This window comes from Pediococcus damnosus (assembly GCF_001611155.1).
GTDB classification, from domain to species: Bacteria; Bacillota; Bacilli; order Lactobacillales; family Lactobacillaceae; genus Pediococcus; species Pediococcus damnosus.
In genome coordinates, this window is the sequence record NZ_CP012294.1 from 1,845,486 (window position 1) to 1,960,828 (window position 115,343).

Genomic DNA, 115,343 nt, shown 5'->3' on the forward strand with positions numbered 1-115,343 from the left:
CAGGATACAGAAAATACATATCATGTATGCCATATAATAATTAATAATTAGCATTAAGCTCAACCATAAAACAAACCAGCGGATTTTACCGTCTGTGAAAATGCGGTCAATTCCGAGGATGATTAGTGGGAGAAAAATAGGAGCATCTAACCAAATCAAATTTAATTGGTTGGCAATAGAAAATCCCATTAATGCATAAGCAGTGGCTAATCCTGGAACAAGCCAATTTGTATGTGGATAAAGCTTTTGCAATAAGATCGCAAATGTTAATCCAGCAAAAGCATACTTAAGGATTGTAATGATAAAAATGCCGGTTGTAATGGACTTCCCCGGGAAGAAAAGCAGGATAAGATTGAAAGGGCTCATTAAATAGTAAGCCCAGGTTCCAGTCATATCACCGCCAATTGCTTTTGAAAAGGAGTAGAAAAAAGCCGTTGGATCGTGTAAGATCGTGTGCCGAAAATAGGCAAAAAGATCTACATATTGTTGACCTAAATCAACTGTTAATAGACTACTTGGCCCAAAGGGAGCCATTTTTCGATAAATAAAGTAGCTGGACATCAATAATAAAGGAATCAAAAAGCTAACTATAAGCTGTTGTTTCCGTGAGCCAATAAGGTGTTTGGTGTTGTGTAAACTAGTTCTTTGCATCATGTTCCTCTTTTCCCAAATTGCTTTCTTTAGCATACCACATTGACTAAGATAATCTAAAAATGTGAACAAGTTATAGAAGCAATTTGATTTTTTTGTTAGAATAGTCTCAGCAGTGTGAAGGAGCTTGAAATTTTGAAATCAAAAAAAACTAGTACTAAGGTTCATAAAAATAAATCAGAATTGCCTTTTCGACTTCATCTAATTTTTGGAATTGTTGTTTTTTTGTTAGTTTTGCTTATTGCGAGGTTAGCGTATTTACAAATTTTTAACGGTTCTAAATATGTGGCTGATGTTGAACGAACAGATACAACGATCGAAACAAGTAATGTTCAGCGAGGGATGATTTACGATTCAACAGGAAAAGTGCTGGTAGGTAATGAATCTCACCAGGCTATTCAGTACACAAAGGGTGTTAATGTTTTATCCAGTACCCTTCGCCAAACAGCAGAGCGTTTAGGAAAATATCTTACGGTATCTACTTCGACACTCTCTGATCAGGATCAGGCTGATTATTATTTGGCTAACTCGAAGAATTTGGAAAAAACTGAAAATAGCTTTAAAAATCATAGTGATTATAGTACCAAGGCTTTATACAGCATGGCAGTAAAAAAAGTCGCTAAAACGGTTACTCTTGATAAAACTGAAAAAAATGCTGCACAGATTTTTAGTTTAATGAACGGTGCTTACGAATTATCGACGGTCTATCTAAAAGAATCTGGGGTTACAAATAAAGAAATCGCAGAAATCGGTGAACATTTATCTGAATTTCCAGGTGTAAAAGTGGGCACGAGCTGGTCACGAGATTATCCAGAAGGAAACTCAATTAAAAGTGTTGCCGGAACCGTTTCAAGTGCCAAAACTGGTTTGCCAAGTGATGAAGTTAACATGTTGTTAGCACAGGGTTATTCACGTAATGACAGTGTCGGACAAAGTTACCTTGAAAAGGAATATGATCCTATTTTAAAGGGAACAAAGTCACAAACGCGAGTTGACGTTAATGGTAACAATACAATTAAAAAAGAAGTTAAGCAGTATGCAGGGAAGAAAGGTGATAATCTTGTTCTCTCCATTAATGCTGCCTTCCAAAAACAGGTTCAATCTGATACGAAAACTGCCGTTTCATCAGCTGGTGGGGAATCTACTGGTGGTTATGTAGTGGTAATGAATCCGAATACTGGAGCAGTATTAGCTTTGGCTGGTGTCGATCGAAATCCAAACACAGGAAAAGTAACAGATAATGCACTTGGGACAATTAATGAACCAATTGTCATGGGTTCTGTTGTCAAAGGAGCAATGGTTACTGGGGCCTTGATGGATGGCGTAATTACCCCAACAAATAGTACATTAACAGATAAACCAATTAGACTAGCTGGTACAGGATCTAAATCATCATGGTTTAACAAGAGTGGGGGCCAAGATATTAGTGTAGATGCTTCGACTGCATTGGAAGTTTCTTCAAACTCTTACATGATGCAATTAGCCATGAAAGAAGGCGGATTTAAGTATTCGCCAGGGGCAGGGTTAACAATGGGGACTGGTGTGTTCTCTAAGATGCGTGGCTATTTTGAGCAGTTTGGGCTCGGGACGGATACGGGGATTGATATTCCTGGAGAATCTGCTGGATATACCGGACCAAGCAATCACGCAAACATTGGTAAGGCACTTGATTTGGCGTTTGGTCAGTATGATGCATATACAACGATTCAAGTGGCCCAATATATTTCTACCATTGCTAATGGCGGATATCGAATTGCACCGCACGTTGTGTCACAGATTAGAGGAACGAATGGCAATGGTGGATTAGGCAAGTTACAAGAAACCATCCAACCTAAAGTTTTGAATTACGTAGATGATACGGCTGCTCAAAAGAAAGTTGTGACAAAGGGGTTGTATGATGTTGTTCACGGAACAAATACGTATAAAACTGGTGGAGCTCTTGCAAGTATTAGTCCAGAGATTTCTGCAAAAACAGGTACAGCTGAAACGACTACCAATGGTAAATCAACCGTTACACTGAGTTTGGCATCTTATGCGCCTTCAAAGAATCCCAAAGTAGTTGTTGCAGTTGCAATGCCAGGGTTGGGTGAAAGTGCTGAGAGTAACAATATTGACTTGGCAAAGAAAGTTTATTCAGCATACTGGAAAACGGTTCAAGATAAATCTGCGATAAAGGATACAACTAAATAAAGGCAATGGTTCTAAGCATTATAGTATTTTGAAATGGTTCAAAATCAGTTTTATTTTCGTTTAAAAACCGCAAAAAAATTAATTTAGTTGTTTGAATGTATGAATGATACTTGCGTCAGAATACCAAATTGTGGTATCATATTTTAAGTTGAGGGCGCAACGCCCATCAGAACTTATAGTTGGGAGGTTGGAGCTATGCGCGTACACATTACATTAGAATGTACAGAATGTCATAATCGACAGTATCTATCAAGCAAGAACAAGCGTAACAATCCGGATCGTATGGAGTTAAATAAGTATTGCCCACGTGAAAGAAAGGTTACATTACATCGCGAAACCAAATAAGGTTGGAACAAAATGGTCGAATTTTGCTCCGATCTTTTTTATTTTAAAAAAATTTAATAACCCCACAATTTGAGGTGATCTTTATGCAACCAGAAAAGAAAAGACAACGCCAGATTCAATTGAGTCGTCTTCAGGCAATGTCTAAAGAACAAAAAAATCAAGAGGAACTAGCGCTATATAAACAACTATTTGTTAGTGAAGAATGGCAACATGCAAAATCTATTGGCGTGACTTTGAGTGGGGCGGCTGAGGTTAATACACAACCTATTATTGAACAGGCAAAACTTGAAAATAAAGAGATTCTAATTCCTAAAACCTTACCCAAGTGGCAAATGGTGTTTAAAGAATTAACTGATGAGACGAAATTAGTGAAAAGTAAATTTGGAATTTTAGAACCAGACAATCGTGATAATTTTTCAAAATCAAATATTGATTTAATTTTGGTTCCTGGATTAGGATTTGCAACGGATAGCCATTTTAGATTAGGATTCGGCGGTGGTTATTATGATCGATTTTTAAGTGATTATCGGGGTGAAACTGTAAGCTTGGTACTTAGTGTGCAACGCTTCGAGCGAGCTGTTTGGCCTGTAGAAGCACATGATATCAAAATCAAGAAGTTACTCAATAGCGAGGCATAAATATGCAACAAAAATTACGACGTTGGAATCAATATCCATATATGACTATCGGACTAATTATTATTAATTTTATCGTTTTTGGTTTGATGACGATAAGTGGTGGAACCGAAAACACTCAAAATCTTTTGAAATTTGGGGCCATATTTAAACCGCTTGTTCTTCAAAATGGTGAGTGGTGGCGATTAATCAGTGCTATGTTTATTCATATTGGGATTACCCATATTGTGTTGAACATGGTCACTTTATATTTTATAGGGCTGCAAATTGAAAAACTTTTTGGTCATTTTAGATTTTTAATAATTTATTTTGTTGCGGGTATTTTTGGAAATTTAGTGAGTTTACTTTTTGGTAATCCGTTAGCTTTGTCTGCCGGTGCAAGTGGGGCAATTTTTGGCTTATTTGGTGTTTGGTTAATGTTGGGAGAATCTTTTCGTCAGAATCCGTATATTCGATCAATGGCTCGCCAACTTGGTCTATTTGTAATTTTGGCGCTGGTTTCTAGTTTGATGGAGTCAGGCATTGATGTTTACGCACATGTAGGTGGCATATTAGCTGGATTTTTAGTTGGTTATCTTGTTGGGGTACCCAAAATTGGTAAAGTGGACACGGCTAAGCGAATTATTGCCAGTGTGACCCTAGTTGCCTTATTCGGCGTTGCAATTTGGATTTTGTTAACACAATAGCGTTTGCAAAATAACGTTTACAAATTTATTTTTTTCTGTATAATTAATTGGGATGATGTTATGAAAACACTTTATGATGTGCAACAGTTGTTAAAAAAATTTGGTATTTTTGTTTATGTCGGAAAACGACTATGGGATATTGAATTAATGAGCATTGAATTAAAACATTTACACGATGCAGGTGTGGTAGAAGACCAGACCTATATTAAAGCAGTCATGGTTTTGCGACATGAACATCATTTAGAAGAGGTTCACGAAAAAGAACCTAACAAATTATTATAATATTGGAGGAAATGAATAATGGATCGTAAATTGGTCGGAGTTGACCTTGGTGGAACAACAATTAAGTTTGCTATCTTAACAGACAGTGGCGATGTTCAACAAAAATGGAGTGTGGAAACTAACATTTTAGATGAAGGTAGCCACATCGTTCCAGATATTATCGAATCAATTAATCATCATTTATCACTTTATAATATGGACAAATCACAGTTTATTGGGATTGGTATGGGAACACCAGGAACGGTTGATCGGGATGCAGGAACTGTTGTTGGAGCCTATAATCTTAATTGGAAGACAACTCAACATGTTAGAGATGAAGTTGAAGCTGGTACTGGGATTAAGTTTACTATGGACAATGATGCCAACGTTGCCGGACTTGGCGAACGATGGAAAGGTGCTGGCGAAAATGGACAAGATGTTTCGTTTGTTACCTTAGGAACTGGAATTGGCGGCGGATTAATTGCCGGTGGCGAATTATTACATGGAACAGCTGGTGCTGCCGGTGAAATTGGTCATGTAACTGTTGAGCCTAACGGTTACTTGTGCACATGTGGCAAACGTGGTTGTTTGGAGCAATATGCATCCGCAACCGGGGTTGTTCATGTTGCGCGTGACATGGCAGAAGAATTCTCTGGTGATTCCGAATTGAAACGGCAAACAGATGATGGACAAGATATTACATCTAAGCTGGTTTTTGATCTTGCAAAAGGCGGGGATGCTTTAGCAATTCGAGTAGTTGATAAGGTTTCTTATTACTTAGGATTAGCTTTAGGAAATCTTGCTAATACGTTGAATCCAGAAAGCATTGTTATTGGTGGTGGTGTTTCTGCTGCTGGTGATTTTCTTTTAAACCAAGTTAATCATTATTTCCAAGAATTTACATTTACCACAGTTCGTAACTCAACAAGTTTAAAATTAGCACGTCTGGGTAACGATGCCGGAGTTATCGGTGCGGCTTCATTAGCATTAAGCTTTGAGTAAACATTTGGATTAGACCGGGCTTGGATTTCTCCAAGGTCGGTTTTTTTATTACTTTGTGGACTAGGCAAAAGCGTAAATTATGTGTAGAATAAATATGAATGACATAGGAGGAGAATAACGTGGTATTAGGTACAAGTTCAACCGCTAGTATTATTGTAAACACAATTCTAATTATTTTGATTGCTGCTTATTTGGTGTATCAAGGATACATTGTTTGGAAACGAAATAAAGTAGCAAAAATGCTTGATGAAGATGATTTTCGTGAGGGAATGCACAAAGGTCAAATCATCGATTTAAGAGAAAAAAAGGATTTTGATGCAGGACATATTTTGGGTGCTCGTAGTATCCCATATGCAACTTTAAAAACTCGTTTTCAAGAAGTCCGTCCTGATTTACCGGTTTATATTTATGACCAAGGGCGCAGTTTAAGTTCACGAGCAGCTTTGTTTCTTGCTAAAAAAGGATATAAAGAACTCTTTATTCTTCACTACGGTTTCCAACGTTGGAATGGAAAAACTAAAAAAAGAAGTTAATTAAATCGAGGTAAGGAAGTGTTGAGGTGAAATCCTTGGGCTGTCTTTATCTTTTTTTTAACAGTATTTTCTGTTAATCTAAAGCCATAATAAAAAGGACTGCAATAAGGCAGCCCCTGTACAGATAATTATGAAAATTAACCATTATGTGCTGAACGTTGCTTGCGCATTGCACGTTTACGATTTTCAGCAGCACGATTTTCTTGATCTTCAATGGGTTGAACGATTACTTTGTGGAAGGTATAGAGGATAGCAGCGCCAGCCCCTACAACTGAAAAACTACCAACGATAAATCCTTTAGCAAAATTTTTCATTTTTGAAACCCCTTTCTATCTTTAATTATCTTTATTATGACTTTTTTTGACCAAAATATCCAGTAAATTACATGAATGGGAATGATTTTATGTTAACAAAGATTATTGCTCATCGTGGCAGTAAGGGAGTTCGTCCAGAAAATACCCTTGTATCGTTCGAAAAAGCCATTGATGAGGGCGCTGATGGGATTGAGACGGATGTCCACATGTCTAAGGATGGTCACTTGATCATTATGCATGATGAGACGGTAGATCGAACAACAGATGGGACCGGTCGTATTTTTGATAAGACACTTGCAGAATTAAAACAATTAGATGCAGGTAGCTATTTTGGATATGAATATTTGGGAACTCGAATTCCCACTTTGAATGAAGTTGTTCAATTTTTAATCAAAAAGAACTTTACTGGTTTATTTAATTTGGAACTCAAGACTGATAAAATTCAATATCCAGGTATTGAAGAAAAAGTTTCGAACTATATGAGCCAACAAGAAGTTCCTTTTCAAATTGTTTATTCTAGTTTTCACCCACAATCATTAGTTAAGATGCACGCTTTGAATCCTAATATTGAATTTGCAAGTTTATTTAAGGTTCAAACCAAATTTGCTCGTAAATTTTATCGGAGTCGGTTAGTGAAAGATTGGCACCCTGACATTCGTTGGGTAAGGGCTCATCGTTTTTTCCTACCTCATGTACAATTACGGCCGTGGACTGTAAACAGTACGGACGATATGCGTTATTGTTTTAAGCGTCGTTTTGATGGCATTATAACCGATTATCCGGGGCGAGCTAGTATCATTCGGAGATCAATTCAAGGTGGATAAAATGGAAAAAGTATTAGCAATTATTGGACCTACTGCGGTTGGGAAAACAAGCTTATCGTTGGATGTGGCAAATCGATTCAATGGAGAAATTATCTCCGGTGATTCTATGCAGGTATATCGACATTTAGATATTGGCACGGCTAAAATTTTACCAGCTGAACAAAATGGCATAAAACATCATTTGATTGATATTCGTGACTGTGACCAGCGATTTTCTGTATCTGATTTTAAACAGAATGCGGCAGAACAAATTACTCAGATTGCGGCAAGAGGTCATTTACCGATCATTGTGGGTGGAACGGGGTTTTATTTACAAGCTCTGCTTCAAAATTTATCACTCGGTAGCGACACCTATGAACCAAACGAAAGTGTACGTAATAAGTGGCATGCGTTTGCACAAGCCCATTCACAGGCTGAACTATGGGAGCAACTGAAGCGAGTTGATCCTAAGGCTGCTGAAGGGATTCCTCCTAATAACGAGGTACGAGTAGTAAGGGCACTAGAAGTTTTTGAAAAAACTGGCCACCGTTTTTCGGATCAGCAAGATGTTAAAAAAAGTCCCTATAATGCACTTTTAATTGGATTAAATACAGAACGAAGACTATTGTATCAACGGATCAATCAACGAGTTGATCTGATGGTAAAGGCGGGTTTAGAGAACGAAGCCAATCAGCTTTATAAACTGGGTGGTGTAAATTTACCGGCTGGAAAAGGAATTGGTTATCGAGAATGGTATCCGTATTTTGAAAACCAAATTTCTAAAGATGAAGTTATTGAAAAAATAAAACAAAATTCACGACACTATGTAAAACGACAATTGACTTGGTTTCGAAACAAGATGCAAGTGAATTGGTTTGATCTGGTTCAACATCCAGAAGAAAAAACGCAATTAATTGCCAAAATAAAAAAATGGAATGGAGACCAGTAGGTATGAAGTGGACAGATGGTTTGGATAAGAAACTTGTAACTTGGGTTAATGAAGTCGATAAACAAATTGCTCCTAAATTACATGAGATTGATGAACAAGTTCTTTTTAATCAAAAAAAAGTTCTCGATGCGTTTCGTAAAGAAAAAGTTTCTGAAGAGGAATTAAATGGATCAACGGGATATGGCTATGATGATAGCGGTCGGGATGCATTAGATGCCGTTTATGCAGATGTTTTTAAAACAGAGGATGCCATGGTTCGTCCACAAATAATATCTGGTACACATGCCATCAGTACCGCGCTATGGGGAATGCTTAGACCGGGTGATAAATTACTATATGCAACCGGAATGCCATATGACACGGTTCAAGAGGTAATCGGAATAACTGGTGAGCCTAATGCTGGATCTTTGAAGGACTTTCAAATAAAATTTGATTATGCTGAGCTAAATGAAAAAGGTCAGTTTTCTGAAAAAAATGTACGTGAGAAACTCACCGATGATGTGAAAGTTGTTGCCATTCAACGGTCACGTGGATATGCCACTCGAGAAAGTTTCACCGTCTCTCAAATTGCCGAAATGATTCGCTTTATAAAAGGACTTAAGCCGAATGTAAAAATATTTATTGATAATTGCTACGGTGAATTTTCTGAAATTAGTGAACCAACAGAGTTTGGAGCTGATGTCATGGCTGGCTCACTTATTAAAAATGCTGGTGGTGGTTTGGCCAAAACGGGTGGCTATATTGTGGGCAAAAAAACATTGATCACGCAAATTGGTAACCGGCTTACAACTCCTGGTTCTGGTAAAGATGAGGGAGCTACGTTGAATACTTTAGCAGATATGTTTCAAGGATTTTTTCAGGCTCCCCATGTTACAGGTGAAGCAATTAAGGGTGCAATTTATGAAAGTGCCCTTTTGGAAAAATGTGGGTTGGATGTTAGTCCAAAGTGGGATGCACCACGGACTGATCTGATTCAAACCGTTAATTTTGGGAATCCTGATTCTATGATTAAATTTGCCGAGGCGGTTCAACACTATTCACCTATTAATTCCTATGTGGATCCAGTACCAAGTGAGATGGGTGGCTATGATGATAAGATTATTATGGCTGCAGGAACCTTTGTTCAAGGAGCTAGTGTTGAATTCTCAGCTGATGGCCCATTACGCAAGCCGTACACGCTTTATATACAGGGTGGACTCACATATGCTCATGTTAAAATTGCAACTACTGAGGCCGTTTCTCAGCTATTCTTTTAGAATGTGATCTCATGTCATAAAACGTGACATGAACCGTTGACTTTAAATTCTTTCATTGATAAACTGTACTTGTTTTTGAATGAGGAGGGTTGTCATGAAAGAAAAAGAACTTCAGCGATCGCGAGCAGTTTTACCAATTGGTACAATTATGAAACTGACTGAATTGACAGCGCGCCAAATTCGTTATTATGAGGCTCAGAGTTTAATTTTACCAGTTCGTAGTGAAAGTAATCGACGATTGTATTCGCTAAACGATATTGATCGTTTACTTGAAATTAAAGATTATTTGACCGAAGGATTTAATATGGCTGAAATTAAGCGTGTTTATGAAAAACAGGCCAGTCGGCGTCAACAGGAGCATCGAAAACTGACTAAACCAGTGTCTGATGCTGACTTGCTAGATGCGTTACACAATGAGTTTTTGACAGTTGGTGGACTCAAACATGATGGCGGAGCTTTTTCCAATTGATAATCAGTCCCGAAAATAAGAATAGGAGCGATACAGATGGCAAAGCGACAATATACCAAAGATGAGATTCACAAGATGGCAAAAGAAGAAAATGTCCGTTTCTTAAGACTAATGTTCACCGATTTATTTGGAACAATCAAGAATGTGGAAGTGCCTGTTAGTCAGTTAGACAAATTACTTGATAATAAGCTGATGTTTGATGGATCTTCAATTGACGGATTTGTGCGCATTGAAGAAAGTGATATGTATCTTTATCCTGATCTTTCAACATGGATGGTTTTCCCATGGGGTAATGAACATGGAAAAATTGCTCGAGTGATTTGTGAAGTTTATACACCTGATGGAAAGCCTTTTGAAGGCGATCCGCGAAATAATCTAATTAGGTTGCTTAAAGAAATGCGTGAAGCTGGATTTACTGACTTTAACATTGGACCAGAGCCCGAATTCTTCTTGTTCAAATTAGATCCCGCAACAGGCAAACCAACAACTAACTTAAATGATAAGGGTAGTTACTTTGATTTAGCACCAATGGATCTTGGCGAAAATTGTCGTCGTGATATTGTTCTTGAACTTGAAAATATGGGCTTTGATGTTGAGGCTTCTCATCATGAAGTGGCACCAGGACAACATGAAATTGATTTTAAGTATGCTGATGCATTGGCAGCGGCCGATAATATTCAGACCTTTAAATTGGTTGTTAAAACAGTGGCTCGTAAGTATAAATTGCATGCGACATTTATGCCGAAACCTTTGGACGGCATTAATGGTTCTGGAATGCATCTTAATATGTCATTATTCCATGATAAGGGAAATGCTTTTTACGATGAGAACAATGACTTACAGTTATCTCAAGAAGCATATTGGTTCCTTGGTGGTCTGTTGAAACATGCTCGAAACTTTACTGCTATTTGTGATCCACTTGTGAACTCATACAAACGATTAGTTCCTGGATTTGAAGCTCCAGTTTATGTAGCTTGGTCTGCAAGTAATCGTTCACCATTGATTCGAGTTCCAAGTAGTCGTGGACTTTCTACTCGTTTGGAGTTGCGAAGTGTAGATCCTTCCGCAAATCCATATTTGGCAATTGCGGCAGTCTTAGAGGCAGGTCTTGATGGAATTCGAAATAAAATTGATCCACCAAAGTCAATTGATCGCAATATTTACCGAATGAATGAAAAAGAACGTAAAAATAATAATATTATTGATTTACCTTCAACTTTGCATAATGCTTTGAAGGCTCTTGAAACTGATGAAGTTATGGAAAAAGCGCTTGGCTCACATATTTATCAAAGCTTCCTTGAAGCAAAGAAATTAGAATGGGCTTCTTATCGTCAACAAGTTACTCAATGGGAACGTGATCAATACCTTGAGCAATACTAAATCACAAAATTAAATTAAAATGATCAACTGATCAATACCGTTATGACACGATAGATTAGTTGGTTATTTTTTTCTAAAAAAAAGGACAAATTATTTAAAAGATTTCAAAGAATTTCCAAAGTGGGCATGTATTTTAAGCGATTTCTGTTAAACTTTAATTATGATAGGAAAAATTTTTTGTTGATTAGCTAATTATTTGGTACATTAGAGGTAATCAATAATGTAAGGTGAACTTACAAAATAGGAGCGATATACAATGAGTGATGAAAAAAATACTACGGAATCTCAAGAACAACCAAATGCACGGTTGAAGCAAAGCCTTTCAGGGAAGATTGCTTTTTTAAATGCGTTACAGACGGCCGTTGATCAGCAAGATGATCGATTAATCTATGAATTGTTGGATCCAGAGCGGTATCATACAGAGGTTTCTAGCGCAAACGATTCGATTAAATCGGGTTATTTTAATTTGGTCGAAGATGTCCGAAGTCAAATTGGTCATTATTTGAGTTATCAATTGATTGATTATTTGGCGAAAATCTATCCATTCTTTTATTATCGGGAAGTTTCTGAAGGAGAATTTAAGATTCTGTTTGGAAACTGGTGGGATCGTCGTGAATTTGGTTTCTTAGATGTTTTGAATCTTGAATTTCAGTTTGACAAAGATGAATATCAGAAACTTCAGGGAACCTTCGAATTAGATGCTAATAATAAGCATTTAAATACCGAAAACATTGCTAAAATTTCAGAAGAAAATAAACAATTACAAGATTTAGTGGCCAATCAAGATCAGCGTGATCAGCGCAAAGCTCAGCTACGTGATCAACTTCAAGATACTAGTTCAAATAGTTCTTTTTGGGAGAGCGGTAAGGTCAAAGAGGAGCGTCAGGCTGTTAAAGACGAACTTACTAAATTAACAGACGAGGATCAAAAAGCTACAGACGCACGAGACACGATGAAGCGTAATGAAGATCAAATTTTAGCGTTATCTAAAGAAGACACAATCTTAAGTTATGAAAAACAGGCTGTTAAACAGGCATTCGGAAGTTTTGAGGCTTTTACCAGCCATTCCAAGAAGCTGTATGCAGACTATTTGATGAATTTGATTGGAAAGGACAAGGTGAGTGCTGATGAGTAATGAATCTTTGAATCCTTCAAGTTTAACAACCAATGGACGTTTGGTAGCCTATAGCGATTCTTTAAAGACTGGTCTTCAGCATGGAATTGAGTTTACAAAATTATTTGATCAGTTAACCGATACTAAAGATGCGAATGAACTGTTAGAAGCATCCACTGCGCTTTTTGATTTTCAGATGGATACTGAGTATGTCGTTTATCCACACAAATATAATGCGAATGATTACTATTTGATTTTTATGAGTCGTCTTCTTGAATTACATAGCGACAAGGATGCCGTTTTGCACTCACGTGAGGATAATTTGAAGGCAGATACTTTATATCAAACATTTCCTAATATTGATGATAAAGAGGAATTTCATTTTGAACAACGGGCTAATCAAGATGGTGCCTTTTATGTTGAACAAAATAGTCATCAGGTGATCTTTTCATTAAATCTTGAAGAAAAAACGATGTATTTTAATTCAGATACAATCACAAAACTTTTTATTACAGAGTGGAGTGACAAATCTGATAAAGATGAAGTTACAAATGCCGTTGATTTGTTCATTCAGTTCGGAAAATATTTGGTTTCAGATTTTGATTTTAGCGTGGACTTTAATATGCTTGATGCATCAAATGATAAAAAGTATATTTTGGCTAATACAAATCTGTCGGAACAGATTATGGATAAACTGTTTGGTTTGTAGCAACTGCAGATAATAATTTGATGCTCCAAAATATGGATGCAGCTCAAGGTGCATTTTTAGAGCTTGGGAACAATATTGTCTTTAGCTTATACAAAGAAACGACTGAGGATGGCACTGGACGTTGGGTAATTACAGTTCATGATCCAGAAGAGCAGTATTCATTATTTGAAATCTTTAATCAGTTTAGCTTTTTAAAGAAATGGTTCCTTGATAATATTGATGAGCTTCAAATTGGTTCTAAAATGGTTTAGAGTGGGTGAAATAATTGATCGATATTCCAAAAATGATGCAATCGTCTATTCAGTTAGATCGGAGTATTGCGGATGAAAAGCATTTAACATTAAGTCAGGATGCACGAATTAAAAATACTTTATTATCATTAGATGTCGAGCTTTCTGAAGTGGCCAATACTTCTGAATGGTTTAAAGTTTGGAAAGATCATAAAGGCAAACACGATGATGGTAAAACAGTTCGTGAAACACTCTTGATTGAGTATGTAGATGCCATTGATTTTTTCTTGTTGTTTGCAAGCGAAAAACAATGGGTAGAAAATGTTGATTTGACTGAAGAGCAATTTGATAAATTAGCAGATAAATCGGATAAACTAGATTTAACTCAAACGTATTTGGCGATTAAATCGATGTTGTTTAGCAGTTATGTGAGCAATCGTCCAGATAATTATCGACACGCATGGCATTTATATTTAAAATTAGGAATGGCAGGTTTTGGTTTTACTGCAGAAGAAATTGAAAAAGCCTTCTATGAGAAAAACAAGATTAATTATAAAAGGCAAGAAAAAGGCTATTAAAGATTTTAGAATAAAAAAGGATCGAAATAAAGGTTAGTTGTCAATAATTAGCACGGGTTACTAGTTCCTTGTTGAACTAGTAACTATAAACAAATTATTGAACTGTCAGCTTTTATTTCGATCCTTTTTTATTTTAAGAAAATAAAAATCAGGTTACTTACGAATACTTTTTAAATCTTTATTTTTCGACTGCGTTTTTGATTGCGGAAACAAAGAATCCCAATCATTTATTACTTGAACGCCAATAGCAAAAATAAAAATAACAAGAATGATCATCAATGGTCCCATATGCATGCCTCCAATTGAATTTTACATTCTCATTATGTCTTTGTTACAGGAATATTTCAAATAATATGCTCATTTATCGTGTATAGTCAAAATTTTGACCGAAATAATCACTTTAAATTTTGTGCTTGTATAAATTATTTAGGCGTGTAGAATTAAGGATTGTTGTGGGGATGCACAACCGTCTTTCTTAATCCCCTCCTAAGAAGTTTAAGAAAGTAAGAGGCTTACCGATTAATTCCAGTGAGCCTCCTTTTTATTTATAATAAGAATATGTAAAATTAATTGCTTGGGATGTGCGCGGTGACGCAAATGGTGGTTAAGGCAGATAAAACTTACCCCTGTTTAGTAGAAAAATAGATTCAATTGAACTTATAGCTTGTATAAATTATTCCAGACGAGTATTATGAAATAGCAATGTAGGGATACATGACAATCTTTCTTGGACCCCTCCGAAGAGTTTGAGAAAGTAAAAGCCTCACTAATTAATTTTAGTGAGGCTTTTCTTATTGAAAAAGGGTTGTCCTAATTTTTGTAAATCTGTGCGAAATATGGTTATTTTCTAGTAGTAAAAAAAAGAGATACCAGTATAACGGTATTTCTATTTAAAAAAGTCGCGATGTACCTATATGAACCGGGTGGGATTCGAACCCACGACCGTCCGCTTAGAAGGCGGATGCTCTATCCAGCTGAGCTACCGGTCCGCGTTATTGATTATAAAGTAAAAAAAAATGTTCGTCAACACCATTTATTTTAAGTATGTGTCAAGTTTTCCTAGGTGCCTTATAATCAACCAAATATTTATACACAATAATTAGTTTGAAAATATTTTTGCCATTGCTCCGATAGGGCTACTTGTTGGGGCATCAACTGGTATTTTACCTGAAAGAACTCCAATATGCTTAGAATGGTGCTTGTTGCTCAGCTGAGCTGAACTCAACGTCTTCAATGATTCCGTAGCGATCTCAATCGTTAGCTCTTGTAACTTTCTTAAACCACCACGTAAGTATTTATCTAGCTTACCGTTTACCCGAGCTTCAATTAATTTCAACATAGCCTCAAGGCCCTTTTCGGACCATACTTTGCCTTGCTTTTTCATTCGATACGTGTACGCTCTGTGTGAGCTTTCAACGGATCCCAATTTGCCGACCCTCATGAAGCCACGATCGTGTGGAGACTTTATAAACTGCCAATTTCTTGCCAAATATTGTCTTAGGACCCTTAGGCTCTCAAGTTCCTTATCAGTTTTAATTTGCGACTCAAATGTATCTAAAATAACGTTTAACTGATTCTGATCATACAGGCTAACGCTCTTAACGGCCTTATCAACCAATGGATTAAATAAACCAAAGGTTTGTTTAATCTTTTTGACAAAGTGATACCGATCGATAGTAAATTCAACTCTTTGAGCACTCGGAACTATTTCTCGCATACTTTTCGGGTTATACCCTGGGCCACCATCACTTGCTGTAAACACGGTCATTTCACTGATTTTATAATACTTCTCAATGTAGTCAGTTACTCGTTTTTGAACCTTTTTTTGATTGATACCAACAAACTCAACTTTGTTTGATCTTGTTCCATCTAATCCTGATTCAAAAACAATGTAATGGTGGACGTCTTGTCTTCGTCGATTAATTTTGTGTATCTCAAAGGCATCGCCTTCAACCACTAAGTTTTCAACTTTTCGTTTCTTAACTAGTTTCTCTTCGGACGATTTTTCTTCTGTCTTCACGGTATCTGCCATGTCTCTGATAATTCGGTCTACTGACCAGGCACTAATATCCGTCTGACTTGCCAGATTGATCATTGCGGCCGTATTTCTCATCGTTGTCGTTTGCCCAATTTTGGCAACGACACTTTTAAAATAAGGTGAAATTCTTTTTCTTTCTTCCAACTGAAGTTGTTCATCCAACGGGAAGTAATAACTTCCATTGGGTCGAAGATAACATCTTCTTTCAAAATTCACGGCGCCAAACATAAACTCAATTGTTCTGGCCTGTCGATTAATGAATGTATTTTCTGCCGGAATTGATGGAACGAGTGTTTCATCTAATTGCCTCAGATATTCAGCTACAACCAGCTGGAATGACTTCCTAAGATGAAGAATTACCTGCTCCTCTAAATCAAATAAACTGTCTAAATTTCCCAATGATTCAATAAAATCTGCTAAAATATACATGAAAGACCTGTATCCCTTCCTTTAATCTTCGTCGATTAAAAGGCTACAGGTCTTTTTCTATATATTCAACTCAAAATGAATATTCCTAGAATTTTATTGACCATCTAGGAAAACCTTACACTAACTATTTTAAAGTATGTGTCAAGTTTTAGTAGGTTGTACTTCTAATTAGATTTTATTTAAGCTTTTACCTGCTTTTTGTTCCGTTCCGGCGCTGATGTGGGGCCGTGTGGGTCGCTTGCGAGCTAACTTCTGTCCCTCATCAGGCCAGAAGTGGATCTCTCCAGTCTTCCCATGTCTCTAAGCGATAAATCGCCAAGTGACATCGACACACTCTTTCATCAACGCCTCCACTACACCTATTATTCAGGTTTTACGAAATAATCTTCACCAAATTACCCATAGCACTACTGGTTGCTGCATCTAGGTGAAGACTACCATGCTTGATTCCTTGATGTTGCGTAAAGGGTTGCTTAAGAAAATGACTTGCAGATATGTTAACTGGTTTGACGTTTATTGGTGAGGCGGCGGGGACATTTAACATTGCCGCTTCCAGTTGACCATTAATTTCACTCGTAATCACATTGACCATTGCTTTTAAGCCAGGTATACTCCAAGAACGACCTTGATGCTTTAATCGGTACGTAAAACGACGATGGTTACTTTCACAACCACCCAAGCACACATTTTCAGCCGTTAAGCTGCGCTCAACAGCTGGTTTTAAGTAATTCCAATTACGCTTCAAATAACGCCGTAAAAGTTGAATTGACTCAAGACTATCTGTATCGCTAGCTATTGATTCACAAGTATCAAGAATAACCTGAATTTGGTCACTATCCCAATTATGAACAGCCTGAAATAACATATTTTGTAGTTTCTTAGGCATCATGCTTAATCGCTTACGAATTTTTCGATTCAAGTGATAACAATCTAAAAAATGTTCATGTTTTTTTGCCCCAATTGCTAATTCATCAAAGCAGGATGGTTCATAACCACTGCCATTATCGCTACCGGTGATCACCGTAGTGTGTTGTAAATCATAGTTTTGACTTAAATAATCTTGTGCTTGCTTAAAAACTACTCGGCGGTTTAATCCTGTAAACACATGCCGGTTTAGCGTCTGTCGGCGCTGGCCATTTTGGGTAATGCCTTCCGTTAATTGAAGTCGGTGCACGAAGATATTCTTATGGTGGTGTTTAGCCTTTATGGCGACACAAAAGGCATCACCTTCTAGATATAAATAAGGAACTTGACGTTTCTTTGCTACAGTTACTAACGTGGTTTCTTCACGCTGCTTTTCACATTGCGTACCTGCTGTTTGATAAAGTTGACCAACTTTCTGATGACTGATAGAAAGTGGGGTTAAAAGGTTAACAGCCAAAGCTGTTGTCCGTAAAACACTATGTGAAGCTAGCTTGGCAACCTTTTCGACCATTAAGGGTGAAAATCTACTTCGTGGAATTAACTGCAAATAACGATCTAAAGGAAATACATATTTTTTATCAGTTAGTTTCACTAACCGGCGTTTGAAAGTCACGGCCCCACACATAAAATTCAAAGTTCTTTCGCGCTTGCCCACAATTTCTTGGTATTCTGTTTCGCCAATTAGAAGATCATCAAGATCTTCTAACGCCTGGCCTAAGGCAGTGGCAATCAACGTCTGACACTGCATCATTAAATTCTGTTCCGCATCAAATAAATTATTACTATCCTTTAAAACTGTCATGATTTCTGTTAATATTTGAGACATGAAGACCGTTACCTCCTAATTTTTGGCTGCTATACCTAATTAGAAGATTAACGGTCTTCTCTTGTTTTGAAAAGACTTTTTTTCACTTTCCTACTAAAACTTTACACTAACTATTTTAAACGTTAACTGCTTTTGATGATCAAACTAAAGAGACTTTGCCAATTCTAAAGAAAGAGTTACGTAAATGCTTTCATTTACACCCATTTTTCGGTATTATAAGAGTAGCAAGTATGAAGGAAGTTGATGACATGAAAAAGAAAATTTACTGGTTATTTCCCTTTCTCATCATAGGGTTGTTGCTAACGGGTTGTAACCGAAATAAAGTGTATGGCACGGTTGTGATCAGTTCAGAAAAGTACAGTCAGGTTCAAACAGACAAAAAGTACTTAAATCAATTATTAGGTGCCTTGGAAAAATTTGATTCTGAAAAACCAAAAACAGCAGATAAAATCTATACGAGTGTTGATGAATTAAACAAACAGGCAAGTAAGGGTATGTCTAAACAAGATAAACAACAATTAAAGGGTGTTTTAATTAGTAACGACAAAAGTATCAAACGGCAAGTCAAAAAAGCTTATGAAAAATATTATGGGTTTGACGATGATTTATCGGGAACGATTGGAATTGAATTTCACAAAGCAGTAAATTTGATGGCCAAGCCGATTACAAAACAAAAGGCAAACCGTGAAAAAGTTTATAATCAATTGATTAAGGATACTAAGGCTCAACAAAAGCTAAATAATGTTGGGACAAACCAATAGAACCAAGTTTTAAGTTCGAGAATGAATTCTCGGACTTTTTTACTCTCCAGAATAAAATTAAATATTGGCCAATCAACTAACGGTTTGTTTGTGGTATAGTTGTTTTTCGGCCTTTTTATAAATATATAATTACACAAGTATCAGCATCAAGTACGTGTAATTAGTAGGTGAGGGAGCAAGAAAATATGCATTTTGTTAACGGTCATACTAGTAATATTCGATTGAATTTTATCCTTAAAGCTTTATGTGTAGGCTTAATTACGGGATTAGTTGTCAGTTCATTTCGATGGTTAGCCGAATTAGCTGGTAATTTCAGTCTAAAAATTTATAAACAGGCGATTCATAATTATTGGTGGATTTTAGTTTTGATTATATTAGCATTTATAGTGACTTACATAGTGGGATTGCTTATGCGCGGGGATCCAAATATTAAGGGTGCTGGGATTCCGCAGGTAGAAGCCCAATTGTCCGGATTTATGGAAATGGACTGGCACTCAGTAATTTGGCGAAAATATTTTGCCAGTGTGTTAACGATGAGCACGAGTATTTTTGTTGGCCGTGAAGGACCCTCTGTTCAGTTGGGAGCAGCGGTTGGTCAAGGATTAGCTGAAACTAGACATTATTCGGCTTCGCAAAGACGGATTTTAATTGCTAATGGAGCTGCGGCTGGATTAGCAGCTGCTTTTAATGCGCCGTTGGCTGGAACTTTTTTTGTAATGGAAGAAATTTATCATAATTTTTCACCATTAGTTTGGATTACATCCTTAACCAGTGCGTTAAGTGCCAATTTTATTTCGTTGTATGTTTTCGGGCTGGGACCGGTGTTACCAATTAGTTATAATCACATTTTTCCACTTGGTCATTATTGGCAACTATTGCTTTTGGGAATTATTCTGGGATTAGCAAGTCGCCTATACCAGATGGGGTTATTAAAAGTGCCAGGGATGTTTGACAAAATTAAAACAATTCCTTGGTATTATAAAAGCTTGATTCCTATGTTATTGGTTATTCCAATTGGACTATTTTTACCAGTCACATTGGGAAGCGGTAGTCGTGTGATTTTAAATATTTCTCATGTAATGCCAAGTTTAACCTTTTTATTGATTTTGTTAGTTGTTCGTTTTGTCTTCGCAATGATTTCTTACGGTGCTGGTGTTGCGGGTGGCTTTTTCATGCCGATTTTAGCAGTTGGGGCTTTGATTGGAGCAATTGTTGGAAACGTACTTTATAGTGCTCACCTGCTTGATTTTAGTTTTGTTAATAATTTGATTATTTTTAGCATGGCCGCGTATTTTGCTGGGATTAGTAAAGCACCATTTACCGCAATTATGCTAATTACTGAATTGGTGGGAAGTATGCGAAACTTCATGCCGTTAGCCTTCGTTGTGCTAGTTGCTTACTTGGTTGTTGATTTAACAAATGGGGCGCCAATCTATGAATCACTGGCCGAGCGTTTAGCGACGTTTAAACAATTACCAATTTTTAAGGGACGTAACGAACAAATTCAGATTCCCGTTTATGCTCAAAGTTTGGTTGAAGATCAGCAGGTTCGGCGTATTGAGTGGCCTAAGGATAGCATTCTGGCCACAATTCGACGTGGTAGTCATGAAATTGTGCCAAGTGGAGATACGTTAATTATTGCAGGAGATTTGCTAATTTTTACAGTTTTCAGTGATAATAGTGGCAAAATCAGGACCAAATTGATCGCATTGACACAACTATTGACGGAAAATGGATAAGTTTTAGAGGAAAAAATTATGGAAATAAAGCGAATATTAAAATATACGTCTGAGCATTACACATTATTACTATCTGCTGATCCGCAGATTTCAATGGTAGAAACTTATCTACAAAAAAGCCGAGGTTTTCAGATGACTGATGGTGAATCTTTAGTGGGAGTTGTAGTTTTAACACCAATTAATTCCAAAAGGATTGAACTGAAAAATATTGCAATTAATTCTAAGTATCAGCATAGAGGACTAGCACAAACCTTAATCAAGTATGTGCTTCACTTTGCAAGACAAAGTGGATTTACTGAAATGGTCGTGGGTACGGGTAGTACGAGCTTTGAGCAACTTTATCTTTATCAAAAAATGGGTTTTCGATGTTTTGAAATTCGTACCAATTTTTTTAGTGATAACTATGCGAAACCGATAATTGAGAATGGGTTGAGGCTTCGGGATATGATTTTATTACGGCGAGTAATCGACAATGACTAACATCGAAAATGAAGTTAATTTAAATAATATTTTGAATATTAGCAATAAATCTAATTCTTTGTTTTTCGATAAAAGGTGCCGTAAAATGAGTGGCTGTAAAGCGTTAGAGCTTGTGGAGGTTTTCCATGAAAAATAAATCAGACCCAAGAGTTATCAAAACAAAAAGGCAGTTAAAAACGGCCCTTATATCCTTACTGGCTAAACAAAGTGTGGAGAGTCTCAACATACAGTGCATCACGAAAGCGGCTAAGGTCACACGAGGAACCTTTTATCTTCATTACACTGATAAACATGATTTTGTGAAAAAAGTAGTTCATGATTTTGTCAAAGATTTTTTTCGAAGTTCTTTAGTTGATGCAAAACCATTTTTGGAACAGAAAGTTCAAATTTCCGAACATCAAGTTCAGGTTTTTTCGCTAGAAGCGGGATTTAAATATATTGCAACTGAGTATCAAACCTTTATGGTCTTGTTTGGATTGACAGGTGAAAATAGGTTTAACGATGAAATCAAGTCGGAATTTTTTTACTATTTACGGTTGTTTTCGACCAAACTAGATCTAAAATCTAGTACACAGGGAATTCCGAGTAGTTTGAAAAATGAATTTATTATCTCTGGATTGTTAGGCATGATTCAAGACTGGTTGGCTCAGGGGATGATTTATACCCCTCATTTTATAAGCACGAAAGCCTATGAATTGTTACATCAAAAAGATTCAGAAAAAGTTGATGTCAGTGATTTCTTTGTTATTTAAGGTATGAGTTGATTTTATTGGCTTTTTTTGATATTATTATAATGTTGTATTTGTGGCTTCCACAGCTACAACCGCTCGGCTTGAGTTTTAAGTTCTAAATTAGGCACTTAAAGCTGGCGAGTATTAGAAAATGAGGAGGTGCACACTGTGTACGCAATTATTGAAACTGGTGGTAAACAACTTAAGGTTGAAAAGGGTCAATCTATTTTTGTTGAGAAACTCAATGTTAACGAGGGCGACAAGGTTACATTTGACCAAGTCTTATTCGTTGGTGGCGAATCAACAACGATTGGCTCACCAATCGTTGATGGCGCAACTGTTAATGGAACTGTTGAAAAGCAAGGCAAAGAAAAGAAAGTAACAACTTTCAAGTACAAAGCTAAGAAAAATCAACATACCAAGAAGGGCCATCGTCAACCATATACAAAAGTTATGATTGATGCAATTAATGCTTAATTTTGGTGATTACCGATGATCAAAGTAACAATTAAGTTGAACAGCAAAACGGGCGTTGAACAATTTAAAATGATTGGGCACGCTGATTCTGGCCCATATGGACAGGACATCGTTTGTGCGGCTGCTTCAGTACTAGCAATTAATACAATTAATAGTGTTGAGCAGATTGTTGGTGTAAAACCTGAAACGAGTGAGGATTCTGAAAATGGTGGTTTATTAACTGCTAAGTTTTCGTCAGACCATAGTCGAGATCAGCTTTTACAGATGCAAGCAATTTTGAGAAGTTTTGTGATTGGTATGAATGATGTCGCAAATAATTATTCGCAATTTATAAAAGTGAATATTCAAGAATAAATATTCGGAGGTGTAAAGCTATGTTAATGAATTTACAATTCTTTAGTCATCATAAGGGTGGTGGTTCCACCTCTAATGGTCGTGATTCAGCAGGTCGTCGTTTAGGTACAAAACGTGCTGATGGTCAACCCGTTAAAGGCGGTATGATTATCTATCGTCAACGTGGAACACATATTTACCCTGGAGCAAACGTTGGTCGTGGAAATGATGATACATTATTTGCATTAACTGACGGTGTTGTACGTTTTGAACGTAAGGGACGTGACAAACGTCAGGTTTCTGTTTATCCTGCTGCAGATGCAGAATAGTTTTAATGCAAAGAATCAGAACGACTGAGTTCTGGTTCTTTTTTTGTCAAAAATATTTATATTTATGACAGACTAAGTTTAACTTAACTTGCTTTTGGGTTACTGATATTGCTATAGTTAGGTGTAAAATGAATTTTGGAGGTAAAAAATATGATTTCGACTTCAGATTTTAAAAATGGTCTAACGATTCAAGTAGACGGCGGAATTTGGCGAATTGTTGAATTTCAACATGTAAAACCTGGAAAGGGCAGTGCCTTTGTCCGAACCAAGTTAAAAAATTTACGAACTGACGCGGCTCAAGAAAAAACATTTAGAGCTGGCGAAAAGATGGAACAAGCTATTATTGATACAAAGAAAATGCAATATTTGTATAATGATGGTGATAACTATGTGTTTATGGATAACGTTACCTATGAACAATTGGAAATTCTTAGTGAAAAATTAACTGAAGAAAAAAATTATCTTGTTGAGAATATGGAAGTCAGTGTTATTATGTTTGGTGAAGAAACTCTTGGTGTTGACTTACCTAATACAGTTAATTTGAAAGTTACTGAAACAGAGCCTGGTATCCGAGGCGATACAGCAACTGGTGGTTCAAAATCAGCAACTTTGGAAACCGGATTAACTGTCCAAGTACCGTTTTTTGTCAACCAGGATGATGTATTAATTATTAATACAACTGATGGGACTTACGTTTCACGGGCATAATTGGTAGGAGGTTTGTAGAATGGCAGAAGATAAATATTTAGCACTGGCAGAGCATAAACCAACTCTGGGTGAGATAAAGATTGCGCCAGAAGTTGTGTCAATTATTGCTGGAATTGCCGTGGGTGAAGTTGACGGTGTGCATTTAAGTAGTAGTGGTTTGAGTGAAAGCGTAACTTCCTTTTTGACACGAAATACAAAGGCACAGGGTGTAAAACTCGGATCAAGTGAAGGTAAACTTCGGGTTGATGTTTATGTTTACTTAGACTACGGTACTTCAGTGCCAGATGTTGCTAAAAAAATTCAAAGTAAAGTTAATCAGCAGTTATTGTTCATGACGGAACTTGAGGTCACAGAAGTAAACATTCATGTAGAAGGGATTATTCCGGCCAAAACAACTTCAACCGTTGATCCTGATGATATTTTTGCGGAAAATGATGGTGACAAAAAGTGAGTTTAAATCGACATCAAATTCGAGAAGCTGCTTTTCAAGTTCTATTTGCGCTAGGTAGTAACTCTGACGCTTCGCATGAAGAACTTTATCGACAAGTTTTGGATGGCTATCATGATCAAGATGAGCCTCCAGCATATTTGGTTCAGTTAGTTGATGGCGTTTTGGAACATCAATCTGAGCTTGATGAAGAAATCAGTAAATATTTAAAGAAAACGTGGTCAATTGAACGGTTGGCACGTACGGATCATCTCATTTTACAAATTGCTTTTTTTGAAATCAATTATGTAGAAGAGATTCCTGGAAAGGTAGCCGTTAATGAAGCTTTGGAGTTAGCTAAAAAGTATGCTGACGATACTGATAAGAATTTTATTAATGGTGTTCTTTCAAACAAACTAGATTAATAAAACCAGAAAAAACAAATTGTTTTTTCTGGTTTTTTCGTATTTTCTATTATGCTAAACTAGGTAGGTAAGAATAAACGAAAACGAGGTCATATTATGGCAACAATATTAGATGGAAAAGCGCTTGCAGCTGAAATTGATAAAAATACAATGTTGGAAGTTCAAAAGCTTTCTGATCGTGGGATCACTCCTGGATTAGTTGTCATTTTAGTTGGTCACGATGAGGCTAGTCAACTTTATGTCCGTAATAAAGAACGGCGCGCTAAAAAAATGGGCTTCCATTCGGTTATTAGAAATTTACCAGAAACGATTACTGAAACGGAATTGATTCAAATTGTCCAAAAATACAATACGGATCCTACGATTAATGCCATTTTGGTGCAACTACCTTTGCCGGCCCATATAAATGATTTTCACGTTACAATGGCAATTTCACCACAAAAGGATGCAGATGGGTTTCATCCACTGAATTTAGGAAAATTAATTTTGAATCAAGCAAATCAAACTCCGGTTGCATGCACACCCTCAGGAATTATGGAATTTTTCAAGGCTTATAATATTCCTTTGGATGGTAAAAGAGCAGTGGTAATTGGAAGAAGTGCAATTGTTGGAAAGCCAATGGCAGCTCTTTTGGTTAACGCAAATGCAACAGTAACAGTTGCACATAGTCATACGACCAATCTTTCTGAATTAACTCGCAAAGCAGACATTTTGGTGGTTGCAGTCGGAATTGCCCATTTTATAAAAGCGGATGATGTTAAACCAGGTGCTGTAGTTATTGATGTCGGAATGGATCGAGATGTTCAGCATAAGTTAGTTGGAGATGTTGATTTTAAAGAAGTTGAGAAAAAAGCTGCCTACATAACACCGGTTCCTCGTGGTGTGGGACCAATGACGATTACCATGTTAATGGCGCAAACAGTTTCGTTAACTAAATGGAGTAGTGAGCAAGATGGATAAAGAAAATTATTTAACGGTAACGGCTCTTACAAAGTATATCAAACGTAAATTTGATGTGGATCCATATTTAGGTCGTATTTACCTGGTAGGAGAAATCTCCAACTTACGAATTCGACCGCATGCGCATCAATATTTTAGTTTAAAGGATGATCAAGCTAAGATCAGTGCCATTATGTTTAAGTCAGCCTTTGAAAAGGTGAAGTTTACACCTGAAACTGGAATGAAAGTGTTGGTTACGGGTCGGATTTCGGTTTATGAACCAACCGGTAGTTATCAAATTTATATTGATAGTATGGAGCCTGACGGTGTTGGGGCCTTATATCAAGCTTATGAACAGCTAAAAAAGAAGCTTAGTGCTGAAGGTTTGTTTACAGCACCAAAACAGCCATTAGTTAGGTTTCCCAAGCGAATTGCCGTGGTAACAAGTCCTTCTGGAGCTGTAATTCGGGATATTATCACAACAACACGGCGGCGGTTTCCGATTGCTCAACTTGTCTTATTTCCTGCACAAGTTCAGGGTACAGAAGCAGCTAAAGAAATTGCTGCGCGAATTCAGCAAGTGAATCAACTTGGCAACTTCGATACTCTTATCATTGGACGCGGTGGGGGTTCAATTGAAGATTTGTGGCCATTCAATGAGGAAATAGTTGCACGAGCAATTTTCGAAAGCCAGATTCCAATTATTTCATCCGTTGGCCATGAAACTGACACAACGATTGCAGATCTAGTAGCGGATGTTCGAGCAGCGACACCGACTGCAGCGGCGGAACTTGCTACGCCTGTTTTGAGTGAGGAAATTTTGAATTTAGCTCAGCGACGGACACGAATTTTCAACGCGTTTATGAATCAGTTAAAAAAAGAGCGCCAAAGCTTAAATCGTTTGAGTCAGTCATATGTTTTTCAAGACCCACGACGTTTGTATGAGGGGTATGTTCAAAATGTTGATTACTTAAATGACAGTTTGAAACAAAATATGGTAGCGGCTTTGAATCACTATGAGAATCAGTGGACAAAAATTAATCAACGATTGTATTTAAATACCCCACTAAATCGAATTAAACAAAATGAGCAAGTAGTTCTTAATTTACAAACAAGATTAAGCAGAGCTATTCAGGCCGTTTTCACCACTAAATCGACCCAGTTACAGCATTCAATTACTTCATTGGATTACTTAAGTCCTTTAAAAATTATGGGCCGTGGCTACAGTTATGTAACGAAACAGGATCGCGTGGTTAAACAAGTTTCAGAATTACAAATTGATACAGAAATTGAGTTACATTTGAGCGATGGAACCGCTCAGGCAAAAATAACTGATATAAAAGATGGAGGATTAAAAAATGACTGAAAAACAAACGGCTGAAAAACCAACTTTTGAAGAGAATTTGAAATCACTTGATGAAATTGTCACTAATTTGGAAAAAGGTGATGTTCCGTTGGAAAAAGCATTAAATGAATTTAAACACGGTGTGACGCTCAGCAAGGATTTGCAGGATACTTTACAAAATGCAGAAAAGACGTTGACCAAAATGATGAGTGAAGATGGGCAAGAAGTACCATTTGAAACACCAGCTCCCAAAACAGAGGCCGATAAAACTAATGAGTGATACAATAACCAAAACTTTTATTCAAGAAAATACTGTTTTATTGAATGATTATTTAAAACGTCATCTACCCGAAGATATTGCGAATGAACAATTAAGTTCGGCAATGCAATACTCTGTTTTAGCCGGAGGGAAAAGGCTGAGACCGTTACTGTTATTAGCGATGGTAAAAACCTTTGGTGGTTCTATTAATGAAAGCACATTGAAAGTTGCAGCGTCTTTAGAATTATTGCACACCTATTCGTTAATTCACGATGATTTACCCGCGATGGATGACGATGATTTGCGACGAGGGATACCAACAAATCACAAAAAATATGGTGAAGCTGTGGCGATTTTAGCTGGAGACGGGTTATTAACTTTGTCTTTTGAATGGTTAGCCACAGCCGGTTTAAATACGAATACGACGGTCAAACTAACAAGAGATTTGGCACAGGCTGCTGGAGCAGCTGGAATGGTTGCTGGTCAGGTCAGCGATATTTTGGGTGAAAATAAACAGTTGACGTTTAAGCAGTTAAAACAGTTACATCGCCAAAAAACGGGTGCCTTGATTAAATATACAGCATTGGCTACAAATGATATTGTGAATCCTGAAGTCGATAATCAAAAGCTTTTAATTCAGTTTGCTGAAAGCTTTGGACTGGCTTTCCAAATTTATGATGATTTAGAGGATGTCGTAGGGACACAGCAGGCACTTGGAAAAGCGGTTCGTAAAGATGCTAACGAACATAAAAATACTTATCCTGGCCTGAGGGGGGTACCACAAACAATTCTTGATTTAAAAAAATGTGTCCAGTATTGTCACCAAGCACTTTCAAAACTTGAAAAAAATCACGTTTCAACGGAATTATTGCAAGGTTTTTTGAATTATTTTCAGTTAGATGAGGAAGAAAAATGAAAAAAGAACGGGTAGATGTTTTATTAGTGTCACAAGGGTTGTTTGATACGCGCGAAAAAGCTAAGCGAGCTGTTATGGCTGGTGAAATTCTAGGTGAAAATGAGGAACGTTTAGATAAGCCTGGAAGTAAAATTTCAGTGGATACTGAGCTCCATTTTAAAGGGAAACCAATGCCTTACGTCAGTCGTGGTGGTCTGAAGCTTGAAAAAGCCTTAAAGGTTTTTAAAATTAGTGTCCAAGGGAAGACTGTCCTAGATATTGGTTCCTCCACAGGGGGTTTTACAGACGTTATGCTTCAAAATGGGGCTAAAATGAGCTATGCGCTGGACGTTGGAACAAATCAGTTAGTTTGGAAGTTACGTGAAGATCCACGAGTTGTGGTGATGGAAAATACTAATTTCCGCTACGCTAAGTTGGCTGATTTCACACACGGCCAACCTGAATTTGCTTCAATTGATGTTTCTTTTATCTCGTTAAAATTAATTTTACCTGCTCTTAAACAAATTATTAAACCAAATGGCAGCGTGGTTGCTTTGATAAAGCCCCAGTTTGAAGCCGGTAAAGATAAAGTTGGAAAGCATGGCATTATTCGTGATCCTAAAGTCCATGAAGAAGTTTTGAAAAATACGCTTAATATGGCAGTTGAAAATGGGTATAATGTGGTAGGCTTAGATTTTTCACCGATTAAAGGTGGCGAAGGAAACATTGAATTTTTGATGCACATCGTTTCCACTGATGAACCAGCTAAGATTGAAGAATCGGTTTCAATCACGAAAACTTTAGAAGCCGCTTATGCACAATTAAATCAGTCAAAAGAGAATTAGCAAGGGGTCGATCAGCATGAAGAAAAGTGAACGACAGCAACAGATTCGGGAGCTTTTAACCAAAAATGATGTGCAAACGCAAGAAGACTTGGTTACGTGTTTACATAAAAACGGTATCCAAGTAACGCAAGCAACCGTTTCTCGTGATATTCGAGATATGCAATTAATCAAACTACCTTCAAAAAATGGCGGCTATCATTATGCATTACCACCAAAAAAAGATGAGAACATCAAATTGCGATTAGCGCGGACACTTAAGGAATCAGTTAAGAAAATGACTAGCAATGCAACGTTTATTTTCTTGGAATTGCAACCAGGAAGTGGGCCAGTAATTGCCAGTTTATTAAATCAGCTAAATAGTGACGATATCTTGGGCGCAATCAGTGATGACGGTTCGGTATTAATTGTTACTAAAAGTGCTGAGGGTGTGACAAATATTAAGCAATTGATTACGGATATGCGCGCAGAATAGGTATTTGATATGAACAATTTAATGAGGTGAAAAAATGTTACAAGAATTGGTAATTCGAAATTTTGCTATTATTGAGAAACTAAACATTGAATTTAATTCAGGGATGACGGTTTTAACTGGTGAAACGGGTGCTGGAAAATCGATTATCATTGATGCTGTTGGTTTATTGGCCGGTGGAAGAGGGTCTACTGATTTTATTCGCAAAGGAGCTAAAAAAACTGTTTTACAAGGGATGTTTAGTTTAAGCAAAAATAGCGAAACACTAGAATTATTAGATCAATATGGAATTGATCATGCCGATCCAACCCTCATTTTGCAACGCGAGATTCAAGCGAGTGGCCGAAACGTTTGCCGAATTAATGGATCATTAGTAAATACCACAATTTTAAAACAAATTGGTGAAACTTTGATCGATATTCATGGGCAAAATGAGCATCAAGAATTAATGCAAGCAGATAAACATTTGGGAATGCTTGATGAATATGCGCGTGTTGAAGTTCAGCCTCTGTTAAAACGTTATCAAACTTATTTTGAACGTTATCAAACTCTAAAAAAGAAATTCGACCAAAAAAAAGCTCATGAAAAAGAGTGGGTTCAACGAGTGGATATGCTTAAGTTTCAGGTTAAGGAAATAGAAGACGCTAATCTTCAAGCTGGAGAAGAAGAACAGTTAAATTCCGAAAAAGAACATTTAGAAAATTTCCAAAAAATTAGCACCACTCTTCAAGCGGCTCAGACTGTTTTAGAGAGCAGTGATGAGACTTCTGGGGCAATTGATAGTACGGGCGAGGCAATGAATGGTCTACGCGAGATTGAGGAGTTAGATGACAATTATAAATCAATTTCAGAAACGATTTCTTCAGCTTATTATCAACTGCAAGATGCTGCCAGTGAAATTAGTAGTGAATTAGACGGTATGGAGTGGGATGAAGGCAGACTAGATCAAATTGAAAAACGTTTAGAGGAAATTTATCAATTAAAACGAAAATACGGTGATACCTTTGAACAAATTTTGAGTTATGATGATAAAGTTTCGACAGAATTACATAATATGATCGATTTAGAATCAGACGAAGGACAAATGGGAACCCAACTTGGTGATTTGAAAACTAAGTTGGATAAGCTTGCCAAGCAATTAACTTTGGCACGTCAAAAGGCAGCCAAACAGTTAAAAAAAGATGTTCATGCACAACTAAAACAGTTGTATATGGATAAAACAGAGTTTGAAGTTCACTTTGATACATCGCAGCCCGTAAAATTTAAATCAACAGGTGTCGATTCAGTGGAGTTTTATTTGCGAACCAATCCCGGTGAAAAAATGAGTTCACTTACGCGGATTGCGTCCGGTGGGGAACTTTCTCGGATTATGTTAGCATTAAAAACAATTTTTGCGGAGTCGCAGGGTGTAACTAGTATTATATTTGATGAGGTGGATACGGGAGTTAGTGGCCGTGTTGCTCAGGCAATTGCTGAAAAGATCAAATTAATTGCCAGTTATTCTCAGGTACTATGTATTACGCATTTACCGCAGGTTGCCGCCGAAGCAGATCATCAATTTTTTGTGGCTAAGGTAGTTAAAGATGGACGGACAGAAACTAAATTAACTTATTTAAATAAAGATGGTCGGGTACAGGAACTGGCCAGAATGCTTGCTGGAAGTACCGTTACCAAATTGAGTATTCAACATGCGAAAGAACTCCTTAAGATGGCACATCGTTCTTAGGAGTTTTTTTGTAGGCCAGATTATTTTCTTGTTGATATGGAATAATGGTTAATCGTAATATTTGCAGAAAGCAGGTAATATACGATAACATAGTACTAGTTACACTTAAAATAGAATGGAGTTGATGTGTGTGTTTTTAGAAATGAAACATCTTTCTAAAGTGTACGGTGGAAAAAAGGCCGTCGATGATTTTAATTTAGACGTTAAAAAAGGTGAATTTATTTGTTTTATTGGGACCTCTGGTTCAGGAAAAACAACAACAATGAGAATGATTAATCGGATGTTAAATCCTTCATCTGGATCAATAAAATTAGAAGGTAAAGATGTTTTGAAAGCTGATCCTGTAAAGTTACGGCGCAGGATTGGATATGTTATTCAAAATGTTGGGCTAATGCCTCATATGACAATTCGCGACAACATTACGCTTGTTCCTAAACTCCTTAAATGGTCGGATGAAAAAAAGAATGAACGGGCAAAAGAAATGATAAAGATGGTTGAATTGCCTGAAGAATATCTAGATCGCTATCCTTCAGAACTATCTGGTGGTCAACAGCAAAGAATTGGTGTCGTAAGAGCTTTAGCAGCTGATCAAGACCTAATTCTAATGGATGAACCATTTGGCGCCTTAGATCCGATTACACGTGAGTCCCTGCAAGATTTTGTACAGGATTTACAGCAGCGATTGGGCAAAACAGTAATTTTCGTGACCCATGATATGGATGAAGCCTTAAAACTCGCAACCAGAATTGTGGTTATGAGTCATGGTAAAGTGATTCAAGTTGCCACGCCAGACGAAATCTTGCGTCATCCCGCAAATGAATTTGTCGAGAACCTAATTGGAAAAGACCGTTTAATTCAGGCCCGTCCAAGTATTACAACTGTTGGGCAGGTTATGTATAATAATGCTGTTTCAATTACACCTGGACGATCTTTGAAAGAAGCTCTGAAATTAATGCATGAAAAGCGGGTTGATACCTTGCTGGTTACGGATGATTCAGGAATTTTAAAGGGTTATGTAGATATCGAACAAATTGACTATAATTATAATACAGCCACGAGTGTTGATGATGTGATGACCCGGAAGGTTTTCTATGTGCATGAAAATTCCATTATTCGTGATACTGTTGAAAGAATTTTAAAACGTGGTTACAAAAATGTGCCAGTTGTAGACGAAAATAAAAAGTTAGTCGGGATTGTAACTCGAGCTTCTCTAGTTGATATTGTGTATGATGCCCTTTGGGGTGAAGCAGATACTTCGACAAATGAAGATTCAACCAAGGATAACAAGGGTAAAGATAAGGTTACCTCAGCAAAGGCGGGTGACGGCCAAGCATGATTAATTTTATTCAGCAATATGGTGGTCAGCTATTATATAAACTCTGGCAACATATCTATATTTCTGGGATTTCACTCGGGTTGGGAATACTCGTTGCCGTTCCTTTAGGAATCTTATTGACACGTATGAAACACGGCTCTGGTGTCATTATTGAAATTGCTAGTGTGTTGCAGACAGTTCCAGCACTAGCCTTATTGGCAATGATGATTCCAATTTTTGGGATTGGTGCTCTTCCGGCGATTGTGGCCCTATTTATTTATTCCTTACTCCCAATTTTAAGAAACACCTATCTTGGAATTCAGGGGGTGGATCCTAGTTTAAAAGATGCTGCAAAAGGTATGGGAATGACTAACTTTCAGTCGATTATAAAAGTAGAACTACCAATGGCTGTACCGGTGATTATGAGTGGTATTCGTTTATCGGCAACTTATGTGATTGCATGGACAGCGTTAGCTTCTTACATTGGAGCGGGTGGACTTGGTGATTTCATTTTTAATGGTCTCAATTTGTATCGGACGGATCTTATTTTAGGTGGATCAATTCCGGTTATCCTTTTGGCTTTACTAGTTGACTGGTTGTTGGGAAAACTAGAGGTTTGGTTAACACCAACAACTACGAGTGCCAGAGCGTAAAGGGGGATCACAATGAAAAAAATATCACGATTTTTTAAAGCTGGCATTTTAGTGCTAGTTTCGAGTATTCTGCTGAGCGGCTGTGGATTTCCTGGTTTAAATTCTTCTTCAAAGGATACGGTTCGAATTGCGGCTCAAAATACAAGCGAGCAGCAAATCATGGCCTACATGATTTCTGATTTAATTGAACATGATACAAACTTAAAAACGACCTTAATTAATAATTTAGGCTCAGGTTCAGTAAGTTTCCAGGCAGTTAAAAATGGCGATGCTGATATATCAGCAATTCGATACAATGGAACTGATTTAACCACCATCTTTAAGCAGGCTCCAGTAAAAGATCCCAAATTAGCGACGGAGAAAGTTCGTAAAATTTATAAAGATAAGTATCATATGACCTATTTTCCATCTTATGGTTTTGCTGACACATACGCTTTTATGGTGACTGGCAAGTTGGCACGTAAAGAAAATTTGGAAAACGTTAGTGATCTAAAGCGACTGGCACCCAATATGACAGTTGGTGCTGACCAGATCTGGGTAAACCGAAAGGGCGATGGTTATGACGGATTTGCTAAGACATATGGATTTAGATTCCAAAAAGTTTATCCAATGCAAATTGGTTTAGTCTATAGTGCCGTTCAGTCCAGAAAAATGAATGCTGTGCTTGGTTATTCAACTGATGGACGAATTAAAAGCTATGATTTAAAAGTTTTAAAAGATAATAAACAATTTTTCCCACCTTATACTGCGAGTCCTATGGCAAGTGATAAGATTTTAAAGGAGCATCCAGAATTGAAACCAGTTTTATTGAAATTAAAGGGAAAAATTTCATTAAGCACAATGCAAAAACTTAATGCTGAAGCTGATAATGACCTAATTGAACCACAGGTGGTTGCAAAACGGTTTCTAGAGCAACATAACTATTTTGATGGGAAGGATGGTAAATAAAAATGGAACATTTAAATATTTTTCAACAGCTAATTTACTATTTCTCACATAATGGTATGTATGTCCTAGCACAGTTTAATCGACATTTTTTAATTTCAATTTACGGAGTATTGTTTGCGGCTATTGTAGGGATTCCATTAGGAATTTTAATTGCACGACACAGCAAACTAAGCTCAGTCGTAATTGGGATTGCTAATGTCATTCAAACTGTGCCATCATTAGCTATGCTATCAATTATCATGCTGGGCTTAGGTTTAGGGGTGAACACAGTCATCGCGACCGTATTCTTATATGCTTTGTTACCAATCATCAAAAACACTTATAGTGGTATGCAAAGTGTGGATCCTAGTATTTTGGATTCTGGCAAGGGGATGGGAATGACACGTTTCCAGCGTTTGTATATGGTTGAACTACCACTTTCAATGTCAGTGATTATGGCTGGAATTCGAAATGCTTTGGTACTGGCAATTGGAATTACTGCAATTGGGACCTTTGTGGGTGCAGGTGGTCTTGGGGATATTATTATTCGTGGGACGAATGCAACTAATGGGGGAGCAATTATTTTAGCTGGTGCTTTACCAACTGCTTTAATGGCTATTATTTCTGATTTGGTATTACAATGGGTACAAAATCGCCTTGATCCTGCTTATAAGCGATCTAAACAAACTAAATAAGTTAGCTAACGCGTTTCAAAAAACGGATGTTAGTTAACTGAAGTAAGTATGTGATATTTTGATGATTGCTCGATAAAATGAATCTATCTTCAGATATGGCTGTCAAGAAACCAGTAGTTTCATAAATGGCTTCAGTCCCATTAATTTGAATAGTTACTAAATAATGATCTTGAATAGCTCTTTTTAAGAAAGCATTCAATTGAAATAGGGGCATTTGGGGTTCAATGCCCTTAAGACTTGGTTCTGAAAACAGTTTTTGATATGAATTAGAAACGAAATTAGATATGTGATTATTATTATGTTGTAAATTTTCCATGATTTCCACCTCGAACATTTGTTTGCCTCTTCATTATACGAACGAACGTTCACAATTGCAATATTAAATATAAAACATTTTTTAAAATCCACAAAATCGCGTCAGAACCTTGATTGAAGCTTGAAAAGACTGTTTAAAAAAGCGATAATAAGAGTACATTATATTTAGGAGATTTTAATTATGGCAAAAAGAGGGATGCTTATCGTTTTATCCGGACCATCTGGAGTTGGTAAGGGAACGGTACGTAAGGCAATCTTTGATCAGGGTGGCAATGATTTTCAGTATTCGATTTCAATGACAACGCGAAAACCCCGTGAAGGCGAAGTGAATGGTGAAGATTATTACTTTGTTTCCAAAGAGGAATTTGAGCATAACATTGAGACTGGTCAAATGTTGGAGTATGCAAAGTACGTTGATAATTATTATGGAACACCCTTGAAGTATGTCAATGAAACGTTAGATCGTGGCAAAGATGTTTTCTTGGAAATTGAAGTGAACGGAGCTTTACAAGTAAGAAAACGATTGCCTGAAGGAGTTTTTGTATTTTTAACCCCTCCCGATTTGATGAAATTAAAACAACGCATTATAAATCGTGGGACGGAAGATATGGAAACCATTAACAAACGGATGACAAAAGCTGTCGAAGAGATTCGAATGATGCAAGACTATGATTTTGCCGTCGTTAATGATAAAGTTGAGAATGCGGTTGAAAGTATTAAAACAATTATAAAAAGTGAACGATTCCGAGTTGAAAGGGTCTTTCCAGAATATGAAGAAATGTTAGGAGATAAATAAAATGATTTTATATCCCTCAGTTGATGATTTATTGGAACGCGTAGATTCACGTTACTCTTTGATTATGCTAGCAAGCAAAAGGGCTCATGAATTGGATGCTGGTTCGCAACCTCTTTTGGATAAGTACGAATCAACAAAAAGTGTTGGAAAAGCACTTGAGGAAATTGTTGCAGGTGACATTGTGATTGATCCTGATAAAACAGAATTTTAATGATAATTTGATGTAAGGTCTGAGAGAAATTTCTTTCAGACCTTTTTTCAATTTTTTAGTAAGCGAGGAGAATGACTATGTGGAAAAATAAACACATTACATTTTTTATAACAGGCGGAATTGCAGTTTATAAAACTGTGGAACTGATTCGTACCTTCCAAAAAGCGGGAGCAGAAGTTCGGGTGGCCATGACGAAAACGGCAACTCAATTTGTAAGTAAAAACACTTTTCAAACCATTAGCAAGCACACTGTGCAAACTGATTTGTTCGAACAAGCCACACCTGCAGCCGTGGCTCATGTAGAATTGGCCGATTGGACGGAACTTGCAATTGTGGTACCAGCAACCGCAAATATTATGAGCAAAATGGCTGTTGGAATGGCTGATGACTTTGTAAGTACGACGCTTTTAGCACTTTCTGTCCCTGTCGTGATTGTTCCGGCAATGAATGTGCATATGTGGAATAATGCTGCTACCCAAAGGAACGTTCAAGCTTTGAAAAATGATGGTGTTCACGTTATGGAGCCAGATGACGGGCCACTTGCGGAAGGCTATTCCGGCAAAGGACGTTTTCCAGACACCATGGCAATTTTTGACTACGTCACTAATCTGTCAGAAAATTTAGTTAATTCGAAACTAGCTAAATTTAATGGCAAACGAGTCCTTATCACTGCTGGCGGCACTCGTGAATATATTGATCCAGTTCGCTATATTTCTAATAAATCGTCTGGTAAAATGGGGTATGCATTAGCTAAAGTTGCTCAAAAAAATGGTGCATCAGTTACCCTAATTTCGGCGAATGTAACTTTGCCAGTTCCTCAAGGAGTTAAACTTGTTCAAGTGGAGACAGTTGCAGAGCTATCAAAGGCTGTTCATTCCTATTTTGCAACTACAGATGTGTTCATTATGGCAGCTGCAGTTTCTGATTATCGGCCCATTCACTTTGTTGATCACAAAATAAAAAAGTTGGCTGAATCTTCTAATTTAACGATTAAACTTGAAGAAACTCCTGATATTTTAAAAAGTTTAAAACAAGTCCGAACAAACCAAATTGTGGTTGGATTTGCAGCTGAAACTAATGATCTTCTTGATAATGCGAAAAAAAAGCTGGATTCTAAAGGTGCGGATATAATCGTGGCTAATGACGTTTCTCAAGCAGACATTGGATTTGGTTCAGAAGATAACGCTATCACAATTTTACAGCATGATACCGAAAATATTAAAGTTTCTAAGGCTAATAAACAAATTATTGCGAGAAAAATTTTGGAAGTAATTGCAAAACGATTTACATAAAGCAGGTGAAAAGATGGTTCAAATTGCCAAAGTAATTGTTGACGTGCCCACTATGCAAACAAATAATCCCTATTCGTATTTGATTCCAACCCAGATTGAAAATGACATCCAAGTTGGAATGCGTGTGGTTGTGCCATTTGGTAACGGTAATCGAAAAATTCAGGGATTTGTTGTTGCACTTGAAACTAAAGCTGAAGAAAAGAATCCTCTCAAAAGTATTGAAAGTTTAATGGATTTGGAACCAGTTTTAAATCCAGAGCTTATTAAAATGTCTAGTTGGTTAGCGGATAGTACTTTTTCCTTTCAAATCACCTGTCTTCTAACGATGTTGCCAAATGTTATGCGGGCAAAATATACTAAGCAGTTGAAAATCATCGATTCTCAAGTTTCAATTGAAGATTTAGCGACTATCTTGCCTGAATCTGATTGGGATGATTTCCAACCGGATCAATTAACTTCAAAACAGCAAAGTGATTTATTGAAACTACGAAAAAAGAATCAAATTGAAATTATTTATAAAGTTAAAAACCAAGCACATTCTAAGCAAGTATTTCAAATTAAGTCACAAATAAATTCTGAAAACGAATCTAAAATTTTGAACTCCCTTCGAAAAAATGCAACCAAAATTCGTGACCTCGTTCACTATTTAGCGGCGCATCCGAATGAAATTAAACAAACTGAAGTTGAAAAAAAATTAAAGATTACGGCTGCCACGATTAAGAGTGCCGAAGAACGTGGGTGGCTTATCCGTAAAAAAGTCGAACAATACCGGGATCCTTATGCAACAAACGCGAAATTGACTTTACCACTGAAACTGAATTCAGAGCAACAAAGTGCATTGGATCAAGTAACTGACAGTATAAAAAAGCAGCAGGCACGAACCTTTTTATTAGAAGGGGTTACTGGAAGTGGAAAAACAGAGGTCTATTTGCAAGCAATTGCCTATGCATTAGCACAAAATAAAACGGCTATTATGCTGGTGCCAGAAATTGCCTTAACGCCCCAAATGGTTAGTCGGGTTAAAGGTCGGTTTGGGAAACAAGTGGCTGTTTTACACAGTGGCCTTTCGGATGGCGAGAAATACGATGAATGGCGAAGAATTAAACGACATGAAGCTCAAGTAGTGGTTGGCGCTCGATCAGCGATTTTTGCACCGATTGAAAATGTGGGTGTCATTATTATTGATGAGGAACATGAAACCAGTTATAAGCAAGATGATACGCCTCGTTATCATGCCAGAAATGTGGCGCAATGGCGGAGTGACTATCATAATTGTCCCTTGGTGCTGGGCAGCGCAACTCCTTCACTGGAGTCTAGAGCGCGTAGTGAACGGCATGTTTATCAATTGCTTCGATTACCGGACCGAATTAATGGTCATCCGTTGCCAGAAGTGAAAATTATCGATATGCGGGAAGAATTACAGAGTGGTTCGAATCAAAATTTCTCGGATCCGTTGTTGGCGGCCATTAAGGATCGTCTGAATTTAAAACAACAAAGTATTTTAATGCTAAATCGGCGGGGTTATTCTTCATTTATCATGTGTCGGGATTGTGGGTTTGTTTTAAAATGCCCAAATTGTGATATTTCATTAACTTTGCATATGGACAGTCGCCGAATGAAATGTCACTATTGTGGTCATGAGGAGCCAATTCCTAAGCAGTGTCCAAATTGTCACAGTGAGAAAATCCGTTATTATGGAACGGGGACTGAAAAGGTTGAAAAAGAACTTCAGGCTCAATTTCCAGAAGCCCGAATTTTAAGAATGGATGTTGATACGACGAGACGGAAAGGCTCCCATGAACGAATTTTACAAAAGTTTGGCCGTCAACAGGCTGATATCTTATTAGGAACCCAAATGATTGCTAAGGGCTTAGACTTTCCCAATGTGACCTTAGTTGGAGTTTTGAATGCAGATACAGCTTTGGAATTACCAGATTTCAGATCGAGTGAACGAACTTTTCAGCTTTTAACTCAGGTTAGTGGTCGCGCAGGGCGAGCTGACAAACTTGGTGAGGTATTTATCCAAACATTTAATCCAGATCATTATGCGATTCAACTTGCCAAGACCCAAAATTATGAAAACTTTTTCCGAAAAGAAATGTATATTCGCCATCAAGAAAAATATCCGCCATATTATTTTACACTTCAAATTACTGCAGCTCATAAGGAAGAAAAAGTTGCGGCTCAAAAGATGTATACTGTTTTAGATGAGCTTAAACCAGCACTAAGTTCGAATGCAATTGTCCTCGGACCAACTCCGAAACCAATTGCGCGGGTTAAAAATAAATATTATTATCAAATTGTGATTAAATATAAAAAAGAACCCCGTTTACACGAGGCGGTCACAAAAATTTTACAGGAGTCTCAGGCTGACTATCGGTTAGGAATTCAGCTTTCCATTGATCCAGAACCACAATCGTTTATGTAGGAGGAATTCAATAAAATGAAATCAATCATATTCATGGGGACACCCCAATTTGCAGCGCCCATTTTAAAAAGTTTAGTTCAAGATGCCAATTATGACGTTGTGGCGGTTGTGACGCAACCAGATCGACGAACAGGACGGAAGCACAAAATGACCATGTCACCTGTCAAACAAGTGGCAGTCGAAAATGATATTCCAGTTTTTCAACCGGAAAAAATTAGTGGATCCGAAGAAATGACAGTTTTAATCAACATGCACGCCGATTTGATTGTAACTGCAGCCTTTGGTCAATTTTTGCCAATGAAATTAATTAACTCGGTCAAAATTGCCGCGGTAAATGTGCATGGCTCCTTATTACCAAAGTATCGCGGCGGTGCACCAGTTCAATATGCTATTATGAATGGAGACCACGAAACTGGTGTGACACTAATCTATATGGTTAAGAAAATGGATGCTGGTGAAATGCTAGCACAAAGTAAAATCCCCATTGAATCTACAGATGATGTCGGTTCTGTGTTTGAAAAGCTAAGCATTTTGGGACGTAACTTATTAATGAAAACGTTGCCTAAGTTGATCGCAGGAGAAATTGAAAGTGTTCCTCAAAATGAAGATGAGGTTACATTTTCGCCAACGATTAAATCAGAGGAAGAAGAAGTTGATTTTTCTAAAAGTGCTAAACTTGTGGATGCCAAAATTCGAGCACTCCGTCCTTTTCCAGTAAGTTATGTGATTCTAAATGGCAGTCGGATAAAGCTATGGCAGGTAACACCATTAACAGAAACAACAGAGCTTTTACCAGGACAAGTAGTGAAAAAAACAAAGCATGAGCTTCTTATCGCTACTGGCGAACATGGCGTGGTGAGTTTGGATCGCGTTCAACCAGCGGGTAAACCACAAATGGACATTACAGATTACTTAAATGGTAGTCAGGAAGCATTCTATGAAGGCGAGCAGGTTATTAAACTATGACAGATAAAGAAAAAAATCCCCGAGCACTTGCAGTTGACGTTTTATTGAGAGTAAGTAAGGGCGCGTATTCAAACATTGAATTAAAAAATACGATTGCTGAAAGCAAATTGTCCCAACTGGATATTAATTTACTGACGGAGATCGTGTATGGCGTAATTCAGCATAAATTAACCTTGGAGTTTGATTTAGCACCTTTTATTGGACATAAAAGAGTAGAAGATTGGGTTAAACAACTTTTACTTTCAGCCGTTTTCCAAATGGTCTATTTAGATCGAGTTCCCACGCGGGCAATTTTTAATGAAAGCATTGAAATTGCCAAAGTGCGTGGGCACAGTGGAATCCGAGCGTTTGTAACGGGTGTTTTACATGAAATGCAAAGAGTAGGAATTCCCGAATTAAGTGCTGATCAGAAGGATTACCGAAGCATCAAATATAGCGTAGCCCCATGGCTCGTTGAACAATTAGACAAAGAGTTAGGCACCACTAAAACTGATCAAATTTTGGAGTCCATTAATCACCCTTCACGACAGGCTGCTCGTGTAAATACAAATGCAACCACACAATCGGAAGTGATTGATCAGTTAAATGAAGATGGTTATCAAGCTGAACCAAGTAAAGTAGCGAAAGATGGCGTCATTGTCACTGAAGGCAGTATTGGTAAGTCACCACTTTTTGGAAATGGTGCTTTAACAATTCAAGATGAAAGTGCCATGCTCGTCGGCGAAGCCATGCAATTGGATCCCGGCATGGAAGTGCTTGATGCTTGTGCTGCTCCTGGTGGTAAAACAACCCATATTGCTCAAAAAATTGGTGAAGAAGGACACGTTCTCGCACTGGACCTTCATCCTAAAAAAGTAGGATTGATCAAGCAAAATGCTAAACGAATGGGTCTTGACGAGCGGGTCACCACAAAAGCATTAGATGCTCGTAAAATTGATTCGATTGTTGAAGATGATTACTTTGACCGAATTTTAGTTGATGCACCATGTTCAGGAATTGGATTAATGCGCCGCAAGCCAGAAATTCGTTATGAAAAGACATTAGAAGATAGTCAGAACTTACATAAAATCCAATTAGGAATTTTAAATGCAATGGCTCCTAAAGTTAAAGATAACGGTATAATAACTTACAGTACATGTACGATATTAGAACAAGAAAATGAAAAGACAATTTCAGCGTTTTTAGAACTTCATCCTGAATTTAAATTGATTCCTACACAGACGGTTAAACATTTAAAAGAAGACCGTTCTGTTCCATATCTTAATATTTATCCGGATGATTTTGGCTCTGATGGTTTCTTTATTGCTTGTTTACAAAAGAGAGCGTGATAATTTGTGAAGTATGCATTTCAATCTGATATTGGTAGCCACCGTGACGAAAATCAAGATTATGTCGGCGTTTTTAAGAATAAAAAGAACGTTTTATTTAGCATCGTTGCTGATGGCATTGGTGGTCGCCAAGGTGGAGATGTGGCTTCAGAAATGGCGGTATCTCATTTAGGGTATTTGTTCCAAAGTACCGATTTTGATGACGTGACTAATGCAATTAAGTGGCTTCAAATAGAAGTTACTCAAGAAAATGATGAAATTTTGGAAACTGCTCAAAAATATTCAGATCTAAATGGGATGGGGACAACAATTGTAGTTACCATTATTTTGGAAAACCAATTTATTGTGGCTCATCTAGGTGATAGTCGTTGTTATTTATTTAAAGGAAACGAATTGAAACAACTTACCTCTGATCATTCATTAGTGAACGAATTAATTAAAAATGGTAAGTTATCACCAGAAGAAGCTAAAAATCATCCCCAAAAAAATATTATTACAAAAACGTTGGGAATCTCAAGTAACTCAGACATTGATGTGCACACTTATGCGTGGAAAGTGCATGATCAACTTCTTTTGTGTACAGACGGTTTAACTAATATGGTGTCAGATCAAACAATTGCAAATATTTTGGGTGGCCCTCTTGAGTTAGAACAAAAATGTTTAAAATTAATTGAATTGACCAATCAAGCTGGTGGCAGAGATAACGTAACTGTGCTCATCATTCAGGCGGAAGATGAGGTGGATAAGTAAATGACACCAAATCAAACGCTTAACGGACGTTATCGAGTTATTAGTTCGCTTGGTGAAGGCGGAATGGCCGATGTTTATTTATCGCGTGACCTTATTCTCAAGCGAGATGTTGCTGTAAAATTAATTCGTTTTGATCTTCAAAATGACGATAAGACGATCCAACGTTTTCAACGAGAAGCACTTGCAACCACAGAAATTGTGCATCCAAATATCGTGAGTGTGTATGATGTTGGTGAAGATAATGGGATTCACTATTTGGTTATGGAGTATATTGATGGTACTGATTTAAAACAGTACATCAAAGACCATTTTCCCATTCCTTATCAAAAAGTTATTGATATCATGGAACAAATTTTGAGTGGTGTGGCAGCGGCTCATGCACACGGGATTATTCATCGTGATTTAAAACCACAAAATGTGTTAATGGATAAGAATGGTAGTGCTAAGATTTCAGATTTTGGAGTTGCCGTGGCCCAGCAAGACCAAACAATCACGCAAACCAATGCAGTTGTGGGATCAGTTCACTATTTATCTCCGGAGCAAGCCCGTGGTCATCTGGCAACCAAACGATCAGATATTTATTCATTAGGAATTATTTTATATGAGATGTTGACCGGGCGGGTACCATTTGAAGGTGAAAATGCAGTTTCAATCGCCATCAAACATTCTCAAAATCAAATTCCTCTTGTTCGTGATTTTGATCCTAGAATTCCGCAGGCCTTGGAAAACGTTATTTTAAAGGCAACCGCTAAGAACCCATTTGACCGATATGCTTCCGCTACTGAAATGGCAAACGATCTTAAAACATCTCTTTCACCGAGCCGTGCGGATGAACCACGTTTTGTAACACAGTCTTCAAATGATCAAACAATTATTGCGAAAGCTTCTCATTTTGGACCTATGGCAATTAAGGATGTTGCCGAAGTTAAGGCCATTTCACAACCAAACAACGAAAAAAAATCAACAAGCACCGTTACTAAAAAAAGACGAAATCGTCATCCATTGAGGAAAAAGATTGCCATCTTCTTGGGGTTATTGACATTATTTATTGTTGGGATTGCCGTTGCCTTTTATCTGAGTTTTCCTAAAGTTGTTTCAATTCCTGATGTCTCTGGGATGACCCAGAATGAGGCGACAGCTGTCTTGAAAAAAAAGAATCTAAAAGTGGGTCAGATTACTCGAACGGGAAATCAAAAAGTTGACTACAAACGGGTTATAGAAACGTTACCCAAAAGTAAAAAGCAAGTTCAAGCAGGGGTCGCAGTTAATATTGTGATCAGTCAGGGACCTAATAGTTATGTTGTTGAAAATTATATTGGGAATTCTTATACCCAAGTAGCAAAAAAGTTACGGGCAAAAGGATTTAAAATCAAAAAAACGAAAGTTCAGACAATGCAGTTTGATCATGGAAAGATTATTTATCAAAGTGTTGTTCCTGACCAAGTCGTTGTTCCGAGAGCAACGACGATTCGTTTTTCCGTCACAGAATAGATTGAGAGGTTTTTAATGCACAGAGGACAAATTATTCAATCACTAAGCGGTTTTTACGACGTTAAAACTGATAATAAGATCTATCGTACAAGGGCTCGTGGAAATTTTAGAAAGCAAAAAATTTCACCACTGGTTGGCGATTGGGTTGAGTTTGAAAGTCAAGCCGAAAATGAAGGATACATCTTAAAAATTGATGAACGACGTAATCAGTTGGTACGTCCACCGTTGGCAAATATTGACCAGGCAGTTGTGGTGACTGCCTGTGTCCAACCCGATTTTTCGACTAACCTGTTAGATCGACAATTGGTAACATTAGAAGAAAAACAAATTAAGCCAATTATTTACTTTACAAAAGGAGATTTAGTTGATGAGAAGCAACAACCTGCTTTCGAGGAAAAGGTTGCAGGCTATCGTAAAATTGGTTATGAAGTTTATTTAGATTGGCAAGCCTTCGACGATGAAGCAATTAAAAAATTAGAAAGTGACTTTGCTAATCAATTAACTATTTTTATGGGTCAAACGGGAGCAGGGAAATCAACATTACTTAATCATATTGATCCGAATTTGGCTCTTCAAACGGGTGAGGTATCAACAGCGTTAAATCGTGGGAAACATACCACTCGAAAAGTAGCATTATTCCCTGTTGGAAATGGACTAGTTGCGGACACACCGGGTTTTTCAAGCTATACGGTATTCGAAATGCAATTAGAAGATTTGAAAGGCTTGTTTCCAGAAATTGCAAATATTGGTTTAAACTGTCGGTTCCGTGAATGTTTGCATATTAATGAACCTAATTGTGCAGTTAAAAAGGCTGTTCAGGATGGGGAAATCATGCAAAGTCGCTATGATAATTATGTTCAATTTTTTAATACGATTAAAGCACAAAAACCTGATTATCAACGGAAAGGTTATACTAAGAAAAGAGGAAAATAAGTATGATTAAAGTAGCCCCATCAATTTTAAGTGCTAATTTTGTTGATTTAAAACCAGACATTGAAGTTGCCCAGTCAGGAGGCGCTGATCTTTTACATATTGATGTGATGGATGGTCAATTTGTGCCGAATCTAAGTTTTGGTCCCGGAATGGTTGAAGCTATTCGACCAATTACCAGTATGCCATTAGATTGCCATTTGATGATTGAAAATCCTGAACGATTTGTGACACAGTTTTGTCAAGCGGGTGCAGATGTTGTGGGTGTTCACGTGGAAAGTACTCCGCATATTTATCGCGCATTAGAGATGATTAAACAACATGGTGTAAAAGCAGAGGTTGCATTGAATCCTGGGACACCAATCAGTATGATTCACGAGGTTTTACCGATTGTTGATCAAGTATTAGTGATGACGGTTAATCCAGGTTTTGGGGGTCAAAAATTTATTTCCCAAATGCTTCCAAAAATTCAGCAGTTAAACCAATTACGTCAAACTGGGGATAACAACTTTGCCATTGAAGTTGATGGCGGAATTTCTGACCAGAATGTTGCATCCGTGTATAAAGCTGGTGCGGATATTGCGGTTGCCGGTTCTTATGTATTTAATAATGAAGATCCAGTTGCACAAATTAAAAAATTGAAAACAAGGACTACGGAATAATGCAAGTTAATATTTTGGCAGGTGGTCCTAGACAACAATACCCAGAAAATCTATTTAATCAGAAGGCTGGTTGGATTGGCGTTGATCGTGGCGCATTGATTTTAATTAAAAATCATATTAGACCACAGTTGGCGGTCGGTGATTTTGATTCAATGACAGTGCAAGAACTTGTAGAAGTAAAGAAGAATTGTTCTGAAATTATTCAGGTAAATCCAGTTAAAGATGATACCGATACTGAATTAGCATTAGCAAGTGCTTTTGAACAATTGCACGCAGATGAAGTTCATTTGTATGGCGCAACAGGTGGCCGTTTAGATCATTTATTGAGTAATATTTTTATGCTTCTAAAGCCCAAATTTAATCAGTATGTTGAACAAGTGAAGATAATTGATCGACAAAATTGTATTTACTTTTTTAACGCCGGTCAGCATTGTATTAATGTCTTGCCAGATTATAAATACCTGTCATTTGTTTCATTAGGAAAGGTTGAAAACCTAACGTTGCCGGATGAAAAATATCAGTTACATAATCAATCTGATCAGTTACCGGTGGCTTACGTAAGCAATGAATTTTTGAAATCAACTGCAAGTTTTAGCTTTTCTAGCGGTACGGTAGCGGTGATTTATAGTCATGATGCGAATTAAACAAAAATTATAACTACAAAAAAAGATTGAAGCAATTGCTTCAATCTTTTTTTATGCACGTTTGATTTTGCCTGATTTTAATGCTCGAGCAGAAACCCAAACGCGTTTTGGTTTTCCATCCACAAGAATGCGGACCTTATGCAAATTTGGTTTCCAGCTTCGGCGACTATGATTCAAAGCGTGTGAACGCGTGTTGCCAAAGTGGGTACGACGACCGGTGACAAAGTCTTTTGCCATTTTTAAAATCCTCCTTTGTCGCTTCTATATATATCATAATATATCATAGAATTCTTTTTAACTCACCTAAATAACTTATCATAGATACCGAGGGAATGCAATGTTTTTCTTTCAAGTATATTTACTTGACAGTCTATTTTTAAATTATATTTTGAATTCTAATTTTAGAAGAATTACCATTTAATGAATTCTGGTTGATTCTAAACGGTTTTTGATGATTAGGCAAGCGTGACGAGATCTAATTAAATGTAACCATTTAGAAAAGTTATGATTTTTGTTAAAATGGCTTTAGGACAACTATTCAGAGAATCAGTAGGTGCAATTGCCCGAAAGAGTGTTGCGTTTATTGCTTTGTTGAAGTATGGTAAAATATCGTTGATATCAAAACGATGATTTGATTTAAGGAGGCTATTACTAATGGCTGTAAAAATTCAGACAAAAAACGGAACCGTTGATGTTTCTAACGACGTGATCGCAACAGTAGTAGGCGGTGGCGCAACAGATAATTATGGCGTTGTTGGCATGGCAAGCAAAAGCCAAATTCGTGATAATTTAAACGAAATTTTACGTAAAGAAAATTATTCTAAAGGTGTTGTTGTACGTCAACAAGACAATGGGGTTGCCATTGATGTGTATATTATTGTAAGTTATGGCACAAAAATTTCCGAAGTCTCAAAGAATGTTCAATCAAAAGTAAAATATAATTTAGAATCAATGTTAGGTGTTTCAGCAAACTCTGTGAATGTTTTTGTCCAGGGTGTAAAGGTCTTAGGGGCTTAATTACGAAGGACTGAAACAAGGAGGAATTTATAATTGAAAGTGGCAACGACTGAAATCACTAACCAAGAATTTAATCAAATGATCCAAACAAGTGCACAAAAGTTAAAAAAGCATGCAGATTTCATTAACTCATTAAATGTTTTCCCAGTTCCAGATGGGGATACAGGGACTAATATGAGTTTGTCAATGGAAAGCGGTGCTAAATATGAAAGAGATGAACCGAGTGAACATGTTGGTAAACTGGCAGGGGCATTAGCTAAAGGTTTATTAATGGGAGCTCGGGGTAATTCTGGTGTTATTCTTTCCCAAATTTTTCGTGGTTTTTCTAAAAGTGTTGAGAATAAAGCAACCCTCACTGCTCAAGATTTAGCTGATGCATTTGTAGAAGGGGCACAGACTGCTTATAAGGCTGTTATGAAGCCAACCGAGGGAACTATCCTCACAGTGATTCGTGAAGCGGCTAAGGCTGGTAAAGAAGCAGCTGCGGAACAGGACGATATCGTCCAGGTTATGGATGCTGTAACTAAGGCTGGTAAAGAAGCTTTGAAAAAAACAACTGATCTTTTACCAGTGTTGAAAGAAGTCGGCGTTGTTGATTCAGGTGGCCAAGGCTTAACGTTTGTTTTTGAAGCATTTGATGATGTTTTGAATGGCCGTGCACAAAGTGATGATGAACCTGATGAGGAGCAAATGGACGAAATGGTTGATGCAAAACACCATCAAAGTGTTCAGGGAAAAATTGATCCTGCTGACATTAAATTCGGTTATTGTACTCAAATTATGGTTCGAATTGGGAAGGGTCTTCAAGTTAAACAAGAGTTTGATTACGATACTTTCTATAATTATTTGGCAAAATTAGGTGATTCCCTATTAGTTGTTAATGATGACGACGTTGTTAAGGTTCATGTGCATACTGAACATCCCGGAAAAGTTTTGGCTTGGGGACAACAGTTTGGTGATCTCGCAACTGTAAAGGTTGACAATATGCGTCAACAACAAGAAGAGATTATTGAGAAAGATGAGTCGACGGAAGTTCCAGAACAGACATTAGACACAAAGGGGACAGCAATTATTGCAATTGCCTCCGGAGCGGGTGTTGACAAGCTATTCCGCAGCCTTGGTGTAACGCATATAATTAATGGTGGCCAGACGATGAATCCAAGTACAGCGGACATTGTTGCTGCGATTAATGATTCTCATGCAAAACGGGCAATCGTTTTACCGAACAATAAAAATATCTTTTTGGCCGCTGAACAGGCCATTCAAGTTACGGATATTCCCGCACAAATTGTGCATAGTCGCAATATTTCACAGGGAATGACAGCTTTGATGGGCTTTAACCCAGAAAATGATTTGAACAGTAATGTGAACGCAATGGAAGATAACTTGAGTTCCGTTAAAAGCGGTGAAGTTACGACCGCCATTCGCGATACTACTGTTCAAGGCAAAAAAATTAAAAAGGGCAATTTCATTGGGATTGTCGATGGTAAAATTGAGACTTCAAAATCTAATCTGCTTGATGCTGCTAGTGAAATGGTAAAATTGATGTTGGATGAAGATAGTGAAATTGTTACAATTATTTATGGTGAGGACACGAAGAAGTCTGAAGCTGAAAAGCTTGAAAGTGAGATTCAAAAATTAGATGATGAACTTGAGATTGAAATCCATGAGGGGGATCAACCTGTTTATCCGTTCATCGTATCAGTTGAATAATTGGAAAAATGAAGAGGCTGGAATTATATCCACCTCTTTTTGTAGTTAGGAAGTCGACATATGACTGAAGAACATACCCTTTTTTCTCCCATCACTAAACTTCCGGGAGTTGGGTTGCAACGTGCCAAAGCATTAAATGAACTGGGAATTTATACAATCGAAGATTTATTATTGTATTTTCCGTTTCGGTATGAAGATTTACGCCCACAAAACATGACGGAACTAGTTGATCAGCAAAAAGTTACTTTAGAGGGTACCATTGCATCAGAACCGGTCTTGGCCCGCTATGGTCGAAAAAAGAATCGCCTTAATTTTCGTTTGCTAACTAATCAAGAATCTGTGATGGTTACGTTTTTTAATCAACCATGGTTAAAAAAGCAATTAGTCATGAACGAAAAGTTTGCAGTATATGGTAAATGGGATGCACGAAGACGGAGTTTAACGGGGATGAAACTGTTGCCTTTTTCAACTTCGGATTCCGCAAATATTGAGGCTATTTATCCGGCTAATCAACATATTCGTCAGAATACAATAAAAAAATTAGTAACTCAGACATTTGATCTTTACAATGATCAAATAAAAACGTTGATACCACAGACGTTAGTTAAAAAGTATCGATTGATTGATCGGCGCACGATGATTCATGACTTACATTTTCCTAAGGATGTTAAGGCTGCAAAGATCGCCCGACGAACGGCTACTTTCGAAGAATTTTTTATTTTTCAAATGGAATTACAATTGCTTAAACGACGAGATCAGGTTGATAATGGAACCGCAATTGCGTATGATATTGGGAAAATTAAGGCTTTTGTTGCTAAACTTCCTTATGAGCTAACAGATGCGCAAAAACGGGTAGTTAATGAAATTTGTTATGATCTCAAACGCCCCATTAGAATGAATCGCCTCTTACAAGGAGATGTTGGGAGTGGGAAGACCATTGTGGCAGCCATTATTATGTACGCAGCTATTACAGCTGGTTATCAGACAGCTTTAATGGCTCCTACAGAGATTTTAGCGGAACAGCATGCAAATAACTTAACAAAGATTTTCGAAGGCACAGACGTTAATATTGGCTTGCTGACGGGTGCTTCTGGTTCGAAATCTAAGCAACGCAAAGCTTTGTTACATGGGATTGAACATGGTGACATTAATCTGTTAATTGGGACACATGCATTAATTCAAGATGATGTAGTTTTTAAAAATTTAGGATTAGTAGTGATTGATGAACAACATCGTTTTGGGGTAAAACAACGTGAAGCTCTCCGCAAAAAGGGAATGAATGCGGATGTCTTAGCTATGACGGCAACGCCAATTCCACGAACCCTAGCCATTACATCATATGGAGAGATGGATGTATCGATTATTGATCAAATGCCAAAAGGACGGAAACCAGTTTTGACAAGCTGGGTTAAAAGCAATAATGTAAATGGCATGTTAGATTTTGTTAAACGGCAGTTTGAAGCTGGACACCAAGCGTTTGTTGTAACGCCCTTAATCGAGGAATCTGAAACTTTAGATTTAAAAAATGCAGTGGCACTGTATGAGCAATTGCAAGAAGTATTTAGTCCGAAATATAAAGTTGGACTGCTTCATGGCCGCATGAAGTCAGATGAAAAAGATGAAATCATGCAGCAATTTAAAGATAATCAATTTCAGCTATTGGTTTCTACAACTGTAATTGAGGTTGGTGTGGATGTCCCCAACGTCACAGTGATGATTATTTATGACGCTGATCGATTTGGACTGGCGCAGCTTCATCAATTACGTGGACGAGTTGGTCGTGGTCAGGATCAGGCTTACTGTATATTGGTGGCAGATCCTAAAAATGAAACAGGGATTAAGCGGATGAAGATTATGACACAGTCCAATGATGGGTTTAAGATATCGGAAGCAGATCTTCAGTTACGTGGTTCTGGTGATGTTTTTGGAAATAAACAATCGGGAGTCCCTGAGTTTCGTATCGGTGATCCAATCGTTGATATTGGTGCCTTGCAAACCGCTCAATTGGAAGCTAGCAAAATTGTGCATACAGAAAAATGGCAGACTGTACCGGAGTTTGAGTATTTGAATGAATATTTAGAAATTGTAATGAAAAGAAATGCAAACTTTGATTAAAAATATAAAAGAGGGATAGTAGATGAAATTAGCAGTTGATGCAATGGGTGGCGATTACGCTCCTGAAAAAGTTGTTCAAGGAGTTGAATTGGCAAGAGATGAATTTGCAGATACCAAGTTTATTTTATTTGGTAAAGAAGATCAAATAAGGAAATACTTGAAAAATGGCGAACGAATTACTATTGTGCACACAGATTCTGAAATTGAGATGGGTGACGAACCTGTTCGCGCAGTTCGCCAGAAGAAAACATCTTCACTTGTTTTAGCAGCGCAGTCGGTTAAAGATGGAAAAACGGATGCCCTTTTTTCGGCCGGCAATACAGGAGCTCTTCTGGCTGCAAGTTTATTTATTATTGGCCGAATTAAGGGGATCGACCGCCCCGGAATGACAACAACTTTACCTTCTCTAGCAGGGCCACAAGATTCATTCACAATGTTGGATGTGGGTGCCAACGCCGAAAGTAAAGTTAAAAACTTACAGCAATTTGCAATCTTGGGTAACTTTTACAGTAGTAACGTTGCCGGGATTACTAATCCAAGAATCGCATTATTAAATAATGGTGCGGAAGAAGACAAAGGCGATACACTTCATAAAGAAACTTACCAGGCCCTTGCCAAGGATTCTAATTTGAATTTTGTTGGTAACATTGAGTCACGAGAATTATTGAACGGAACTGCGGATGTGGTAGTTACGGATGGTTTTACTGGTAATGCTGTTTTGAAAAATACGGAAGGAACGGCATTATCACTGTTAAAATTAATTAAGCACAGTATTTTAGACTCTGGTGTGCAGGGTAAATTAGGTGGCTTAATGTTAAAACCTGTATTTAAAGTTGTCCAAGATAAAATGGATTATTCAAAACATGGTGGGGCAGTATTGTTGGGAGTAAAGGCTCCCGTTGTTAAAGCGCACGGCTCAAGCAATGAAACGCAAATTTACCATGCCTTAAGTCAGCTTCGCCAGATGGTAGACACAAACTTGACTACAAACTTAGCAGATTATTTTGCAACACGAAGTGAGCAAAATAAGGAAATTTAACGTTTTTTGTAGACAAATTGTCAGAAAACCATTAAACTTATTTGAGTATTTAAATGACTAAGGAGTAGCACATGACTAAAGAAGAAGTATTTAATAAGATTTCTGACATCATTGTTGATCATTTTGATGTTGATAAGGCAAAAGTAACGAACGACTTGAATTTTAAAACAGATTTGAATGCAGATTCTATTGATATCGTGGAATTTGTGCTTGAATTAGAAGATGCATTTGGTGCTGAGATTTCCGATGAGGATGCTGAAAAGCTTTCTACAGTCGGTCAGGCCGTTGATTTCATTACTGCCAATCAAAAAAGTAAATAAGTTTTTATAAATTGAGGCTGGAACAATTTGTTCTGGTCTCAACTTGTATATTGATCCAGTAGTAGGCAGTTTCGTCGAAAAACGATATACTATTAGGGTAAGGATTTTAGAGAGGATGGGTGAAATGAAAAAATCAATCGATGCGGAACTAAAGAAAAATTTTCAAATTGAATTTAATGATGAGAGTCTTTTGGATGAAGCACTAACTCAAGCTTCGTATGTAAATGAGCATCCTAATCAAGGATTGAAATTTTATGAACGAATCGAGTTTTTAGGTGATGCAGTTTTGCAATTAATTGTGTCAGAATATATTTTTAAACGTTATCCAGAAATGCCACAAGGAAAATTAACTCGCCTCAGAGCGGCAATGGTTTGTGAAACAAGCTTCAGTCAGTTTGCTCGGGAATGCCATTTTGATCAATACATCCGTCTTGGTAAGGGTGAGGAAAAGGGTGGCGCACGCAACCGTTCTTCACTTCTTTGTGATATTTTTGAATCATTTGTTGGGGCTTTATATCTTGATCAAGGGCGACCAGCAGTTGAGAAATTTGTGCATACGGTTATATTCCCTAAGTTAGACACTGGAGCATTTGACCATGTGATTGATTACAAGACCAACTTGCAAGAGGTGCTGCAACGCGATGGGGATGCCTTAATTCATTATGATCTTTTAAATGAGGCTGGCCCTGATAATGAGCTTGATTTTGAAGTGGCCGTTTTTGATGATAAACGAAAACTTGGGGTTGGCACTGGAAAATCAAAGAAAATTGCGGAACAAGCTGCTGCAAAGGATGCTTTACAAGCATTACGCGTCAAAAATGTTTAGATTGGGAGCTTGGTGTTCATGAAACTTAAGGCCTTACAGATCAGCGGCTTTAAATCCTTTGCTGATAAAACAACAATTAATTTTGAAGATGGAATCACTGGCATTGTGGGTCCTAATGGCAGTGGAAAGAGTAATATTATTGAAGCTATCCGATGGGTCATGGGTGAACAGTCTGCCAAAAGCCTTCGTGGTGGTAAAATGCCAGACGTTATTTTTGCTGGTTCACAAAATCGTAAACCTTTAAATCGAGCTGCAGTGACCATTACATTCGATAATTCTGATCATTTTTTGAAAACAGATTTTACGGAAGTCAGTGTCACACGAAAGCTGTTTCGAAATGGTGACAGTCAGTATTTGATTAATCAAAATGAGTGTCGTTTAAAGGATGTCTTGAATCTTTTTATTGATACTGGCCTCGGAAGAGACTCATTTTCAGTGATTTCTCAAGGTAGAGTTGAATCAATTTTTAATAGTAAACCAGAAGACCGGCGCACAATCATTGAAGAAGTTGCCGGTGTTTTGGCGTATAAACAAGATAAGCAAAAAGCTGAACAAGAACTAACAAAAACGAATGATAATTTAGATCGGGTTAGTGATTTAATTGCAGAATTGCACTCTCAAATTGAACCTTTGGAAGAGCAAAGTAGTTTAGCACAAGATTATTTGGATCAAAAAAAGCAATTTGATCAGCTGGATAAAACGCGTTTAGTAAATTTGATTGACAAATTACAAACGCAAAGTAATACTACCCAAGCAGATATTGATGAAGCTAATCGATTGGTCACCCAGTATAGTAGTCAAAAGAAAGAATTGAATGCTGCGGTTACAAATCTTAAAGATCAACGGCAAGTTTCAGAAAAAGAAAAAGATCAATTGCAGGCTGACTTACTTGAAACAACCAAAAAGTATGAAAATTTAGCAGGACAACAAAATGTTGATTCAGAAAAAAATAAGTATCAACAGCAACAAGTTGCAGAACTAGGCCAGTCAGTTAAAAAAAATGAACAAGAACTAGAAAAAAATCAGGATCAGAAACAACAATTAGAGAAAAAAGTTAGCGACTATCAAAAGACAGTTGGTAATTTAAAGAAACAATTAGCCAAACTTTCAGAAAAAGAAATGCAGCAACGTCAGCAGGATGCTCAAGAAAAAATTGACCAGTTACAGGCGTCATATATTGAGAAAATGCAACAATTAGCACAGGTTCATAATGAGCAAGCTAATTTGAAGAAGAGTTATGAACAAGACAGTCAGCAACAATTGCATGTCAATGCTGACTTAGTTAAATTGCAGACGCAGTTACAGGATTTAAAACAAAGCTATGCTGATCAACAAAAAAAGGTTGCCCAGTTAGAGAAACAAACTACAGTTGCAGAAGACCAATTAAAATTAGCACTAACCGATTATCAAAAATTTACAAATCAGCAAAAACAGGGGCAAGATAGTTGGTTACAAGCGATCCAAGTTTATCAACAAGCCAAAACGCGATTAGAAACCCTTAGTAGTTCTGAAACAGAATTGCGAGGCTTTTATCAAGGTGTTCAGAGTGTGTTGAAAAATCGGAATCAGTTTAAGGGGCTAGTTGGTGTCGTTTCGGATTTGTTAAAAGTTCCAGAAAAGTATACCAAGGCCGTTGAAACAGTTTTAGGAAGTCAGTTGCAACAGCTAGTTACAAAAAAGGATCAGGATGCTCGTAATATCATCCAATATTTGACGCAGCATCGTGCTGGTCGTGTAACTTTACTACCGTTAACCACAATTCGGGCCAAACAAATTTCACCAAAAGTTCGCCAAGAGCTTGAAAATAGCGAAGGGTTTGAAGGAGTTGCTTCAGATTTAGTTGAAACAGATCAAAGCCTAATTGTTGTTAAGCAATACTTACTAGGGAATATTTTAATTGCCAGTGATTTAGATCATGCCTCAAAAATATCAAAACAACTTACAGCGCGGCTGAGATTTGTCACCTTGAATGGTGAAATTATTAATCCTTCTGGTTCAATGACCGGTGGTGTTAACCGGCATCAAACAGCTGGATTATTAACGCAAAAACAGCAACGTAATGATTTAAGTAAACAGGTTTCTCAAATGAAATCTGAACTCGAAAATCGCGAGGAATTGGTGCAGGACCTTAAACAAAAAATGACCGCTGCGGAAACTAAGGGTAGCGAACTTAGACAACAGTTTAATACTGCAAATGATCAGTATAAGGATGCCCAAAGGCAACTTGAGATGATTGCCAACCAAGTGAAGGAACTTAATCGGCGAATTGATGCAGTCAGCTATGAGTTTAACCAAAAAGGTGACTATAAGAATACGTTTGAAAGCCAGTCAACGAATTTAGCAGATCAGGAAAAATCGCTTAACGATGAGTTAACTGTAATTACGACAAAAACGGACACACAAAAGGCAGATCTTACGCAATTACGACAGACACAAAATGCGAATCAACAATCAATTACGCAACTTAGAGAGCAACTAGCGACTGTCCAAGCTCAATTAACGCAGGGCAAGACAATTTTAAGTGAGCGTGACCAGAAAATTAAGAGCCTCCAACAATTGGTTTTAGATGCCAAGAATCGACAATTAGATTTACAAAAGCAACAAAGGGTTCAAGGATCGAAAAGTCAGACAACCCAAGAAGAGCTTGCAAGTGATCAACAACATATTGAAAACTTGAAGAAAGAATTAAGCAAACAACAGGCTAGTTTTGAAACTCTTGAACAAACGTTGGCCCAAAAAGAAACGGGCCTTCAAAGAGTCCAAGAACTAAATTCGGTTGCAAGCGATGATTTGCAGGATATAAAGGTTAAGCAAACTCGTGTTAGTGAGCAGGTTGATCATGCATTGAACGATTTAAGTGAAAAATACCAACTAAGTTTTGAATTGGCTAAAAAAGATAGGCTAGATATTGATCAGCAGGATCTAGAACGTCAATTAAAACTTATCAAAAAGGGATTAGATGAAATTGGTGATGTGAATGTGGGTGCAATTGATGAGTATCAACGTGTTTCAACCCGCCACCAATTTTTAACAGAACAAAAAGATGATTTGATGACTTCACAAAAGCAATTATTGGAAACCATTAATGAAATTGACACGGAAGCAGCCACACGGTTTAAAACCACTTTTGATCAAGTTTCAGCTTCATTTTCAAAGGTGTTTGTCAGAATGTTTGGCGGTGGTAAAGCCAAGCTGGAGTTGACGGATCCAGAGCATCTGCTAACAACAGGATTGGAAATTAAGGCACAACCGCCTGGCAAAAAGTTCCAACGTTTGAGTTTGCTTTCAGGTGGAGAACGGGCTTTGACCGCAATTACCTTACTTTTTTCAATTTTAGAAGTTAAACCAGTGCCATTTTGTATTTTGGATGAAGTTGAGGCCGCATTTGATGATGCTAATGTTAGTCGATTTGCTGATTATCTTCGCAACTTCCAGCAACAAACGCAATTTGTTGTGATTACCCATCGAAAGGGTACAATGGTAGAATGCGACGTCTTGTATGGGGTAACCATGCAGGAATCAGGCGTTTCAAAGATGGCTTCTGTGTCTCTTGAAGATCTTTCATGAAAGGAAACTAAAACACAATGAGTATATTCGGTCGAAGAAAGAAAAAGAAATTAGAACAACAAGCACTAGAAGAACAGCAAGCATTGGCAAAACAAGCAAAAGAAAAACCAGTTGCTGAAAAACCAGCGGAAGAAAAAAGTGATGCACCAGTTGAAGAAAAAGCACCAGAAGTCCCAATCAATCCACAAGCTGCGACAACAGAACAAAATAAAGAGGTTGATCGCTATAATCGGGGGCTCGAAAAATCTCGGCGCACGTTTGGACAAAAATTAGCAGACCTTTTTGTTAACTTTAGCGGTGTTGATGATGATTTTTATGATGATCTTGAGGAAACTTTAATTGGTGCCGATGTTGGTTTTGAAACTGCGGTCCAAATTAGTGATGAAGTTCGGGAAGAAATTGAATCCAAACATGTCACAGACCAAAAAGTAATTTCAAACTTGATTGTTTCTAAGCTAGTTTCGCTTTATACACGAAATGGAACAACTGAAGATAATCATCTGGTTTTTGCCACAGAAGGTCCCAGTGTTTTCTTATTTGTGGGAGTCAACGGGGTTGGTAAAACGACTAGCATTGGTAAACTCGCAAATCGGTTTAAGAAGCGGGGTAAAAAAGTGCTATTGGCTGCTTGTGATACTTTCCGAGCTGGTGCCATTGAACAATTACAAGAATGGGGTAAACGTGATGGCGTTCCCGTAGTTGCTGGTCCCGAAAAGAGTGATCCAGCGGCCGTTGTGTTTGATGCGGTTCAAAAGGCTAAAAAAGAAAACTATGATTTGGTTTTGGTTGATACCGCTGGACGTTTACAAAACAAAGTTAATCTGATGAACGAGCTGGATAAGATGCGGCGTGTGATTACGCGTGAAATTCCGCATGCTCCTCAAGAAATTTTGTTAGTTTTGGATGCCACAACGGGTCAAAATGCCATGAATCAAGCCAAGGTTTTCAAAGAAACCACGGAAGTTACTGGAATTATTCTTACAAAATTGGATGGAACAGCCAAAGGTGGAATCGTACTGGCCATTCGGAATCAGTTACATCTTTCCGTTAAGTACGTTGGATTGGGCGAACAGGTGGATGATCTAAGTCCATTTTCACCAAAAGATTTTGTCGATGGTTTGTTTAGTGATTTTTTGGAGACAAGCAAATAGGAGTGGTGTGATTAAATGGAAATAGAAAAAAACAATCGCATAAACTTCCTTTTTGAATTTTATGGGTCCTTACTAACCAAAAAACAGAGTAATTACATGCAACTTTATTATGCAGATGATTATTCACTAGGTGAAATTGCAGAAAATTACGCCGTGAGTCGGCAAGCAGTGTATGATAATATTAAGAGGACGGTCCAGATTCTTGAGGATTACGAAGAAAAATTGCATATTTATGGTGATTTTTTAACGCGTAATCATCAAACGGACCGCTTAACTAACTATGTCAAAAAAAATTATCCACAAGATGAAACACTTCTAAAATTGATTGATAATTTAGAATCAATTGAAGCAGAATGAAAGGTAGGGATTAACCTATGGCTTTTGAAAGCTTAACAGAACGACTTCAAAATGCTTTCAGTAAATTAAGGAAAAAGGGTAAAATTTCTGAATCAGATTTAAAGAGCGCAATGCGTGAAATTCGGCTTGCCTTATTAGATGCTGATGTTAATTTTACAGTTGTTAAAAACTTCGTTAAAACAGTCCGTGATAAAGCAATCGGAGCTGATGTTTTAGATGGCTTGAATCCAACGCAGCAGATTGTCAAAATCGTTAATGATGAATTGGTTAAGGTCATGGGCGATAGTGCCGTTGGCTTAAACAAATCTCCAAAGATTCCAACAATTATTATGATGGTCGGGCTACAAGGAGCCGGGAAAACAACTACTGCCGGGAAATTAGCCTTAAAGTTAAAAAATGAACAAAAGGCACGGCCGCTGATGATTGCGGGGGATGTTTATCGTCCTGCTGCGATTGATCAATTAGTTCAGGTTGGCCAACAAATTGATGTTCCTGTTTTTCAATTAGGGACGGATGTTGATCCAGTCGAAATTGTGCGCCAAGGTTTGCAAAAGGCTCAAGAAGAAAACAACGACTATGTCATTATTGATACAGCCGGTCGTTTACAAATTGATGAAAAATTAATGGATGAGCTTTCGCGAATCAAAGATTTAGCGCATCCAAATGAAATTTTGTTAGTTGTCGATGCCATGACGGGACAAAATGCGGTAAATACGGCTGAAGGATTTAATAATCAATTAGACGTAACCGGGATTGTTTTGACCAAGTTAGATGGCGACACTCGTGGTGGTGCTGCACTCTCGATTCGGGCCGTAACCGGTAAACCAATTAAGTTTATTGGACAAGGCGAAAAGATGAAAGACTTAGATGTTTTCCATCCTGATCGTATGGCTTCTCGAATCTTAGGGATGGGCGATATGCTTACCCTGATTGAAAAGACGCAAAAAGAATACGATGACAAACAAGCTCAAGACATGACCGAAAAAATTCGGGAAAATAGTTTTGATTTTAATGATTTCGTCGATCAAATGGATCAAATGCAGAATATGGGCTCCATGGAAGATATCATGAAAATGATTCCAAGGATGGCCAATAATCCCGCTATGAAGAATGTCAATATTGATCCTAAAGATATGTCTCATATGAAGGCCATTGTAATGTCAATGACACCGGCTGAACGGGAAGATCCTGATTTATTAAACCCAAGTCGTCGTCGTCGAATTGCAGGTGGTTCTGGTAGACCAGTTGTTGAAGTTAATCGAATGATCAAACAGTTTGGTCAAATGAAGAAAATGATGAACCAAATGAGCAAAGGTAACTTCAATGGTATGGAAGGCATGCTGGGTAAAGGCGTAAGTGGCCGTCTCTCTAAGCTCGCCATGAATTCTATGGTTCGTAAAGGTAAGAAACGTAAGAAGAAACGGATGAAGAAGAATAAACGAAACAAGTGATTTATCGTGGCTTTTGTTCATTTGAACTCACTTCTTGACTAACATGCAAAATGAAAAAAGCGACTTCTAAAAGTTGCTTTCAGATAAATTTATTTAATTAAGGAACCATGGTAATTTTATATTAGAATCGCTATTCTAATAGGTATAAGCATATAAAAGTATTTGGATGGATCTATGGGGCTCGTACATTATTCAAATACTTTTTTGTATTCTGTCTATTTTTTGTAAAATAAGCCTAAAGAAATTGAGGAAATAGTTGTGAAACAAAAAAATTCTTCTTTCATAATTAAACCAGAAGCTTTTTATCCGAAATTAGAATCTAAATCTGAATTAAGTGTAGCAATGCATAAGACAATTCAAGATTCATTTAAGGCTGACCCTGTAAGTGATTTAGTTTCAGATCACAGCGTTTTAAAAGGTCATCGAGAAATCATGCGTTTAATAGAAACCGATTTTCCAAATTTAACCAAATCTCAATGGCAACAAGCTTATCAATTTTTACAACATAAACATTCTTATTTTGATGCAGAATTTATTTTACAAAGTGTTACTTTATATCTGATTGTTAAATGGGCAACTACTCAGAAACTAACGGAATTGGAACAGCAATTTATCGCTGCAGTGACTGTCGATGGACAAAGTGAACTCTATATCAAAACTAACAATGAAAAAGTTGCCGATGAGGTAAAACAAATAAATACGAATTTACAAAAAAATCAGGAACAAAATCAACAGGAACAAAACAGTGCAAACAAAGATAATTTTGGTAAATATCTTGATATCTGGTCAGCTAACAATGATAAGGCATTGAATGATTTAGAAACGCTTATTAAAAGACAAGAGTTAGATTGGTGGATTGTTAACTGGAATCCATCCGTTATTCATCAATATTGGTTAAAATTGGAAAAATCTAATCTAAGTAAATTGGATGTTTTGTCTGATCCTAGTTTTTTTAGTCTGAATAACCAACATCCTGAACTAGCAAATAAATGTTATCAAGATTCTTTCTTGGCAACGGGTCCAGTAGGAGAGAAGGTTGATTTTTCAGATATAACTGCGATTACTGATGATAATCCACTAGCATTTTATTTATTGTCCAAATTAGCCACGCAGTCGACAACGGTCAGTTTATTAATCATTAATCAGCTTCAAGGCTATACACATGGGAATCGTTATTGGCTGAATGTGGATCGTTATTCGCCTAAAGTTCGAAAAACGGCTCTTTCAATTGAAAAAGCACTGTTACCTTTAGAAAGTTCACCAAGATTAACTTCTTGGCAATTGTTTAGATTGTTTGCTGAGGATTTAGGGTGGTTTTGGGACTAGTTCAGAGTGATTCGTCTTTGTTATGTTTCAAAAATTTAAAAAGTCGATCTCCATAATTTGGGGATCGGCTTATTTTTACGGTGCTTTCTTATTGCGTTAGTACTTAATTAATCCTGATAACTATCAATCAATTCACCATTAGTTTGATCAAAAACTGCAATATTACCAATTCGAGAATCACCGACATGATTACCACCATCAATAAAGTAGCGAGCCTGCTCATTAGAATATTGAATTTTTTTGATGGGACACGGCATAGTTTGGTCAGCAAAATTGTTTGAGAAGACTGGCCTACTATTATCTTCATAATTTCCATAAATTAAAACGGTTGGTGTGTGACCCGTAATAATTGTTTTATCTGTAAAGTTATGGGCAAAAATATTGGTATTATACGGTGATTTATAAATATATTCCTCACGAATCCACAGCTTGTCTTCAATAGAGGTCATAAATGGATTTGGCCGAGTCCAATCGAGGCCAGCATGGACAAAGTATAAGTTATCAAGTGTATAGTCAATTGGCAAAGAGTCAATCCAATTTAGCATATCCATGTTTTTTTCCTTTACCAATAGACGATCTCTTTCGATAGAATATCCCCGACTGGTCAGCTCATATATCCATTTTTTAAGGGTAGCTTTGCCACCGTTTCCTAGCCAAAGCTGATCTTGCGGATTGGCCATGTAGTCCAATAGCATTTGTTCATGATTACCTTTTAGAACGATAGTTTGGTTAGGACGAGTTTGTTGATATGTTCTAATTTTTTGGAGAACCAGATAACCTTGCTTGTGACCATCTACATAATCGCCCATAAAAATAAGATTTGCTTCAGGGTATTTGGTAATCAGTTCATTAAGTTTGGTAAAAACAGCAAGATTACCATGAATGTCACTGACGGCAATGGTAACAGTATTTGGATGAACAATACTTGTCATGGTTATAATCTTCTTTCTATTAATTGGAGTTTTTAATTTGGATAGTGTTGTAAAACATGCCGAAATGGTATTGACGACAAAACTCGTAGGATCCGGAACTACTTAAGTAGCAGGAAATTCAGCAAGTTCGGACTTGTTTTGACAATTTAGAAAAATTTATCTTTTAAACCCTAAAAATAAAAAGGTTCTAAACGATATATGCAGTGGGAACTATGCTTATGATGTTTAGAGCTTTTTGAATTTATCAAATAGATACTTAATGTTTAAATTTTTTCAAAAACTTGGTGAAACAGCTAGACTATTAATTTTTTGATTTGTTGCTAGATTCATCATATGCTTGCTGTAGTACTGGAACGAATTAGTTTGTTAGGTAATGCAAGAGTTACGTTATGATAATTTTTCTTATCGTTGATTCTTAATTCTAAAGTAGAAATCAGTAAGTCAGCAATATCACTGATTGGTTGTGAAATTGTAGATAGTTCAGGAAAATAATTTTGAATAAATTTTGTTCCATCAAAGCCAATAACTCTTAATTGCTTAGGTATATCAATGTTCAATTCTTTTGCAATGTTAATAATTAATAGAGCAGTAGAATCATCTGATGCAAAAATACCGTCCACTTTATGATTATTTAGAAAATCACGAATTAACATTTTTTTAATTGCCACAGAATTGTCAGTTTTAACACTAAAATAGTGGCTTTCCAATTTGTGCTGTTTTAAAGTGTCTTCAAATCCCTGTACTCGAAGATCAGTTGGATTTTCATTAGGGCTTACATTGACGTTACCGACAAAGTAAATTTGGTTGGCTCCATTTGCGATTAGTTCCTTTGTTGCTAGCTGTGCTCCCTGATAGTTGTCACTGCTAATAATAGGGATGTTTTCTGATAAATGCCTATCAAAGGAAACTACAGGAAGATCCAAGGTTTTGTACTCTTCAATATTTGTGTTATGTGTGCCAGCAATAATGCCATCAACTTGATTGGCCTGAAGCATTCTTAAATAAGATCGTTCTTTTTCAGAGTTATTAGCAGAATTACATAATATTATTTTATAGTCTGCACCAAAAAGCTTATTTTCAAGATCCTCAATTAACTCTGCATAAAATGGATTGGTCACAGACGGAAAAATTACGCCAACTAATTGAGTTTTTTTACCTTGTAAAGATCTGGCTAAAGAGTTTGGTTGATAATTTAGTTCTTTCATCGCTGAAAAAACTTTTGCACGGGTTTTTTCACTCAGAGATCCATAATTATTAATAACTCTGGATACGGTAGTAGAGGAAACACCTGCTTTTTTTGCAACGTCAGATAATTTTGTCACGTTTCATCATTCCTTATTTACTTGCGTCAAATTCCAAAGACAGCTTTTAATACTAAGGGCCCTTTTTGTAGAAACATTAATTTGATTTTGAAATTTATTTGGGAAAACCCTAAGTGTAACTACTTTATAACCCTTATTCAAATATATTTCAATAATTGATTTATCCACGAATACATTTAGTGTCAGAGGTTTGTGAGCAGGTAGGATGCTTGTACGCTTAAAACCATACTTTTCTGCAAAGCAAATGCCTGATTTGGCTCGATCTACGATTACCGTGCCCTTGATAGTGTTAAAACTAATTTTTACAGAATATTTGTTTGATGAGTCCGCCATAATATTTAAATCACCATTTGTATTTTGGGGAACGTCAACTTCGAGTTCATATGAATTAGATGTATTTTTAAATAGGATTGTATTTGTGTTGAAAATAGTAATATTTTTAAAAGTAGGCATTTTACGTAAAGATTGTGTTTCTTTAACTGGATATTGATACAGATGGTCATGCTTTAATGTAAGTTCTTTAACAAGGCTCAGACAATTTGCCCACCCATCTTTGTCGGTTGGGTAGCTAATGTCTGGCAAACCAACCCAACTAATTGCAAGAGCTCGACCATCAGGCGCGTTAAAAGCTTGTGTTGCGTAAATGTCAAATCCATCATCCAAGTTTTTAAGTGAGGTTGGTTGATCAATTGTAGCTTCTTTTTTGTCAAAACGATTTCCAGTAATATAGGTGTTTGGATAGATATTTTTATAATTTAAAATGTTTTTCTCTAATTTTTGTGGGCAAAAAATTAGAACAGGCTTTTTACCAATGAAAATTAAATTGGGACATTCAATCATACAGCCCAAGATTTTATTTGAAAAATGTAATTCATCTTGAAATTTCCAAATTTTTAGATCTGCAGATGTGAATAATAAAATTTTTCCTTGTAAATTTATATTTTGGCCACCAATAATAGCCATGTATCCAGTTTTCGTTTTAGTAATTTGTGGATCTCGAAATTCATTTGTGTAATTAGACGGTACATTTGAAATTAGAGGATTAGGTAGTTTTGTAATTTTATTGTTAGGATCTAACCACGCGCCATTTTGATATGAGTGGCGACGCCAATTAGTATCCCTAGTATTTCCTGTATACATAATAAACAAACTATTTTTAACGGGTAAAGCAGATCCTGAGTAAACGCCCTGTGAATCAAATTTGGAGTCAGGCAATAGGGCAGGACCGATATTTTTCCAGTGAACAAGGTCTTTGGACTCAATATGAAACCATGATTTTAATCCGTGAACTGGTCCAAATGGATAAGATTGATAAAATAGCTGCCATTTTCCGTTAAAATAAGAAAATCCATTTGGGTCATTAAGAAGGCCAGTTGCTGGTTGAATATGATAATCTGTTCGCCAAAAAGAATAATGCACGCTTTTTGCTAAACTATGTACATAAGATTTTTTCCAATTACGATATGGTTTATATCTTAAATCTGTGGTCCATGTATTAATCATAGTATGACTCCTTTGCTTTTATGATAAGCGTAAAGCATACGATTACATGCTTATAACATGAGTATAACATGAGTATAACATGAGTATAACATAATTATAAATAAAGTTTTGATAAACGTTTGACAATTTTTAAAAACTTTGTATACTAGATTTGTAAAACGTTTTCAATTAAAAACAACGAAGGAGAATTCAATGGAGAAAAAATGGTGGCAAAAAGAAGTTGTTTATCAAATCTATCCAAGAAGTTTTAAAGATTCAAATTCAGATGGCAATGGTGACATTAATGGTATTACAGAAAAACTAAAATATCTTTCTAATTTAGGAGTTACTATGATCTGGATTTGCCCTATATTTAAGTCTCCAATGGTTGATAACGGGTACGATATTTCTAGTTTTGAAGAAATCAATCCAATGTTTGGTACGCTAAGCGATCTTGACAAATTAATTGCAACTGCTAAGCAATTGAACATCAAAGTAATGCTCGATTTAGTTATTAATCATACGTCGGATGAACATGAATGGTTTAAAAAAGCTTTGAAGTATCCAAATAGTAAATATCGAGACTATTATATTTTTAAATCTTCACAAAATGGCAATAGGCCTAATAATTGGCGATCGTTGTTCGGAGGCAGCGTCTGGGAGCCGGTCCCTGGTGAAAATACATTTTATTTTCATTCTTTTCATAAAAAACAACCGGATTTAAATTGGGAAACCCCAGAATTGAGAAACGAAATTTATAATATAGTCAATTGGTGGCTGAATAGAGGAATCTCCGGCTTTCGACTAGATTCAATAACGTTTTTGAAAAAGAATCAAAGCTTTAAATCGTTTCCAAGTGATGGAAATGATGGATTGGTTTCTTGTACAAAGGGAACCCGTAACCAACCTGGATTAGATATTTTTTTAAAAGAATTAAATAAAAAAACTTTTTCAAAACATAATTGTATTACTGTTGGTGAAGCACCTGGAGTGAAATATTCTCAGCTTGATGATTTTATTGGTGATAATGGCTATTTTTCAATGATATTTGATTTTCACTATGCAGATATTGATGTCGAAAGTGGGAGTGAATGGTGGAAACGAACGGATTGGACAGTTAAGGATTTTAAAAGGTTATTATTTAGAAGTCAAGATGCCTTACAGTTAGCAGGATGGGGAGCTAATTTTATTGAGAACCATGATCAACCGCGGGCACTTTCAAAATACATTCAAGATCCTAAATATCAAAATGCAATTGGTGCAAAAGCTTTGGCAGCTATGTACTTTTTTTTGAGAGGAACACCATTTATCTATCAAGGGCAAGAATTAGGTATGCATAATTTTACTAGAAGCAGTATTAAAGAATTTGATGATGTTTCAAGTGTTGATAATTATCGGCGGGCAGTTAAAGAAGGGTTTGATCATGTTCAGGCGCTTCAATTTGTAAACTTGCGAAGCAGAGATAATACTCGTACTCCGTTTCCATGGAACATTTTAAAAAATGCTGGTTTTTCAGAAGCAAATCCGTGGTTGTCACTTACTGAAGGTTATCAAGATCTTAATTGTGAAGAAGAATCTGCACAGAAAGATTCGGTTTTGAATTTTTATAAAAAAATGATTCAACTGAGAAACAGTTCAGAGAACAGTGAAGAACTAGTTTATGGTGATATTCATGAGCTTACTGAAATACCAAACGAAGTTATTGGGTATGTACGGGGGAGCAAGCAACATTTTTATAGTTACACGAACTTGTCATCTTCATCCATAAGTATAAAGATTTCTTTTAAAGCAAAAGTTTTATTGAATAATTATCCTAGTTTAAATTTAGAAAATCAAAAATTAAAGTTAAAACCGTATCAGACAGTTTTATTAAAGGAGGAAAGATGAATTATGAAGAATGAAACGAGCAAATATAAAAAAATTGCCGATCAATTAATAAACATTGTAGGAAAAGATAATATAGAATCAATTACACATTGTGTTACTCGGCTTAGAATTGTTGTGAAAAACAGGAACGCAATTGATGATGATGCAATTCAAGACGTAGATGAAGTAAAGGGTGTGTTTTACACTGGAGGACAGTATCAAATTATACTGGGTACCGGTATAGTTAATAAGGTTTTTGACCAGGTCTCTGGGGTAAACAAAGATGGTACTGAGGACAGTAAAAATGAGGAAACTACGAATACAGGTGGCTCATGGATAGATAAGCTAAAACGAGGAATTAGGATTCTGAGTGATGTATATTTACCAATTGTACCTATTTTGGGTGCCACTGGGTTATTCCTTGGATTAAAGGGTGTAATGTATAATCCAATCGTATTAAGTTGGATTGGAATGACACCCAAAATGATTCCTAATTCAGTGACAACTCTTTTGACTGTTTTGACTGGAACTGCGTTTAATTTTCTTCCAGCTTTTATCTGCTGGTCGGCGTTTAAAAAGTTTGGTGGAACGCCAGTTATTGGATTCCTTATTGGGTTAATGTTAGTATCCCCATCACTTCCCAATGCATATGATGTGGCAAGTGGAGCTATTAAGCCTATTATGCTTTTTAATATAATTCCAATTGAGGGTTATCAAGGTAGCGTGCTAACTGCTCTATTTACAGGTATTATTGGAGCAAAATTAGAAAAAAGATTAAGAAGAGTTATGCCAAATTCGATGGATTTAATTTTTACACCCTTTGTTGTAGTGCTTGTTATGTTGACACTAGCATTCTTGGGTTTTGGACCCATTGTTCATCTTATTGAACAGGGATTGGTACATGCAATTCGTGCTTTCCTATATCTACCATTTGGAATTGGTGGATTTTTGATAGGTGTTCTGTATCCATTGTGTGTGATGACAGGCCTTCATCAAATGTCAATTGTTGTTGAAACCTCTTTACTGGCAGCAACTCATTTTAATCCAATGATTACAGTAGAAGCAATGTATGGATTTGCAAATGCTGCTGTTTGTTTGGCTTTGGCGTTACATAGTTGTAAAGCATCTCAAAGGTCAGCTGGTATTAGTGCAACAGCAACTCAAATATTAGGAGTAAGCGAGCCTGCCTTATTCGGTGTTGTTTTACGGGCTGGGTTACCGGCACTTTTGGTGATGGTATTATGTTCTGGATTAGGAGGAGGTATTTTATCTCTACTTCATATTCAAGCAAATTCATATGGTCTTGCCGTGGCATTATCTCCTTTAATGTATATTTATTCGGCACATCAATTAATAGTGTATGTATTAGTTGGTATCGGTACTTTCATCGTAGCTTTCTTGGCGACAAATACATTTGCTATTCCAAAAGATGATCGACAAAGGTCTATTCATGAAGAGGATAAACCTTCAATGACTATAAATGATAACCAAATTGGAACAACTGCATTATTTGCGCCGGTTGTGGGAAAAGTTATAAGTTTAAATGAAACGAACGATCCGGTGTTTTCTCAAAAATTAATGGGTGATGGATTTGCGGTTGAACCAACAAATGATGAAATTATGAGTCCTGTAAGTGGAAAAATTACTATGATTGCTGAAACAAAACATGCTGTTGGTATTACTACTAAGAGTGGGTTAGAAATTCTTGTTCATATGGGAATTGACACAGTTTCTTTAAAAGGTAAGCCTTTTGATATAAAAGTGAAAGTTGGCGATAGTGTTCATATTGGTCAAAAGATTGCCAAAATGAACGTAAAAGAAGTTAAAGCAGATGGTAAAGATGCAACAGTTATGGTGGTGATGACTAATATGAATGATGTGGTTAGTGATTGGAAACTTGAAGCTATTAATCTTGACGAAAAGGATTATCCTGAAATAGGAATTGCTACAATGAATGGACAATAACAGCTGAATGTAAAATGAATCATACTTCTTTAAGTTGAATTTGCGGTTTATATACTAATTAAATTTGGAGATAAAAAGAGCTAGAAATTTTAAATTTCTAGCTCTTTTTTCAGTTGCATCTGACATGCACTAAAGTTCGTTACATTTTTTATAATATAAGCATGAAATGCTCAGTAGATAATTAGTTTCTGGGTATTGCCGTTGTGTCACCAATTATGAGATCAGCGTTTTCTAGTTTTTGTATGGACTCATTTTTTTTATTAATTAATGCATCAAGCATTTTGAAACTATCTTCAGCAATTTGTTTTTCATTTTGTTGAACATGTGTAAAATGTACGACTGACTCATTATAAAAATGTGGTGAGTCATAACAAATAATTGAAAAATCATTTGGAATTTTATAATTCAGTTCGATTAAAACTTGATAAAGAATTGTTGCAGGATAGTACTCTGTTACGAAAAATGCGGTGATTTGAGGGTCTTTTTTTAATAGAGCAATTACTTTTGTTTTAAGTATTTCCTTTTTAGTAAGAAGTTCTTGGCGTTGTTCATAATTAATTCCTTGAGTATATAAAATAGAGGTTACATTTTTCGGAAAATTATTTAAAAATGTTTTTGCGTGCGTTACTCGATCCTGAATTGAAGAATCAGATGCATTTTGTTTTGGAACAATACAAATATGTCGATGACCAAGCTTTACTAGATACTCTAAAGCTTCTTGAGTGGCCTTTTTGTTATTAGTTACAATATAGCTGGCGTTAACATCTTGAATATAACGATCAAGCAGAACTACTGGATATTCATCGATAATCAATTTAAGTATTTCTGTGCCAATTACCTTTCCTGGAATTGGCCAAATAATTAATCCATTTGCATATTGTCGCATTCGCTGAATAGCCCGTGATTCGTCTTCAAAAGAATTGTCTTTAGTTTCAGCATAAAGGAAGTTTACATTATTTTCATTAGTGATACTACTTAAAGTAGAAAGAATTTCGGTTCCGAAAGATGGTGCAAGTTTTGGAAATATTGCTCCAATAGTAATAATTTCACTTTTTTTACGATTGATTATTTTAGGCTTGTTTGTGCTAAGAACGAAAGAGCCTTTTCCTGGGAAACGTTCAATTAACTTTTTATTTACCAGTATATCCAAGGCTTTTCTTACCGTCATGCGGCTGACACCAAATTGTGCCATAAGCTCAGATTCTGTTGGTAATTTATCACCTCCCCTTAAATCTTTGTTAGTGATTTTTAATTCCAATTCTTGCTCGATTTTTCCATATAATGTTGTTTGTGTTTTATCTTCCATTGGCTACCTGATTTCTGAAACAAATTATTTAATGTACGATTATTATAACATATGTTAAAAGATATTCACTAAATTAAAACTGAACTTAATTATAACAGTGCTATTCGAATTTTATAAAAAAATTCGAAAAAAATTGGAAAAGTACGTGCCGTACAAGTATGTACATTTATTATATATAAATGCATGACAAAATAAATATTAAATACATATAGACAAATAATATAAAAGGTGGTACTTTATATATGTAAGCGATTTATAAATAGAGGAGGAAAGTTTTATGAAACGTGTATATATTGTTCCACACAGTCATTGGGATAGAGAATGGTACATGCCATTTGAGCAACACCACATGAGATTAATTGAACTTATTGATAATCTTATTAAATTGTTTAAGACAGATCCAGAGTATAAATATTTTCATCTTGATGGACAAACTATTATCTTAGATGATTATTTGCAGGTTAGACCAGAAAATCGTGAAATTATTCAAAATCTAATTAACCAAGGAAAGTTACAAATTGGGCCGTTTTATATTTTACAAGATGCATTTTTAACTAGCAGTGAATCTAATGCACGTGATATGTTGATCGGACATCGTGACTCGAAGTCATGGGGCAAACATATGGTACATGTTGGCTATTTTCCTGATACTTTTGGTAATATGGGCCAAGCACCGCAAATGCTTAAGCAAGTTGGATTAGATACAGCTATGTTTGGGAGAGGAGTTAAGCCGACTGGTTTCTCAAATTCTACATCACCAGAAGATAACTTTTCCACTGAATTTTCAGAGATGAAATGGGTTGGGCCTGATAATTCATCTGTGTTAGGAATCCTATTTGCTAATTGGTATGACAATGGTAAAGAAATTCCAACGGATCCTATTAAGGCGAAAGCTTTTTGGGATAAAAAGCTAACAGATGCTGAGAAATCCGCTTCTACAGATGATTTGTTATTCCTGAATGGGAGTGATCATGAGCCAGTGCAAATGGATCTATCTAAGGCTATAAGAACGGCCAATGAATTATATCCAGATATTGAGTTCATTCATGGAAATTATGATATGTATATAGAACAACTTAAAAAAGATCTTCCAAAAAAAATAGATGAGATTGATGGTGAATTAACATCACAGGAAACTAATGGGTGGACAACGTTAGCTAATACTGCATCCAATAGAATCTATCTTAAACAGTGGAACACAAAAGTTTCTAAACAGCTTGAAAACATTGCAGAACCTTTAGCAACAATTGCTTCACAAAAAACTGATTTTGAATATCCGCATGATCAATTAAGATATGCTTGGAAGTGGTTAATGCAAAATCATCCGCATGACAGTATATGTGCTTGTTCTGTGGATGATGTAGCTGATGAGATGATAACTCGGTTTAAAAAGTCAAATCAGGTAGGCAAATTTGTTGCTGATGCTGCTCTTAACAAAATAAAAGGTCAATTAAATACAAACAAAATTCCCCATAATTTAGGTGAAATTCCGTTTACAGTTTTTAACACTGGAACCTCAAACAAAACGGGTACCGTGATCGCTGAAATTCCAATTAAAAAAATTAAGTTTAATCCCAACAAGGATAGTTCTGAAAAAATATATCAGGCACTTAAGAACGAGAATACTCCCAAATATACTGTATATGATGATCAAAATAAAACTATTCCCGCAGAGGTGCTAGATAGCAAAGTCAAATTTAATTTTGATTTGCCAAAAGATAAGTTTCGACGGGCATATATAGAAAAGGTGATCCACGTAAAAATATTGATGGAAAACATGAAACCAGTTTCGTGGAAAACTTTTAAGTTAGTGCCACTTAATATTGATTCAAAAGTTTTGCAGAAGAACTCAATGATTCACGATGGCATTTTAGAAAATGAATTTTTAGCAATTAAATTTTCCAAAAATGGTACATTAAGCGTTACTGATAAACAGACAGGGCATTTATTTAAAGATCAATTATGTTATGAAGATACTGGTGACCTTGGAAATGAATATGTTTATCGAGCACCAAAAAACTCACGACCAATATTTTCTAGTGATTTTCCAAACAAAATCGTTATTAAAGAAAACAACAGTTTTGTAGGTAAGGTTGAAATTAAAGTAAAAATGAGAATACCAGTTTCAATGAACAAGAAATTAAAAGAGGAGCAAGAGGAGCATCTCGATTACCGTCTTCGTACTGCGCAAAGATCAGGGCGATTCACTGATTTTACGATTCAAACTGAAGTTACTCTGGAAAAAGGCAGTAGAAGAATTGGAATTCGTACAAGCTTTGATAATAATTCTATGGATCATCGAGTTAGAGCGTTATTTTCAACTGGCCTTCAAACAAAAGAACATTATGCAGATAGTATATTTGAAGTTGTTAAACGGCCGAATAGCGTTAGTGATAAGTGGAAGAATCCAGAGAATCCTCAACATACACATAGTTTTGTAAATGTTCATGACAAAAAAGTGGGAGTTACAATTTCAAACTTTGGACTAAATGAATATGAAGTAGACAATACTGGTAAACAAATTGCTATAACTCTTTTAAGAAGTATTGGAGAAATGGGCGATTGGGGATACTTTCCAACTCCTGGTGCTCAATGCCTAGGCCAAAGTGTTGTAGACTTAGGAATTGCATTTCATGGTTCGAACGAAGAGTCAAGATTACAAACATTTCATGATGCATTTGCTGCACAAGTACCATTTACAATTATTAAGGATGAGTGGAACGATGGTAAGATAGAAACAAGTGGTTGTTTTGTTAATGTGCCATCTAAAGAAATCAAAATAACAGCTATAAAATTACAAGAGGATGGCAACAATGTGATAACCAGACAGTATAATCTGACTAACCACGAAAGCCACAAAGGATTTGTTATAGGAGGTTATGTACCATATAAAAGCAATATATTAGAAAAGCAGTTTGACAGAGAAACAGCCAATCTTAAGTTACAACCATATGAGATACACACCAGTGTTTGGAGGAAAAAATAATGAGCAGGCTTGTTAATGAATTAATTAAACGCCAAAAGAAAAACTATATGCAGAACCCTTTTATTACTTCTCTATTTGGAGCAGATCCTGCGGCACATGTTTGGAAAGACGGTCGTCTTTATGTATATGCATCTAGAGATATTGATAAATCAGGAAGTAACCTGACAATGGATTACATGGACCATTATCATGTGTTCTCTACTACTGACATGGTTAACTGGGTAGATGAGGGCGAAATATTTAGTTCTGAACAGGTAGACTGGGGAATTGATGGATTTATGTGGGCGCCCGATGCTGCATATAAGAATGGTAAATATTATTTTTATTATCCTCATCCAAGTTCGGCTCCCTGGAATGATAATTGGAAAGTTGGAGTTGCGGTTAGTAAGCATCCAGCCTCTAATTTTGAAGATATAGGAACTATAGAAGGACTAGGTGGTCATGCATTAATTGATCCGTCTGTGTTTATTGATGAAGACGGTCAAGCTTACATTTATTATGGTGGGGGTGCACATGCATATCAAGGAAAAATGAACGAAGATATGGTTTCATTGGCGAAACCGATGCAAACAGTTGAGGGGCTTAGAGATTTTCATGAGGCTGCCTGGATTTTTAAGCGACAGGGCATTTACTATTTCACTTATTCAGATAATCATAGTGGTGCAAATCACATGTGTTATGCAACTAGTACAACGCCATTAGGTCCATGGAAATATCAAGGATATTATATGCTACCGGTTGGATGTGAAACAACTCATGGTTCTGTTGTTGAGTACAAAGGAGAATGGTATGCATTCTATCATAACAATGCAATTTCAAATTTAAACGAATTGCGCTCGATTTGTTGTGACCATCTACAATTTAATAAAGACGGTACAATCCAAATGGTAATTCAAACGAGGAACGGAACATTGCCTTTAGAAGAAAATGGATTTGAAAAGCCACTAAATTTTCAACAGTATTCAGTGAAAGATAATAATAACTTGATTGACTTGAAATTAACAAAAGAAAAGCGTTCGCCATTCCAAAATATTGTTACTGGATTTGATCATTTCGGATCTTCAATTTGTTTTAGAAAAGTAAATGGATTTGAAAACGGACGTGTTGCTTTGGGTATTTATTATGGAACTGCCACTAATCTCTCAAAATTGAGACTTACTGTGAATGGTAAAGATTGGTCACTAGTCAATTGTCCCTATACAGGTAGTGGACATACCTTTGATGGTTACTCAACAATCACTATACAAATAAAACCTGGAGAGAATAATACTGTGATTCTTACTGGGGGCGCTGGCGAGTTATCATTAGAGGGAATTTCTGTAGCTCAAGTTAAGGAAAGATAGAAAGGAAGGATGAATTATGCCTGTTGTATTAGCAAGAATTGATTCACGTTTAGTACACGGAGTTGTTGTGACAGATTGGTATGCAAGCCTGAATCCAAAACGTTTTATGATTATTGATGATGAAATTAGCAAGGACCAAACTAAAAAGAATACTATGAGAATGGCAAAACCAGCAGGAACTGGAATGTCCATCATTGATACTAAAACCGCTATTGATCATTTTAAAAAAGGTCAATATGATTCGCAACGAGTCTTCGTTTTGGTCAAGGATCCTGCAGTGATTATTAACTTAATCGATGCAGGAATACAAATTCCTAAAGTGGATGTTGGAATTATATTTATGGATACAGATAAAACAAAAGTTTCGAGCTATGTCGCTCTTGGAAAAAGAGATGAGCATCAGTTAAAAGAAATTCAAAAAAGAAATGTACCAGTTGTTTTGCAGTACGTACCCAGAGATACAGAAGAACCAATTGAAAAATATTATAAATTAATTAAATAGGGAGTGAAGATAATGCCAATAATTTTACAGAATATTTTAATCACTGTTTTTGCATTTATTTGGGGAATTGATACAGTTGGATTTCAAGTTGTTAATGTATTAACACCTCTGGTTGTTGGAGCAATTACTGGAAATTGGACCGAAGCAATTACAATCAGTGGAACGTTTACTTTAATGGGTTTGGGTGCTGTATCAATTGGTGGAGCATCAGTACCAAATTATGGTTTAGCGGGGTTGATTGGATCATATATTGCAATTCGTTCAGGATCAGGGCTGAATACAGCAATTGCAATTGGAATTCCAGTTGGATTATTAGCGATTCAATTAGATATTCTTGTTAAAACTTTAATGAACTTTGTGGCATCTCATGCGGAACATTTGGCTGATAAAAAGGAATTTACAAAGATGAATCGTTTCTTGTACATTGGCCCAGTTTTATATGGACTTGCAATTGCAATTCCGGTTGGAATTGTTGCCTTCTTGGGAACAGCTGTTGTTAAGTCCATTCTGTCAGTAATTCCAACGTGGTTTATGAACGGGTTATCTATAGCTGGGGCTATGTTACCAGTCGTCGGAATTGCCATTTTAATGCATTACATGCCACTGAATAGATATATGAATTATCTTATCATTGGCTTTGTGGCGGCAGCTTACTTAAAGTTACCAGTTTTGGCAGTTTCACTTTTGGGTGCGGCATTTGCTTTCAAAGTATTTTTAGACAGTAAAAAGGCAAGTACAGCAAATAACGTGGCAAGCCAAGCAAGTGCTAAAGATCAAGGAGATGATTATGATGAGTGATAATCAGACATTTAAACTTTCAAAAAAAGATAAAGAAAAAGTTTTTTGGAGGTATACAATTGTTGGGAATAGTCTTTTTAATTACGCATCAATAGAAGCGCCTTCCTTAGTTTATGCGTTAAGTCCGGCGTTGCGCAAAATTTATAAAAATGATGATGATTACAAGGCTTCTTTGAAGAACCAATACAAATATTTCAATACAACCCCTATTATGGCAGAGTCATTGATTGGTGCATCTCTGGCCATGGAAGAAAAAAATGGAATTAAGGCGCTTGAACCAGTTCAGTCCCTAAAAACTTCATTAATGGGGCCGTTTGCGGGGATTGGTGATTCTATATTTAATGTAATGTTGAATACTATTATTGGATCAATTACAGGATCTTTAGCTTTATCTGGTAATCTAGTTGCTCCAGTTTTAATCGGATTTGTATGGGCTATGATTATGCTTTTTGGAGTTAAGCGTCCGTTGTTTTGGGGTGGATATAATTCAGGTATCGCGATTGTTGATAAATTTGGTGATCAGTTAAGTCGGCTTACAGACGCTGCATCGGTTTTAGGTGTAACAGTTGTTGGTTCTTTAATACCAACAGTTATTAAAATACAAACTGGATTAACAATGAAAACTGGAAAAGTTTCAACAAATATTCAATCTGGTATGTTAGACCAAATTATGCCTGCCTTGTTACCTGTTGTTGCAACTTTTATCATCTACAAGTTGCTGAATAATAAAAAATGGACACCAACAAAATGTATTTTCTTAGTAATTGTATTTGCACTTGTTTGTTCATTTTTTGGAATTTTAACAGTGCCAAAATAAAAAAGGAGAATTATTTTAAATGCGACAAATTATAATTGCATCTCATGGCGAACTAGCGAATGGAATGAGCGACACTTTGCAATTTCTTGGAATATCCTCGAAAAACATTTATACTCTCTGTGCTTACAAAAGTAATAAACCTATTGATGATGAGGTCAAAGCATTGTTAAATAAGTTTGATGAAAAAAAAGATGAAATCATTGTTTTTACAGATATCATGTCAGGCAGTGTAAATCAGTCTATATTTCCTTATGTGAAAGATAAAGGAGTCAAGCTTATCACAGGAATGAGTTTACCGTTACTTATGGCGGTCAGTTTGTATCCACAAAATCGGGTGTTAACTGATGAAAACATTCGAAAGTTAATAAGCGAAGCTCAGGAACAAATTAAGTTTATGAATGACTATAAACCCGCGTTAGATGATGATGACGAATAAAGTTGGAGGGTTTCATAATGAACATTGCGGCAGTGTGCTTAGATTTGGATGGAACCTTGCTAACATCTAATGGAACAATTTCAGAAGAAAATATTCGTGCAGTTCAGGATTTGGATAAATTCAATGTACAAGTAATACTTGCGTCTGGACGACCTGAGGAATCGTTAAAGAATTTTACAATAAGAAATTTGCATATTCCAACTTATAAAATCTGTTTTAATGGGGTAATAGTTGTTTCTCCAACTGGAACAATAATAAAAAAAAGTTTATTGAACTCTCAGGATGTCTTTAAAGTTGTTACATTGGCTGAAAAGAATAAGATAGCAGTTAATTTTTCAACACAGGACAAATGGATTAATTTTGATCCTGGAAACAATTTTGAAAGAGTCGATAAATACAATGAAACTTTAAATGACATTCGTATTAATACGTTGTCACAAATGAAACAGTTATATGCAAAAAAAAAGGTGTCTGTGTTAAAAATTGGTATGCACATTTCAAATAAACAATTATTAAAAAAAATGAATAAAAATCTTCATCAATTACCAATAAATGTCGTTCACTCAGATAGTGAATTTTTGGAAGCAACTGCAAAGAATGTTTCAAAATTCTCGGCGGTACAAACAATTTCTAAGACAGCTGGATGGAATATCAATGATGTTATGGCCTTTGGAGATTACGAAAATGATCTTGAAATAGTATCTAATGTTGGGCATGGTGTAGCCATGCGTAACGGTATTGAGCCAATAAAAAGAGCTGCAGAGTTCGTTACTAAAAGTAATGACAAAAATGGAGTTGCTGTTGTTTTGAACTCTTTAATGAAAGATGGTGTATATCCAAATTTGAACTACAAAGGATGAAATTCTAATTATGTAATAAATAGAAATTACGAAGTGATATACTGAGACTTAAACATATGTTTGTTGAATTTTTTTGAGGGAGAAAATAAAAATTATGTATTACGGTGGAATAGAAGCTGGTGGAACAAAATTTGTTTGTGCAGTTTCGGATGAACATCAACAAATTATTGCTCGTACAAAATTTGCTACAACAACGCCTAATGAAACGATCATAAAGATTAATACTTTCTTTTCTGAATATTCAGTGGTCAGAATGGCAGTTGGAGCATTTGGACCGATAGGAATTAATCCGGATTCCCAAGATTATGGTTATGTAAAAGAAACACCTAAAAAAGGTTGGCAACATTTTAATTTTTTGGGAGAGTTAAAAAAGATTTTTCATATTCCAATTGTTTGGACGACAGATGTAAATGTGGCGACTTATGGCGAATATAAAATGGGGGCCGCCACCAACAAAAGTAGTGCTTTATACTTAACCGTCGGAACAGGAATTGGCGGAGGATTTATCTATAAAAATAATGTTTTCCAAAATTGGAATCATCCAGAAATGGGACACATTATGGTTTCTCCAATGCATAAAGACAAGTATACCGGGAATTGTCCTTACCATAAATCGTGTTTAGAAGGAATGGCATCTGGACCAGCTTTGGAGGCAAGGGCTAACCAAAAAGCACTTGCAATTCCAAAGGATGATCCGTTATGGAATTTAGAGGCTTTTTATTTAGCACAGGCTGCAATGACGTATACATTGTTGTATGCACCAGAAATTATCATATTTGGGGGTGGTGTTTCTAATCAGGAGCAACTGTATCCTTTAATTAGAAAGTCTTTTTCGAAACAACTTAATCATTATGTTGATACACCAAAATTAAACAAGTATTTGGTACATGCTAAATTAGGCGATGATGCAGGGATAACAGGAGCATTATTGTTAGCCCAAAATAAATAAAATTATAAATATTTAAACACTCTTTAGAAAAGTACAACGAACAAATTGTTCATTGTACTTTTTTGTTAATTAAAATTTTTTTGTGAAATACTGTGAATTACAGTGTTCGATGTAAAATAAGAACTCATTTTGGATAGCAAAGTGTGAATTCTTATTAATACACATGTTAAAAACATTGAAAGATTTGCGTTTAAATAGAGTGGTTATGATTTTCTGCTTTTTTTGTATGATGGCTCTGAATACGAATTGCATAAGCATCTAGAAATATTCTAGTAAGAATTTAAAGTGGTAAACGAGACCGAACTTCATATTTCGGAAAATATGATTCTGCGGATTTTACGCCTAAAAAAATCAAATCTGAATATTGGATGATATTGCCATCATTATTGCAAGTAAAAGTAATTGTGGTGACATCGTTTTCAGCTAATGAGTGTGCCGCACTCACTAATTCTGGTGTATTGCCATTTAATGTTAGGAAAATTGCAACAGTATCGATACCAGTAATTTGTTTACTCAAAGTTTTAATAATATTAGGATCGTCGTGTAGCTGAGCATCCTTACCTAACAATTCAAATTTAAGGAGAATATCTTCGCCAATTAATTTAGATAATCCTCTGGCAAAAATATAAATATGTTTTGCTTGGCTAACTTTTTGAATAGCATCTTCCATAACGCCAATGTTGAGATTGCTGATAGTATTGTCTACTTCATATTGATTTTTTAGTATGGCAGAACGAATCTCGTGATTCGTTTCCTTTAAAACTTTGAAATCTTGTTTTTTGTTAGTTAATTTACGAATTGCTTCTTGACGAAATGGAGTATATCCTGAATATCCCATTTTTTTCATGGTACGCACAATTGTGGCTGTCGATACATTGGCCTTTTCACTTAATTCTACTATTGATATGTTCACAATATCATCGGAGTGTTCCTGTACATATTGCCATAAATATTTTTCCGATGTGCTCAGTGCTTCAGTCAATTAGATTCCCTCCAAGATTGTAACAAACTTTTCATGTTTACCTTTATAATATCATTTTTTGAAAACATTTTCATAGTTACACATGTTATGCTAAAAATGAAGATAAAGAGGGGGCAACAACATGATTTATACATTAACTTTAAATCCTGCAATTGATTTAGTGATTGATACCAAAACAATGCAACCCAATGTTGTAAATAGAACTGAAAGCTATGATATTCAGGCAAATGGAAAGGGAGTTAACGTTTCTTTTATATTGAAACGTCTGGGTATAGAAAATGTCGCTTTAGGGATCGGCGGTGGATTTACTATTAAATATATTGAGGAGGTTTTAAACAAATCGGATATTACTAATGATTTTGTACATGTTGAAAAACCTACTCGAATTAATGTTTTCACACGTGTACAGGATGAAAATCAAGAATATAAGTTAGTTAACAAGGGGCCGAAAACTAATAAGAACCAGATCAATGAATTATTAAAAAAGATTAAGAAATTGAAAAAAGATGACATTCTATCATTGTCAGGAAGCTTTTCAGAGGGAATTGAACCCGGGATACTTTCTCAAATTGCTAGAATCTCTGAAAAAAATCAGTTTAAATTAGTGATCGACACAAGTTATACGGAAGTTTTGGATACATTAAAGTATCATCCATATCTTATTAAGCCAAACGAACACGAAATAGCGAGTTGGTTTGGTATGTCAAAAGTCCCTGATCAAGAAACATTGATAAAAATGGGAAAAGAATTAATTCACCGAGGCGCCTTAAATGTCTTGATTTCTTTAGGAGGTTTAGGCGCGGTTTTTATCAATTCTCACGAAGTATTGTTTGGTAATGCTGCTAAGGGTGAAGTTGTCAATACAGCAGGATCAGGAGATACAATGTTGGGTAGTTTCCTAGGCGGAATGGTAACAGGATTATCAAGTAAAGAAAATCTAAAACGTACATTAGCAGCAGGTAGTGATACTGCATTTCAATCTTGGATTACCAATTTTAGAGAAAAAAATACAAGTTAAAACGATTGACTAAAATACGAGGAGGGAAAAATTATGGCAAAATATAAACTTATTGCAGCAACTGGATGTGCAACCGGAATTGCACATACTTATATGGCTCAAGAGGCACTTGAGCAGTCTGCTAAAAAAATGGGTGTCACAATTAAAGTGGAAACACATGGACAAACCGGGGTTGATGACCCACTTACTCAAGAAGAAATTGATGGTGCAAGTGGCGTCATTATTGCTTCAGATGTGGATGTGGATGCTGATAGATTTGTTGGAAAAAAATTAATTCGTGTACCAGTTGCCAAAGGTATTAGTGAATCTGATAAATTAGTGGATCGTATTTTGCACGATCCGCAGGTTTCCAGTTATAAGAGTGGTTCTGTCAAAGAAAAAGCTCAATCTGCTTCCAAGGCTGGAAGCAAAAATGGAAATACATTTTGGAATTCAATTTATGTATCTCTAATGAACGGGGTTTCTCACATGCTGCCATTTGTTGTTGCAGGCGGTGTTTTGATGGCAATTTCGTTTTTTTGGGGAATTAATTCCGCTGACCCTAAAAGTAGCAAATATAATTATTTTGCCTTTTTGCTGAATACGATTGGTTCCAGCACTATGAATCTGATGGTTCCCGTTTTGTGTGCATTCATTGCTGAGGCTATTAGCAAACGTTCTGGTATGGTTGTTGGCTTTGCAACTGGAATGATTGCATTTACGAATGGAACAGGATTCTTAGGAGCAATTGTTGGTGGTTATTTGGCCGGTTATACAGTTGTATTGTTACAGCATATTTTGAAACCGCTGCCAGACAAGCTGTTTCGTGGACTAAAGGCTATTTTCTTGTATCCTGTTTTAGGGGTTTTTATTTCCGGTATGATAATGTGGTTTATTTCTTTACCAATGAAGGATCTAAATGTTGGTATGATGAATTTCTTGAAGGGAATGGAGAATAGCAGTCCAATTATTTTAGGATTGATTATAGGAATTATGTGTGCTTCCGATTTTGGTGGCCCAATTAACAAAGCGGCATATCTAACTGGTACTGCATTATTAGCTCAAGGTAACTTTTATTTTATGGCCGGAGTGTCGGCTGCATGTATTGCACCACCTCTGGCAACTGGCTTTGCCGTATTATTTAATCCTAAAGCATATTCAAGTACAGAGCGTAGTGCTGGATATGTAAACTTTCTATTGGGTTCGACACATATTACGGAAGGGGCTATCCCCTTTGCTGCTAAAAATCCACTTTTAAATATTCCTTCATTTATGATTGGATCATCGATTGCAGCAATTCTTACTTATGTGACAAAAATTCAGGTTCCTGCACCACATGGTGGTTTTATTATTTTACCATTAGTTAATCATCCATTTTTATGGGTACTTTGGATTCTGATTGGTTCTGTTATATCAGGGGCGTTATTGGCACTTATAGCAGGGCGACAAGCTAAAAAGCATGCTGTAGCTACGGATGCAGGTACTTTCGATATTTTAACTGGTGAAAATACAGAAGACGCGGAAGTTTCAGAAACAGAACAAACAGCAGTAACTAACACAGAAGAGGTTGAATCATTCGATCCAGGTGAAATCTTGACGCTTAAAAACATTCAACTGGGGGTGAGAGCTTCAACTAGAGATGAAGTTTTACAATACCTTGCCAACTTTGCAGTTGAAAACGGATTAGCTAAAGATTCCAAAAAAGTTCTTGGAAAATATCTAAAACGTGAGGCAGAAGGCTCAACAGGTATGCAGGATGGAATTGCAATTCCTCATGCACAGGATGCTACAATTAAGACGTCTGCCATGTTGGTGTTGAAACTTGATAAACCTGTTGAATGGAAAACGTTTGATGGTAAGCCAATTGATACTGTTATTTCGTTTTTAATTCCAGAAAATGATAGTGGATCTCATCTTAAATATCTTTCTAATACAGCCAAACTGTTAACTCATAGTGATTTTGTTAAAGCACTTAGAAATGCAAAATCGAAAGAGGAAATTTTAGATTTAATTCAACAACAATAAAATTAAATTCATTTTATGAATAAAGGATTTTGAAAAAGGAATATTTCCTTTTTTCAAAATCCCTTATTTTTATAGGCAAAAGTAGATTAGTTCCGATGTTTTACATAAAAATATCTCGTGATACTACAGTAATTTTAAAAATACGGAAGCAATAATAACCGAAGCAACTGAGACGGTTGCAAATCCTCCAACCAGCATTTTTGGCATGGTGTGTTTCAAAACATATGCCTCCTCAGCATCGTTTTGAGAAACGCTACGAGCAATTTCAGAAGTCAGAATATAATCCGCTGGAAACCCAAATAGTGATGTTAAAGAACAAGCATAAGCCATTTGCCATGACATTCCAAATGGTTTTGCTAGTAAACGGGATGCAATAAACATGCCTAATAACCCCAGGGCAATTAAAACGAGGATTTGAACGATAATGGTTCCCATGATTTTAGGGGTTGTCACATTTAATTGAGCAAAGACATATGCTAACAGACCATACATTAGCCAGTTGAATACACCAGCTTTATTCAGAGCATCTTTTTCTAGGAAACCGATTTGGTGTGCAATGACACCAAATATCAAAGCAATAACATTTGAGTTAACTGCATTATGTAGTAAAGATGAAACCCAGATACTTAAAAGTGCAACTAGTGCCAAACGTACAAGTACAAAAGAGGATGTTTGATATTCTTTAGGGAGGTTGAATACTTTTTTTTCTTTTTTATCATCAGCTGCTATTTGATCAGTCTGTGTAGTTGTAGAGGTAGCTTGGGAGCTTTTAGCGTGAAACTGTTTTAACAAGCGATGTCCTTCTTGTTTCAACATAACTGCAGTTAAAGGGTAACCAATGACTGAATGTACAACGTACATAGAAACTGGCAAGGCAACTAGAGAGGTAATTCCTTGCGCTTTTAATCCGCTTGTCATTAATAATGCAGATACTAATCCACCAGTTAATGGAGGAACAGCAGCAACAACTGTATGCCAATCAAATATAAGTGATCCAATTGATAAGGTTAAAATTAGTGTGCCACAAACCCCAAGCAGCGCAATACAAACAGATTTCCATTGAGCAACTAATTCTTTGATGCTCATAAGAGTTCCTAAATGTACTAACAATATTGGTACTGCAATACCAATGAATTGATTACCAAATGAAGCCTGGGAAACCACATTCTTTGGTACTATCGTCCAAAATCCAATCATAAATAGAATTGCAGTGATAAATACGGATGGAATAAATGCGTGTGTAAGTGAGGAGACCCACTCACCAATTAACATAAAAATCATGACACAAAGAAACGCAATAACAAAAGTCATACGAACACTCCCTTAAATAATTAGAATGGTTATTATCATATTACTAACTTGTTTCTAAGCCAATTTTAATTTTTTACTTAGAAATATATGCAAAATGTCTGGAGGGGTTGACTATCAAGCAAAATAGAATTAAGGTTTTCTTAACCAAAATCTAATTTTTGAAGGAGAGATTTATTTGAGTAAAACAACTTTTTTTAATTTTAATCTATTTGATGGCAAGACAAACGAGACAAAAAAGAATGCCTGGTTTGTGGTTAATGACGATAGTGGGCGCATTGAAAAAGTAGGCAATGGGGGAAAACGAAATTCTGCAAACAATGTCGATCTTCACGGTAAATATGTTATGCCCGGGTTAATCAATGCTCATACGCATATAACTATGGATCCCAATACTGGCGATGGTGGTACCGGCTCCGATGTTATTGAAACAACGGTACGTGCGGTTTCTAATTTACATGATTTATTGAAATCAGGAGTTACTTACATTAGAGAATGTGGTAGTTCTTTCGATATTGATATTACGTTAAATAACTTACATAAACAGGGAAAGCTTGAAAACGTGCCAGATATTTTGCCTTCAGGTCGTCCCTATACGATGACTGGTGGACATGGTGATTTTCCTAATTTTGGCCATTTAGTAGATTCTCCTGATGAAATGCGAAAGGCAGTTCGAACTGGTTTGAAAAAAGGAACGATGGCTGTAAAAATGATGGCAACTGGTGGAGTTATGACTCCCGGAGACTTCATGGATGATCCTCAACTTAGTGTTGAAGAGATGAAAGTCGCTGTTGAAGAAACGCATCATAAGGGTAAAATCATTGCGGCGCATGCAGAAGGAAATCCTGGAATTTTAAATGCCATTAGTGCTGGTGTTGATTCAATTGAACATGGTTTTTATGTGAACGATGAAGAAACAGAATTAATGTTAAAACAAGGTACGTATTTGACTCCTACGTTTGTTGCAGATTGGGCAATTCCTGAATACGCGGTTGGTAAACTTCCCGATTGGGAAATTAAAAAAGCTGCTGATGCACTCGATGATTTATATGCAAATATTATGAAAGCATGGAAAAAGGGTGTAAAAATTACTTTAGGAACAGATGCCGGAACACCATTTAACGATTTCACAATGACTGCCGTGGAATTTCAGCTCATGGTTGAGCAGGGTGCAACAAATTTTGATGCTTTAACAACAAGTTTAACTTCGGCCAAATTAATGCGGATCGATAGTGATTATGGCACATTGGATAATGATAAGTTTGCTGATTTCCTGGTTTTGGATGCAGATCCATTAGTAGATGTTAAGGCTGTTCAACAAATAGATAAAGTCGTATATAAGAGCGGTGTGAAAGTGGAACTTTAGGCAAAAGGGGAGAAAGCTGATATGACTGTATTTTACAATGCAAATATTTTTAATGGTAAAGATACTGAAGTAATGCAAAATCAATGGTTTGAAGTTGCAGATGGCAAATTTAAGCAAATTGGAGTGGGAAATGTACCGGCATCCATTGATGAAAAGAAAGTCAATTTACAAGGAAAATTTGTTATGCCGGGGTTAATCAATGCACATACGCATATGATGATGAATCCTGTAACGAATAAGCTTGAGTATTTAACTGAGGCTGAGGTAACTGTTACAGCACTTAAAAATCTTCGTGATTTAATCGGTTCTGGAGTTACCTATATTCGAGACTGTGGGTGTGCGTTCAATGTTGATATTAAACTGAAGAAACTAAGAGATCAGCTTGATTTGGTGATTCCTGAAATTGTTGCATCGGGTCGACCAATGTCAATGACAGGTGGGCATGGTGATTTTCGTGAGGACGAAGATGGAAACATTAATTGGTCGTATCTGGTTGATTCACCGGACGAAATGCGTAAATCGGTGCGCACTGCATTTAAAGAAGGTGCCGATAATATTAAAGTCATGGCAACTGGTGGTGTAATGTCTGCTGGTGATAATGTGAATGATACCGCCCTGACAATGGCAGAAATGAAAGTTGCTGTTGAAGAAGCACATGATAAGAGTAAACGGGTTGCAGCTCATGCCCAGGGAAACAAAGGAATAGGTAATGCATTAAAAGCTGGAGTAGATTCAATTGAACACGGAATTTACGTTGATGAAAAACAGGCTGAATTTATGAAAGAAAATAATGTTTATTTGGTACCAACTCTGAATGCCGCAGCAAGCATTAGTAAATACGGGCGAGATTCACTGCCTGCCCATATGACACGAAAAAATGATCTTGTTAAACATGATTTTTTTGAGCATGTTGCAATGGCAATTCAAAAGGGTGTAAAAGTAGTGGTCGGTACTGACGCAGGTACACCATTTAATAGCTTTAAAACAGGAACTTGGGAGGAAATGGAGTTACTTGTGAATAAAGCTGGTGCCACACCTACGCAAGCTTTGTTTGGGGCTACAAAATATGCGGCTGAATTATTAAATATAACTGAAGGGTATGGCAGTATTGAAAGTGGTAAGTTTGCTGACTTTTTAGTTTTAGATCAAGATCCAACGCAATACATTACTGCTGTTGCTCAAACTGATAAGCAAGTATTTAAAAAAGGTGTTCAAATAAAATAGTTACTTATTTTTCATGGCAAACGAAATTCCGTTTGCTTTTTTTGTCACAGTTGAAATTTGAAATTATATTATGGTTGAAAAGATTAAAATAAAATGATAAGTTTTTAATGTAAATATAAATGATCAATATTTGATCACAGGAGGTTTCATCTATGGAGTACATAAAGTTAATTGGAGTCTTAGTAATCATTCTAGGATTTGCTTTTAAGCTGGATACCGTTGCAGTTGTTATTATTTCCGCACTCGTAACGGCATTGGCATCTGGAATCGATTTCACAAAATTCCTAGAAATTTTAGGGCAGGGATTTATGGACAATCGAATGGTTTCGCTGTTTTTTCTAACGTTACCCATGATTGGAGTTATTGAGCGTCACGGATTGAAGGAATCGGCAGTTAGTCTGATTCAAAAATTACAGAATTTAACTCCCGGACGAATTTTTGATATTTATTTATTAATTCGTGAAGCGGCTTCCTTGTTTGGTATTTCTTTACAGGGGCAAGTTCAGTTCATTCGACCATTAATTAACCCAATGGCACAAGCGGCTGCTAGTGTTGAGACTAAGCTTACAAATAAACAAGTTGATCGAATTAAGGCCCGATCAGCGGCCACCGAAAACTTTGGTAACTTTTTTTCTCAAAATTTATTCGTGGCATCTGCTGGAGTTTTGTTGATGGCCAGCACAATGAAATCTTTAGGCTACAAAGTATCTCCAAACGGAATTGCCCTATATTCAATTCCAGTAGCCGTTCTCACAATTGTTTTAGTATTCTGGTATAACCATATGTTTGACCGTCAACTTTTGAAAGAAGGAAAGAATAATGACTAGTTTAATTAATAATATTCTGACATTCTTTTACATGTTGATCGGAGCAACCTTTTTAATTGCGTCTATTGAGTCGGCACGCGATAAAACTAATTCTACTCGTTGGGGAACCGCTACTTTTTGGCTGATATTTGCTGTTATTTTTGGAGTTGGACAATGGCTTCCTAATGCGGTAGTAGGAGCTTTATTACTTGTAATTGGGGCGTTGTCGTTACTCAAGCAAGTAAAAGTCGGCCATATTAAATCACTTAACAAAGAAGTGTCAGAGGCTTCCGCAAAACGTTTAGGTGGATGGATATTTTTGCCAAGTATTATTCTTGCTGTAACTGCAATTTTGGTTGCACAATTTACACCATTTGGTGGCCAGGTCGGGATTGGTGTGGCTGCAATTGTTTCACTAATCGTAGCTATGTGGTTAACCAAAGCTGGTGGTAAAACAGTGTATGAAGATAGTCAGCGCATGGTTCGTTCGGTTGGTTCTGCTGGAATTCTGCCTCAATTATTAGCAACCCTCGGAGTGGTTTTTACAGCTTCTGGAGTTGGAACTGTAACCGCAAAAGCAATTTCAAGCGTGTTTCCTGTAGGAAATCATCTTTTGGGCGTAGTCTTGTACTGTGTTGCAATGGCAGTCTTCACAGTAATTATGGGTAATGCTTTTGCAGCTTTTGCTGTTATTACCGCCGGAATTGGGATTCCCTTTGTTGTTGCTCAAGGAGGCGCTGCAGTTGTGGTTGCTGCCTTGGGGATGACATCAGGCTATTGCGGAACATTGTTAACGCCAATGGCTGCTAACTTTAACACTTTGCCAGTAGCCTTAATGGAAATGAAAGATCCGTTGGGCGTGATCAAACAACAGGCGCCCATTGCGATTACGATGTTGATTATTCAAATAATTTTGATGTATGTATTAGCTTTTTAGAAATGGAGATAGAAAGTATGAAAATTCTTGTAACAGGTTTTGACCCATTTGGCGATGATAAGATTAACCCGGCTATTGAAGCAGTGAAAAAGTTGCCAGATAAAATTGCGGGTGCAGACATTGTGAAAGTGGAAATTCCGACGATTTTTGGTAAATGTGCAGAAGTTACGCATGATGCAATTGTAAAAGAACAACCAGATTATGTCTTAAATATTGGACAAGCGGGTGGTCGCTATGGGCTCACTCCGGAACGAGTAGCAATTAACTTTGACGATGGTCGGATTAAGGATAATGCGGGTTATCAACCATTGAACACACCAATTCATAAGGATGGCCAAAACGCTTATTTCACTGAATTACCAGTAAAGGCAATGGCCAAAGCAATTCGTAAGGCTGGATTACCAAGCAGTGTGTCGACTACTGCTGGAACATATGTATGTAATCACATCATGTACCAGGTTCAGTATATGATTGATAAAGAATTTCATGATTTAAAAGCGGGATTTATGCACATCCCATTTTTACCGGAACAAGTCACAACCCGACCAAACACACCAGCATTGAGTTTAAGTGATGATGTCCGCGGAATTACGGCTGCCATTGAAGCAATCGTCGAGATGGATGGTAAAAAGGATATTGAGAGTGTTGAAGGTAGCATTGCTTAAATAAACAAAATAAAGGCTTCTGACAAAATCTTGTCAGAAGCCTTTTAGCTGTCTTCAAATCAGCTGTGAATTTTATTTTTAATTGAAAACCAACCAATGTGCAATAGATACGCGGAAGCAAAAGCTAGAATCCAAGTAAGTATATAACAACTTACAATCGACCAAACAGGATGAACATTACTTAAATTATGGCCAAATAAATGCCAAATGATTTGAAGCCAGAAGACATTTGATAAGTAGGCTCGGTAAGCATAAGTTGCTAGAAAATGCATTGGATTCAAAACATCTGAGTGATGACGAATATTCATGAATGCTAAAGCCGCAATTAATCCAATAACTGCTAATGCATAGATTGTCATTGATGGCTTATAATAAATTGCGTTTGCTAAATTTACTGGATGTCCAAAAGACTTCAATTCAGAGTTGGTCCAAACAAATGATAAGACAAAGACAATGGCAGCAAGCCACCAAAATTTGCGGAGCCAGTTTTCTAATTGGACATGTTTTTTCCACGCTAATGCACCTAAAATTCCATAAATAATAAAACTAATAAAAATTCGGTCTAATAAGTACCAGTGTTGCATTTGAGGTCCGTAAAAAACAAAATGGTCGTAAAATAGCAACCAGCAGAAATAACCAATCACTGTAACAGTTAGAACGCAAAATAATTTTTTGTTAGACTTTACGGCCCATCGTGATAACCACCAAAAGAACGGCATTAAAATGATAAATTGAAGCATCATTGTATTGTACCAAAGGTGAGGGGCCGCATTACCATTAACAAATTGCCATAAAAAGCTCGTAACATTATGAAAATGTGTAATTTGTTGCACGCTGGGAATAAATATCAAATAAACTAAAGTCCACCAAAAAGTGGGTACAAACAGGGAAGAGAATGTTTTAGACATGTAGTTTCCATAATTACTAAGATCAGAACTTTCATTCGTTCTAATTGTTGTGAACAAAATCCCAAAAATAAATGCAGGTGCAGTGTATTTTACTAGATTATAAATGACACCAATTCCTGTTTGTACGTTGGAATTGGGTCCAGTCTTTAAAACGAGAGAAAGCACTGTCTGCATCATGACCGCGGTACAGGCAAAAACTTTCATATAATCGCCGACATCAGCTGCCGGTACGTTTGTTTTTGTTCTCACTGTCATTGTTAAAGTTGCCACCTTTATTGAAGTTGTGAGATCAATTAAAAATGACAAAGTAGATTGCAACGTAAATATAGCAGGTTATTTAAAAATTGGCAAACTATATTTCGGATTATTCTTATAATAACTACCAATTTTGTAAGCCTTGACATTGGTGATAGAATGCTTTTGAGGTGATTAATGATGAAGAAAATCGTTTTAAAAATGGCGATGCTTGGTGGGGCTGTCGTGCTATATAATAAGCTTCCTAACGGTGTTAAGTCGGTAGTTGCTGGTAATCTACCAGTATATAGTCCATCAAAAGAAACTATGAATGTCCATTCAAGTCTATATGGTAAAAGGGTTGCTTTTCTTGGGTCATCCATAACTTATGGTGCTGGATCTATGGGAAAATCTTTTGTTGAATATTTACAAGCCCGAGATGGAGTAATTCCAACAAAATCTGCAATTAGTGGTACTACTCTTGCTGGTTTGGAACCTAAAGCTTACACTAGTCGTTTGCGTACTGATTTTGACCAACACGCAAGCTATGATGTGTTTGTTTGTCAATTATCTACAAATGATGATCGTGATCACAAAAAGTTGGGTGAAATTACACCATATACACAAAAAGGTCAGTTTGATCGAAATACGACAATTGGTGCGATAGAAGATACCTTGTCCTATGTGCGTACTAATTTTGGATGTCCAATTATTTTTTACACTTGTTTACGTAAAACTGATGAAGCGTACTCTGAACTTATCAAGCAGCTGTATGCTTTGCAGGCCAAATGGCATTTTTACATTTTGGATCTTTGGGATAATTCTGTTATGAAAGAATCAATCAAAAATAATCCGAGCATGATGGTTGATGATGCTCATCCAACCCAATTTGGATATAAGCAACTTTGGACGCCAGTATTTGAAAAAGAGTTGCAAGATGTTTTGAACTTGGATAAATAAACTTTTAATGACGGTTATACAAAAAGCTTCAGTAGTAAGAAGAGTGCGTGGTGTGCGCAGTCCTTATGCTGAAGCTTTTTGTATACTTTTAAAAAAAACATCAAATTATAAAGTTAATTGTTCTTTTTGAGCATCTGCAAAAGTTTCAATTAGTTCATTACTGATTTCTCTTTGGATATCATTTAATTCATGAGTGGAAGAGCAAAGATAGATAGTTCTGCTCATAATGTCAGGAGTTAATCGAGCTAGATGCAATGATTTACCGGCAGTTTTCCAAGTTACAGCAGGAATAAATCCAATTCCAACACCTGCATCGATAAGTCCCCTAACTGTAGCAGGATCATCAGTTTCATATTTAAAATTAATTGTTAATTTTTGTTCATGAAAATAATCATCAATGGTTTTCCGTAATTGGTTATGGTTACCCAATCCAATAAATTGCGTGTTTGTGAGAGTTGAAGCTTTGACTGTTCCGTTAGGATAATTAGATTTCCATCCAACAAAAACTTCTTCTTTTATAATTTGTGCCGTAAAATAATTCGGAATTTTACGTGTGGTCACAACAAAATCATATTGTTGCAAATCTGTGTCCATCTGCACATGTTGTGCAATATTTAAACGAACATTTGGTAGGTTTTGTTGAATACGATTGACAATCTTTGGAATTAAAGTTGAAGCAACCTCAAATAGAATTGAAATCTGCTGTTCAGAAGTTTGGATACCACCTGATACTGAAGAGATACCACGATCAAGTAAATTTAAACTATCGTTTACATAACTGTAAAATAATTTACCATTCCGGTTAAGTTTGATAGTTCGTCCAACCCGATCGAATAATTTCACGTTTAGTTCTGATTCTAGTTGTTTAATAGTTTTGCTAACTGCAGATTGGGAAACAAAAAGTAATTCAGAAGCTTTTGTAATGCTTTCTTGGTTGGCGACAACTGAAAAATAACGTAGATGAGTTAGATTCATTGTAATTCGTCTCCTTTATAGTTAACCATTTGGTTATATATCATTCTAATTATGTATTATACATAGTTAAGTATTGATATTAAAGTGAAACTTGTGAGGTCAATTAAAAAGAAAGCTGGCGTGTGAAATATGAAAACTTTATGGATGTTTCCAGGTCAAGGATCACAGAGGCAAGGAATGTTGTCAAATGTGACACCGTCACTTCGGAAGAAAGTTACTGATTTAACTGATATTGAATTGACTGATACAGATCAGGGGTATACGGATTCAGTGCAAATTCAGTTAAGTATTTTAATTTTGCAAATCGATCAGATAGATAAAATGAAAGCTGATGGTTGGGCGCCTAACCTTGTAGCAGGTCATTCTTTAGGAGTTTTTGCAGCGGCCTATGCAGCTAATGTCATTACGGCAGTAGATGCAATTAAAGTTGTGGCACTTCGAGCAAAAGAAATGCAGAATGCTTATCCAACAGGATATGGAATGGGCGTAATTGTAGGGCTATTGCGAAAAGAAGTAACCGGGATTGTCAATGAAAATTTTGATAAAAGAAATCCAGTTTATGTTTCTAATCAAAATTCACAATTACAGGTTACGGTTTCTGGAAGTATCATAGGTATAAAAAAAATTTTGGAGCAAGCAAAGAAGCGGGGAGCACAAAAAGCAAAATTGCTTAGGGTACCGGTACCGTCACATTCTCCATTAATGAGGGATGTTGCTAAAAAATTAACGACGATTTTAGGAAAGATTCAATTACAAGATCCAACGTGTATCTATCTGGCAGATTACAACGGTCATGCAACGAAAAGTGTTGAACGAGTTACTTATGATTTAGGTAATAATTTAGTTCATCCGGTATATTGGGATGTCATGATGGATGTTGCTAAAGAATATTTGATAGATTCATCAGTTGAATTTTCACCAGGGCATGTTATGACAGGTTTACTAAAAACTAAGATACCTGATATGAAAACAATTTCAATGGCAGATATGGTACTAGAAGATGCGGAGTTTTTATTGAATAAATGGAAAAATCAAGAAAAACGTTAATAACCAAAGGGAGCCAGTCCGACTAGTCATTTTAATGGCGTAGAGAGGATGGACATCCGTAATGAGAATAAGATTTTGCGAAAGCAAAATAAATATTAATAACGAAAAGGAGTACTAACATGAGTGAAATTAAGAGTTGGACAACTCATCGAGACGCAAAGCAGCAAAAGTTAGAAAATGCTGCCAGTTTGCTTGATGGGAAATTTGCTAAGACAAAAGACGCAAAAGAGTTATTGGAATTATTGATTAGTTCAAATGATAAGGTAGTTTTGGAAGGTGATAATCAAAAACAGGCAAGCTTTTTGTCTAAAGTTTTAGCAAGCGTTGATCCCGAAAAGGTTCATGGATTGCATATGATTATGTCTAGCATTTCTCGTCCAGAACACTTAGATATTTTTGATTTAGGAATTGCAAATAAGATGGATTTCTCATTTGCGGGGCCACAAAGTACGCGAGTTTCACAGATGGTTGCTGATGGGACGATGCAAGTTGGCGACATTCATACTTATCTGGAATTATATGCGCGTCTCTTTGTTGATCTGATTCCAAATGTTGTTTTAGTTGCCGCTGATAAGGTTGACCGAGAAGGAAATTTGTATACAGGTAATAACACTGAAGAAACACCAGTAATTGTTGAATCAGCTGCCTTCAAAGATGGCATAGTCATTGTGCAAGCTAATGAAATTGTTGATAAAGTTCCTCGAGTTGATATTCCTAGCGATTGGGTTGATGTTGTGATCCCTGCCGATGAGCCATATCAACTGGAACCATTATTTACACGTGATCCTCAAAACATTACAGAACTACAAATTCTCATGGGTATGATGGCAATTCGTGGTATCTATGAAAAACATAATGTGCAATCAGTTAATCACGGAGTTGGTTTTAATACCGCTGCTATTGAATTGCTTTTACCAACGTATGGAGAACAATTAGGATTAAAAGGTAAGATTGTGCCTAATTGGGAAGTCAATCCAACACCAACTTTGATTCCGGCAATTGAAAGTGGTTGGATCAAATCTATTCATAGTTTTGGTGGCGAAGTTGGAATGGAAAAATATATCGCTGCTCGACCTGATATTTTCTTTGTAGGTAAAGATGGTAGTATGCGATCTAACCGTGCTTATGGACAAATGGCTGGTCAATATGCTTTGGATATGTTCGTCGGTTCTACTTTACAAATCGATAAATACGGAAATTCTTCAACAGTTACAAATGGACGGTTGTCTGGTTTTGGGGGAGCGCCAAATATGGGTAGTAATCCGACCGGTCGCCGTCATTCAACTCCGGCTTGGCAAAGTTTACGACCTGATAACGATCCACTTGGTAAAGGACAGAAGTTAGTTGTCCAGATGGTTGAAACCTTTGGTTCTAATAAAAAACCGGTTTTTGTTGATCACCTAGATGCTGAAGAAGTTCGTAAAGAAGCCAAGTTAAAGAACGTTCCAATTATGATTTACAGCGAGGATACGACTCATATTGTGACTGAAGAAGGTATTGCTTATCTTTACAAGACAGACAGTATGGCCGAACGACAGGCCGCAATTGAAGCTATTGCAGGGGTAACACCAGTTGGTTTAAGAAGTGATGCCAAAACCTTAGCAGATCTACGTGCTCGTGGAATTGTGGCATTACCAGAAGATTTAGGTGTTTCTCGAGGACAAGCTAAACGATCACTATTAGCAGCACAAACAATGGATGATTTAGTAGAGTGGTCAAACGGATTATATAATCCACCTGCAAAATTTCGTAGTTGGTCATAAGTTTAAGTTGGAGTGAGTAACGTGATAAAAGTAAGTAATGCTGAAAAATTGGCTGAACAAGCAGTTGCTGCTTTAAAATGGGAAGCTAATTTTTCACCTAAACCAGGGTTAGTAACGAAAAGTTCAAATGGGTCGCATAAAGATATGAATATTGACTTGTTTATCAAATCAGCTGATAGTTTGTACGATACATTTTTAAGAATTGCTAATGTTTCAAAATCAATTCCAATTTCAGTGGTTTTACGAGAAAAAGTTGGTGCGATTGGGCGTGATGGTGAAAAGGCCATGTTAACAGCAACCCATGGTGTTAATACACATAAAGGTGCCATTTGGGCACTAGGAATTATAGTGGCTGTAATCAGTAATCAAAGTACAACGGACATGTCTATCATTTTTCAAAAGTGCGGCGAGTTAGCAAGTATTGCTGACCGTTATGTTCAATTACATTCTAAGACGACATACGGCATTCAGGTCAAAAAAGTGTATAAAATAAATGGAGCTCGTGAAGAAGCGGCTAATGGTTTTCCACATGTAAAAACTAGTTTACGTTTAATTAATGGTCAAATGGTGACTGATCAATTGGCTTGGCTTAGAGTCCTGTGTCTGCTATATGCCACGGTTGATGATACCAATGTGATTCATCGAAGTAGTCTATCAGTGTTGCGAGTATTTCAAAATGAAGCAAAACAAGCTTTTGAAGCTCCAGTAATTCAGGAAAGCTTAGCCTTCAAACAAGTAACGAAAATGGCCGAAGATTATCAAATATCACCTGGAGGTTGTGCAGACTTGTTTGCGGCAACTTACTTTTTAAATAATTTAGTTATTGAGGAGGATTAAAATGGAAAAACTAACATTTTCATTTAAAAATACAAAACCTGTTCAACATCCAGTGCATGTGGGTGTTGTGGCATCAGGAGATCTTGAAGTGATTTTTAAGCCCACCACTTCTAAAGAAACAACGTTACACATTGTGACGGGGAGCGATGGATTTAAAGAAGTTTGGCAAAATGTTTTAACACGTTTTTTTGAACGTTATCCATTACTGGCAGATATTGAAATTAATGATTTTGGAGCAACTCCTGGTGTTGTTAATTTGCGTTTAACTCAAGCAATGGAGGCGTTGAATAATGAAGAATAGTTTTGTTGAATTAAGCGGTCGGGATCGCGCCATCGCCTTGTTAGATGAAGGAACTGAAAGAGAACTTGTAGGTCCATTTGATGATATGATTTCGCCACATTTGGAACCTCAAGGAATTGTGCCAGAGAGCGATGATGGTGTGATCTTAATGAAAGGCCAACTTGAACATAAAAATGTATTGGTTATTTCAATCGAATCTGCCTTTCAAGGTGGTGGAATTGGTGAAGTGAGTGGTGCAAAAATAGTAGCAGCCTTAGAACAAGTTTTAAAGGACAATCAAAATGGTAAAACAATTTACCCTATTATTATTTTAGATACTGGTGGTGTCCGGCTACAAGAAGCAAATTATGGACTACTATCAATTTCAGAAATTCAAAATGCAGTTGTTGCTGTTAAGAAGTATGTACCAGTGATTGGACTTATTCCCGGACGAGTTGGTTCTTTTGGTGGGATGTCAATTACTTCAGCCATTTTATCGTATTTGATTGCGACTAAGAAAGCCCGGATTGGTTTGAACGGACCTGAAGTTATCGAACAAGAAGCAGGTGTTCGTGAATTTGATTCCAGTGATAAAGATCTTATCTGGGATACACTTGGTACAAAACAACGTTCGGCAACTAATATTGTCGATGAAGTTGTAGAAGATTCTGTTGAGGTAATGAGAGATGCAGTAAATCAAGCAATTTCAAAAAAGAAAGATGCAAAGCGGACTGAAGACGCTGACTTTTATCTTTCGCTATTAGATCAACTAGATATGAGTAAACCACTTAATACTGTTGATTACCGAGAGTTATATAAGAATGTCAAAACGGTTACCCACCCTATAACAGAGGCCGTTGCCACAACAGAAGAGAAACCTAAGAGTCGTGGTCGACTTTGGTTTGAAAAATTAACTGGCATTAAAAATGCTGAAACAAATGTGTCAACTGTGCTTCAAGCCACTGTTGACGGTAAAGCCTATGTTGCAATCGTTCCAGATCCTAAAAATCGTTTTCCACGTGTTCGGGAAGGTGAAGCTGGATTACAAGAAGGATTTGCAATCGCTAATGCGGTTAATAAAATTATTAAAGATGATGTGGATAAGGAGGTTAAACGACCAATTATTTTAGTTGTGGACGTTCCTAGTCAAGCATATGGGTATAAAGAGGAACTGATCGGTATTCATGTAGCGTTAGCTTCTAGCGCGGCCGCTTATGCTAAAGCGCGTCAAAGTGGGCATCCAGTTATTTCCTTTATTCCAGGTGATGCGGTATCTGGTGGATTCTTAGCTCATGGATTACAATCTAATCGATTAATTGCATTAGATGATGATTCAATCACAATTCAAGCAATGTCAAAAGCGAGTGCGGCTCGGATCACGCAGAGAACAATTGCGGAGCTTGAAGAAGCAACTAAGCATGTTCCCGCAATGGCTTATGATATTGATAATTACGAAAAGCTTGGTGCTTTATATCAATTAGTTAAGGGTGTTTCTTCTTGGGATGCTAACGATCAATCGGTAGCTAAAGTAAAGAAAATTATTGATGAGGCTATTGATAGTGCTAAAAATGATGCTAATGATCTTCGTTTTCGTTATAATACCAAGATTGCTAAAGAAAGTGGTCGTGTGGCAACGATTAAAATGCGTCAAGCAGTTGCTGATCAGTGGAGTGATTAATTATGGAACTATTGCCTCATGATTTAATAAAATTGGGCGCGATTAAAAATTTGAAAGAATTTGAAAGATTGGCACAATGGGCAAAGCTATCGCTAGTGAGAGCTCCTTGGGTGGTTGTTCGTCGAGGATACCAATCAGCAGGAATGGTTCCGGTTGGTATCCGAGGTAATCTTCGAAACGAAAGACAATCAGCCATGGTGAGTGAACAAGCGATTGTTGGAAAAGTTTCACCGTTTGACCTTGTTCTTAATAAGATGTGGCTATCAGTGAATTCTTCTCGTAAGACATTACCAGTATTTCAAGCTCTGGATGCTATTGCTCCAATAATGCGTGATTTTTCGTGGGGGATTGGTGGTAGTTGTGGATACGAACTAGTAAGTGGTGTACCTATGGCTAAGGTAAGCAGTGATTTAGATATCATTGTTCAAAATTTTCCAAAAGTTAGTGTAAATGAGGCACAGAAGTTACTTTCAGAATTAAATCAATATGGAGTTCACATTGATTTACAAGTTGTTGAAGGTCAAAATGGCTTTTCGCTTGAAGAGTATGCACATAATCGAAGTCAAACGATTCTAATGAAAACAGAAAAAGGACCGCAGTTAGTGCCTGATCCTTGGGAGAGATAGCAGAAGAATAGATTTTAAAAAGTGTCGTAACCTTAAGTGTTGCGACATTTTTTAATTTAGAATGGTGAGTTTATGAAATTTAAAACAACAGATGGCATTTTAATTGATTATCAGGATCAAGGTGTTGGATATCCGGTAGTGTTGGTAACTGGTTTTGGTGGATATAAAGAGATTTGGATGTTTCAAGTTCACTATTTACTTGAGATGGGCTATCGAGTAATTACGTATGATCATCGCAATCAGGGAAGTTCACAACGAGATAATTCTAACCAATCCTTTGAAAGACTTGTTCTTGATTTAAGAGAACTTATTCAAAGCCTAAATGTGAAATCACCAATTTTAGTGGGTCATTCAATGGGAGCCAGCGTGTGTTATGGCTATATTAGTCAGTTTAATGATGTTGCAGGAGTCATCGGCGTGGATCAGACACCCAAAATGTTAAATACGGATGATTGGAAATTTGGTTTTCTAAATGCAAATATAAAAAATTATCGAGAGATAGCTAAGTATTCAACTGATGTACATGAAACGCTAAATGGATTGGATTCTCGCATAGTAACTGAGTTGTTTAATCAGAAAAATAAATATCCCTTCGCACGTGCGGATAGTTATCAACTTTTGTTAAATCACTTTGAAAAAGATTGGTGGCAAGTACTTGAGTGTACGCATGTTCCAGTTATGTTAATAGCGGCTATTCAAAGCCCATATTATAATGCGGATTTTGTGGATGGGCTTTCGAAGACTAATGAACATATTAACAGTGCAAAACTCAATAATTGTGGCCATGTGATTATGGCCGAAATTCCAAATGAGTTTAATCAATTGTTGAGACATTTTCTATTAAAAAATCGTGATCGTCAATTATAGACAATTAAGAACAATTTATTTGAGGGCCTATTACAAAAAAATAGAACATGATGTTTCCAAAAAAATTGATGAGTAAGCATTAATTTATTTTGATAAATTTTAGGCGGCTTAAAGATCCTCCAAAGTTTTGTGATTTAAATTATTTAACGCACTCTATAAAAAACATATCAGTTTTCTGTGTGTTAATACAGACGTATTCCACAATTGAATCATCAATTTATATAAAAATCACACCATACTAAGACGATTTCCAGTGTAAACAAAATCAGTGTCAGTCATGCTAATGATGAATTAAATGGATCCTTAACTTAGTGGCAAGAATCTAACTTGAAAAATGACGAGTTGTCTATTATTTCTTATTTAAGTCGCAATGAAATTTGTAAAACATCAGAAATCCTAAAAATGGTTTTGGATTCTTAGAAGGTTTTTAAAACAAGTGACTACATGGTAGGCTTTTACATCAATGACAATTGGACTTACAATGAGGTATGTGTAGATCAGTTTAAGTGCTTAATATTAGTAAATAATTTGAGACCTAGTTTACCAACGCTGAGTGTAACAATGGGGGCAATTATACCAATACATCTAGGTCAATAGTGCTTGACGACATATGGATGAAATATAAATTTTTGAAAAGAGGATGTTTTAAAGATGCGATTGAAACAATTAGAACATAAAGGAGTTCAGGTATCACTTGATTATAAGTTGTATAGGTCTGGCAAGACTCTCGTCAATGGTGCTCTAGCCAGTATCGCCATTGCTGGTGGACTATTTTTATTAGGTGGCCAAACTTCGGCACATGCGTCTGTAATCAATGGCAAAAATAATGCTGATAGTGCTTTACAAGTTAAAACTACTAATAGTTCTGCCGCAAGTTCAACAGTACAGAATCCTAGTGCAGCAACTGACAGTAAAACACCGGCTAGTTCAAAGGCTGAATCGAGTGCAGCAACCAAGTCTACTGGTAATGATGTTGCATCTAGTTCAGTTTCCTCTAACACCAGTGCTGCAGGCTCTGCTGGTTCAACCGCTGTTAATTCAGAGGCTCGTCAATCAGCCGTCACCAACAAGCAAGCGACTAGTACTCAATCTGTTAACAATGATAATGCTGTGATTCATTCTGTTCCTCAACATATATTTGATGATGCTACTGTTTCAATACAAACAATTAACTATGTGGGTGCTGGCAAGGCAACCCCAGCAGCTAATGTTCAAATGATTAGTTGGACAGATGATATGGATTTAGCCACACACGTTACAACGTATACACCAGATGGTAACTATGAGGCGGTTAGATCACCAGTGGTTGCTGGCTACAGGGCCAATCGAATGATTGTCAATGGCAGTAAATTAGGCGCTGTGACTGAAATGCCGAATAATAGTGAGATTACGGTTACGTATACCGCAATTAATCATGGTTATACAATTACTCCGATTGATAAGAACGGTAAGCTAATTGGCAAACCAATTTCAAAAACTGGTGTGACTGGCCAACCAATTGCTACTTCTGATTTTCCGGGGTACACAATTGTACCTGGACAAACAAAAGTTGTTCCGAATGACAACGGCAATCTTAATGTGGTTTATCGTTCAAATACTGGTAAACAAACTAATTCAGAAGCTGAAACACAGCCTCGAGTTAAGCAAACGGCACCGACTGCTAAATCACAAGCCGTTAAACCGATTACTACTAATGTTTCTAAGCCAGTGGCTGGTCAGGCTAAACAAGTTTCAAAAACTACTAGTAGCAGTCAATCTCTTTCTAAGAAGTTACCACAAACCAATGAATTTTATGATGATTCTATTTTAGAAGTTATTGGTATTGCTTTGTTGAGTATGGTCGGGCTATTGTTTAATAGTTTATTTAGTAAAAAACGTTATCATGAATAGGTTTAAATGGATGATGTTAAATTAATTTAAAAAAGAAACTGATGTCTTCATTGCTAATGAAGTTTTATCAGTTTCTTTTTGGTTGGTTTACCTGCGTAATCCTTATATTTGTGGATCAATTGATACGAGTTTAGAATTTGCTGTTGTACGTGTAACAGAAAGATGTTTTTTTAACCGATTCAAAAATATTTAATTTGGGCATTACCTGGATATTTATAATATTTGGTTAGTCACTAGAACTAGTGCTACTGGCAGAACTTTTTGAGTGACTGGAACTACTACTAGATTCATCATTTGAACTAGGCTTACTTTGGATACTGGAACTTGCTTTAGTTGGCTCGCTAAATATTTTTTCTGCATTGGTTGAGTTTTGTTTAGCATCTTTTGCAACTGAATTTGCATCTTTAGTAGCTTTTGCTTGGGCAATTCTTAGGGAAGATGCCACCTTACTATTAGAAGCTTTTTCTCGTGCCAATGATTCGCTAGCCCTACTGATTGAACTTCGTGCACGAAAAATTGAAGAAGATTGCGCATTGGATCTGTCTTTGGCACTAAGACTAGATTCAAATTTGGCGATAGATGCAGACTCAGCTTTCTTTTCTTTTCGTGAGCTGGCGGCACTAAGCGTTAAATTGTTAGCCGGTGGTTCCATTTGCAGATGACGAACATAAACAAATGTCGTTGTGGCAACAAATATTAAAGCAATTAATACCCAAAATATAATGTTACGAATTGATTTTTTCCCATACTTATTAAAGCGGAAATTTCTGCGTTTCATGAGTAAGATTTCATCTCCCAAACCAGAATTGATAAACTCATTATAAACGATTTTGTAACTTGATGTTATTGTATTTAATCATACCAAAAACTAAAGGCAAAAATTGATTAAGTTGATAAAACTTGTTGATTTCTGCCTTTTTATTAATAAGTTTAAAAGCTAAAAATAAATATGACGGTTTTACATGACATATAGTGTCGTCAAGATGAGTATTATGAAATTAACGAGGTGTTTAAATATTCATGAATAGGCGGAATTAAAATGGCAAGTTATGAAGAAGTATATGCAAAACTGGTTAAGGATTCGCAAATTAAAGCCTATCTGGCTGAAACAAACATGACGGTGAAAGCAAAAAAAGAGTTTTTGATGTATGTAATTGTTCAGACACTTAAACGTGGTAGTGTTGTTAGAGCAGCAAGTACTGATTTTCCACAGGATTATGTGGTGATTGATATTGAATCAACTGGATTAGACAAGAATACAGATGAAGTGATTCAACTTAGTGGTATTAAATATCATAATGATAAACAGATCGAACAATTTGATACGCTAGTGCATCCCAAACAGCAGGTTAGTGGTTTTATTAGCAATCTTACTGGGATCTCTTCACAAATGTTAGAAAATACTCCTGAATTTCATGAGGTGGCATCTAATTATCGCACCTTTATTGGTAATTATCCAATTATTGGACATAACGTATGTGTCAAGTTTTCCTAGGTGCCTTATAATCAACCAAATATTTATACACAATAATTAGTTTGAAAATATTTTTGCCATTGCTCCGATAGGGCTACTTGTTGGGGCATCAACTGGTATTTTACCTGAAAGAACTCCAATATGCTTAGAATGGTGCTTGTTGCTCAGCTGAGCTGAACTCAACGTCTTCAATGATTCCGTAGCGATCTCAATCGTTAGCTCTTGTAACTTTCTTAAACCACCACGTAAGTATTTATCTAGCTTACCGTTTACCCGAGCTTCAATTAATTTCAACATAGCCTCAAGGCCCTTTTCGGACCATACTTTGCCTTGCTTTTTCATTCGATACGTGTACGCTCTGTGTGAGCTTTCAACGGATCCCAATTTGCCGACCCTCATGAAGCCACGATCGTGTGGAGACTTTATAAACTGCCAATTTCTTGCCAAATATTGTCTTAGGACCCTTAGGCTCTCAAGTTCCTTATCAGTTTTAATTTGCGACTCAAATGTATCTAAAATAACGTTTAACTGATTCTGATCATACAGGCTAACGCTCTTAACGGCCTTATCAACCAATGGATTAAATAAACCAAAGGTTTGTTTAATCTTTTTGACAAAGTGATACCGATCGATAGTAAATTCAACTCTTTGAGCACTCGGAACTATTTCTCGCATACTTTTCGGGTTATACCCTGGGCCACCATCACTTGCTGTAAACACGGTCATTTCACTGATTTTATAATACTTCTCAATGTAGTCAGTTACTCGTTTTTGAACCTTTTTTTGATTGATACCAACAAACTCAACTTTGTTTGATCTTGTTCCATCTAATCCTGATTCAAAAACAATGTAATGGTGGACGTCTTGTCTTCGTCGATTAATTTTGTGTATCTCAAAGGCATCGCCTTCAACCACTAAGTTTTCAACTTTTCGTTTCTTAACTAGTTTCTCTTCGGACGATTTTTCTTCTGTCTTCACGGTATCTGCCATGTCTCTGATAATTCGGTCTACTGACCAGGCACTAATATCCGTCTGACTTGCCAGATTGATCATTGCGGCCGTATTTCTCATCGTTGTCGTTTGCCCAATTTTGGCAACGACACTTTTAAAATAAGGTGAAATTCTTTTTCTTTCTTCCAACTGAAGTTGTTCATCCAACGGGAAGTAATAACTTCCATTGGGTCGAAGATAACATCTTCTTTCAAAATTCACGGCGCCAAACATAAACTCAATTGTTCTGGCCTGTCGATTAATGAATGTATTTTCTGCCGGAATTGATGGAACGAGTGTTTCATCTAATTGCCTCAGATATTCAGCTACAACCAGCTGGAATGACTTCCTAAGATGAAGAATTACCTGCTCCTCTAAATCAAATAAACTGTCTAAATTTCCCAATGATTCAATAAAATCTGCTAAAATATACATGAAAGACCTGTATCCCTTCCTTTAATCTTCGTCGATTAAAAGGCTACAGGTCTTTTTCTATATATTCAACTCAAAATGAATATTCCTAGAATTTTATTGACCATCTAGGAAAACCTTACACTAACGACATAACATTATTTCTTTTGATATACCATTCTTGGAAGAAAAGGGGATGACTTTTAGTGATAATCGACTCATAGATACTTTTCAACTTGCAAAAGTCAAAAAGCTACCAACCGAAAAATTTAGTTTACCGATTCTTAAAAAGTATTTCGACGTTCATAATCGTTCCCATAATTCTTTAAATGATTGTAAGACGACGGCGGTTGTTTACCAGCACTTGGCTACGGATGATTTAGCATCTGAATTAGTAAAAAAGCATCATAAAAGTATTTTTGAACATCAAAAGGTGACTGTTTATGGAACTTTTGAAGGAAAATCAAATTCTGACATGCAACAATTGGTGATCAAGTACGGTGGACAGGTGATGTGTAAATTAGATCAGGAAGTTGATGTTTTTATTGATGGGGAGAGCCTAAATAATAGTGCGGACGCTGAGCTTAGTGCAGAAGAGAAAAAAGCCTATAGGATCTCCAAAAAATATAATCATTTAAAAATTATTAATGGTGAAGAGATGATTAAAAAACTTGGAAAAATGGAATCTGAACCGTGGCAACAGGTTGGAAATGAAGCTACGGGTTAAAGCTATAACTGCAAATTATTAAAATAGGTATTAAACAATAGGTATTAAACATAATTTAGGATTTAAAATAAGGTGGAGGAATAATACCCTTTTAAAAAATTATTTTTTTGGCAAATATAAATGATATCTTGCGATTGTGACCAAGTTAGAGTAAAACTTTAACTAAGAATGTGCCGAGGTAAATGATGTTGCGAATAGAAAACATATTGTGGTTTCTTCTTTATTACGTTAAGTAATAGCGTATTCTAGAAAAATTTTGTAAGTGATTTTTGAATTATTTTATCAAAGTAGGTGATTATTCTTGTTATTTGCAAAATGACTCTTATAAGAATGATCATAAATACATAAATAGTTATTTTAAACACCAACTTTAAAAGTTTTGTTACTCTGTTTCTTGGGTAATTTAGGACGTGCTGTTTTACAAACGATCGGAATTTAAATATGGTTCAAGCAATCAGAAATACTGCGGTTACGGTTGAAGATGACCGGTAAATATTTAATTTAAAGGCCGGTTTGATGGACTTTAGTCTACCTGTAAAGAAAAAACCCTTTACATCTAATTGAATAACTGGTATATTATTTAACGTGAAATAAAACAGGAGGTGTTGACATGTCTGTAAAAATTCGTTTGAAACGAATGGGTTCAAAAAAGCGTCCTTTCTATCGGGTGGTTGTTGCTGATTCTCGCTCACCACGTGATGGTCGTTTTATCGCCCAAGTTGGTACTTACAATCCATTAGTTAATCCAGCTGTAGTAAAATTAAATGAGGAAGACATCTTAAGTTGGTTAAGCAATGGTGCTCAACCATCAGATACCGTTAAGAATATTCTTTCAAAAGCTGGAATTATGAAGAAGTATCACGAATCAAAGCTTGCTAAGTAATCGGGATAACTGATTATGAAAGATATAGAAGCTTTAATCTTAGCAATTGTTGAACCACTCGTTTCTCATCCAGAGCGGATTTCAATTGAGCAATCGGAATCAGAACGTTTTTATGAATTTCATTTAAGTATGGATCCAGCTGATGTTGGTCGAGTAATTGGACGACACGGACGCGTTGCACAAGCAATTCGGAATGTTGTTTATAGTTTTCGCTTTCAGGGTAATAAACGAGTTCGGTTGGTGATTGAAGACGGTAAATCAAAAAGCTCTTAAACGAAACTTTGTTTTTGTTTAAGAGTTTTTATTATATATGAGGTAAATTAATGCAATATTATAATGTGGGTAAAATTGTTAATACGCATGGTATTCAAGGCGAAGTTAAAGTAATGCCCATTACAGATTTCCCTAAGAAACGATTTCAAGTTGGCAAACAATTATATTTGTTTGCGCCTAAAAACGAAAATAAACCAGTAAAAGCTTTAAAAATTGCCAAAGCACGTCAACAAAAAAGTCTTTATTTCCTGAAATTTGATGGATTTAATTCTATAAATGATGTTGAAAAATTTAAACAGTTTGATCTAAAAATATCAGCAGAGGATCGTGGACAACTGTCTTCTGATGAATTTTATTATGACGATATTATTGGATTGGATGTTTATGATTTGGACGAGCAGCTTTTGGGACAGATTTCTGAGATTCTTTCCCTAGGAGCTAATGATGTTTGGGTAGTCAAACGGTCAGGTAAGAAAGACTTATTGTTGCCATATATTCAGCAAGTTATTAAAAAGGTAGATTTAAATGCACACAGAGTGACGGTTGAATTGTTGGAGGGACTTGATGAATGAAAATTGACATATTAAGTCTTTTTCCCGATATGTTTAGCGGGCCGATGCATGAGTCGATTGTTGGGAAGGCAATTGAAGATAAGTTATTGGATATGAAGGTAACCAATTTTCGAGATTACGCGAGCAACAAACATAATAATGTAGATGATTATCCTTATGGCGGTGGTGCAGGAATGTTGCTCCAGCCACAACCGATTTTTGATGCAATGGCGGCTGTTGAAGATGAAAATCGGCAATTACCAAAAGGACGCGTAATTATTTTGGATCCTGGTGGGAAGCCTTTTAATCAAAAAATGGCAGAAGATTTTGCCAATGAAACGCACTTAACGTTTATTTGTGGCCACTATGAAGGTTATGATGAGCGAATTAAGACGCTTGCGACTGATGAGGTATCATTAGGTGATTACGTGTTAACAGGCGGTGAGTTGGCAGCAATGGTTATGATTGATGCGACAGTCCGGCTTTTACCTGGTGTATTAGGAAATGAAGAATCAGCTCCAGGTGATTCTTTTTCAACAGGACTTTTAGAGTATCCCCAATATTCGCGTCCTGCCGATTTTAGGGGCATGCAGGTTCCTGAGGTATTACTCAGCGGAAATCATCAATTGATTGCTAAATGGCGTCGTAAACAGGCTTTAAAGAGAACATTGCAAAAGCGCCCAGATTTGTTGGACAAAATGGAGTTCGATCGCAAAGATCATGAGCTTCTAGAAGAAATTAAACTGGAGTCCAGTGACAAAAATAACGATTAGTTAATATTAGTTAGTGTAAGGTTTTCCTAGATGGTCAATAAAATTCTAGGAATATTCATTTTGAGTTGAATATATAGAAAAAGACCTGTAGCCTTTTAATCGACGAAGATTAAAGGAAAGGATACAGGTCTTTCATGTATATTTTAGCAGATTTTATTGAATCATTGGGAAATTTAGACAGTTTATTTGATTTAGAGGAGCAGGTAATTCTTCATCTTAGGAAGTCATTCCAGCTGGTTGTAGCTGAATATCTGAGGCAATTAGATGAAACACTCGTTCCATCAATTCCGGCAGAAAATACATTCATTAATCGACAGGCCAGAACAATTGAGTTTATGTTTGGCGCCGTGAATTTTGAAAGAAGATGTTATCTTCGACCCAATGGAAGTTATTACTTCCCGTTGGATGAACAACTTCAGTTGGAAGAAAGAAAAAGAATTTCACCTTATTTTAAAAGTGTCGTTGCCAAAATTGGGCAAACGACAACGATGAGAAATACGGCCGCAATGATCAATCTGGCAAGTCAGACGGATATTAGTGCCTGGTCAGTAGACCGAATTATCAGAGACATGGCAGATACCGTGAAGACAGAAGAAAAATCGTCCGAAGAGAAACTAGTTAAGAAACGAAAAGTTGAAAACTTAGTGGTTGAAGGCGATGCCTTTGAGATACACAAAATTAATCGACGAAGACAAGACGTCCACCATTACATTGTTTTTGAATCAGGATTAGATGGAACAAGATCAAACAAAGTTGAGTTTGTTGGTATCAATCAAAAAAAGGTTCAAAAACGAGTAACTGACTACATTGAGAAGTATTATAAAATCAGTGAAATGACCGTGTTTACAGCAAGTGATGGTGGCCCAGGGTATAACCCGAAAAGTATGCGAGAAATAGTTCCGAGTGCTCAAAGAGTTGAATTTACTATCGATCGGTATCACTTTGTCAAAAAGATTAAACAAACCTTTGGTTTATTTAATCCATTGGTTGATAAGGCCGTTAAGAGCGTTAGCCTGTATGATCAGAATCAGTTAAACGTTATTTTAGATACATTTGAGTCGCAAATTAAAACTGATAAGGAACTTGAGAGCCTAAGGGTCCTAAGACAATATTTGGCAAGAAATTGGCAGTTTATAAAGTCTCCACACGATCGTGGCTTCATGAGGGTCGGCAAATTGGGATCCGTTGAAAGCTCACACAGAGCGTACACGTATCGAATGAAAAAGCAAGGCAAAGTATGGTCCGAAAAGGGCCTTGAGGCTATGTTGAAATTAATTGAAGCTCGGGTAAACGGTAAGCTAGATAAATACTTACGTGGTGGTTTAAGAAAGTTACAAGAGCTAACGATTGAGATCGCTACGGAATCATTGAAGACGTTGAGTCCAGCTCAGCTGAGCAACAAGCACCATTCTAAGCATATTGGAGTTCTTTCAGGTAAAATACCAGTTGATGCCCCAACAAGTAGCCCTATCGGAGCAATGGCAAAAATATTTTCAAACTAATTATTGTGTATAAATATTTGGTTGATTATAAGGCACCTAGGAAAACTTGACACATACTAATATTAAACAAGCTTTACAGGTCACACGTTTTATGCTAAGCTTTTAACTGGTCTGTTAAGACTAAAACACACAATATTCCGCTGTTCGAGAAGGATAAGAATGTTGATGAAAGGAAGGATTTTCAATGAATCCATTAATTAGTAAAATTACCGCATCACAATTACGTGATGATATTCCTGAGTTCCGTGCTGGAGATACTGTACGAGTACACGCCAAAATTGTTGAAGGTACACATGAGCGTATCCAACTTTTTGAAGGTGTTGTTATCAAGCGTCATGGTGTTGGCATTAGCGAAACATATACTGTTCGTAAGATCAGTAATGGTGTTGGTGTGGAACGTACATTTCCATTACATTCACCACGTGTTGCTGAGATAGAAGTTATTCGTCATGGTCGTGTTCGTCGTTCTAAACTTTATTACTTACGTGCTTTAAATGGTAAGGCAGCTCGTATTAAAGAAGACCGTCGTTAATATAATTAAAACACAAATCAATTTTTGATTTGTGTTTTTTTATTGGTATTTTTAAACCTGAATTGTCAAATCAAGTGCAACACTTGCTAAGTAAAATAGAAATTGGTCTAGGGAACTATCTTAAAGTTTTACTGAATGCTTTGGCACTCAGGCAGTGCAGGATTTTACGGGGCTTGTCATTGATTGCATTTTGAACTTGGTGAATCTGTGCTTCAGTAAATTGTTTCAATGATCGTCCTTTAGGAATGTATTCCCGGATAAGGCCATTAGTGTTCTCATTACTGCCACGTTCCCAAGGCGAGAACGGATGGGCAAAGTAAATCTTAGTGCCTTTAATTTGTGTAAGCTTCGAAAACTCACTACCGTTATCAAAAGTAATAGATTTAAACCAACCTGGATATTGATCGATAACTTTTTGAAGAGCGTCTAAACAAGTCTGAGCATGGTAATCTGGAAGCTTGATAATTATTTCAAAGCGGCTCATACGTTCTGTCAACGTAAGTAATGCAGGCTCAGAGGCTACTCGTCGCCCTTTAACTAGATCACCTTCCCAATTACCAAACGCTGTGCGTTCGGTGACACTTTTGGGCCGTTCTTCAATTGAGGTACCTAATATCTTCTTATTATGTCGACTATGCTTGTGTTTGCCCTTAACTCGCCGTCTAAGCTTCTTAGGAAGATCACTATTTTTAACATCCAGAAGGTCGCGGTCAATATAACGATATACGGTGGGAGTTGAAGGACATTTGAACCTAGGATATTTAGCTTGAAATTGATGAACGAATCCGTCAACGCCAGCCGATCTAAAGTGTTTTTTAAGGGCTTTAGTCAAGAGGTTAAAAAAGAATTTACATGGTCTTAGCAACCCTTTTGAGTGGCAGTGAGAACGATTCTTTTCATAAATAGCTTGACCGGCATCAGCATAGTAGTTAGTGAAAAATAAGTAGTTAGTATCGCGTTGTTTAACCGTTCCGCGATGTAATTCACGGCTAATCGTACTAGGACTTCTGTGAAGCTCTCTAGCGATTTCACGAACGGGAACATTTTGGCGATTTAAAGTTTGGATCATACCTCTTTCTTCGGGTTTTAGTTGTTGATAAACAGACATAGTGCTATTCTTGGTTTGGGTCATGGAGACTCCTTTCTTGAGCTTAGTCACTTTAAGTCTAGGTCTCCATGGCCTATTTTGTCTATTTTTGGTCTAGCTGATCAGGTGTTGCACTTGAATTGTAAATTCGGCTGGTATTTTTAAATGAAACTTTAAAAAAAGACTACTGCATTCGCCATGTTATTGGTGGAAGCAGTAGTTTTTTTATCAGCTTAACTTTTTCAATTTGGTTTTTGTCTCACAAATATTTTTTTGAAGAATCAAGAGATAGCTTAAAAAACAAGGTTGATAACCATTTAAAGATTAAGTTATAAGTTCATATCTTGTTTAAAGTTTAGTGGTGATAAATCAGTCATTTTTGTGATTAGTTGGGCCGTCAATTGTTGCATGGCTTGCAGACCTAGATCTGCATTTTGGTTGCTTTGACTAGTTAAATAATTTTCCAGTTGTTTGCCCTCAAGTTTGCGGGCCATTTTATCACTGATCTGCAAATTTTGATTGAGTTGCTGACTAACTTTATTTTGGACATCTTCAAGTAAGGAGCCAAAGTCTAAATAGTTGGTATCTACCAGAACACCAGCCTGCTTGTAAATCCAGTAGGCAGAGTCAGGTTGGAAAGTTTTGTTGCCACGCTTGTAACTGGCAGGGGTGTCTTTAATGCCTGCGTAAAACGGAATATAAAGGCTCTGAGCAGCAACACCCATAGCCAGCCAATGAATTCCAGCAATTTCTGTTGGTAGGGTTGGCCGAATTTGCAAAATATGTGATTCTTGCGTTTTAGCTAAACTGATTGGTCGATATTGAGTTCGTTCTCGAGAGTTGCCAACGCCAATTGGATCAAAGGGAGTTCCTTGAAAATGGGAACTTAAAATCTGTTTGGCATCAGCTACTTGAATTAGTTTTTCGGCATGACAAATGAAAGGCAATTCATGGCTTTGAGGTTGCTGCTCTGTGTGAGGGTTCAATAGCTTTTGCCCGTACCAAACCCGCGGATTATTGTAAAATTCATCGGACAGATCATTAGTTCCAAAAATATTTCGGAAGTTAAAGCCACTAGTTTGTGTGTTTAAATGATTTTGGGCAACGAACTCAGTCAAACCTGGAACGGTCATGAAGTTATCGTCATCATCAAAATCAATTTCTTGAATTGAAAGCTGATTGGCCACGACTGCATAGGCATCATCAGGAATTCGTTGAGCCACCCATTGATGACCAGCAGCAGTTTCCATATACCAGACTTCAGTTTGATCGGAAAAGAGAATGCCATTTGTTTCAGACGTTCCGTACTTTTCGACAATGTTTCCTAAATAAGCGACGCCTTCACGAGCAGTTTTGATATAGGGCAATGTAACGGTGACCATTGCTTCTTCGCCAATCCCATTTTCTACAAGGGGATCGGCACCCAACGCTTGGTTATTTGTATAAGCACTTTCAGTGGCACTCATTGCAACGCCATATTCGTTGATGCCATCTTCTTCAAATAAGCCGAATTTATCGGTCCATTCGGGAGTTGCCGTGTATTTAGCGGAAATTTTAGGAAGGTTAAGTGTGAAGCCATTATCCGTAGATTTAAAGATTTGCGGTTCAGAATATTCATGATGGGGGTGGACTACAAAATGTTTGGGCCAGGCAGCTTGTGAGTCTTCATTTCGGCCAATTAAAGTAGAACCATCGGTGGTTGCCAAACGGCCAGCTAGAAAACTAGTGCAGGCTGAATAGGGATTGGATTGATTTGTCATTAAATTTCCTCCTCGAAAAATACGTTTATATATATGACTCTCATTTTAGCATAAAATATTATTTGAAATTTATGGAAAAGATTGCGACAATGGATAAAACAAATGAGGAGGTATCATAATATGCCATTAGTACATATTGATTTGATTGAAGGGCGTTCTACTGATCAGTTACGCAACTTAGTGAAAGATGTTACCAGTGCTGTATCGAAGAACACTGGGGCTCCTGCTGAACATATTCACATTGTGTTAAACGAAATGCGTCCAGACCGTTATAGTGACGGCGGTATTTTGAGAAGTGATGAAAAATAAATTGCCTATCTAAAAAGGAGTGACCGTCGCGGGTTACTCCTTTTTAAACAAAATTTAATTAGCTAAATACAAATAATTTTCTAGATATCTTGCCAGACCGTCATGATCATTATCAAACTCAGTAACGTCATTAGCAATCCCTTTGATGATGGGTGTTGCATTTTGCATGGCAACCCCACGACCGACATAATCTAGCATTTCAGCATCATTATGCTCATCCCCAAAGGCAATAATATTTTGACGATCAATATGATATTGGTGAGCAATATAAGCCACAGCTTTAGCCTTTTGAATACCTTTTGAGACAACCTCTAAGACACTGTTAAGACCACCCCAAACACCAATATCGACTTGGGCGCCATAGTTATGCATCACAATGTTTCGCACAACCTGTTCTTGATGAGGGGCCACAAAAAGGATCATGGAGGTAGGATTTCTTTTGAGTGAATTTCGGGAAAGATGCTGATTCTGATTCAAAGTAGTTGGAAAGAAATCTAGAGATGATGGGGGTAAATGATCAGCCAAATAAGTATGTTTACCTTCAGCAGCGATCATTTCTAATTGTAATTTTTTTCGATTAGCCATCATATCAAAAACAATCGCTTTATTGATGGTTCGTTTATACTCACCAGCCCAATGTTGATGGGGAATATGAGTTAGAGCACCGTTAAAATTAACCATGGGCGTCTTTAATTGCAACTGGTCATAAATATTCTCAGAAATTCGGTAAGGACGTCCAGTTACAATACTTACTATATGACCGGCAGCACTTGCCTTTTTAATTACTTGAATTGTTTTTGGGGAAACTTGATTTTGATTATTAAGGGTGGTTCCGTCAAGATCGATTGTGATTAATTTTTGTGGCATGTTATTCAACTCCAATAAGCTTTATAATAAAAGTAATGTATCTTAATTTAAACTAACATAGATTTAAGATGGATGCTATCAATTTTAGAAATGAGTGGAATTATGCAATTACCAGAAGCTTTTGTTCAAAAGTATACAAAACTATTAAAAGATGAAGCTCCAGCTTTTTTTCAGGCTTTAAATGGTGAGCCAACTAGAGGTTTTCGAGTAAATCCTTTAAAAAATAAGATTCAACCAACTGATCATGATACGACTGACCCGGTTCCTTATTGTCAGTTTGGTTATTATGGAGCTGTAAGTGGGAAAACAATTGATCATCAAAGCGGGCTGATTTATAGTCAAGAACCCAGTGCCATGTATGTAGGTGAGGTAGCCCATCCTAAACCTGGTGATCGCGTTTTAGATCTTTGCGCAGCTCCAGGTGGGAAAACAACTCATTTAGCAAGTTATATGGATCAGGCGGGTCTGTTGGTTTCAAATGAAATTAATCGAAAACGAGCTGGAATTTTAGCTGAAAATGTGGAGAGATTTGGTCTACAAAATACAATTGTGACAAACGAGTCTCCAAATAGTTTGGAAAAACATTTTCCGGAATTTTTTGATGTCGTAGTTGTTGACGCGCCCTGTTCTGGGGAGGGAATGTTTCGTAAGGATCACGAAGCGGTACAATATTGGACACTTGAATATCCACTATCTTGCGCTAGTCGGCAAAGAAAAATCTTAAAGAGTGCATTGTCAATGTTGAGGCCTGGTGGCCGTTTGATTTATTCAACATGTACATTTGCACCCGAGGAAGACGAACAGAATATGGCTTGGTTGTTACAAGAATATTCAGATTTAAAACTTTTACCAATCAAAAAGTATCCGGGAATGACAGATGGTCGTCCTGAGTGGGCGGATGGTAATTCTGAATTGACTAAGACCCTCAGAATATTTCCTCATCAAATGCGAGGGGAAGGCCATTTTATCGCTCAGTTACAAAAGCAAGTTACAGATTCTGAGATTAAAGAGCCTAAGCCGCAGAAGAGTAATGTGACGAGACCACAACGACAGGATTGGCATAAAGTTGCTGATCAATTGTTGTCAATTAAGATTGATGATTCTCGTTTGTTGGCATTTGGCGATCATTTGTATGCAATGCCAGCTGGCTTACCAGATCTTACCAAATTACAGGTAACACGGCCAGGAGTCAATCTTGGGGTGTTTAAGAAAAATCGGTTTGAACCCGCATTACCTTTAGCTTTGGCATTTCAACCAAAAGATTTTCAGAACCCAGTTTCAATTACTGAAACACAATGGGCAGACTATGTTCACGGTGATACATTTACCATCTCAGAAATAGCTAATGGCTGGCATGTTTTAACTTGCCATAAATTAACGATTGGTTTTGGAAAAGTGGTTAATGGCGTAGTTAAGAACTTTTATCCTAAAAAACTACGCTTTAGTGTCAATAAATAAATTTAAAATTAAGAAAAAAAGCGTCAGACAAATGTTGTCTGGCGCTCTTTCGAGTTAGAAGAGTTTAATTTGACGCTGCTCACAATAGTGACTTAGTGAGGTATCAAAAATAAGATTTTTAAAGTTTAATTGTTGAATGGTTTGGACACCCTGAATCGTTAATAAATCTTTGAGTTGCGACTGCCAGCTGGTAATGAGGGTAATGGTATCGTCCTCACCATTTCTTAAGAGCAAATGCAGAATAGCACCAGCAACACCAACCATATTAGCACCTAAAGCAAAACTTTTAACCATGTCCAAAGGTGTTCGAAT

General features: G+C 36.6%; 115 protein-coding genes, 1 tRNA gene, 2 pseudogenes and 1 other annotated feature (2 of these 119 cut by a window edge). Of the genes and pseudogenes, 96 read left to right on the top strand and 22 right to left on the bottom strand.

Features of this window, described 5'->3' with window-relative positions:
• A protein-coding gene (locus ADU73_RS08670) for a YfhO family protein (protein ID WP_046871645.1) crosses the window boundary here: on the bottom strand, window positions 1–651 show its 5' portion. The gene continues 2,004 nt to the left of window position 1, outside the view; only the first 651 of its 2,655 coding nucleotides appear in the window; its start codon is at window positions 649–651; its stop codon lies beyond the left edge, outside the window.
• A gap of 135 nt (window positions 652–786) precedes the next feature.
• On the opposite strand from ADU73_RS08670, the gene ADU73_RS08675 reads away from it, so the two are divergent.
• The 7 genes from ADU73_RS08675 (at window position 787) to ADU73_RS08700 (ending at window position 6,303) form a co-directional block, all read left to right on the top strand.
• Window positions 787–2,841 (top strand): penicillin-binding transpeptidase domain-containing protein, encoded by a 2,055-nt coding sequence (locus tag ADU73_RS08675; RefSeq protein WP_145930498.1) that lies wholly within the window; start codon window positions 787–789, stop codon window positions 2,839–2,841.
• Between the two features lie 195 nt (window positions 2,842–3,036).
• Window positions 3,037–3,186 carry a 50S ribosomal protein L33 gene (rpmG, locus tag ADU73_RS10355; RefSeq protein ID WP_080945532.1) on the top strand — a complete coding sequence of 50 codons (150 nt, stop codon included), beginning with the start codon at window positions 3,037–3,039 and terminating at the stop codon, window positions 3,184–3,186.
• 83 nt (window positions 3,187–3,269) lie between these two features.
• Entirely contained in the window at window positions 3,270–3,824 is a 555-nt protein-coding gene (locus ADU73_RS08680; protein ID WP_046871647.1) for a 5-formyltetrahydrofolate cyclo-ligase, read from the top strand.
• Between the two features lie 2 nt (window positions 3,825–3,826).
• Complete coding sequence (locus ADU73_RS08685) at window positions 3,827–4,507, top strand: rhomboid family intramembrane serine protease (RefSeq protein WP_046871648.1); 681 nt, start codon at window positions 3,827–3,829, stop codon at window positions 4,505–4,507.
• 60 nt (window positions 4,508–4,567) lie between these two features.
• A complete protein-coding gene (locus ADU73_RS08690; RefSeq protein ID WP_046871649.1) occupies window positions 4,568–4,789 on the top strand; it encodes a YqgQ family protein in 222 nt (73 codons plus the stop codon).
• A gap of 18 nt (window positions 4,790–4,807) precedes the next feature.
• The gene (locus ADU73_RS08695) at window positions 4,808–5,770 is read left to right on the top strand and encodes an ROK family glucokinase (protein ID WP_046871650.1); all 963 of its coding nucleotides are present in this window, start codon (window positions 4,808–4,810) and stop codon (window positions 5,768–5,770) included.
• A gap of 119 nt (window positions 5,771–5,889) precedes the next feature.
• Window positions 5,890–6,303 carry a rhodanese-like domain-containing protein gene (locus tag ADU73_RS08700; RefSeq protein ID WP_062904201.1) on the top strand — a complete coding sequence of 138 codons (414 nt, stop codon included), beginning with the start codon at window positions 5,890–5,892 and terminating at the stop codon, window positions 6,301–6,303.
• Window positions 6,304–6,440: 137 nt separating this feature from the next.
• Here ADU73_RS08700 and ADU73_RS10360 read toward each other — a convergent pair whose 3' ends face one another.
• On the bottom strand, window positions 6,441–6,617 hold the full coding sequence (locus ADU73_RS10360; RefSeq protein ID WP_080945533.1) for a DUF3042 family protein: 177 nt from the start codon (window positions 6,615–6,617) through the stop codon (window positions 6,441–6,443).
• An 89-nt stretch (window positions 6,618–6,706) separates the two neighbouring features.
• On the opposite strand from ADU73_RS10360, the gene ADU73_RS08705 reads away from it, so the two are divergent.
• From ADU73_RS08705 to ADU73_RS08745, 9 genes are all read left to right on the top strand, one after another.
• On the top strand, window positions 6,707–7,441 hold the full coding sequence (locus ADU73_RS08705; protein WP_046871652.1) for a glycerophosphodiester phosphodiesterase: 735 nt from the start codon (window positions 6,707–6,709) through the stop codon (window positions 7,439–7,441).
• A gap of 1 nt (window position 7,442) precedes the next feature.
• Window positions 7,443–8,369 carry a tRNA (adenosine(37)-N6)-dimethylallyltransferase MiaA gene (miaA, locus tag ADU73_RS08710; RefSeq protein WP_062913397.1) on the top strand — a complete coding sequence of 309 codons (927 nt, stop codon included), beginning with the start codon at window positions 7,443–7,445 and terminating at the stop codon, window positions 8,367–8,369.
• Window positions 8,370–8,371: 2 nt separating this feature from the next.
• A complete protein-coding gene (locus tag ADU73_RS08715; RefSeq protein ID WP_046871654.1) occupies window positions 8,372–9,625 on the top strand; it encodes a methionine gamma-lyase family protein in 1,254 nt (417 codons plus the stop codon).
• Window positions 9,626–9,719: 94 nt separating this feature from the next.
• A complete protein-coding gene (locus ADU73_RS08720) occupies window positions 9,720–10,094 on the top strand; it encodes a MerR family transcriptional regulator (RefSeq protein ID WP_046871655.1) in 375 nt (124 codons plus the stop codon).
• Between the two features lie 36 nt (window positions 10,095–10,130).
• Window positions 10,131–11,474 (top strand): type I glutamate--ammonia ligase, encoded by a 1,344-nt coding sequence (glnA, locus tag ADU73_RS08725; RefSeq protein WP_046871656.1) that lies wholly within the window; start codon window positions 10,131–10,133, stop codon window positions 11,472–11,474.
• Between the two features lie 256 nt (window positions 11,475–11,730).
• A complete protein-coding gene (locus ADU73_RS08730; RefSeq protein WP_046871657.1) occupies window positions 11,731–12,609 on the top strand; it encodes a hypothetical protein in 879 nt (292 codons plus the stop codon).
• Window positions 12,602–13,297 carry a hypothetical protein gene (locus ADU73_RS08735; protein ID WP_062913398.1) on the top strand — a complete coding sequence of 232 codons (696 nt, stop codon included), beginning with the start codon at window positions 12,602–12,604 and terminating at the stop codon, window positions 13,295–13,297. The genes ADU73_RS08730 and ADU73_RS08735 overlap by 8 nt, the downstream gene beginning before the upstream one ends.
• 32 nt (window positions 13,298–13,329) lie before the next feature.
• Window positions 13,330–13,548, top strand: a complete 219-nt coding sequence (locus ADU73_RS08740) for a hypothetical protein (RefSeq protein WP_145930499.1) — start codon at window positions 13,330–13,332, stop codon at window positions 13,546–13,548.
• A 14-nt stretch (window positions 13,549–13,562) separates the two neighbouring features.
• Window positions 13,563–14,105 carry a dUTP diphosphatase gene (locus ADU73_RS08745; RefSeq protein ID WP_331244673.1) on the top strand — a complete coding sequence of 181 codons (543 nt, stop codon included), beginning with the start codon at window positions 13,563–13,565 and terminating at the stop codon, window positions 14,103–14,105.
• A 153-nt stretch (window positions 14,106–14,258) separates the two neighbouring features.
• Here the strand turns inward: ADU73_RS08745 and ADU73_RS10680 are convergent, their stop codons facing one another.
• From ADU73_RS10680 to ADU73_RS08760, 4 genes are all read right to left on the bottom strand, one after another.
• A complete protein-coding gene (locus tag ADU73_RS10680; RefSeq protein ID WP_257722205.1) occupies window positions 14,259–14,393 on the bottom strand; it encodes a hypothetical protein in 135 nt (44 codons plus the stop codon).
• Between the two features lie 627 nt (window positions 14,394–15,020).
• Window positions 15,021–15,094: transfer RNA gene (locus ADU73_RS08750), tRNA-Arg, on the bottom strand.
• A 110-nt stretch (window positions 15,095–15,204) separates the two neighbouring features.
• Window positions 15,205–16,572 (bottom strand): ISLre2 family transposase, encoded by a 1,368-nt coding sequence (locus tag ADU73_RS08755; protein WP_046872291.1) that lies wholly within the window; start codon window positions 16,570–16,572, stop codon window positions 15,205–15,207.
• Between the two features lie 373 nt (window positions 16,573–16,945).
• A complete protein-coding gene (locus ADU73_RS08760; RefSeq protein ID WP_056986623.1) occupies window positions 16,946–18,322 on the bottom strand; it encodes an ISLre2 family transposase in 1,377 nt (458 codons plus the stop codon).
• A 248-nt stretch (window positions 18,323–18,570) separates the two neighbouring features.
• Between ADU73_RS08760 and ADU73_RS08765 the strand changes: the two genes are divergently transcribed.
• From ADU73_RS08765 to ADU73_RS08865, 21 genes are all read left to right on the top strand, one after another.
• Window positions 18,571–19,083: a hypothetical protein gene (locus tag ADU73_RS08765; protein ID WP_046872108.1), complete on the top strand. Its 513-nt coding sequence runs from the start codon at window positions 18,571–18,573 to the stop codon at window positions 19,081–19,083.
• Window positions 19,084–19,268: 185 nt separating this feature from the next.
• Window positions 19,269–20,822, top strand: coding sequence for a ClC family H(+)/Cl(-) exchange transporter (locus tag ADU73_RS08770; protein ID WP_046872099.1), 1,554 nt, complete (start codon window positions 19,269–19,271; stop codon window positions 20,820–20,822).
• Window positions 20,823–20,840: 18 nt separating this feature from the next.
• The gene (locus ADU73_RS08775; protein ID WP_046872100.1) at window positions 20,841–21,302 is read left to right on the top strand and encodes a GNAT family N-acetyltransferase; all 462 of its coding nucleotides are present in this window, start codon (window positions 20,841–20,843) and stop codon (window positions 21,300–21,302) included.
• Window positions 21,303–21,427: 125 nt separating this feature from the next.
• Window positions 21,428–22,054: a TetR/AcrR family transcriptional regulator gene (locus tag ADU73_RS08780; protein WP_062904205.1), complete on the top strand. Its 627-nt coding sequence runs from the start codon at window positions 21,428–21,430 to the stop codon at window positions 22,052–22,054.
• Window positions 22,055–22,113: 59 nt separating this feature from the next.
• Window positions 22,114–22,188, top strand: a sequence feature (ribosomal protein L21 leader region).
• 13 nt (window positions 22,189–22,201) lie between these two features.
• Window positions 22,202–22,510 (top strand): 50S ribosomal protein L21, encoded by a 309-nt coding sequence (gene rplU / locus ADU73_RS08785; protein ID WP_062913400.1) that lies wholly within the window; start codon window positions 22,202–22,204, stop codon window positions 22,508–22,510.
• Between the two features lie 15 nt (window positions 22,511–22,525).
• Complete coding sequence (locus ADU73_RS08790; RefSeq protein ID WP_046872103.1) at window positions 22,526–22,864, top strand: ribosomal-processing cysteine protease Prp; 339 nt, start codon at window positions 22,526–22,528, stop codon at window positions 22,862–22,864.
• A gap of 20 nt (window positions 22,865–22,884) precedes the next feature.
• A complete protein-coding gene (gene rpmA / locus ADU73_RS08795; protein WP_046872104.1) occupies window positions 22,885–23,172 on the top strand; it encodes a 50S ribosomal protein L27 in 288 nt (95 codons plus the stop codon).
• Between the two features lie 150 nt (window positions 23,173–23,322).
• Entirely contained in the window at window positions 23,323–23,880 is a 558-nt protein-coding gene (efp, locus tag ADU73_RS08800) for an elongation factor P (protein WP_062913401.1), read from the top strand.
• Window positions 23,881–23,899: 19 nt separating this feature from the next.
• Window positions 23,900–24,331 carry an Asp23/Gls24 family envelope stress response protein gene (locus ADU73_RS08805; RefSeq protein WP_046872106.1) on the top strand — a complete coding sequence of 144 codons (432 nt, stop codon included), beginning with the start codon at window positions 23,900–23,902 and terminating at the stop codon, window positions 24,329–24,331.
• Complete coding sequence (gene nusB, locus ADU73_RS08810; protein WP_046872107.1) at window positions 24,328–24,732, top strand: transcription antitermination factor NusB; 405 nt, start codon at window positions 24,328–24,330, stop codon at window positions 24,730–24,732. Before ADU73_RS08805 ends, nusB begins: the two co-directional genes overlap by 4 nt.
• A gap of 96 nt (window positions 24,733–24,828) precedes the next feature.
• On the top strand, window positions 24,829–25,692 hold the full coding sequence (gene folD, locus ADU73_RS08815; RefSeq protein ID WP_046872141.1) for a bifunctional methylenetetrahydrofolate dehydrogenase/methenyltetrahydrofolate cyclohydrolase FolD: 864 nt from the start codon (window positions 24,829–24,831) through the stop codon (window positions 25,690–25,692).
• On the top strand, window positions 25,685–27,037 hold the full coding sequence (gene xseA / locus ADU73_RS08820; RefSeq protein ID WP_046872142.1) for an exodeoxyribonuclease VII large subunit: 1,353 nt from the start codon (window positions 25,685–25,687) through the stop codon (window positions 27,035–27,037). Before folD ends, xseA begins: the two co-directional genes overlap by 8 nt.
• Window positions 27,030–27,296, top strand: a complete 267-nt coding sequence (locus ADU73_RS08825; RefSeq protein ID WP_046872143.1) for an exodeoxyribonuclease VII small subunit — start codon at window positions 27,030–27,032, stop codon at window positions 27,294–27,296. The genes xseA and ADU73_RS08825 overlap by 8 nt, the downstream gene beginning before the upstream one ends.
• On the top strand, window positions 27,289–28,191 hold the full coding sequence (locus ADU73_RS08830) for a polyprenyl synthetase family protein (protein ID WP_046872144.1): 903 nt from the start codon (window positions 27,289–27,291) through the stop codon (window positions 28,189–28,191). The genes ADU73_RS08825 and ADU73_RS08830 overlap by 8 nt, the downstream gene beginning before the upstream one ends.
• Window positions 28,188–29,015, top strand: coding sequence for a TlyA family RNA methyltransferase (locus ADU73_RS08835; protein WP_056986361.1), 828 nt, complete (start codon window positions 28,188–28,190; stop codon window positions 29,013–29,015). Before ADU73_RS08830 ends, ADU73_RS08835 begins: the two co-directional genes overlap by 4 nt.
• Window positions 29,016–29,031: 16 nt before the next feature.
• Window positions 29,032–29,487 carry an arginine repressor gene (locus ADU73_RS08840; RefSeq protein WP_046872146.1) on the top strand — a complete coding sequence of 152 codons (456 nt, stop codon included), beginning with the start codon at window positions 29,032–29,034 and terminating at the stop codon, window positions 29,485–29,487.
• A 34-nt stretch (window positions 29,488–29,521) separates the two neighbouring features.
• Window positions 29,522–31,210 carry a DNA repair protein RecN gene (recN, locus tag ADU73_RS08845; RefSeq protein WP_062913402.1) on the top strand — a complete coding sequence of 563 codons (1,689 nt, stop codon included), beginning with the start codon at window positions 29,522–29,524 and terminating at the stop codon, window positions 31,208–31,210.
• Window positions 31,211–31,352: 142 nt separating this feature from the next.
• Entirely contained in the window at window positions 31,353–32,546 is a 1,194-nt protein-coding gene (locus tag ADU73_RS08850; protein ID WP_081113886.1) for a betaine/proline/choline family ABC transporter ATP-binding protein, read from the top strand.
• Window positions 32,543–33,178: an ABC transporter permease gene (locus tag ADU73_RS08855; RefSeq protein WP_046872149.1), complete on the top strand. Its 636-nt coding sequence runs from the start codon at window positions 32,543–32,545 to the stop codon at window positions 33,176–33,178. The genes ADU73_RS08850 and ADU73_RS08855 overlap by 4 nt, the downstream gene beginning before the upstream one ends.
• Window positions 33,179–33,190: 12 nt before the next feature.
• On the top strand, window positions 33,191–34,126 hold the full coding sequence (locus ADU73_RS08860) for an osmoprotectant ABC transporter substrate-binding protein (protein WP_046872150.1): 936 nt from the start codon (window positions 33,191–33,193) through the stop codon (window positions 34,124–34,126).
• Between the two features lie 2 nt (window positions 34,127–34,128).
• Window positions 34,129–34,800: an ABC transporter permease gene (locus ADU73_RS08865; protein WP_046872151.1), complete on the top strand. Its 672-nt coding sequence runs from the start codon at window positions 34,129–34,131 to the stop codon at window positions 34,798–34,800.
• A 1-nt stretch (window position 34,801) separates the two neighbouring features.
• On the opposite strand, the gene ADU73_RS08870 is transcribed toward ADU73_RS08865, so the two are convergent.
• The gene (locus ADU73_RS08870) at window positions 34,802–35,116 is read right to left on the bottom strand and encodes a hypothetical protein (protein ID WP_145930500.1); all 315 of its coding nucleotides are present in this window, start codon (window positions 35,114–35,116) and stop codon (window positions 34,802–34,804) included.
• A 180-nt stretch (window positions 35,117–35,296) separates the two neighbouring features.
• On the opposite strand from ADU73_RS08870, the gene gmk reads away from it, so the two are divergent.
• The 11 genes from gmk to ADU73_RS08925 all read left to right on the top strand — a co-directional run bounded on the left by gmk (window position 35,297) and on the right by ADU73_RS08925 (window position 46,613).
• On the top strand, window positions 35,297–35,911 hold the full coding sequence (gmk, locus tag ADU73_RS08875; protein WP_046872153.1) for a guanylate kinase: 615 nt from the start codon (window positions 35,297–35,299) through the stop codon (window positions 35,909–35,911).
• Window position 35,912: 1 nt separating this feature from the next.
• Window positions 35,913–36,122, top strand: coding sequence for a DNA-directed RNA polymerase subunit omega (gene rpoZ / locus ADU73_RS08880; protein WP_046872154.1), 210 nt, complete (start codon window positions 35,913–35,915; stop codon window positions 36,120–36,122).
• A 77-nt stretch (window positions 36,123–36,199) separates the two neighbouring features.
• Window positions 36,200–37,414, top strand: a complete 1,215-nt coding sequence (gene coaBC / locus ADU73_RS08885) for a bifunctional phosphopantothenoylcysteine decarboxylase/phosphopantothenate--cysteine ligase CoaBC (RefSeq protein WP_226996032.1) — start codon at window positions 36,200–36,202, stop codon at window positions 37,412–37,414.
• Between the two features lie 13 nt (window positions 37,415–37,427).
• Window positions 37,428–39,842 (top strand): primosomal protein N', encoded by a 2,415-nt coding sequence (gene priA, locus ADU73_RS08890; protein ID WP_062904307.1) that lies wholly within the window; start codon window positions 37,428–37,430, stop codon window positions 39,840–39,842.
• Window positions 39,843–39,857: 15 nt separating this feature from the next.
• Complete coding sequence (gene fmt, locus ADU73_RS08895) at window positions 39,858–40,808, top strand: methionyl-tRNA formyltransferase (RefSeq protein ID WP_046872156.1); 951 nt, start codon at window positions 39,858–39,860, stop codon at window positions 40,806–40,808.
• Window positions 40,805–42,136 (top strand): 16S rRNA (cytosine(967)-C(5))-methyltransferase RsmB, encoded by a 1,332-nt coding sequence (gene rsmB / locus ADU73_RS08900; protein WP_046872157.1) that lies wholly within the window; start codon window positions 40,805–40,807, stop codon window positions 42,134–42,136. The genes fmt and rsmB overlap by 4 nt, the downstream gene beginning before the upstream one ends.
• Before the next feature lie 6 nt (window positions 42,137–42,142).
• Window positions 42,143–42,886 carry a Stp1/IreP family PP2C-type Ser/Thr phosphatase gene (locus ADU73_RS08905; protein ID WP_046872158.1) on the top strand — a complete coding sequence of 248 codons (744 nt, stop codon included), beginning with the start codon at window positions 42,143–42,145 and terminating at the stop codon, window positions 42,884–42,886.
• Complete coding sequence (gene pknB, locus ADU73_RS08910; protein WP_062913406.1) at window positions 42,887–44,377, top strand: Stk1 family PASTA domain-containing Ser/Thr kinase; 1,491 nt, start codon at window positions 42,887–42,889, stop codon at window positions 44,375–44,377.
• Window positions 44,378–44,392: 15 nt separating this feature from the next.
• Entirely contained in the window at window positions 44,393–45,310 is a 918-nt protein-coding gene (gene rsgA, locus ADU73_RS08915) for a ribosome small subunit-dependent GTPase A (RefSeq protein WP_046872160.1), read from the top strand.
• Between the two features lie 2 nt (window positions 45,311–45,312).
• A complete protein-coding gene (gene rpe, locus ADU73_RS08920) occupies window positions 45,313–45,969 on the top strand; it encodes a ribulose-phosphate 3-epimerase (RefSeq protein ID WP_046872161.1) in 657 nt (218 codons plus the stop codon).
• Window positions 45,969–46,613: a thiamine diphosphokinase gene (locus ADU73_RS08925; protein WP_046872162.1), complete on the top strand. Its 645-nt coding sequence runs from the start codon at window positions 45,969–45,971 to the stop codon at window positions 46,611–46,613. Before rpe ends, ADU73_RS08925 begins: the two co-directional genes overlap by 1 nt.
• A gap of 51 nt (window positions 46,614–46,664) precedes the next feature.
• Here ADU73_RS08925 and rpmB read toward each other — a convergent pair whose 3' ends face one another.
• Window positions 46,665–46,850: a 50S ribosomal protein L28 gene (gene rpmB / locus ADU73_RS08930; protein ID WP_046870836.1), complete on the bottom strand. Its 186-nt coding sequence runs from the start codon at window positions 46,848–46,850 to the stop codon at window positions 46,665–46,667.
• A 417-nt stretch (window positions 46,851–47,267) separates the two neighbouring features.
• Between rpmB and ADU73_RS08935 the strand changes: the two genes are divergently transcribed.
• From ADU73_RS08935 to ADU73_RS08985, 11 genes are all read left to right on the top strand, one after another.
• Window positions 47,268–47,630: an Asp23/Gls24 family envelope stress response protein gene (locus ADU73_RS08935; protein WP_046870837.1), complete on the top strand. Its 363-nt coding sequence runs from the start codon at window positions 47,268–47,270 to the stop codon at window positions 47,628–47,630.
• 39 nt (window positions 47,631–47,669) lie between these two features.
• A complete protein-coding gene (locus tag ADU73_RS08940; protein ID WP_100078187.1) occupies window positions 47,670–49,343 on the top strand; it encodes a DAK2 domain-containing protein in 1,674 nt (557 codons plus the stop codon).
• A 60-nt stretch (window positions 49,344–49,403) separates the two neighbouring features.
• Entirely contained in the window at window positions 49,404–51,458 is a 2,055-nt protein-coding gene (gene recG, locus ADU73_RS08945; RefSeq protein WP_046870838.1) for an ATP-dependent DNA helicase RecG, read from the top strand.
• A 22-nt stretch (window positions 51,459–51,480) separates the two neighbouring features.
• Window positions 51,481–52,497, top strand: a complete 1,017-nt coding sequence (gene plsX, locus ADU73_RS08950; RefSeq protein WP_046870839.1) for a phosphate acyltransferase PlsX — start codon at window positions 51,481–51,483, stop codon at window positions 52,495–52,497.
• 71 nt (window positions 52,498–52,568) lie between these two features.
• Window positions 52,569–52,817 carry an acyl carrier protein gene (gene acpP / locus ADU73_RS08955; protein ID WP_046870840.1) on the top strand — a complete coding sequence of 83 codons (249 nt, stop codon included), beginning with the start codon at window positions 52,569–52,571 and terminating at the stop codon, window positions 52,815–52,817.
• A 124-nt stretch (window positions 52,818–52,941) separates the two neighbouring features.
• Window positions 52,942–53,643, top strand: coding sequence for a ribonuclease III (rnc, locus tag ADU73_RS08960; protein WP_046870841.1), 702 nt, complete (start codon window positions 52,942–52,944; stop codon window positions 53,641–53,643).
• 18 nt (window positions 53,644–53,661) lie between these two features.
• Complete coding sequence (smc, locus tag ADU73_RS08965; protein WP_062913407.1) at window positions 53,662–57,210, top strand: chromosome segregation protein SMC; 3,549 nt, start codon at window positions 53,662–53,664, stop codon at window positions 57,208–57,210.
• Between the two features lie 17 nt (window positions 57,211–57,227).
• On the top strand, window positions 57,228–58,361 hold the full coding sequence (gene ftsY, locus ADU73_RS08970) for a signal recognition particle-docking protein FtsY (RefSeq protein ID WP_080945484.1): 1,134 nt from the start codon (window positions 57,228–57,230) through the stop codon (window positions 58,359–58,361).
• Window positions 58,362–58,376: 15 nt separating this feature from the next.
• A complete protein-coding gene (locus ADU73_RS08975) occupies window positions 58,377–58,718 on the top strand; it encodes a putative DNA-binding protein (RefSeq protein ID WP_046870843.1) in 342 nt (113 codons plus the stop codon).
• Window positions 58,719–58,735: 17 nt separating this feature from the next.
• Window positions 58,736–60,169, top strand: a complete 1,434-nt coding sequence (gene ffh / locus ADU73_RS08980) for a signal recognition particle protein (protein ID WP_062913408.1) — start codon at window positions 58,736–58,738, stop codon at window positions 60,167–60,169.
• Window positions 60,170–60,427: 258 nt separating this feature from the next.
• Complete coding sequence (locus ADU73_RS08985) at window positions 60,428–61,495, top strand: hypothetical protein (RefSeq protein ID WP_046870845.1); 1,068 nt, start codon at window positions 60,428–60,430, stop codon at window positions 61,493–61,495.
• Between the two features lie 107 nt (window positions 61,496–61,602).
• Here ADU73_RS08985 and ADU73_RS08990 read toward each other — a convergent pair whose 3' ends face one another.
• The 3 genes from ADU73_RS08990 to ADU73_RS09000 form a co-directional block, all read right to left on the bottom strand.
• Complete coding sequence (locus tag ADU73_RS08990) at window positions 61,603–62,427, bottom strand: metallophosphoesterase family protein (RefSeq protein WP_056986148.1); 825 nt, start codon at window positions 62,425–62,427, stop codon at window positions 61,603–61,605.
• Between the two features lie 329 nt (window positions 62,428–62,756).
• Window positions 62,757–63,749 (bottom strand): LacI family DNA-binding transcriptional regulator, encoded by a 993-nt coding sequence (locus ADU73_RS08995; protein ID WP_046870597.1) that lies wholly within the window; start codon window positions 63,747–63,749, stop codon window positions 62,757–62,759.
• 6 nt (window positions 63,750–63,755) lie between these two features.
• Window positions 63,756–65,252, bottom strand: a complete 1,497-nt coding sequence (locus ADU73_RS09000; protein ID WP_046870596.1) for a sucrose-6-phosphate hydrolase — start codon at window positions 65,250–65,252, stop codon at window positions 63,756–63,758.
• 192 nt (window positions 65,253–65,444) lie between these two features.
• Here ADU73_RS09000 and ADU73_RS09005 point away from each other — a divergent pair, with 192 nt between their 5' ends.
• Together ADU73_RS09005 and ADU73_RS09010 are read left to right on the top strand one after the other, a co-directional pair.
• Window positions 65,445–67,118: an alpha-glucosidase gene (locus tag ADU73_RS09005; RefSeq protein ID WP_046870595.1), complete on the top strand. Its 1,674-nt coding sequence runs from the start codon at window positions 65,445–65,447 to the stop codon at window positions 67,116–67,118.
• A gap of 3 nt (window positions 67,119–67,121) precedes the next feature.
• On the top strand, window positions 67,122–69,062 hold the full coding sequence (locus ADU73_RS09010; RefSeq protein WP_062913409.1) for a PTS sucrose transporter subunit IIABC: 1,941 nt from the start codon (window positions 67,122–67,124) through the stop codon (window positions 69,060–69,062).
• 181 nt (window positions 69,063–69,243) lie between these two features.
• Here the strand turns inward: ADU73_RS09010 and ADU73_RS09015 are convergent, their stop codons facing one another.
• A complete protein-coding gene (locus tag ADU73_RS09015; protein ID WP_056986147.1) occupies window positions 69,244–70,368 on the bottom strand; it encodes a GntR family transcriptional regulator in 1,125 nt (374 codons plus the stop codon).
• Window positions 70,369–70,645: 277 nt separating this feature from the next.
• On the opposite strand from ADU73_RS09015, the gene ADU73_RS09020 reads away from it, so the two are divergent.
• The 8 genes from ADU73_RS09020 (at window position 70,646) to ADU73_RS09055 (ending at window position 79,059) form a co-directional block, all read left to right on the top strand.
• Entirely contained in the window at window positions 70,646–73,354 is a 2,709-nt protein-coding gene (locus ADU73_RS09020) for an alpha-mannosidase (protein ID WP_062913410.1), read from the top strand.
• Window positions 73,354–74,697, top strand: coding sequence for a family 43 glycosylhydrolase (locus tag ADU73_RS09025; RefSeq protein WP_081113874.1), 1,344 nt, complete (start codon window positions 73,354–73,356; stop codon window positions 74,695–74,697). Before ADU73_RS09020 ends, ADU73_RS09025 begins: the two co-directional genes overlap by 1 nt.
• 16 nt (window positions 74,698–74,713) lie before the next feature.
• Entirely contained in the window at window positions 74,714–75,199 is a 486-nt protein-coding gene (locus ADU73_RS09030; RefSeq protein ID WP_056986145.1) for a PTS sugar transporter subunit IIB, read from the top strand.
• A 12-nt stretch (window positions 75,200–75,211) separates the two neighbouring features.
• Window positions 75,212–75,997, top strand: coding sequence for a PTS mannose/fructose/sorbose/N-acetylgalactosamine transporter subunit IIC (locus ADU73_RS09035; RefSeq protein WP_056986144.1), 786 nt, complete (start codon window positions 75,212–75,214; stop codon window positions 75,995–75,997).
• On the top strand, window positions 75,990–76,814 hold the full coding sequence (locus tag ADU73_RS09040) for a PTS system mannose/fructose/sorbose family transporter subunit IID (protein ID WP_056986143.1): 825 nt from the start codon (window positions 75,990–75,992) through the stop codon (window positions 76,812–76,814). Before ADU73_RS09035 ends, ADU73_RS09040 begins: the two co-directional genes overlap by 8 nt.
• A 19-nt stretch (window positions 76,815–76,833) precedes the next feature.
• Window positions 76,834–77,250, top strand: a complete 417-nt coding sequence (locus ADU73_RS09045; protein ID WP_056986142.1) for a PTS sugar transporter subunit IIA — start codon at window positions 76,834–76,836, stop codon at window positions 77,248–77,250.
• Between the two features lie 17 nt (window positions 77,251–77,267).
• A complete protein-coding gene (locus ADU73_RS09050) occupies window positions 77,268–78,110 on the top strand; it encodes a Cof-type HAD-IIB family hydrolase (protein WP_062913411.1) in 843 nt (280 codons plus the stop codon).
• 94 nt (window positions 78,111–78,204) lie between these two features.
• Complete coding sequence (locus ADU73_RS09055) at window positions 78,205–79,059, top strand: ROK family protein (protein WP_062913412.1); 855 nt, start codon at window positions 78,205–78,207, stop codon at window positions 79,057–79,059.
• A 280-nt stretch (window positions 79,060–79,339) separates the two neighbouring features.
• On the opposite strand, the gene ADU73_RS09060 is transcribed toward ADU73_RS09055, so the two are convergent.
• Window positions 79,340–80,041, bottom strand: coding sequence for a MurR/RpiR family transcriptional regulator (locus ADU73_RS09060; RefSeq protein ID WP_062913413.1), 702 nt, complete (start codon window positions 80,039–80,041; stop codon window positions 79,340–79,342).
• A 121-nt stretch (window positions 80,042–80,162) separates the two neighbouring features.
• Here ADU73_RS09060 and pfkB point away from each other — a divergent pair, with 121 nt between their 5' ends.
• From pfkB to ADU73_RS09070, 3 genes and pseudogenes are all read left to right on the top strand, one after another.
• On the top strand, window positions 80,163–81,059 hold the full coding sequence (gene pfkB / locus ADU73_RS09065) for a 1-phosphofructokinase (protein WP_062913414.1): 897 nt from the start codon (window positions 80,163–80,165) through the stop codon (window positions 81,057–81,059).
• A 33-nt stretch (window positions 81,060–81,092) separates the two neighbouring features.
• Window positions 81,093–81,378, top strand: a pseudogene (locus ADU73_RS10745) (PTS fructose transporter subunit IIB); the annotation flags it as partial.
• A 110-nt stretch (window positions 81,379–81,488) separates the two neighbouring features.
• Window positions 81,489–83,063: pseudogene (locus tag ADU73_RS09070) on the top strand (fructose-specific PTS transporter subunit EIIC); the annotation flags it as partial.
• A gap of 123 nt (window positions 83,064–83,186) precedes the next feature.
• Here the strand turns inward: ADU73_RS09070 and ADU73_RS09075 are convergent.
• A complete protein-coding gene (locus tag ADU73_RS09075) occupies window positions 83,187–84,374 on the bottom strand; it encodes a hypothetical protein (protein ID WP_056986585.1) in 1,188 nt (395 codons plus the stop codon).
• A gap of 175 nt (window positions 84,375–84,549) precedes the next feature.
• Here ADU73_RS09075 and ADU73_RS09080 point away from each other — a divergent pair, with 175 nt between their 5' ends.
• The 5 genes from ADU73_RS09080 to pcp all read left to right on the top strand — a co-directional run bounded on the left by ADU73_RS09080 (window position 84,550) and on the right by pcp (window position 89,369).
• A complete protein-coding gene (locus tag ADU73_RS09080; protein ID WP_056986547.1) occupies window positions 84,550–85,737 on the top strand; it encodes a metal-dependent hydrolase family protein in 1,188 nt (395 codons plus the stop codon).
• A 21-nt stretch (window positions 85,738–85,758) separates the two neighbouring features.
• Window positions 85,759–86,961, top strand: coding sequence for a metal-dependent hydrolase family protein (locus ADU73_RS09085; RefSeq protein ID WP_056986546.1), 1,203 nt, complete (start codon window positions 85,759–85,761; stop codon window positions 86,959–86,961).
• Between the two features lie 152 nt (window positions 86,962–87,113).
• Entirely contained in the window at window positions 87,114–87,788 is a 675-nt protein-coding gene (locus tag ADU73_RS09090; RefSeq protein WP_056986544.1) for a DUF969 domain-containing protein, read from the top strand.
• Window positions 87,781–88,704 carry a DUF979 domain-containing protein gene (locus ADU73_RS09095; protein ID WP_056986542.1) on the top strand — a complete coding sequence of 308 codons (924 nt, stop codon included), beginning with the start codon at window positions 87,781–87,783 and terminating at the stop codon, window positions 88,702–88,704. Before ADU73_RS09090 ends, ADU73_RS09095 begins: the two co-directional genes overlap by 8 nt.
• Window positions 88,705–88,721: 17 nt before the next feature.
• Entirely contained in the window at window positions 88,722–89,369 is a 648-nt protein-coding gene (gene pcp / locus ADU73_RS09100) for a pyroglutamyl-peptidase I (protein ID WP_046870592.1), read from the top strand.
• Window positions 89,370–89,428: 59 nt separating this feature from the next.
• On the opposite strand, the gene ADU73_RS09105 is transcribed toward pcp, so the two are convergent.
• Complete coding sequence (locus ADU73_RS09105) at window positions 89,429–90,532, bottom strand: acyltransferase (protein ID WP_046870591.1); 1,104 nt, start codon at window positions 90,530–90,532, stop codon at window positions 89,429–89,431.
• 177 nt (window positions 90,533–90,709) lie between these two features.
• Between ADU73_RS09105 and ADU73_RS09110 the strand changes: the two genes are divergently transcribed.
• Window positions 90,710–91,471, top strand: a complete 762-nt coding sequence (locus ADU73_RS09110; RefSeq protein WP_063510297.1) for an SGNH/GDSL hydrolase family protein — start codon at window positions 90,710–90,712, stop codon at window positions 91,469–91,471.
• Between the two features lie 105 nt (window positions 91,472–91,576).
• On the opposite strand, the gene ADU73_RS09115 is transcribed toward ADU73_RS09110, so the two are convergent.
• Entirely contained in the window at window positions 91,577–92,446 is an 870-nt protein-coding gene (locus ADU73_RS09115) for a LysR family transcriptional regulator (RefSeq protein ID WP_046870590.1), read from the bottom strand.
• 129 nt (window positions 92,447–92,575) lie between these two features.
• Between ADU73_RS09115 and ADU73_RS09120 the strand changes: the two genes are divergently transcribed.
• The 8 genes from ADU73_RS09120 to ADU73_RS09155 all read left to right on the top strand — a co-directional run bounded on the left by ADU73_RS09120 (window position 92,576) and on the right by ADU73_RS09155 (window position 101,434).
• Complete coding sequence (locus ADU73_RS09120) at window positions 92,576–93,493, top strand: ACP S-malonyltransferase (RefSeq protein ID WP_046870589.1); 918 nt, start codon at window positions 92,576–92,578, stop codon at window positions 93,491–93,493.
• 119 nt (window positions 93,494–93,612) lie between these two features.
• A complete protein-coding gene (gene mdcA, locus ADU73_RS09125; protein ID WP_046870588.1) occupies window positions 93,613–95,256 on the top strand; it encodes a malonate decarboxylase subunit alpha in 1,644 nt (547 codons plus the stop codon).
• A 21-nt stretch (window positions 95,257–95,277) separates the two neighbouring features.
• Window positions 95,278–96,093 carry a triphosphoribosyl-dephospho-CoA synthase gene (locus ADU73_RS09130; protein WP_052694439.1) on the top strand — a complete coding sequence of 272 codons (816 nt, stop codon included), beginning with the start codon at window positions 95,278–95,280 and terminating at the stop codon, window positions 96,091–96,093.
• A gap of 1 nt (window position 96,094) precedes the next feature.
• Entirely contained in the window at window positions 96,095–96,394 is a 300-nt protein-coding gene (locus tag ADU73_RS09135; protein WP_046870587.1) for a malonate decarboxylase subunit delta, read from the top strand.
• Window positions 96,384–98,051 carry a biotin-independent malonate decarboxylase subunit beta gene (gene mdcD / locus ADU73_RS09140; RefSeq protein WP_046870586.1) on the top strand — a complete coding sequence of 556 codons (1,668 nt, stop codon included), beginning with the start codon at window positions 96,384–96,386 and terminating at the stop codon, window positions 98,049–98,051. The genes ADU73_RS09135 and mdcD overlap by 11 nt, the downstream gene beginning before the upstream one ends.
• A 2-nt stretch (window positions 98,052–98,053) precedes the next feature.
• Window positions 98,054–98,677: a malonate decarboxylase holo-ACP synthase gene (locus tag ADU73_RS09145; protein WP_052694438.1), complete on the top strand. Its 624-nt coding sequence runs from the start codon at window positions 98,054–98,056 to the stop codon at window positions 98,675–98,677.
• A 72-nt stretch (window positions 98,678–98,749) separates the two neighbouring features.
• A complete protein-coding gene (locus ADU73_RS09150) occupies window positions 98,750–99,544 on the top strand; it encodes an alpha/beta fold hydrolase (protein WP_046870584.1) in 795 nt (264 codons plus the stop codon).
• 651 nt (window positions 99,545–100,195) lie between these two features.
• Window positions 100,196–101,434, top strand: coding sequence for a mucin-binding protein (locus tag ADU73_RS09155; protein ID WP_046870583.1), 1,239 nt, complete (start codon window positions 100,196–100,198; stop codon window positions 101,432–101,434).
• 226 nt (window positions 101,435–101,660) lie between these two features.
• On the opposite strand, the gene ADU73_RS09160 is transcribed toward ADU73_RS09155, so the two are convergent.
• Window positions 101,661–102,212 (bottom strand): hypothetical protein, encoded by a 552-nt coding sequence (locus ADU73_RS09160; RefSeq protein ID WP_046870582.1) that lies wholly within the window; start codon window positions 102,210–102,212, stop codon window positions 101,661–101,663.
• A gap of 261 nt (window positions 102,213–102,473) precedes the next feature.
• On the opposite strand from ADU73_RS09160, the gene ADU73_RS09165 reads away from it, so the two are divergent.
• On the top strand, window positions 102,474–102,929 hold the full coding sequence (locus ADU73_RS09165; protein ID WP_062913416.1) for a 3'-5' exonuclease: 456 nt from the start codon (window positions 102,474–102,476) through the stop codon (window positions 102,927–102,929).
• Between the two features lie 36 nt (window positions 102,930–102,965).
• On the opposite strand, the gene ADU73_RS09170 is transcribed toward ADU73_RS09165, so the two are convergent.
• Entirely contained in the window at window positions 102,966–104,333 is a 1,368-nt protein-coding gene (locus tag ADU73_RS09170) for an ISLre2 family transposase (RefSeq protein ID WP_046872291.1), read from the bottom strand.
• 172 nt (window positions 104,334–104,505) lie between these two features.
• Here ADU73_RS09170 and ADU73_RS09175 point away from each other — a divergent pair, with 172 nt between their 5' ends.
• The 7 genes from ADU73_RS09175 to rplS all read left to right on the top strand — a co-directional run bounded on the left by ADU73_RS09175 (window position 104,506) and on the right by rplS (window position 109,550).
• Entirely contained in the window at window positions 104,506–105,036 is a 531-nt protein-coding gene (locus tag ADU73_RS09175) for a hypothetical protein (RefSeq protein ID WP_062913417.1), read from the top strand.
• 610 nt (window positions 105,037–105,646) lie between these two features.
• A complete protein-coding gene (gene rpsP, locus ADU73_RS09180; RefSeq protein WP_046870580.1) occupies window positions 105,647–105,919 on the top strand; it encodes a 30S ribosomal protein S16 in 273 nt (90 codons plus the stop codon).
• A gap of 15 nt (window positions 105,920–105,934) precedes the next feature.
• Window positions 105,935–106,192 carry a KH domain-containing protein gene (locus ADU73_RS09185; RefSeq protein WP_046870579.1) on the top strand — a complete coding sequence of 86 codons (258 nt, stop codon included), beginning with the start codon at window positions 105,935–105,937 and terminating at the stop codon, window positions 106,190–106,192.
• Between the two features lie 50 nt (window positions 106,193–106,242).
• A complete protein-coding gene (gene rimM, locus ADU73_RS09190; RefSeq protein WP_046870578.1) occupies window positions 106,243–106,764 on the top strand; it encodes a ribosome maturation factor RimM in 522 nt (173 codons plus the stop codon).
• Window positions 106,761–107,516, top strand: a complete 756-nt coding sequence (trmD, locus tag ADU73_RS09195; RefSeq protein WP_046870577.1) for a tRNA (guanosine(37)-N1)-methyltransferase TrmD — start codon at window positions 106,761–106,763, stop codon at window positions 107,514–107,516. The genes rimM and trmD overlap by 4 nt, the downstream gene beginning before the upstream one ends.
• Before the next feature lie 134 nt (window positions 107,517–107,650).
• Entirely contained in the window at window positions 107,651–109,018 is a 1,368-nt protein-coding gene (locus tag ADU73_RS09200) for an ISLre2 family transposase (protein WP_062913107.1), read from the top strand.
• Between the two features lie 184 nt (window positions 109,019–109,202).
• The gene (gene rplS / locus ADU73_RS09205) at window positions 109,203–109,550 is read left to right on the top strand and encodes a 50S ribosomal protein L19 (RefSeq protein ID WP_046870576.1); all 348 of its coding nucleotides are present in this window, start codon (window positions 109,203–109,205) and stop codon (window positions 109,548–109,550) included.
• 115 nt (window positions 109,551–109,665) lie between these two features.
• Here rplS and ADU73_RS09210 read toward each other — a convergent pair whose 3' ends face one another.
• Both ADU73_RS09210 and ADU73_RS09215 read right to left on the bottom strand, forming a co-directional pair.
• Entirely contained in the window at window positions 109,666–110,682 is a 1,017-nt protein-coding gene (locus tag ADU73_RS09210) for an IS30 family transposase (protein ID WP_046870599.1), read from the bottom strand.
• Window positions 110,683–110,966: 284 nt separating this feature from the next.
• Entirely contained in the window at window positions 110,967–112,397 is a 1,431-nt protein-coding gene (locus ADU73_RS09215) for a C69 family dipeptidase (RefSeq protein ID WP_046870575.1), read from the bottom strand.
• 102 nt (window positions 112,398–112,499) lie between these two features.
• Here ADU73_RS09215 and ADU73_RS09220 point away from each other — a divergent pair, with 102 nt between their 5' ends.
• Entirely contained in the window at window positions 112,500–112,706 is a 207-nt protein-coding gene (locus tag ADU73_RS09220) for a 2-hydroxymuconate tautomerase (protein WP_080945593.1), read from the top strand.
• Between the two features lie 54 nt (window positions 112,707–112,760).
• On the opposite strand, the gene ADU73_RS09225 is transcribed toward ADU73_RS09220, so the two are convergent.
• The gene (locus ADU73_RS09225) at window positions 112,761–113,573 is read right to left on the bottom strand and encodes a Cof-type HAD-IIB family hydrolase (protein WP_062913418.1); all 813 of its coding nucleotides are present in this window, start codon (window positions 113,571–113,573) and stop codon (window positions 112,761–112,763) included.
• A gap of 102 nt (window positions 113,574–113,675) precedes the next feature.
• Here ADU73_RS09225 and ADU73_RS09230 point away from each other — a divergent pair, with 102 nt between their 5' ends.
• A complete protein-coding gene (locus tag ADU73_RS09230) occupies window positions 113,676–115,031 on the top strand; it encodes an RsmF rRNA methyltransferase first C-terminal domain-containing protein (protein WP_046872537.1) in 1,356 nt (451 codons plus the stop codon).
• 54 nt (window positions 115,032–115,085) lie between these two features.
• Here ADU73_RS09230 and fni read toward each other — a convergent pair whose 3' ends face one another.
• Window positions 115,086–115,343, bottom strand: the 3' portion of a protein-coding gene (gene fni, locus ADU73_RS09235; RefSeq protein ID WP_062913419.1) for a type 2 isopentenyl-diphosphate Delta-isomerase. It continues 783 nt past the right edge of the window; only the last 258 of its 1,041 coding nucleotides appear in the window; its start codon lies beyond the right edge, outside the window; the stop codon is at window positions 115,086–115,088.

What these genes read in the sequence shown, in the direction of transcription:
- rpmG (WP_080945532.1), top strand. Translation starts at nt 3,037, where the DNA reads ATGCGCGTACACATTACATTAGAATGTACAGAATGTCATAATCGACAG.
- ADU73_RS08680 (WP_046871647.1), top strand. Translation starts at nt 3,270, where the DNA reads ATGCAACCAGAAAAGAAAAGACAACGCCAGATTCAATTGAGTCGTCTT.
- ADU73_RS08685 (WP_046871648.1), top strand. Translation starts at nt 3,827, where the DNA reads ATGCAACAAAAATTACGACGTTGGAATCAATATCCATATATGACTATC.
- ADU73_RS08690 (WP_046871649.1), top strand. Translation starts at nt 4,568, where the DNA reads ATGAAAACACTTTATGATGTGCAACAGTTGTTAAAAAAATTTGGTATT.
- ADU73_RS08695 (WP_046871650.1), top strand. Translation starts at nt 4,808, where the DNA reads ATGGATCGTAAATTGGTCGGAGTTGACCTTGGTGGAACAACAATTAAG.
- ADU73_RS10360 (WP_080945533.1), bottom strand. Translation starts at nt 6,617, where the DNA reads ATGAAAAATTTTGCTAAAGGATTTATCGTTGGTAGTTTTTCAGTTGTA.
- ADU73_RS08705 (WP_046871652.1), top strand. Translation starts at nt 6,707, where the DNA reads ATGTTAACAAAGATTATTGCTCATCGTGGCAGTAAGGGAGTTCGTCCA.
- miaA (WP_062913397.1), top strand. Translation starts at nt 7,443, where the DNA reads ATGGAAAAAGTATTAGCAATTATTGGACCTACTGCGGTTGGGAAAACA.
- ADU73_RS08715 (WP_046871654.1), top strand. Translation starts at nt 8,372, where the DNA reads ATGAAGTGGACAGATGGTTTGGATAAGAAACTTGTAACTTGGGTTAAT.
- ADU73_RS08720 (WP_046871655.1), top strand. Translation starts at nt 9,720, where the DNA reads ATGAAAGAAAAAGAACTTCAGCGATCGCGAGCAGTTTTACCAATTGGT.
- glnA (WP_046871656.1), top strand. Translation starts at nt 10,131, where the DNA reads ATGGCAAAGCGACAATATACCAAAGATGAGATTCACAAGATGGCAAAA.
- ADU73_RS08730 (WP_046871657.1), top strand. Translation starts at nt 11,731, where the DNA reads ATGAGTGATGAAAAAAATACTACGGAATCTCAAGAACAACCAAATGCA.
- ADU73_RS08735 (WP_062913398.1), top strand. Translation starts at nt 12,602, where the DNA reads ATGAGTAATGAATCTTTGAATCCTTCAAGTTTAACAACCAATGGACGT.
- ADU73_RS08740 (WP_145930499.1), top strand. Translation starts at nt 13,330, where the DNA reads ATGGATGCAGCTCAAGGTGCATTTTTAGAGCTTGGGAACAATATTGTC.
- ADU73_RS10680 (WP_257722205.1), bottom strand. Translation starts at nt 14,393, where the DNA reads ATGGGACCATTGATGATCATTCTTGTTATTTTTATTTTTGCTATTGGC.
- ADU73_RS08755 (WP_046872291.1), bottom strand. Translation starts at nt 16,572, where the DNA reads ATGTATATTTTAGCAGATTTTATTGAATCATTGGGAAATTTAGACAGT.
- ADU73_RS08760 (WP_056986623.1), bottom strand. Translation starts at nt 18,322, where the DNA reads ATGTCTCAAATATTAACAGAAATCATGACAGTTTTAAAGGATAGTAAT.
- ADU73_RS08765 (WP_046872108.1), top strand. Translation starts at nt 18,571, where the DNA reads ATGAAAAAGAAAATTTACTGGTTATTTCCCTTTCTCATCATAGGGTTG.
- ADU73_RS08770 (WP_046872099.1), top strand. Translation starts at nt 19,269, where the DNA reads ATGCATTTTGTTAACGGTCATACTAGTAATATTCGATTGAATTTTATC.
- ADU73_RS08775 (WP_046872100.1), top strand. Translation starts at nt 20,841, where the DNA reads ATGGAAATAAAGCGAATATTAAAATATACGTCTGAGCATTACACATTA.
- ADU73_RS08780 (WP_062904205.1), top strand. Translation starts at nt 21,428, where the DNA reads ATGAAAAATAAATCAGACCCAAGAGTTATCAAAACAAAAAGGCAGTTA.
- ADU73_RS08790 (WP_046872103.1), top strand. Translation starts at nt 22,526, where the DNA reads ATGATCAAAGTAACAATTAAGTTGAACAGCAAAACGGGCGTTGAACAA.
- rpmA (WP_046872104.1), top strand. Translation starts at nt 22,885, where the DNA reads ATGTTAATGAATTTACAATTCTTTAGTCATCATAAGGGTGGTGGTTCC.
- efp (WP_062913401.1), top strand. Translation starts at nt 23,323, where the DNA reads ATGATTTCGACTTCAGATTTTAAAAATGGTCTAACGATTCAAGTAGAC.
- ADU73_RS08805 (WP_046872106.1), top strand. Translation starts at nt 23,900, where the DNA reads ATGGCAGAAGATAAATATTTAGCACTGGCAGAGCATAAACCAACTCTG.
- folD (WP_046872141.1), top strand. Translation starts at nt 24,829, where the DNA reads ATGGCAACAATATTAGATGGAAAAGCGCTTGCAGCTGAAATTGATAAA.
- xseA (WP_046872142.1), top strand. Translation starts at nt 25,685, where the DNA reads ATGGATAAAGAAAATTATTTAACGGTAACGGCTCTTACAAAGTATATC.
- ADU73_RS08825 (WP_046872143.1), top strand. Translation starts at nt 27,030, where the DNA reads ATGACTGAAAAACAAACGGCTGAAAAACCAACTTTTGAAGAGAATTTG.
- ADU73_RS08830 (WP_046872144.1), top strand. Translation starts at nt 27,289, where the DNA reads ATGAGTGATACAATAACCAAAACTTTTATTCAAGAAAATACTGTTTTA.
- ADU73_RS08835 (WP_056986361.1), top strand. Translation starts at nt 28,188, where the DNA reads ATGAAAAAAGAACGGGTAGATGTTTTATTAGTGTCACAAGGGTTGTTT.
- ADU73_RS08840 (WP_046872146.1), top strand. Translation starts at nt 29,032, where the DNA reads ATGAAGAAAAGTGAACGACAGCAACAGATTCGGGAGCTTTTAACCAAA.
- recN (WP_062913402.1), top strand. Translation starts at nt 29,522, where the DNA reads ATGTTACAAGAATTGGTAATTCGAAATTTTGCTATTATTGAGAAACTA.
- ADU73_RS08850 (WP_081113886.1), top strand. Translation starts at nt 31,353, where the DNA reads ATGAAACATCTTTCTAAAGTGTACGGTGGAAAAAAGGCCGTCGATGAT.
- ADU73_RS08855 (WP_046872149.1), top strand. Translation starts at nt 32,543, where the DNA reads ATGATTAATTTTATTCAGCAATATGGTGGTCAGCTATTATATAAACTC.
- ADU73_RS08860 (WP_046872150.1), top strand. Translation starts at nt 33,191, where the DNA reads ATGAAAAAAATATCACGATTTTTTAAAGCTGGCATTTTAGTGCTAGTT.
- ADU73_RS08865 (WP_046872151.1), top strand. Translation starts at nt 34,129, where the DNA reads ATGGAACATTTAAATATTTTTCAACAGCTAATTTACTATTTCTCACAT.
- ADU73_RS08870 (WP_145930500.1), bottom strand. Translation starts at nt 35,116, where the DNA reads ATGGAAAATTTACAACATAATAATAATCACATATCTAATTTCGTTTCT.
- gmk (WP_046872153.1), top strand. Translation starts at nt 35,297, where the DNA reads ATGGCAAAAAGAGGGATGCTTATCGTTTTATCCGGACCATCTGGAGTT.
- rpoZ (WP_046872154.1), top strand. Translation starts at nt 35,913, where the DNA reads ATGATTTTATATCCCTCAGTTGATGATTTATTGGAACGCGTAGATTCA.
- coaBC (WP_226996032.1), top strand. Translation starts at nt 36,200, where the DNA reads ATGTGGAAAAATAAACACATTACATTTTTTATAACAGGCGGAATTGCA.
- priA (WP_062904307.1), top strand. Translation starts at nt 37,428, where the DNA reads ATGGTTCAAATTGCCAAAGTAATTGTTGACGTGCCCACTATGCAAACA.
- fmt (WP_046872156.1), top strand. Translation starts at nt 39,858, where the DNA reads ATGAAATCAATCATATTCATGGGGACACCCCAATTTGCAGCGCCCATT.
- rsmB (WP_046872157.1), top strand. Translation starts at nt 40,805, where the DNA reads ATGACAGATAAAGAAAAAAATCCCCGAGCACTTGCAGTTGACGTTTTA.
- pknB (WP_062913406.1), top strand. Translation starts at nt 42,887, where the DNA reads ATGACACCAAATCAAACGCTTAACGGACGTTATCGAGTTATTAGTTCG.
- rsgA (WP_046872160.1), top strand. Translation starts at nt 44,393, where the DNA reads ATGCACAGAGGACAAATTATTCAATCACTAAGCGGTTTTTACGACGTT.
- rpe (WP_046872161.1), top strand. Translation starts at nt 45,313, where the DNA reads ATGATTAAAGTAGCCCCATCAATTTTAAGTGCTAATTTTGTTGATTTA.
- ADU73_RS08925 (WP_046872162.1), top strand. Translation starts at nt 45,969, where the DNA reads ATGCAAGTTAATATTTTGGCAGGTGGTCCTAGACAACAATACCCAGAA.
- rpmB (WP_046870836.1), bottom strand. Translation starts at nt 46,850, where the DNA reads ATGGCAAAAGACTTTGTCACCGGTCGTCGTACCCACTTTGGCAACACG.
- ADU73_RS08935 (WP_046870837.1), top strand. Translation starts at nt 47,268, where the DNA reads ATGGCTGTAAAAATTCAGACAAAAAACGGAACCGTTGATGTTTCTAAC.
- recG (WP_046870838.1), top strand. Translation starts at nt 49,404, where the DNA reads ATGACTGAAGAACATACCCTTTTTTCTCCCATCACTAAACTTCCGGGA.
- plsX (WP_046870839.1), top strand. Translation starts at nt 51,481, where the DNA reads ATGAAATTAGCAGTTGATGCAATGGGTGGCGATTACGCTCCTGAAAAA.
- acpP (WP_046870840.1), top strand. Translation starts at nt 52,569, where the DNA reads ATGACTAAAGAAGAAGTATTTAATAAGATTTCTGACATCATTGTTGAT.
- rnc (WP_046870841.1), top strand. Translation starts at nt 52,942, where the DNA reads ATGAAAAAATCAATCGATGCGGAACTAAAGAAAAATTTTCAAATTGAA.
- smc (WP_062913407.1), top strand. Translation starts at nt 53,662, where the DNA reads ATGAAACTTAAGGCCTTACAGATCAGCGGCTTTAAATCCTTTGCTGAT.
- ftsY (WP_080945484.1), top strand. Translation starts at nt 57,228, where the DNA reads ATGAGTATATTCGGTCGAAGAAAGAAAAAGAAATTAGAACAACAAGCA.
- ADU73_RS08975 (WP_046870843.1), top strand. Translation starts at nt 58,377, where the DNA reads ATGGAAATAGAAAAAAACAATCGCATAAACTTCCTTTTTGAATTTTAT.
- ffh (WP_062913408.1), top strand. Translation starts at nt 58,736, where the DNA reads ATGGCTTTTGAAAGCTTAACAGAACGACTTCAAAATGCTTTCAGTAAA.
- ADU73_RS08990 (WP_056986148.1), bottom strand. Translation starts at nt 62,427, where the DNA reads ATGACAAGTATTGTTCATCCAAATACTGTTACCATTGCCGTCAGTGAC.
- ADU73_RS09000 (WP_046870596.1), bottom strand. Translation starts at nt 65,252, where the DNA reads ATGATTAATACATGGACCACAGATTTAAGATATAAACCATATCGTAAT.
- ADU73_RS09005 (WP_046870595.1), top strand. Translation starts at nt 65,445, where the DNA reads ATGGAGAAAAAATGGTGGCAAAAAGAAGTTGTTTATCAAATCTATCCA.
- ADU73_RS09010 (WP_062913409.1), top strand. Translation starts at nt 67,122, where the DNA reads ATGAAGAATGAAACGAGCAAATATAAAAAAATTGCCGATCAATTAATA.
- ADU73_RS09015 (WP_056986147.1), bottom strand. Translation starts at nt 70,368, where the DNA reads ATGGAAGATAAAACACAAACAACATTATATGGAAAAATCGAGCAAGAA.
- ADU73_RS09020 (WP_062913410.1), top strand. Translation starts at nt 70,646, where the DNA reads ATGAAACGTGTATATATTGTTCCACACAGTCATTGGGATAGAGAATGG.
- ADU73_RS09025 (WP_081113874.1), top strand. Translation starts at nt 73,354, where the DNA reads ATGAGCAGGCTTGTTAATGAATTAATTAAACGCCAAAAGAAAAACTAT.
- ADU73_RS09030 (WP_056986145.1), top strand. Translation starts at nt 74,714, where the DNA reads ATGCCTGTTGTATTAGCAAGAATTGATTCACGTTTAGTACACGGAGTT.
- ADU73_RS09035 (WP_056986144.1), top strand. Translation starts at nt 75,212, where the DNA reads ATGCCAATAATTTTACAGAATATTTTAATCACTGTTTTTGCATTTATT.
- ADU73_RS09040 (WP_056986143.1), top strand. Translation starts at nt 75,990, where the DNA reads ATGAGTGATAATCAGACATTTAAACTTTCAAAAAAAGATAAAGAAAAA.
- ADU73_RS09045 (WP_056986142.1), top strand. Translation starts at nt 76,834, where the DNA reads ATGCGACAAATTATAATTGCATCTCATGGCGAACTAGCGAATGGAATG.
- ADU73_RS09050 (WP_062913411.1), top strand. Translation starts at nt 77,268, where the DNA reads ATGAACATTGCGGCAGTGTGCTTAGATTTGGATGGAACCTTGCTAACA.
- ADU73_RS09055 (WP_062913412.1), top strand. Translation starts at nt 78,205, where the DNA reads ATGTATTACGGTGGAATAGAAGCTGGTGGAACAAAATTTGTTTGTGCA.
- pfkB (WP_062913414.1), top strand. Translation starts at nt 80,163, where the DNA reads ATGATTTATACATTAACTTTAAATCCTGCAATTGATTTAGTGATTGAT.
- ADU73_RS09075 (WP_056986585.1), bottom strand. Translation starts at nt 84,374, where the DNA reads ATGACTTTTGTTATTGCGTTTCTTTGTGTCATGATTTTTATGTTAATT.
- ADU73_RS09085 (WP_056986546.1), top strand. Translation starts at nt 85,759, where the DNA reads ATGACTGTATTTTACAATGCAAATATTTTTAATGGTAAAGATACTGAA.
- ADU73_RS09090 (WP_056986544.1), top strand. Translation starts at nt 87,114, where the DNA reads ATGGAGTACATAAAGTTAATTGGAGTCTTAGTAATCATTCTAGGATTT.
- ADU73_RS09095 (WP_056986542.1), top strand. Translation starts at nt 87,781, where the DNA reads ATGACTAGTTTAATTAATAATATTCTGACATTCTTTTACATGTTGATC.
- pcp (WP_046870592.1), top strand. Translation starts at nt 88,722, where the DNA reads ATGAAAATTCTTGTAACAGGTTTTGACCCATTTGGCGATGATAAGATT.
- ADU73_RS09105 (WP_046870591.1), bottom strand. Translation starts at nt 90,532, where the DNA reads ATGACAGTGAGAACAAAAACAAACGTACCGGCAGCTGATGTCGGCGAT.
- ADU73_RS09110 (WP_063510297.1), top strand. Translation starts at nt 90,710, where the DNA reads ATGATGAAGAAAATCGTTTTAAAAATGGCGATGCTTGGTGGGGCTGTC.
- ADU73_RS09115 (WP_046870590.1), bottom strand. Translation starts at nt 92,446, where the DNA reads ATGAATCTAACTCATCTACGTTATTTTTCAGTTGTCGCCAACCAAGAA.
- ADU73_RS09120 (WP_046870589.1), top strand. Translation starts at nt 92,576, where the DNA reads ATGAAAACTTTATGGATGTTTCCAGGTCAAGGATCACAGAGGCAAGGA.
- mdcA (WP_046870588.1), top strand. Translation starts at nt 93,613, where the DNA reads ATGAGTGAAATTAAGAGTTGGACAACTCATCGAGACGCAAAGCAGCAA.
- ADU73_RS09135 (WP_046870587.1), top strand. Translation starts at nt 96,095, where the DNA reads ATGGAAAAACTAACATTTTCATTTAAAAATACAAAACCTGTTCAACAT.
- mdcD (WP_046870586.1), top strand. Translation starts at nt 96,384, where the DNA reads ATGAAGAATAGTTTTGTTGAATTAAGCGGTCGGGATCGCGCCATCGCC.
- ADU73_RS09145 (WP_052694438.1), top strand. Translation starts at nt 98,054, where the DNA reads ATGGAACTATTGCCTCATGATTTAATAAAATTGGGCGCGATTAAAAAT.
- ADU73_RS09150 (WP_046870584.1), top strand. Translation starts at nt 98,750, where the DNA reads ATGAAATTTAAAACAACAGATGGCATTTTAATTGATTATCAGGATCAA.
- ADU73_RS09155 (WP_046870583.1), top strand. Translation starts at nt 100,196, where the DNA reads ATGCGATTGAAACAATTAGAACATAAAGGAGTTCAGGTATCACTTGAT.
- ADU73_RS09160 (WP_046870582.1), bottom strand. Translation starts at nt 102,212, where the DNA reads ATGAAACGCAGAAATTTCCGCTTTAATAAGTATGGGAAAAAATCAATT.
- ADU73_RS09165 (WP_062913416.1), top strand. Translation starts at nt 102,474, where the DNA reads ATGGCAAGTTATGAAGAAGTATATGCAAAACTGGTTAAGGATTCGCAA.
- ADU73_RS09170 (WP_046872291.1), bottom strand. Translation starts at nt 104,333, where the DNA reads ATGTATATTTTAGCAGATTTTATTGAATCATTGGGAAATTTAGACAGT.
- ADU73_RS09175 (WP_062913417.1), top strand. Translation starts at nt 104,506, where the DNA reads ATGACTTTTAGTGATAATCGACTCATAGATACTTTTCAACTTGCAAAA.
- rpsP (WP_046870580.1), top strand. Translation starts at nt 105,647, where the DNA reads ATGTCTGTAAAAATTCGTTTGAAACGAATGGGTTCAAAAAAGCGTCCT.
- ADU73_RS09185 (WP_046870579.1), top strand. Translation starts at nt 105,935, where the DNA reads ATGAAAGATATAGAAGCTTTAATCTTAGCAATTGTTGAACCACTCGTT.
- rimM (WP_046870578.1), top strand. Translation starts at nt 106,243, where the DNA reads ATGCAATATTATAATGTGGGTAAAATTGTTAATACGCATGGTATTCAA.
- trmD (WP_046870577.1), top strand. Translation starts at nt 106,761, where the DNA reads ATGAAAATTGACATATTAAGTCTTTTTCCCGATATGTTTAGCGGGCCG.
- ADU73_RS09200 (WP_062913107.1), top strand. Translation starts at nt 107,651, where the DNA reads ATGTATATTTTAGCAGATTTTATTGAATCATTGGGAAATTTAGACAGT.
- rplS (WP_046870576.1), top strand. Translation starts at nt 109,203, where the DNA reads ATGAATCCATTAATTAGTAAAATTACCGCATCACAATTACGTGATGAT.
- ADU73_RS09210 (WP_046870599.1), bottom strand. Translation starts at nt 110,682, where the DNA reads ATGACCCAAACCAAGAATAGCACTATGTCTGTTTATCAACAACTAAAA.
- ADU73_RS09215 (WP_046870575.1), bottom strand. Translation starts at nt 112,397, where the DNA reads ATGACAAATCAATCCAATCCCTATTCAGCCTGCACTAGTTTTCTAGCT.
- ADU73_RS09220 (WP_080945593.1), top strand. Translation starts at nt 112,500, where the DNA reads ATGAGGAGGTATCATAATATGCCATTAGTACATATTGATTTGATTGAA.
- ADU73_RS09225 (WP_062913418.1), bottom strand. Translation starts at nt 113,573, where the DNA reads ATGCCACAAAAATTAATCACAATCGATCTTGACGGAACCACCCTTAAT.
- ADU73_RS09230 (WP_046872537.1), top strand. Translation starts at nt 113,676, where the DNA reads ATGCAATTACCAGAAGCTTTTGTTCAAAAGTATACAAAACTATTAAAA.